At 70.6% G+C, this 115,343-nt stretch carries 92 protein-coding genes, 2 tRNA genes and 1 pseudogene (2 of these 95 cut by a window edge); 58 read left to right on the top strand and 37 right to left on the bottom strand.

Annotated elements, in window-relative coordinates; genetic code table 11:
• From AC4D2C_RS16470 to AC4D2C_RS16460, 3 genes are all read left to right on the top strand, one after another.
• Positions 1-451, top strand: partial view of a glycosyltransferase gene (locus tag AC4D2C_RS16470; protein ID WP_490915905.1) — the end only. It extends 1,502 nt beyond the left edge of the window; only the last 451 of its 1,953 coding nucleotides appear in the window; the start codon falls outside the window, past its left edge; its stop codon occupies positions 449-451.
• A gap of 143 nt (positions 452-594) precedes the next feature.
• Positions 595-927 carry an STAS domain-containing protein gene (locus AC4D2C_RS16465; RefSeq protein ID WP_490915904.1) on the top strand — a complete coding sequence of 111 codons (333 nt, stop codon included), beginning with the start codon at positions 595-597 and terminating at the stop codon, positions 925-927.
• On the top strand, positions 920-1,393 hold the full coding sequence (locus AC4D2C_RS16460) for an ATP-binding protein (RefSeq protein WP_490915903.1): 474 nt from the start codon (positions 920-922) through the stop codon (positions 1,391-1,393). Before AC4D2C_RS16465 ends, AC4D2C_RS16460 begins: the two co-directional genes overlap by 8 nt.
• A gap of 358 nt (positions 1,394-1,751) precedes the next feature.
• On the opposite strand, the pseudogene AC4D2C_RS16455 reads toward AC4D2C_RS16460, so the two are convergent.
• Positions 1,752-2,447, bottom strand: a pseudogene (locus tag AC4D2C_RS16455) (glycoside hydrolase family 26 protein); the annotation flags it as partial.
• 832 nt (positions 2,448-3,279) lie between these two features.
• On the opposite strand from AC4D2C_RS16455, the gene AC4D2C_RS16450 reads away from it, so the two are divergent.
• The 11 genes from AC4D2C_RS16450 to AC4D2C_RS16400 all read left to right on the top strand — a co-directional run bounded on the left by AC4D2C_RS16450 (position 3,280) and on the right by AC4D2C_RS16400 (position 14,826).
• A complete protein-coding gene (locus AC4D2C_RS16450; protein WP_490915902.1) occupies positions 3,280-4,011 on the top strand; it encodes a DedA family protein in 732 nt (243 codons plus the stop codon).
• A 24-nt stretch (positions 4,012-4,035) separates the two neighbouring features.
• Positions 4,036-5,193, top strand: coding sequence for an adenosine deaminase (locus AC4D2C_RS16445; protein ID WP_490905611.1), 1,158 nt, complete (start codon positions 4,036-4,038; stop codon positions 5,191-5,193).
• A gap of 8 nt (positions 5,194-5,201) precedes the next feature.
• Entirely contained in the window at positions 5,202-5,921 is a 720-nt protein-coding gene (locus AC4D2C_RS16440) for a MazG nucleotide pyrophosphohydrolase domain-containing protein (RefSeq protein ID WP_490915901.1), read from the top strand.
• A gap of 141 nt (positions 5,922-6,062) precedes the next feature.
• Positions 6,063-7,343 carry a phosphopyruvate hydratase gene (gene eno, locus AC4D2C_RS16435; RefSeq protein WP_490905613.1) on the top strand — a complete coding sequence of 427 codons (1,281 nt, stop codon included), beginning with the start codon at positions 6,063-6,065 and terminating at the stop codon, positions 7,341-7,343.
• 97 nt (positions 7,344-7,440) lie between these two features.
• Positions 7,441-8,223, top strand: coding sequence for an FtsB family cell division protein (locus tag AC4D2C_RS16430; protein WP_490915900.1), 783 nt, complete (start codon positions 7,441-7,443; stop codon positions 8,221-8,223).
• Positions 8,224-8,297: 74 nt separating this feature from the next.
• On the top strand, positions 8,298-9,092 hold the full coding sequence (locus tag AC4D2C_RS16425; protein WP_490915899.1) for a DUF501 domain-containing protein: 795 nt from the start codon (positions 8,298-8,300) through the stop codon (positions 9,090-9,092).
• Complete coding sequence (locus AC4D2C_RS16420; protein ID WP_490915938.1) at positions 9,089-10,036, top strand: Ppx/GppA phosphatase family protein; 948 nt, start codon at positions 9,089-9,091, stop codon at positions 10,034-10,036. Before AC4D2C_RS16425 ends, AC4D2C_RS16420 begins: the two co-directional genes overlap by 4 nt.
• Positions 10,037-10,040: 4 nt before the next feature.
• Positions 10,041-11,477 carry a S8 family serine peptidase gene (locus AC4D2C_RS16415; RefSeq protein ID WP_490915898.1) on the top strand — a complete coding sequence of 479 codons (1,437 nt, stop codon included), beginning with the start codon at positions 10,041-10,043 and terminating at the stop codon, positions 11,475-11,477.
• Between the two features lie 78 nt (positions 11,478-11,555).
• Entirely contained in the window at positions 11,556-12,995 is a 1,440-nt protein-coding gene (locus AC4D2C_RS16410) for an NAD(P)/FAD-dependent oxidoreductase (protein WP_490915897.1), read from the top strand.
• 147 nt (positions 12,996-13,142) lie between these two features.
• Positions 13,143-13,215 (top strand) — tRNA-Leu (locus tag AC4D2C_RS16405).
• A 210-nt stretch (positions 13,216-13,425) separates the two neighbouring features.
• Positions 13,426-14,826 (top strand): ABC transporter substrate-binding protein, encoded by a 1,401-nt coding sequence (locus AC4D2C_RS16400; RefSeq protein WP_490915896.1) that lies wholly within the window; start codon positions 13,426-13,428, stop codon positions 14,824-14,826.
• A gap of 102 nt (positions 14,827-14,928) precedes the next feature.
• Here the strand turns inward: AC4D2C_RS16400 and AC4D2C_RS16395 are convergent, their stop codons facing one another.
• The 5 genes from AC4D2C_RS16395 to AC4D2C_RS16375 all read right to left on the bottom strand — a co-directional run bounded on the left by AC4D2C_RS16395 (position 14,929) and on the right by AC4D2C_RS16375 (position 19,949).
• Positions 14,929-15,639 carry a hypothetical protein gene (locus tag AC4D2C_RS16395; RefSeq protein ID WP_490915895.1) on the bottom strand — a complete coding sequence of 237 codons (711 nt, stop codon included), beginning with the start codon at positions 15,637-15,639 and terminating at the stop codon, positions 14,929-14,931.
• A 128-nt stretch (positions 15,640-15,767) separates the two neighbouring features.
• Entirely contained in the window at positions 15,768-16,508 is a 741-nt protein-coding gene (locus AC4D2C_RS16390) for an ABC transporter ATP-binding protein (RefSeq protein ID WP_490905620.1), read from the bottom strand.
• Complete coding sequence (locus AC4D2C_RS16385; RefSeq protein WP_490915937.1) at positions 16,508-17,497, bottom strand: ABC transporter ATP-binding protein; 990 nt, start codon at positions 17,495-17,497, stop codon at positions 16,508-16,510. The genes AC4D2C_RS16390 and AC4D2C_RS16385 overlap by 1 nt, the downstream gene beginning before the upstream one ends.
• Before the next feature lie 110 nt (positions 17,498-17,607).
• Positions 17,608-18,588 carry a branched-chain amino acid ABC transporter permease gene (locus AC4D2C_RS16380; protein ID WP_490915894.1) on the bottom strand — a complete coding sequence of 327 codons (981 nt, stop codon included), beginning with the start codon at positions 18,586-18,588 and terminating at the stop codon, positions 17,608-17,610.
• Positions 18,589-18,596: 8 nt separating this feature from the next.
• Positions 18,597-19,949, bottom strand: a complete 1,353-nt coding sequence (locus AC4D2C_RS16375; RefSeq protein ID WP_490915893.1) for a branched-chain amino acid ABC transporter permease — start codon at positions 19,947-19,949, stop codon at positions 18,597-18,599.
• A 298-nt stretch (positions 19,950-20,247) separates the two neighbouring features.
• Between AC4D2C_RS16375 and AC4D2C_RS16370 the strand changes: the two genes are divergently transcribed.
• A complete protein-coding gene (locus AC4D2C_RS16370; RefSeq protein WP_490915892.1) occupies positions 20,248-21,096 on the top strand; it encodes a Bax inhibitor-1/YccA family protein in 849 nt (282 codons plus the stop codon).
• Positions 21,097-21,182: 86 nt separating this feature from the next.
• Here the strand turns inward: AC4D2C_RS16370 and galK are convergent, their stop codons facing one another.
• The 3 genes from galK to AC4D2C_RS16355 are packed head-to-tail and all read right to left on the bottom strand — an operon-like array spanning position 21,183 to position 24,261.
• Complete coding sequence (gene galK / locus AC4D2C_RS16365; RefSeq protein ID WP_490915891.1) at positions 21,183-22,340, bottom strand: galactokinase; 1,158 nt, start codon at positions 22,338-22,340, stop codon at positions 21,183-21,185.
• Entirely contained in the window at positions 22,337-23,464 is a 1,128-nt protein-coding gene (gene galT, locus AC4D2C_RS16360; protein WP_490915890.1) for a galactose-1-phosphate uridylyltransferase, read from the bottom strand. Before galT ends, galK begins: the two co-directional genes overlap by 4 nt.
• On the bottom strand, positions 23,461-24,261 hold the full coding sequence (locus tag AC4D2C_RS16355) for a DeoR/GlpR family DNA-binding transcription regulator (protein ID WP_490915889.1): 801 nt from the start codon (positions 24,259-24,261) through the stop codon (positions 23,461-23,463). Before AC4D2C_RS16355 ends, galT begins: the two co-directional genes overlap by 4 nt.
• A gap of 139 nt (positions 24,262-24,400) precedes the next feature.
• On the opposite strand from AC4D2C_RS16355, the gene AC4D2C_RS16350 reads away from it, so the two are divergent.
• From AC4D2C_RS16350 to AC4D2C_RS16335, 4 genes are all read left to right on the top strand, one after another.
• Positions 24,401-25,315, top strand: coding sequence for an aldose 1-epimerase family protein (locus AC4D2C_RS16350; RefSeq protein WP_490915888.1), 915 nt, complete (start codon positions 24,401-24,403; stop codon positions 25,313-25,315).
• A gap of 34 nt (positions 25,316-25,349) precedes the next feature.
• Positions 25,350-26,693, top strand: coding sequence for an AI-2E family transporter (locus AC4D2C_RS16345; protein ID WP_490915887.1), 1,344 nt, complete (start codon positions 25,350-25,352; stop codon positions 26,691-26,693).
• A gap of 68 nt (positions 26,694-26,761) precedes the next feature.
• Positions 26,762-28,015, top strand: a complete 1,254-nt coding sequence (gene ilvA, locus AC4D2C_RS16340) for a threonine ammonia-lyase (RefSeq protein WP_490915936.1) — start codon at positions 26,762-26,764, stop codon at positions 28,013-28,015.
• A gap of 7 nt (positions 28,016-28,022) precedes the next feature.
• On the top strand, positions 28,023-28,616 hold the full coding sequence (locus AC4D2C_RS16335) for a rhomboid family intramembrane serine protease (RefSeq protein WP_490915886.1): 594 nt from the start codon (positions 28,023-28,025) through the stop codon (positions 28,614-28,616).
• A 41-nt stretch (positions 28,617-28,657) separates the two neighbouring features.
• Here AC4D2C_RS16335 and greA read toward each other — a convergent pair whose 3' ends face one another.
• Both greA and AC4D2C_RS16325 read right to left on the bottom strand, forming a co-directional pair.
• Positions 28,658-29,149: a transcription elongation factor GreA gene (gene greA, locus AC4D2C_RS16330; RefSeq protein WP_490915885.1), complete on the bottom strand. Its 492-nt coding sequence runs from the start codon at positions 29,147-29,149 to the stop codon at positions 28,658-28,660.
• Between the two features lie 202 nt (positions 29,150-29,351).
• The gene (locus tag AC4D2C_RS16325; protein ID WP_490915884.1) at positions 29,352-29,783 is read right to left on the bottom strand and encodes a DUF4307 domain-containing protein; all 432 of its coding nucleotides are present in this window, start codon (positions 29,781-29,783) and stop codon (positions 29,352-29,354) included.
• Positions 29,784-29,852: 69 nt separating this feature from the next.
• On the opposite strand from AC4D2C_RS16325, the gene mca reads away from it, so the two are divergent.
• Both mca and AC4D2C_RS16315 read left to right on the top strand, forming a co-directional pair.
• Positions 29,853-30,776 (top strand): mycothiol conjugate amidase Mca, encoded by a 924-nt coding sequence (mca, locus tag AC4D2C_RS16320; RefSeq protein WP_490915883.1) that lies wholly within the window; start codon positions 29,853-29,855, stop codon positions 30,774-30,776.
• An 83-nt stretch (positions 30,777-30,859) separates the two neighbouring features.
• Positions 30,860-31,198: a hypothetical protein gene (locus AC4D2C_RS16315; protein WP_490915882.1), complete on the top strand. Its 339-nt coding sequence runs from the start codon at positions 30,860-30,862 to the stop codon at positions 31,196-31,198.
• Between the two features lie 40 nt (positions 31,199-31,238).
• Here AC4D2C_RS16315 and trhA read toward each other — a convergent pair whose 3' ends face one another.
• Complete coding sequence (gene trhA / locus AC4D2C_RS16310) at positions 31,239-31,880, bottom strand: PAQR family membrane homeostasis protein TrhA (protein WP_490915935.1); 642 nt, start codon at positions 31,878-31,880, stop codon at positions 31,239-31,241.
• Positions 31,881-32,201: 321 nt separating this feature from the next.
• Here trhA and AC4D2C_RS16305 point away from each other — a divergent pair, with 321 nt between their 5' ends.
• The gene (locus AC4D2C_RS16305; RefSeq protein ID WP_490905864.1) at positions 32,202-32,963 is read left to right on the top strand and encodes an isoprenyl transferase; all 762 of its coding nucleotides are present in this window, start codon (positions 32,202-32,204) and stop codon (positions 32,961-32,963) included.
• A gap of 240 nt (positions 32,964-33,203) precedes the next feature.
• Entirely contained in the window at positions 33,204-34,532 is a 1,329-nt protein-coding gene (gene phoH2, locus AC4D2C_RS16300) for an RNA 5'-3' helicase PhoH2 (RefSeq protein ID WP_490915881.1), read from the top strand.
• A 9-nt stretch (positions 34,533-34,541) separates the two neighbouring features.
• Here phoH2 and AC4D2C_RS16295 read toward each other — a convergent pair whose 3' ends face one another.
• Complete coding sequence (locus AC4D2C_RS16295) at positions 34,542-35,306, bottom strand: hypothetical protein (RefSeq protein ID WP_490915880.1); 765 nt, start codon at positions 35,304-35,306, stop codon at positions 34,542-34,544.
• Between the two features lie 59 nt (positions 35,307-35,365).
• On the opposite strand from AC4D2C_RS16295, the gene AC4D2C_RS16290 reads away from it, so the two are divergent.
• Both AC4D2C_RS16290 and AC4D2C_RS16285 read left to right on the top strand, forming a co-directional pair.
• Positions 35,366-35,872: a prepilin peptidase gene (locus AC4D2C_RS16290; RefSeq protein ID WP_490915879.1), complete on the top strand. Its 507-nt coding sequence runs from the start codon at positions 35,366-35,368 to the stop codon at positions 35,870-35,872.
• A gap of 5 nt (positions 35,873-35,877) precedes the next feature.
• Complete coding sequence (locus tag AC4D2C_RS16285) at positions 35,878-36,348, top strand: NUDIX hydrolase (RefSeq protein ID WP_490915878.1); 471 nt, start codon at positions 35,878-35,880, stop codon at positions 36,346-36,348.
• 79 nt (positions 36,349-36,427) lie between these two features.
• Here the strand turns inward: AC4D2C_RS16285 and AC4D2C_RS16280 are convergent, their stop codons facing one another.
• From AC4D2C_RS16280 to AC4D2C_RS16260, 5 genes are all read right to left on the bottom strand, one after another.
• Positions 36,428-38,128: an MDR family MFS transporter gene (locus AC4D2C_RS16280; RefSeq protein WP_490915877.1), complete on the bottom strand. Its 1,701-nt coding sequence runs from the start codon at positions 38,126-38,128 to the stop codon at positions 36,428-36,430.
• Positions 38,125-38,805, bottom strand: a complete 681-nt coding sequence (locus tag AC4D2C_RS16275; protein WP_490915876.1) for a TetR/AcrR family transcriptional regulator — start codon at positions 38,803-38,805, stop codon at positions 38,125-38,127. Before AC4D2C_RS16275 ends, AC4D2C_RS16280 begins: the two co-directional genes overlap by 4 nt.
• Before the next feature lie 99 nt (positions 38,806-38,904).
• Positions 38,905-40,335 (bottom strand): class II fumarate hydratase, encoded by a 1,431-nt coding sequence (locus tag AC4D2C_RS16270; RefSeq protein ID WP_490915875.1) that lies wholly within the window; start codon positions 40,333-40,335, stop codon positions 38,905-38,907.
• 16 nt (positions 40,336-40,351) lie between these two features.
• Positions 40,352-40,972 (bottom strand): carbonic anhydrase, encoded by a 621-nt coding sequence (locus tag AC4D2C_RS16265; RefSeq protein ID WP_490915874.1) that lies wholly within the window; start codon positions 40,970-40,972, stop codon positions 40,352-40,354.
• A gap of 77 nt (positions 40,973-41,049) precedes the next feature.
• A complete protein-coding gene (locus tag AC4D2C_RS16260; RefSeq protein WP_490915873.1) occupies positions 41,050-41,715 on the bottom strand; it encodes a DUF4245 domain-containing protein in 666 nt (221 codons plus the stop codon).
• Positions 41,716-41,868: 153 nt separating this feature from the next.
• Here AC4D2C_RS16260 and glpX point away from each other — a divergent pair, with 153 nt between their 5' ends.
• Both glpX and AC4D2C_RS16250 read left to right on the top strand, forming a co-directional pair.
• Positions 41,869-42,921 carry a class II fructose-bisphosphatase gene (gene glpX, locus AC4D2C_RS16255; RefSeq protein WP_490905653.1) on the top strand — a complete coding sequence of 351 codons (1,053 nt, stop codon included), beginning with the start codon at positions 41,869-41,871 and terminating at the stop codon, positions 42,919-42,921.
• A gap of 26 nt (positions 42,922-42,947) precedes the next feature.
• Entirely contained in the window at positions 42,948-43,982 is a 1,035-nt protein-coding gene (locus tag AC4D2C_RS16250) for a lipid II:glycine glycyltransferase FemX (RefSeq protein ID WP_490915872.1), read from the top strand.
• A gap of 9 nt (positions 43,983-43,991) precedes the next feature.
• Here AC4D2C_RS16250 and manA read toward each other — a convergent pair whose 3' ends face one another.
• The 4 genes from manA to AC4D2C_RS16230 are packed head-to-tail and all read right to left on the bottom strand — an operon-like array spanning position 43,992 to position 48,694.
• Positions 43,992-45,341, bottom strand: a complete 1,350-nt coding sequence (gene manA, locus AC4D2C_RS16245; protein ID WP_490915871.1) for a mannose-6-phosphate isomerase, class I — start codon at positions 45,339-45,341, stop codon at positions 43,992-43,994.
• 43 nt (positions 45,342-45,384) lie between these two features.
• Positions 45,385-46,977, bottom strand: a complete 1,593-nt coding sequence (locus AC4D2C_RS16240; protein ID WP_490915870.1) for an LCP family glycopolymer transferase — start codon at positions 46,975-46,977, stop codon at positions 45,385-45,387.
• Positions 46,974-47,477, bottom strand: coding sequence for a 5-(carboxyamino)imidazole ribonucleotide mutase (purE, locus tag AC4D2C_RS16235; RefSeq protein WP_490915934.1), 504 nt, complete (start codon positions 47,475-47,477; stop codon positions 46,974-46,976). Before purE ends, AC4D2C_RS16240 begins: the two co-directional genes overlap by 4 nt.
• A 23-nt stretch (positions 47,478-47,500) precedes the next feature.
• Complete coding sequence (locus AC4D2C_RS16230; protein ID WP_490915869.1) at positions 47,501-48,694, bottom strand: 5-(carboxyamino)imidazole ribonucleotide synthase; 1,194 nt, start codon at positions 48,692-48,694, stop codon at positions 47,501-47,503.
• A gap of 281 nt (positions 48,695-48,975) precedes the next feature.
• On the opposite strand from AC4D2C_RS16230, the gene AC4D2C_RS16225 reads away from it, so the two are divergent.
• On the top strand, positions 48,976-49,557 hold the full coding sequence (locus tag AC4D2C_RS16225; RefSeq protein ID WP_490915868.1) for a GtrA family protein: 582 nt from the start codon (positions 48,976-48,978) through the stop codon (positions 49,555-49,557).
• Here AC4D2C_RS16225 and AC4D2C_RS16220 read toward each other — a convergent pair.
• Positions 49,532-50,233 (bottom strand): TIGR03089 family protein, encoded by a 702-nt coding sequence (locus tag AC4D2C_RS16220; protein WP_490915867.1) that lies wholly within the window; start codon positions 50,231-50,233, stop codon positions 49,532-49,534. The two genes, AC4D2C_RS16225 and AC4D2C_RS16220, sit on opposite strands and share 26 nt — an antisense overlap.
• 261 nt (positions 50,234-50,494) lie before the next feature.
• On the opposite strand from AC4D2C_RS16220, the gene AC4D2C_RS16215 reads away from it, so the two are divergent.
• Genes AC4D2C_RS16215 through AC4D2C_RS16205 form a run of 3 tightly spaced genes read left to right on the top strand, consistent with a single transcriptional unit; the run spans position 50,495 to position 56,354 of the window.
• Positions 50,495-51,076 (top strand): WhiB family transcriptional regulator, encoded by a 582-nt coding sequence (locus AC4D2C_RS16215; RefSeq protein ID WP_490905660.1) that lies wholly within the window; start codon positions 50,495-50,497, stop codon positions 51,074-51,076.
• The gene (locus AC4D2C_RS16210; protein WP_490915866.1) at positions 50,980-54,501 is read left to right on the top strand and encodes a glycosyltransferase; all 3,522 of its coding nucleotides are present in this window, start codon (positions 50,980-50,982) and stop codon (positions 54,499-54,501) included. The genes AC4D2C_RS16215 and AC4D2C_RS16210 overlap by 97 nt, the downstream gene beginning before the upstream one ends.
• Positions 54,501-56,354 (top strand): DUF5719 family protein, encoded by a 1,854-nt coding sequence (locus tag AC4D2C_RS16205; protein WP_490915865.1) that lies wholly within the window; start codon positions 54,501-54,503, stop codon positions 56,352-56,354. Before AC4D2C_RS16210 ends, AC4D2C_RS16205 begins: the two co-directional genes overlap by 1 nt.
• A 34-nt stretch (positions 56,355-56,388) precedes the next feature.
• Here AC4D2C_RS16205 and AC4D2C_RS16200 read toward each other — a convergent pair whose 3' ends face one another.
• Complete coding sequence (locus tag AC4D2C_RS16200; protein WP_490905662.1) at positions 56,389-56,883, bottom strand: metallopeptidase family protein; 495 nt, start codon at positions 56,881-56,883, stop codon at positions 56,389-56,391.
• A 137-nt stretch (positions 56,884-57,020) separates the two neighbouring features.
• On the opposite strand from AC4D2C_RS16200, the gene AC4D2C_RS16195 reads away from it, so the two are divergent.
• The 4 genes from AC4D2C_RS16195 to AC4D2C_RS16180 all read left to right on the top strand — a co-directional run bounded on the left by AC4D2C_RS16195 (position 57,021) and on the right by AC4D2C_RS16180 (position 60,648).
• Positions 57,021-57,404 carry a DUF3499 domain-containing protein gene (locus AC4D2C_RS16195; protein WP_490905663.1) on the top strand — a complete coding sequence of 128 codons (384 nt, stop codon included), beginning with the start codon at positions 57,021-57,023 and terminating at the stop codon, positions 57,402-57,404.
• Positions 57,405-57,488: 84 nt separating this feature from the next.
• Positions 57,489-57,683: a hypothetical protein gene (locus tag AC4D2C_RS16190; RefSeq protein WP_490915864.1), complete on the top strand. Its 195-nt coding sequence runs from the start codon at positions 57,489-57,491 to the stop codon at positions 57,681-57,683.
• A 41-nt stretch (positions 57,684-57,724) separates the two neighbouring features.
• Positions 57,725-59,221 (top strand): adenosylhomocysteinase, encoded by a 1,497-nt coding sequence (ahcY, locus tag AC4D2C_RS16185; protein WP_490915863.1) that lies wholly within the window; start codon positions 57,725-57,727, stop codon positions 59,219-59,221.
• 143 nt (positions 59,222-59,364) lie between these two features.
• Positions 59,365-60,648 (top strand): L,D-transpeptidase, encoded by a 1,284-nt coding sequence (locus tag AC4D2C_RS16180; protein ID WP_490915862.1) that lies wholly within the window; start codon positions 59,365-59,367, stop codon positions 60,646-60,648.
• On the opposite strand, the gene AC4D2C_RS16175 is transcribed toward AC4D2C_RS16180, so the two are convergent.
• Entirely contained in the window at positions 60,645-61,487 is an 843-nt protein-coding gene (locus AC4D2C_RS16175) for an RDD family protein (RefSeq protein ID WP_490915861.1), read from the bottom strand. The genes AC4D2C_RS16180 and AC4D2C_RS16175 overlap by 4 nt on opposite strands.
• Positions 61,488-61,599: 112 nt before the next feature.
• Here AC4D2C_RS16175 and AC4D2C_RS16170 point away from each other — a divergent pair, with 112 nt between their 5' ends.
• Together AC4D2C_RS16170 and AC4D2C_RS16165 are read left to right on the top strand one after the other, a co-directional pair.
• Positions 61,600-62,592 carry a stage II sporulation protein M gene (locus tag AC4D2C_RS16170; protein ID WP_490915860.1) on the top strand — a complete coding sequence of 331 codons (993 nt, stop codon included), beginning with the start codon at positions 61,600-61,602 and terminating at the stop codon, positions 62,590-62,592.
• A 133-nt stretch (positions 62,593-62,725) separates the two neighbouring features.
• Positions 62,726-64,150 (top strand): TIGR01906 family membrane protein, encoded by a 1,425-nt coding sequence (locus AC4D2C_RS16165; RefSeq protein ID WP_490915933.1) that lies wholly within the window; start codon positions 62,726-62,728, stop codon positions 64,148-64,150.
• Between the two features lie 38 nt (positions 64,151-64,188).
• Here the strand turns inward: AC4D2C_RS16165 and AC4D2C_RS16160 are convergent, their stop codons facing one another.
• Together AC4D2C_RS16160 and AC4D2C_RS16155 are read right to left on the bottom strand one after the other, a co-directional pair.
• The gene (locus AC4D2C_RS16160; protein WP_490915932.1) at positions 64,189-66,048 is read right to left on the bottom strand and encodes an AMP-dependent synthetase/ligase; all 1,860 of its coding nucleotides are present in this window, start codon (positions 66,046-66,048) and stop codon (positions 64,189-64,191) included.
• Positions 66,049-66,085: 37 nt separating this feature from the next.
• Positions 66,086-67,711: a dolichyl-phosphate-mannose--protein mannosyltransferase gene (locus AC4D2C_RS16155; protein ID WP_490915859.1), complete on the bottom strand. Its 1,626-nt coding sequence runs from the start codon at positions 67,709-67,711 to the stop codon at positions 66,086-66,088.
• Positions 67,712-68,074: 363 nt separating this feature from the next.
• Here AC4D2C_RS16155 and rsmI point away from each other — a divergent pair, with 363 nt between their 5' ends.
• A complete protein-coding gene (gene rsmI, locus AC4D2C_RS16150; protein WP_490905873.1) occupies positions 68,075-68,896 on the top strand; it encodes a 16S rRNA (cytidine(1402)-2'-O)-methyltransferase in 822 nt (273 codons plus the stop codon).
• Positions 68,897-69,112: 216 nt separating this feature from the next.
• Positions 69,113-70,594 (top strand): NAD-dependent succinate-semialdehyde dehydrogenase, encoded by a 1,482-nt coding sequence (locus AC4D2C_RS16145; RefSeq protein ID WP_490915858.1) that lies wholly within the window; start codon positions 69,113-69,115, stop codon positions 70,592-70,594.
• A gap of 93 nt (positions 70,595-70,687) precedes the next feature.
• Here AC4D2C_RS16145 and AC4D2C_RS16140 read toward each other — a convergent pair whose 3' ends face one another.
• Genes AC4D2C_RS16140 through AC4D2C_RS16130 form a run of 3 tightly spaced genes read right to left on the bottom strand, consistent with a single transcriptional unit; the run spans position 70,688 to position 75,646 of the window.
• Positions 70,688-73,102: a transglutaminase TgpA family protein gene (locus AC4D2C_RS16140; RefSeq protein ID WP_490915857.1), complete on the bottom strand. Its 2,415-nt coding sequence runs from the start codon at positions 73,100-73,102 to the stop codon at positions 70,688-70,690.
• On the bottom strand, positions 73,099-74,601 hold the full coding sequence (locus tag AC4D2C_RS16135; RefSeq protein ID WP_490915856.1) for a DUF58 domain-containing protein: 1,503 nt from the start codon (positions 74,599-74,601) through the stop codon (positions 73,099-73,101). The genes AC4D2C_RS16140 and AC4D2C_RS16135 overlap by 4 nt, the downstream gene beginning before the upstream one ends.
• Before the next feature lie 19 nt (positions 74,602-74,620).
• Positions 74,621-75,646, bottom strand: a complete 1,026-nt coding sequence (locus AC4D2C_RS16130) for an AAA family ATPase (protein ID WP_490915855.1) — start codon at positions 75,644-75,646, stop codon at positions 74,621-74,623.
• A gap of 180 nt (positions 75,647-75,826) precedes the next feature.
• On the opposite strand from AC4D2C_RS16130, the gene AC4D2C_RS16125 reads away from it, so the two are divergent.
• The 8 genes from AC4D2C_RS16125 (at position 75,827) to AC4D2C_RS16090 (ending at position 87,297) form a co-directional block, all read left to right on the top strand.
• Positions 75,827-76,816: a TatD family hydrolase gene (locus AC4D2C_RS16125; RefSeq protein ID WP_490915854.1), complete on the top strand. Its 990-nt coding sequence runs from the start codon at positions 75,827-75,829 to the stop codon at positions 76,814-76,816.
• 434 nt (positions 76,817-77,250) lie between these two features.
• On the top strand, positions 77,251-78,147 hold the full coding sequence (gene rsmA, locus AC4D2C_RS16120; protein WP_490915853.1) for a 16S rRNA (adenine(1518)-N(6)/adenine(1519)-N(6))-dimethyltransferase RsmA: 897 nt from the start codon (positions 77,251-77,253) through the stop codon (positions 78,145-78,147).
• Positions 78,148-78,181: 34 nt separating this feature from the next.
• Positions 78,182-79,117, top strand: a complete 936-nt coding sequence (locus AC4D2C_RS16115) for a 4-(cytidine 5'-diphospho)-2-C-methyl-D-erythritol kinase (RefSeq protein WP_490915852.1) — start codon at positions 78,182-78,184, stop codon at positions 79,115-79,117.
• Between the two features lie 36 nt (positions 79,118-79,153).
• Positions 79,154-80,974: an ABC-F family ATP-binding cassette domain-containing protein gene (locus tag AC4D2C_RS16110; RefSeq protein ID WP_490915851.1), complete on the top strand. Its 1,821-nt coding sequence runs from the start codon at positions 79,154-79,156 to the stop codon at positions 80,972-80,974.
• A 551-nt stretch (positions 80,975-81,525) separates the two neighbouring features.
• Positions 81,526-82,893 carry a glycosyltransferase gene (locus AC4D2C_RS16105; protein WP_490915850.1) on the top strand — a complete coding sequence of 456 codons (1,368 nt, stop codon included), beginning with the start codon at positions 81,526-81,528 and terminating at the stop codon, positions 82,891-82,893.
• Positions 82,890-84,731, top strand: coding sequence for a right-handed parallel beta-helix repeat-containing protein (locus AC4D2C_RS16100; RefSeq protein WP_490915849.1), 1,842 nt, complete (start codon positions 82,890-82,892; stop codon positions 84,729-84,731). Before AC4D2C_RS16105 ends, AC4D2C_RS16100 begins: the two co-directional genes overlap by 4 nt.
• A complete protein-coding gene (locus tag AC4D2C_RS16095) occupies positions 84,728-85,801 on the top strand; it encodes a right-handed parallel beta-helix repeat-containing protein (protein WP_490915848.1) in 1,074 nt (357 codons plus the stop codon). The genes AC4D2C_RS16100 and AC4D2C_RS16095 overlap by 4 nt, the downstream gene beginning before the upstream one ends.
• An 86-nt stretch (positions 85,802-85,887) precedes the next feature.
• Positions 85,888-87,297, top strand: a complete 1,410-nt coding sequence (locus tag AC4D2C_RS16090) for a UDP-glucose dehydrogenase family protein (RefSeq protein ID WP_490915847.1) — start codon at positions 85,888-85,890, stop codon at positions 87,295-87,297.
• Positions 87,298-87,394: 97 nt separating this feature from the next.
• On the opposite strand, the gene AC4D2C_RS16085 is transcribed toward AC4D2C_RS16090, so the two are convergent.
• Complete coding sequence (locus tag AC4D2C_RS16085) at positions 87,395-88,738, bottom strand: right-handed parallel beta-helix repeat-containing protein (protein WP_490915846.1); 1,344 nt, start codon at positions 88,736-88,738, stop codon at positions 87,395-87,397.
• Between the two features lie 278 nt (positions 88,739-89,016).
• Between AC4D2C_RS16085 and AC4D2C_RS16080 the strand changes: the two genes are divergently transcribed.
• The 5 genes from AC4D2C_RS16080 (at position 89,017) to AC4D2C_RS16060 (ending at position 98,066) form a co-directional block, all read left to right on the top strand.
• Positions 89,017-91,104 (top strand): Hsp70 family protein, encoded by a 2,088-nt coding sequence (locus tag AC4D2C_RS16080; protein WP_490915845.1) that lies wholly within the window; start codon positions 89,017-89,019, stop codon positions 91,102-91,104.
• Between the two features lie 2 nt (positions 91,105-91,106).
• Positions 91,107-93,224 carry a LuxR C-terminal-related transcriptional regulator gene (locus AC4D2C_RS16075; RefSeq protein WP_490915844.1) on the top strand — a complete coding sequence of 706 codons (2,118 nt, stop codon included), beginning with the start codon at positions 91,107-91,109 and terminating at the stop codon, positions 93,222-93,224.
• A gap of 115 nt (positions 93,225-93,339) precedes the next feature.
• Positions 93,340-94,632 (top strand): IniB N-terminal domain-containing protein, encoded by a 1,293-nt coding sequence (locus tag AC4D2C_RS16070; RefSeq protein ID WP_490915843.1) that lies wholly within the window; start codon positions 93,340-93,342, stop codon positions 94,630-94,632.
• A gap of 90 nt (positions 94,633-94,722) precedes the next feature.
• Complete coding sequence (locus tag AC4D2C_RS16065; RefSeq protein ID WP_490915842.1) at positions 94,723-96,579, top strand: dynamin family protein; 1,857 nt, start codon at positions 94,723-94,725, stop codon at positions 96,577-96,579.
• Positions 96,576-98,066 (top strand): dynamin family protein, encoded by a 1,491-nt coding sequence (locus AC4D2C_RS16060; protein ID WP_490915841.1) that lies wholly within the window; start codon positions 96,576-96,578, stop codon positions 98,064-98,066. Before AC4D2C_RS16065 ends, AC4D2C_RS16060 begins: the two co-directional genes overlap by 4 nt.
• Before the next feature lie 10 nt (positions 98,067-98,076).
• Here the strand turns inward: AC4D2C_RS16060 and AC4D2C_RS16055 are convergent, their stop codons facing one another.
• Together AC4D2C_RS16055 and AC4D2C_RS16050 are read right to left on the bottom strand one after the other, a co-directional pair.
• Complete coding sequence (locus AC4D2C_RS16055; protein ID WP_490915840.1) at positions 98,077-98,607, bottom strand: hypothetical protein; 531 nt, start codon at positions 98,605-98,607, stop codon at positions 98,077-98,079.
• 192 nt (positions 98,608-98,799) lie between these two features.
• Positions 98,800-99,624 carry an endonuclease domain-containing protein gene (locus AC4D2C_RS16050; RefSeq protein ID WP_490915839.1) on the bottom strand — a complete coding sequence of 275 codons (825 nt, stop codon included), beginning with the start codon at positions 99,622-99,624 and terminating at the stop codon, positions 98,800-98,802.
• A 317-nt stretch (positions 99,625-99,941) separates the two neighbouring features.
• Between AC4D2C_RS16050 and AC4D2C_RS16045 the strand changes: the two genes are divergently transcribed.
• The 5 genes from AC4D2C_RS16045 (at position 99,942) to AC4D2C_RS16025 (ending at position 108,205) form a co-directional block, all read left to right on the top strand.
• A tRNA-Gln gene (locus AC4D2C_RS16045) sits at positions 99,942-100,013 on the top strand.
• Between the two features lie 67 nt (positions 100,014-100,080).
• Positions 100,081-101,619, top strand: a complete 1,539-nt coding sequence (gene glmU / locus AC4D2C_RS16040; protein ID WP_490915838.1) for a bifunctional UDP-N-acetylglucosamine diphosphorylase/glucosamine-1-phosphate N-acetyltransferase GlmU — start codon at positions 100,081-100,083, stop codon at positions 101,617-101,619.
• Complete coding sequence (locus AC4D2C_RS16035; protein ID WP_490915837.1) at positions 101,616-102,596, top strand: ribose-phosphate diphosphokinase; 981 nt, start codon at positions 101,616-101,618, stop codon at positions 102,594-102,596. The genes glmU and AC4D2C_RS16035 overlap by 4 nt, the downstream gene beginning before the upstream one ends.
• Before the next feature lie 276 nt (positions 102,597-102,872).
• Complete coding sequence (locus AC4D2C_RS16030) at positions 102,873-105,491, top strand: LuxR C-terminal-related transcriptional regulator (RefSeq protein ID WP_490915836.1); 2,619 nt, start codon at positions 102,873-102,875, stop codon at positions 105,489-105,491.
• Complete coding sequence (locus AC4D2C_RS16025; RefSeq protein ID WP_490915835.1) at positions 105,488-108,205, top strand: helix-turn-helix transcriptional regulator; 2,718 nt, start codon at positions 105,488-105,490, stop codon at positions 108,203-108,205. The genes AC4D2C_RS16030 and AC4D2C_RS16025 overlap by 4 nt, the downstream gene beginning before the upstream one ends.
• Positions 108,206-108,574: 369 nt before the next feature.
• Here the strand turns inward: AC4D2C_RS16025 and AC4D2C_RS16020 are convergent, their stop codons facing one another.
• The 4 genes from AC4D2C_RS16020 to AC4D2C_RS16005 all read right to left on the bottom strand — a co-directional run bounded on the left by AC4D2C_RS16020 (position 108,575) and on the right by AC4D2C_RS16005 (position 114,360).
• Entirely contained in the window at positions 108,575-109,198 is a 624-nt protein-coding gene (locus AC4D2C_RS16020; RefSeq protein ID WP_490915834.1) for an LPXTG cell wall anchor domain-containing protein, read from the bottom strand.
• 259 nt (positions 109,199-109,457) lie between these two features.
• Positions 109,458-111,359 carry a DUF4012 domain-containing protein gene (locus tag AC4D2C_RS16015; protein ID WP_490915833.1) on the bottom strand — a complete coding sequence of 634 codons (1,902 nt, stop codon included), beginning with the start codon at positions 111,357-111,359 and terminating at the stop codon, positions 109,458-109,460.
• A gap of 48 nt (positions 111,360-111,407) precedes the next feature.
• Positions 111,408-112,793, bottom strand: a complete 1,386-nt coding sequence (locus AC4D2C_RS16010; RefSeq protein ID WP_490915832.1) for a sugar transferase — start codon at positions 112,791-112,793, stop codon at positions 111,408-111,410.
• Positions 112,794-112,899: 106 nt separating this feature from the next.
• On the bottom strand, positions 112,900-114,360 hold the full coding sequence (locus tag AC4D2C_RS16005) for a tyrosine-protein kinase domain-containing protein (RefSeq protein ID WP_490915831.1): 1,461 nt from the start codon (positions 114,358-114,360) through the stop codon (positions 112,900-112,902).
• A 394-nt stretch (positions 114,361-114,754) separates the two neighbouring features.
• On the opposite strand from AC4D2C_RS16005, the gene AC4D2C_RS16000 reads away from it, so the two are divergent.
• Positions 114,755-115,343: the 5' portion of a glycosyltransferase gene (locus AC4D2C_RS16000; protein WP_490915830.1), read on the top strand. 461 nt of this gene lie beyond the right edge of the window; the window shows 589 of its 1,050 coding nt (coding positions 1-589); the start codon lies at positions 114,755-114,757; the stop codon falls past the right edge of the window.

The following is a 115,343-nucleotide window of genomic DNA, read 5'->3' as shown; positions in this document are numbered from 1 at the left end:
CAGCCTCAGCACGGACTTCTTCATCCGCTTCATCCCCTTCATGGTGGTCAACCAGATCCTCTTCGCAGTCGCCGGACGGGGGGCGAAGACATGGCGGGGGCAGCAGTACAGCCTGGCGCTGTTCCCCACCTGGATCAAGGCCTGCACCACGGCCGCTCGCAACGTGTGGTTCGGCAGGCCCCTGGGTTTCGCCGTGACGCCGAAGGTCAAGGAGGGCAACAGCCGTGACTGGCACCTGATCCGTCCGCAACTCGTCGCCATGGCCCTGCTCGCCGTAGCGGCAGTAGTCGGGGTGTTCCGGCTGGCGGTCGGACTCAACGAGCCACTGGGTACGCTCGTGAACGTCGCCTGGGTGGTCTACGACCTCGTCGTCCTGAGTGTCCTCTTCAAGGCGGTGCGTTACGACGGGTACGTCCCCGAGGAGGACGGGTCGCACGCGGTGAACCGCTGACCGGCGCGCCCTGACGACGGCGCGCCGGGTGATCGTCGGCGACGTGGGTTAGTTTTGGGTGAGTATTCACGAGTGACCCGCCCCTCCTGCTCTTCGCGCACGCCGTCGATCGGCAGGACCCGACGTTGGATAGGTGTATGCCGATGGATTTCAGTTATGAGCTCAGGGATTCCTACACGGAGGTCAAGGTCAGCGGTCGCCTGAACATGGTGTCCGCGCCGAGGCTGCGCGAATTCGTGGGTGACGTGATCCTCAAGGGCTCCAACCACATCGTCGTGAACCTCGAGGAGACCTCGTTCATGGACTCCTCCGGGCTCGGCGCGCTCATCGGCTGTCTGAAGGCCACCCGGCAGGCCGGCGGCGACCTCCGTATCGCAGCCGTGCATCCGCAGGTCAAGATGGTGCTGCAGCTGACCAGTATGGACAGGGTGCTCACGTCCTACGACACCGTGGAGGAGGCCTTCGGCGATGAATGATGCGCTGGCTGCGCGCAGTTTCCTCGAGCCCGCCGGGGAGGAGGCCATCGAGTCCGTCCACGACATGCTGGACGGTCTGTGGTCGGAGGTTCCCCTCACCCAGGACATCGACCGCATGACCTTCACGACGGCGGTGATCGAATCCGCGTCGAACGTCGTCCAGCACGCCGAGCCCGTCGGGGAGGAGCCGGTGAAGCTCGGCGTCGTCATCACGGTTCGGCCCACGGTGCTCGAGGCCCGCGTCAGTGCGCTGCACGCCAAGCCGCCCTACGGCGAGATGATCCCGCGCATGCCCGAGGACGACGCCGAGTCGGGCAGGGGACTGGCACTCATCCAGGCGCTGGTGACCACGGTGATCTTCGAACGACAGGACGGCACGAACACATGGGTCCTGTCGCGTGGCTACTCCCGGGAACGTCTCCTACCGGACAGCCGGGCGGACTCCGGGGTGCGGCCACCGCCGTAGCCGGGACCCCCGTGCACTCGCCGGGGGACTCCGACGGGCTCGCCGGTCCCTTCCTGCGTGTGGCCAGGGCTTCTGCCAGCGCGGCCGCCGATGAGCTGCTGCTGTCGATCCTCCAGTCCGTCTCCTTGTCCAGGTGGAACCAGACCACCGCGGTGACGTCGTCCTGCGCCGCCAGGTAGCCGACCAGCTCCGTGGTCCATTCGGCCTTGGAGCCACCGTGTTCGGCGGAGGACGTCTCAGCAATCAGGATCTCCTTGCCCGGTGCGAGGGCCCGGAGTTCGGACAGTCCCCGGCCGAAGACCTCGGACGGCACCTGCCAGGTGCCCCACGGCACGGAGCTGCCCCAGTTGTATCCGTCGAGGGCGACGGCATCGACGTAGGAGTCACCGGGGTAGAGGCCTCTCAGCGGCGTGGATCCACTGTACGGGACGTTCGGGTTCCACACCCAGGTGATGTTCGATGCGCCCGTCGATGCGAGCGTCTCGTGGACGTGCCGCCAGGCCGCGACGTAATCCCTGGAGGTGTTGCCATTGACCCCTGCGGACCACGGATACCAGTCGCCGTTCATCTCATGGCCGAATCGCAGCAGGACCGGGTGACCCCAGTCCGCGAGGGAGTGGCCCCACCAGCGCAGGTAGGGATCGAAATCTCCCGCTGTGATCCGGTCGAGCGCATAGGCGGGCTGTTCCGTGCCGCCTCCCCATGCCCAGGGTTCCCAGGTCAGCAGGGTGTCGGCTCCCCGGATACGTGCCGCATCGAGTTCGGCGATCGGCGGGGCCTGATGGAAGTCCTTGTAGGCGAGGACGATCGTGGGTGATTCCCCGGCCAGGGCTGTGACCTCGTCGAGTTCGGCGGTGGCCAGCGAACCCCCGGGTGTCCCGACTCCGAAGCGCAGGGCGGCGGTGCCGGGCGGCCGCGAGGGGTGACGGACCCTGAACGTAGCAGAGGCACTCACGTCCCCCGAGAGGGCTCGGACGACCACCACGGGTCCGGTCGTGTCGGGGATGGACAGCCTGATGTCGAAGCGACCCGACGCGCTCGTCCGGAAGACCATGGGATCGGCGCCGCCGGTGACGGTCGCGGTCCTCCTCTGCGGGAATCCGGTTCCGGTGACCGTGACCGACGTCCCGGCCGGATCGGCGGAGGGACGGATGCTGATCGACGCGCCGGAGGGCACCGCGGCCGGGACCGGGGCGGCAGCGAGCAGGGTCAGCAGCACCAGGAGGCATGCCATCAGTCGTCGGCTCTTCATCCCACCCCCGCCGCCCCGGCTCCAAGACGGGCACGATGGGTCCGTCCTCTTCATTGTGCGGCCGGCTCCCCTTCTGATCCACCGGTTGACACAGGATCGGCGGTGATGCTGCATGCGGGATGGAACGTCGCCGCCCACCTGCCGGTAGGGCACGCAGACGCCGGCGACATCCGGCAGGCCTGCGAACCGCGGGTCCTCCTGGGCGTCCGGCACGACCGACGTCGAAGACCTGCCCGTGATGACGGGACATCGAGGGCGGGGAGCGGAGGCGCCGGCCTACCCCCTGCGGTTCGCCGACGCGGTTCCGACGCCAGGCCCTACCGGCAGCCGCACCCGCCAATTGCGGAACCGCTCCGGCCCCGTCATGGTGGGGACGGGCGGGCACGCCCTGACGGGGTCCTCAGTGTCCGCCCTAGGGAAGGGCACGGCACGCCTCATCCCTGAGGGTGAGCCGGCCGCCGAAGCATGTCGCCCGGAAGGGCGACGACCCACGAGGGTTCCCACCGGTAGCGTCGGAGTCAGACGCGCGGCGACGCATGGTCCGGACGGACCGCCCCCGCACGTCGGGTCCCGCGCCCGCCCCCACCTCCGGTTCCGGCGGGCCGACGCGGGACGGACGAGCGGGAGGAACCCGATGGATGCGATCACCAGTGCACTCGGCGGCATCAGCGACTTCGTGCTGGCGGCCGCCGAGCAGCCGTGGGTGTACGTCCTCGTGCTGGTGTGCTGCATCGTGGACGGCTTCTTCCCGCCGTTCCCCAGCGAGTCCGTCGTCGTGGGCCTCGCGTCCCTCATCATCACGCAGGGCGTGCCCAACCCATGGCTGCTCATCCTGGTCGCCGCGCTCGGGGCGTTCCTCGGCGACAACATCGCCTACCTCCTGGGCCGGGGGATCGGCACCACGCGCTTCCGCTGGATGCGCCGCCCGCGGATGCAGCGATCGTTCACGTGGGCGGGCACGGAACTGGCCAAGCGCGCCGCCTCGCTGATCCTCGTGGCGCGCTTCATCCCCATCGGCCGCGTGGCCGTGAACCTCACCGCCGGCGCCACGGGCTTCTCGCACCGGCGCTTCGTGGCCCTCACCGCCCTCTCCGGCGTGGTCTGGGGCGGGTACTCCGTGGGGATCGGCGCGCTCGCCGGGACCTGGTTCCAGGAGAACCACCTGCTCGGCGTGGCGGTGGCCATCGCGATCGCCGTCGTCATCGGGTTCGTCGTCGACCGCGTGATCGCCCTCGTCCGGGGCTCCACCCCGCTCCGGGCACCCCTCGACGGAGCGCCCGACGAATCACCCGACGGAGCGCCCACCGCGTCGTCCGCGCAGGCCCTGCACCGGCCGGAGCCGGCCCGTGAGACCAGCCCGCCGTGAGGGTGATCGCGTAGGCTTGGCAGCGTGACCCAGACCCAGAACGACGCCGTCCCCGACGCTGCCATCGACATCCAGACCCTGCCGAAGATCTCCCTCCACGACCATCTCGACGGCGGCCTGCGGCCGGCCACCATCCTCGAGCTCGCCGCCGGGATCGGGCACGAACTGCCTGCCTCCGACGCCGCGTCGCTCGGCACCTGGTTCAGGGAATCGGCGGACTCCGGCTCACTCGAGCGGTACCTGGAGACCTTCGACCACACCATCGCCGTCATGCAGACCCGCGAGGGCCTCATCCGGGTGGCCCGCGAGTTCGTCGAGGACCTCTCGCTCGACGGCGTCGTCTACGGGGAGGTCCGCTGGGCCCCCGAGCAGCACACCCGGAAGGGCCTCACGCTCGACGAGGCCGTCGAGGCCGTGCAGGAGGGCCTCGAGGCGGGTGCCGCCGCGGCCGTCGCCGCGGGCCGGGTCATCCAGGTCGGCCAGCTCATCACCGCGATGCGCCACGCCGACCGCGGCCAGGAGATCGCCGAGCTCGCCGTCCGCCACCGCGACCGGGGCGCCGTCGGCTTCGACATCGCCGGCGCCGAGAACGGCTTCCTGCCCTCACGCTTCGCCGACGCATTCACGTTCCTCGCCTCCGAGCAGTTCCCGGCGACCATCCATGCCGGCGAGGCGGCAGGCCTCGAGAGCATCCAGGACGCGCTCGTCGCAGGGCGCGCGCTGCGCCTCGGCCACGGCGTCCGCATCGCCGAGGACATCGAGATCGAGGAGTCCGAGGGCGAGCACGCCGCCGACGGCGAGGAGGTCGGCATCGCCAACCTCGGCCGCATCGCCTCCTGGGTCCGCGACCGCGGCATCCCGCTCGAGCTGTGCCCGTCCTCCAACCTGCAGACCGGCGCCATCGCGGCTTTCGGCGACACCATCGACGCGCACCCCTTCGACCTGCTCTACCAGCTCGGCTTCAAGGTCACAGTGAACACCGACAACCGCCTCATGAGCGGGGTCACCCTGACGGGTGAGTTCGAGCTGCTCGTCGACACCTTCGGCTACGACCTCGGGGACCTGCTCGAGCTCACGCTCAACGCCGTCGACGCCGCGTTCCTGCCCCTCGAGGATCGCGAGGCGCTGGCCCAGTTCGTCGCCGAGAGCTTCGACACCGCCGCCCGGCAGGCCTCGGCCTGACCGACCCCGTGACGCACGCGGGTCCGGGCGCGGCGGTCGAGCGGCTCGTGGAGGTCGTGGACCTGCTCCGCCGCCACTGCCCGTGGACGGCCGCACTGGACCACGCGTCGCTGCTCGAGTACCTGGTGGAGGAGACGTACGAGCTCTACGAGGCCGTCGACGACGTCGCCCGCGCGCAGGGCCGGTCACCGGCGGTGCCGGCCGGGCTGCGGGACGAACTGCGCGGTGAACTCGGCGACGTCCTGTTCCAGGTGGTCCTCCACGCGCAGCTGCAGGCCGAGGAGGGCGCCTTCGGGTTCGCGGAGGTGGCGGGCGGGCTGACGGCCAAGCTCGTGCGCCGCAACCCGCACGTCTTCGCGCCCGACGGGTCCCTGCGCGACAGCTTCCCGGCGACCGTGGACGAGATCGTGGCGACCTGGCAGTCCGTCAAGCAGCAGGAGCGGCCCGCCCGCACCTCGCCCTTCGACGGCATCCCGCACCATCTCCCCGCCCTCGCCCTCGCGGCGAAGACCCTCCGGCGGGCGGGGGAGCCCGTCGGCACCGTCGACCGGGCGACCGTCGGGACGACCGGGGAAACCGCGACAGGGGAAACGCCGACGGAGGAGGAGCTCGGCCGGGAGCTGCTGGGCCTCACCCGGCGGGCGCTCGCGGCGGGCATCGACCCGGAGCGTGCCCTGCGGCGTGCCGTGCTCGACTACCAGCGGGACGGCGCCGCCGGCGGGCCGTGAGCGCCCGGCCGCTCCTCCGGCGGTGATCCAGCCCACGCCGGGACGCGCGTGAACTAGGCTGGGAGCACCACCTCCGTTGCTCTGACAAAGACGTCCCAACACGATGTGAACTTCTACACTCCAACGAAGAGGAGCTAATCCATGGCCATCATCGATGCCATCCACGCGAGGGAAATCCTCGATTCCCGTGGCAACCCGACCGTCGAGGTCGAGGTACTGCTCGACGACGACACCTTCGGCCGCGCGGCCGTCCCCTCCGGCGCCTCCACCGGCGCGTTCGAGGCCAACGAGCGCCGCGACGGCGACAAGGACCGCTACCTCGGCAAGGGCGTCCTGCAGGCCGTCGAAGCCGTCATCGAGCAGATCCAGCCGGCTCTCCTCGGTTTCGACGCCGCGGACCAGCGCGCCATCGACCAGGCGATGATCGACCTCGACGGCACCGAGAACAAGTCCAGCCTGGGCGCCAACGCGATGCTCGGCGTTTCCCTCGCGATCGCCCGCGCCGCCGCCGAGTCCTCGGCCCTGCCCCTCTACCGCTACCTCGGCGGCCCGAACGCGCATGTGCTGCCCGTTCCCCTCATGAACATCCTCAACGGCGGCTCGCACGCCGACTCCGACGTCGACATCCAGGAGTTCATGATCGTGCCGCTCGGCGCGCAGTCCTACTCCGAGGGCCTCCGCTGGGGCGTCGAGGTCTACCACGAGCTCAAGGCCGTGCTGAAGGAGAAGGGCCTCGCCACGGGCCTCGGCGACGAGGGCGGCTTCGCCCCGAACCTGCCGTCCAACCGCGACGCACTCGACCTCATCACCACCGCCGTCGAGCGGGCCGGCTACACCCCGGGTACCGACATCGCGTTCGCCCTCGACGTCGCCGCCTCCGAGTTCTACAAGGACGGCGCGTACCAGTTCGAGGGCAAGGCGCTCAGCACCGAGGAGATGAGCGCCTACTACGTGGAGCTCGTCCGCGACTACCCGCTGGTCTCCATCGAGGATCCCCTCGACGAGGACGACTGGGAGGGCTGGAAGCACCTGACCGATTCCATCGGCGACAAGGTGCAGCTGGTCGGCGACGACCTCTTCGTCACCAACCCCGTCCGCCTGGCCAAGGGCATCCAGAACCAGACCGCCAACTCGCTGCTGGTCAAGGTCAACCAGATCGGCACCCTCACCGAGACCCTCGACGCCATCTCGATGGCGCAGCGCGCGGGCTACACGACGATCACCTCGCACCGCTCCGGCGAGACCGAGGACACCACGATCGCCGACATCTGCGTGGCCACCAACGCCGGCCAGATCAAGACCGGCGCGCCCGCCCGCAGCGAGCGTGTGGCCAAGTACAACCAGCTGCTGCGCATCGAGGAGGAGCTCGACGACGCCGCACGCTACGCCGGACGCAGTGCCTTCCCGCGTTTCACCGCGTAGAAACTCGGCAGTTGATCAGGAGGGCGGCTACCCTCGTTAGACGGGTCCCGCGAGGGACCCGACGCGACCATACGCGAAAGCGTCGACGAGGAGCTCCATGACTGCCCGCCGCCCTAACGTGCCGCGAGCCGGCCGTCCGACGCCTGTGGCGGAGGAACGGCCGGCCCCCGGCACGGCCAAGGGCCCGACCATCGACCACGGTTCCCGTGGCGCCGGGCACCAGCCGGCGCGGCCTGCCGCTGCCTCCCAGCGGAAGCCGGCCACGCCCCGGGTCGTCGGTCCGTCCGCCACGAAGGATCCCCGGGCTGGGGCGGCCCCCGCCGCGGGCCGGTCACGCACTGCCGGAGCGGACGGGACACCGGCCCGGACCGCGGCGAAGACGTCCTCCCCGTCGGAGGCCCGTGCCGCCGAGCGCTCGCAGCTGGCGGGGAACATCCGCCGGGGACAGCTCGGTTCGAAGCGGGTCGAATCCCCGATCCAGCCCGCCGAGGAAGCCACCCCCATCCCGGCGAAGACCTTCTCCGGGAGGCTGCTGGCCCTCGCCGTCGTCCTCGTCGCCGTGATCGTGCTCCTCGCGCCGTCGGTCAGCCGGTACCTGCAGCAGCAGAGCGAACTCGACGCCCTGCGCGCGGACATCGCCCGCCAGCAGCAGCAGCAGGCGGACTACGAGTCCGAGCTCGCACGCTGGGACGATCCGGCCTTCGTCCGGCAGCAGGCGCGCGAGCGCATCTTCCTCGTCATGCCGGGGGAGACCCGCTACCTCGTGAAGGGCGGCGAGGGCATCGAGGAGGGCACGGGCGAGGGTTCGGCCGCCGAGCCCGCCGACCTGCCCTGGGTCGACTCCCTCTGGAGCTCGGTCGAGCGCGCGGCAACGGATTGAGAGCGGCGGCCGGTCCCCGAGACCGGTCGGCCGCCACCAGGACACCCGGACGCGGTGTCCCAGGAAGGAACAGCGTGACCCAGCAGGATCAGCAGGACCAGCAGGACCAGCACGAGCAGCAGCACGGCGGGCACGACGACGAGCACCGGCAGCACGACCGGTCGGCGGATCGGCGGACCCCGAGCGCGCGGGACCTCGATGTTCTCAGCCGCCAGCTCGGCCGTCCCGTGCGGGACGTCGTCGAGATCGGTGCCCGGTGCGTCTGCGGCAACCCGCTCGTCGCCACCACCGCCCCGCGACTGTCCAACGGGATCCCATTCCCCACCACGTACTACCTCACCCACCCTGTCATCACGGCGGCGGTCTCGCGGTTGGAGGCCGAGGGCGTCATGACGGAGATGAGCGAACGGCTCGCGGACGACGCCGACCTCGCCGACCGGTACCGCGGCGCGCACGAGGCCTACCTGGCCGCCCGTGCGGCCGTCGGCGAACGCGCGGGTACGGGACCCGTCCCCGAGATCGACGGCGTGTCCGCCGGCGGGATGCCGACCCGCGTCAAATGCCTCCACGTGCTCGTGGGGCACGCCCTGGCAGCGGGACCCGGCGTCAATCCGCTCGGCGACGAGGCCATCGCCCGCATCGCCCAGTGGTGGACCCCCGGGCAGTGCTCCTGCGAGGGTGCGTGGGACACGACGGGCCAGGCGCCCCACGCCGATCTCAGCAGGCACACGAGGACGCAGGGCCTCAGCGCCGAGGAACTCGACGCCAAGCGCGAGGCGCGTCGCAGGGTTGCCGAACCACCGACGACGGACGACACCGCCGGCCCGGCGAGCCCGACCCCATCCGCCGGACCCACCGAGGAGACCTGATGCGTACAGCCGCCATCGACTGCGGGACCAACTCCATCCGCCTGCTCATCGCCGACAGCGAGGACGGCGTCCTGACCGACGTGGTCCGTCTCATGCGCGTCGTGCGCCTCGGTGAAGGCGTTGATGCCACCGGGCGCCTGTCCGAGGCCGCGCTCGCCCGCACCTTCGCAGCGGCGGAGGAGTACGCGGCCCTCCTGGAGGAGCACGGCGCCCCGCCCGTGCGGTTCGTCGCCACCTCCGCGTCCCGCGACGCCGAGAACCGCCAGGATTTCGTCGACGGCATCCGGGAGCGCCTCGGCGTGGAACCCGAGGTCATCACCGGCGACGAGGAGGCCCGGCTCTCCTTCGGCGGGGCCATCAGCGTGCTCGCCGCCGCCGCGGACGAGACGGTCCTGGTGATCGACGTCGGCGGCGGCAGCACCGAGTTCGTCGCGGGCACGGAGGCCGGGCTGGTCGCCTCGCTCAGCACGAACATGGGGTGCGTCCGGTACACCGAGCGCTTCCTGGCCGACGATCCGCCCACCGACACGCAGATCACCGCGATGACGGCGGAGGTCGGGCGCCTCATCGACGAGGCGGCCGCCGAGGTGCCCCTCGACCGCGTCACGAGGATCGTCGGCGTCGCGGGCAGCGTCACGACGGTCACCGCCCACGCCCTCGAGCTGCCGACCTACCAGCCCGAGCGCATCCACGGCGCCGAGCTCCCCATCCCCGCGATCTCGGCGGCGGCGTCGGACCTCCTGCACATGCCCCGCGCGGCACGGGCCGCGCTGCCCTATATGCACCCGGGCCGCGTCGACGTCATCGGAGCGGGCGCGCTCATCTGGGCGACCGTCATCGAGCGCGTCGCCGCGGCGACCGGCGGGCGGGTCACGACCGCAGTCTCCAGCGAGCACGACATCCTGGACGGGATCGCCCTGAGCGTCGCGGACCGGGTCGGGTGAGCTGATGCGCACCCGGCAGCACGCCGCCCTCCGGCCGATCAGGGCGGGCGCGTCCGTCGCCCTCGCCACCGCCGTCCTGCTGCCCGGAGCGGTGCCCGCCGCCGCGGACGAGGTCCGCGACAAGGAGTACTGGCTCGAGGACTACGGCATCACGGAGGCGTGGAAGAGCACGCAGGGCGAGGGCGTCACGGTGGCCGTGATCGACAGCGGGATCGACGCCACCCACCCCGACCTCGTCGGCGCCGTGGTGGGCGGCACCGACGCCTCCGGCGCGGGCGACCCCGGAGGTCTGCGCGGCATCGGGGAGGTCGCGGGCCACGGCACCCTCGTGGGTACCCTCCTCGCCGGGCGCGGGCACACCGCCCCCGCACCCGCGCAGCCCGCACCCGCCCCCTCCGGCGGCACCGGAGGCACGGGCGGGGCGGAGCCCCCCGCAGGCCCCCCTGCCGACACCGACACCGGCCCGCTCGGGCAGTACGGCGAGGGCCCCGACGGCATCGTCGGCGTCGCGCCGAAGGCCGACCTGCTCGCCGTCTCCCTCTTCATCGAGGGCCAGAACAGCGGCCCCAATCCCGCGGGCATCCCGGTGGACCAGCAGGTGCCCGACGCAGTCCGCTGGGCGGTGGACAACGGCGCGGACGTCATCAACATGTCGCTCGGCAGCACCAGCACCGCCTGGCCCGAGAGCTGGGACAACGCCTTCCTCTACGCGGAGCAGAACGACGTCGTCGTCGTCGCGGCGGCCGGCAACCGCGCCGGCGGCCTCACGCAGGTCGGCGCTCCCGCGACCATCCCCGGCGTCCTCGCCGTCGCAGGCCTGGACCGGTCCGGGGCCGCCAGCGACGAGGCCTCGAGCGAGGGCATCAGCATCGCCATCGCCGCGCCGTCCGAGGACCTCGTCGGCGGACTGCCCGGCGGGTTCTACGCCGACTGGTCCGGGACGTCGGGCGCCGCGCCCCTCGTCTCGGGCGTCGCCGCACTCATCCGCGCCCGATACCCCGAGCTCTCCGCGGGCCAGGTGGTCAACCGCATCGTCGGCACGGCCAAGGACGCCGGGGCCCCGGGCTTCGACACCCTCTACGGCTACGGGATCCTCGACGTCGCCTCCGCCGTCGACCGGGACGTGGCCGTACCCCAGGAGAACCGGCTCGGCAGCATGGCCGAGTGGATCCAGCTCTACCGGCGCGGCGGGCAGACACCCGCTCCTCCGCCGGTTCCCGCGGAGGAGCCACCGGCGGAGGTCCTCCCGGCACCCGCCGCCCCGCAGGCCGAGGACCCCCTCACCCCGGTGCACGACGTACCTGCGCTGGTGGTGCTCGGCTTCGGCGGGCTCCTGCTCGCGGTGCTGCTCGGCGGGGCCGTGCACGTGACCCGCGTGCACCGGCGCGCTGCGGCGAACGGACCCTCGGGACCGGACCGTCCAGGGCCACCGGCGGCCTGAACGAGCGGACCCCGTGGGAGGTTCCGGAGCGCTCCCGGAGCTAGTGAAGATTTTCACAAACTCCGGTAGCATCGGGGCATGGCATCGAACCCACACTTCTCCGACCGCCCGCGCATCCTCGTCGTCGGCGGCGGTTACGTCGGCCTCTACGTCGCGCACCGGCTGCAGAAACAGGTCAAGGACCACGGCGGCATCGTCACGCTGGTCGACCCCCTGCCCTACATGACCTACCAGCCCTTCCTCCCCGAGGTGGCTGCCGGCAGCATCGAGCCTCGCCACGCGATCGTGTCCCACCGCAAGCACCTGCGGAAGACGGAACTGATCTCCGGCAAGGTCACCTCGATCAATCACGCCGGCCGCACGGCCACCATCGAGCCCACGGGCGGCGGTGAGTCCTTCGAGCTCGGCTACACCGACGTCGTCGTCGCCGCAGGCTCCATCACACGGACCTTCCCGATCGACGGCCTGAAGGACCAGGGCATCGGCCTCAAGACCATCGAGGAGGCCGTCGCCCTGCGCGACAGGATGCTCGAGCGCATCGAGACCGGCTCCGTCATGCCCGCCGGCCCGGAGCGCGACCGCGCCCTGACCTTCGTCGTCGTCGGCGGCGGCTTCGCCGGCATCGAGGCCATCACGGAGATGGAGGACGCGGCCCGCGACGCCGTCAAGGCCAACGCCCGCCTCAGCCGCTCGGACCTCCGCTTCGTCCTCGTCGAGGCCATGGGACGCATCATGCCCGAGGTCACGGCCGAGCAGGCCGAGTGGGTCGTGGAGCACCTCCGCTCCCGTGAGATCGAGGTCCTGCTGAACACGTCGCTCTCCAGCGCCAAGGACGGCACCCTCAAGCTGATCAACATGCCGGACAAGAGCGCGGCCGACGAGTTCGAGACGGACACGCTCCTGTGGACCGCAGGCGTCCAGGCCAACCCGGTCGTCCGCTCCACCGATTTCCCGGTCGACGAGCGCGGCCGCGTCCGCGCCACCCCCGAACTCCGCATCACGGGCGACGACGGACCCATCGCCCATGCATGGACCGCCGGCGACGTCGCGGCCGTGCCCGACCTGACCGGCGGCGGAGTGGGAGGCTTCTGCGTCCCCAACGCCCAGCACGCCGTCCGCCAGGCCAAGCTCCTGGCCGCCAACCTCCTCGCCGAGAACTACGGCGTGGGGGAGGTCAAGGAGTACCGCCACACCAACCTCGGCGCCGTTGCCGGCTTCGGCCAGTTCAAGGGTGTCGCGAACATCATGGGCTTCGGCATGAAGGGCTTCCCGGCCTGGCTGGCCCACCGCGGATACCACGGCTTCGCGATGCCGATGTACGAGCGCAAGGCCCGCGTGATCATCAACTGGAGCATGAGCTTCCTGTTCGGTCGCGACCTCGCCCCGCTGTCCGACCTGCAGACCCCGCAGCGCCAGTTCCGCGAAGCGGCCACCCCGCCGCCGAAGAAGGACACGGCCCTGCAGAGCCAGCCGCCCACGCCGGCCGGCCAGGCCGCATCCGCGAAGGCCTCCGCCTGACGCTCGGCACCACAGCATGACGGACGACGGCGATCCCTGCCCGGGGTCGCCGTCGTTCCTCGTTCCACCGCCGATCTTCCGCCGCCGATCCTCCCTGGCCGGCGCCGGGTGTCCCTGCCACGCGGGGTAGGCTGATCCGGCGACAGCGCCCCAGTAGCCCAATGGCAGAGGCACCAGACTTAAAATCTGTTCAGTCAGGGTTCGAGTCCCTGCTGGGGCACACTTCCCCGAGCATCGGGGCAGATAGGCAGTGGACTGTGCAGTGCCCGCTGTCAAGGGTCGGATGCGACGCCTGTGACGAGCGTTACAAGGATGTAACCGGATTCCCTTATCTCAGACACATTTTTGGATTAGCTTTTCCTACAAGCCAGGAACACCTGGCACCCAGCATCAAAGGCGGCAAGAGCCTTTCGGTCGAGGAGAATAATTCATGACTGCAACACGCAACCCGATGCGTTTCGGCATCGGGGAGAGTGCCCCGCGAGCGGCAAAGGTCGCCGCCCTGGGCCTTGGCATCGCGCTCTTCGCCTCCGGCTGCGGCGGTTCCTCGGGCACTGAAGGCGAGACCACCGAGACCGAGAGCGGAACCGCGACGGAGACCGCTGCCACCTCGGCGGTGGCATGCCCCGAGAGCGAGGGTGGAGCAGACGAGGAACAGGGCGAGAAGGGCGACCCCGCCGCCGTGCCCGCCAGCAAGACCACGAGCCCCCAGCCCCTGAAGCTCGGTTCCATCCTGCCGACCACCGGCACCCTCGCGTTCCTCGGCCCGCCCGAGATCGCGGGTGTCAACGTCGCCGTCAACGAGGTCAATGAGGCCGGCGGCGTGCTGGGCCAGGAGATCTCGATCACGCACCGCGATTCCGGTGACACCACCACCGACATCGCCACGCAGTCCGTGACCGACCTCCTCTCGCAGGACGTCAGCGCCATCATCGGTGCCGCGTCCTCGGGTGTCTCGAAGACCGTCATCAACCAGATCACGGGCGCCGGCGTCGTCCAGTTCTCGCCCGCCAACACGGCAGCCGAATTCACGACGTGGGACGACAAGGGACTGTACTTCCGCACCGCTCCCTCGGACGTGATCCAGGGACGCATCCTCGGCAACTACATCATGGAGTGCGGCGCGCAGTCCGTCGGCATGATCACCCTGAACGACGCGTACGGCACCGGCCTGCAGAGCACCATCCAGGAGGTCGTCGAGGGGGCCGGTGGCCAGGTCGTCGGCAACGAGATGTTCAACACGGGTGACTCGCAGTTCTCCAGCCAGGTGGACGCCATCGCCGCCGCGAAGCCGGATGCGATCGTCCTGATCAGCTTCGACGAGGCCAAGAGCATCATCCCGCTGCTCGTGGCGAAGGGCATCGACGCCGGCTCGATCTTCATGGTCGACGGCAACGTCGCCGACTACAGCGCGGACTTCGACCCGGGCACCCTCGCGGGCGCCCACGGCACCATCCCCGGCCCGTTCGTCGGAACAGGATTCAAGGAAGCGCTTGCCGCGGTCGATCCGAACCTGGAGAACTTCGCCTACTCGGGCGAGAGCTACGACGCCGTGAACCTCATCGCGCTCGCCTCCGAGGCGGCCGGAAGCGTCGAGGGAACCGCCATCGGCAAGGAGCTCGCAGGAGTGTCGAAGGACGGCACCAAGTGCTTCGACTTCGCAGGCTGCGTCACGCTCCTGCGCAACGGTGAGGACATCGACTACGACGGTATCTCCGGTCCTGTCTCCTTCGACGAGAACGGCGATCCCACGGAGGCTATCATCGGCATCTACGAGTTCGACGAGAACAACGTGCACCAGCCGAGCCGCTCCGAGGTCGGAAAGCTCTAGGGCTTCCCTCCGGCCTCCGGGCCGGCAGTAGCGGCACAGCAGAAGGCCCCGTCCGCCCTCCCCCCGGAGGTGCGGCCGGGGCCTTCCTGCTGCCGCCGGTGGTCAGGAGTCGCCCGGCGCGCGCCGGGAGATGGCGTAGGAGGGCTCCCGCACCTTCCGCGCCCACTCGTACGTCCCGGCGCCCGCGAGCGGGTGGAGGACCGCGTCGAACCGCAGGTCCTTCTCCTCGGCGTCGGGGTTCAGCTGCAGCGTGAGCGTGCCGAAGTGCTGCCACGCACCGCGTGGCGTGGCGAAGTAGAGGCCGAGCTGCCAGGGGGAGGAGCCGAGCGACCGTGCGAAGCCGCGGAGCGACGACGGGAGACCTGCAGGGCTGAGCGTCCGGGCGCCGAGGATCACGGGCCCGGCCTCGCCCCGGTAGGGCATCATGGTGCCCAGAGGGGCCTTCGAGACGCTGAGCCTGGGGACCAGCATGAAGCGGCCGGGGAAGGACCAGCCCGTCGAGGACAGCAGGATGTCGGAGAACGTGGACGGCGTGGGACCTGAGTCCTGGTGGTGGAACCGCACGGCGAGCCCGACGACGTCGGGCAGTCCGTCCGGAGTCCCCACGGACCGGGAGATCCGTGCCGTGGCGGCGCCCTCACCCGGCCGGTCGATCCAGGAGATCCCGCTGGACAGGCCGTGGCGGTGCACGACGACGGTCCCGTCGAGCCTCAGGCCACGCGAGTGGATGGGGCGGTGCCGGCGGACGTGCTTGATGCCGCGGAACAGCACCTCGAAGCCCTTCCCGATCGCGCTGCTGACCAGTGCTGCCATGAGTCGTCCTTCCTCGGAGCACACGTCCGGCACCCCTCCTGCCAACGTAGCGGCCCCGACACGGCGATGGGCGGGACCGCTGCCGGTCCCGCCCATCCCTTGCACTTCACGGTCCTGTGCGCTGGGCCTCAGGCGGTGTCCGCCAGCGTCCCGAGGTAGAGCTGGATCACCTTCGGGTCCTTCATCAGCTCACGGCCCGTTCCCGTGTAGGCGTCCTTGCCCTGGTCCAGCACATACGCGCGGTCGCAGATCTGCAGGCAGCGGCGGGCGTTCTGCTCCACCATGATCACGGACACGCCGGCGCGGTTGATCTCGTGGACGCGCAGGAACGTCTCGTCCTGCTTCACGGGGGAGAGGCCCGCCGACGGCTCGTCGAGGAGCAGCACCGCGGGGTCCATCATGAGCGCCCGGCCCATGGCGACCATCTGCCGCTCGCCGCCCGACAGGGAGCCGGCGCGCTGCGCCTTCCGCTTGCCCAGTTCGGGGAAGAGGCTCGCCACGAAGTCGAAGCGTTCCTTGAAGTCCTTGGGCCGCTGGTACATGCCCATCTGGAGGTTCTCCTCGATGGTCAGGGTGCCGAAGACGTTGTTGTTCTGCGGCACGAACCCGACGCCCCGGCTGACCAGCTTGTTGGCCTTCAGCCCCGTGATGTCCTGCCCGCGCACCACGACGGTGCCCGAGTGGACCTTCACCAGGCCGAACATCGCCTTCAGGAGCGTGGACTTGCCCGCCCCGTTGGGGCCGATGATGCCGATCAGCTCGCCGCGGCGCGCCTCGATGCTGCAGCCGTTCAGGATGTTCACGCCCGGCAGGTAGCCGGCGACGAGGTCCGTGACCTTGACGACGGAGTCGCCCTCGAACTCATCCATTACTTCGTCTCCTCGTCCTTGTGCGCGGTGCCGGCGGCGTAGGCCCCGCCGCCCCCGATCTCGGTGACGCCGTGCCCGAGGATGCCCTCGTTCTCCGTGCCGACCACCGATTCCTCGTCGTGGGCCAGTTCCTCCTCGAGGCGCTCGATGCCCGTGGAGTCGCCGAGGTCGACGTCGTGGTGAGCGCCCAGGTAGGCGTCGATGACGGCCTGGTCCTTCATCACGATCTCCGGCGGTCCTTCCGCCACGACCTTGCCCTCGGCCATGACCACCACCCAGTCGGCGATGTGTCGGACCATGTGCATGTCGTGCTCGACGAACAACACGGTCATGCCCTCGGCCTTCAGGTTCTTGATGTGGTCGAGAAGCGATTGCGTGAGCGCCGGGTTGACGCCCGCCATCGGCTCGTCGAGCATCACCAGGCGCGGCCGCACCATGAGGGCGCGTGCCATCTCGAGGAGCTTGCGCTGGCCGCCGGAGAGGGATGCAGCGTAGTCGTCACGCTTCGTGTCGAGCTTGAACTTCGCCAGCAGCACCTCCGCCTGCTGCGTGATCTCGCGTTCGCGGCCGCCCCAGATGCCCTTGAACAGCGCCCGCGCGAGGCTCTCGCCCGGCTGGTCCGTCGCCCCGAGGCGCATGTTCTCCATGACGGTGAGCTTGCCCATCACCTTGGTCAGCTGGAACGTCCGCACCATGCCCATGCGGGCCACCTTGTGCGAGGCGACCTTGGCCAGGGGCTTGCCGTCGAACTCCCAGTCGCCGCTGTTCGGGGTGTCGAAGCCCGTCAGCAGGTTGAACAGGGTCGTCTTGCCGGCACCGTTGGGACCGATCAGCGCGGTGATCTTGTGCCGCGGGATCTCGAGGTGCTCCACGTCGACGGCGTTGATGCCGCCGAAGGTGCGCGTCACGTTCTGGGCGATCACGATCGGATCCCGTTTGCGGCACCCCGGCCCCGTCCCGCCGGCGGTGATCGGCGCGGTGTCGGTCATGTGGTCGTGACCGGACGCGCTTCCGCCGGCGGCGTGCGAGCCGCCGGTCGTGGCGTCGTCGCCGGGTACCGCCGCGGCGTCGTCGGGATTGCTGGTGCTGTGGCTGCCGGTCATGCGAACGCCAACTCCTTCTTGTTACCCAGGACGCCCTGCGGCCTGAAGACCATGAGCAGCATCAGTGCCACACCCACGAGGATGTAGCGGAGCTGACCCGCCTGTGAGTTGGACAGGAATGTGATGGCGCCGACCTCGATCAGCCCGTACAGGATTCCCTGCGTCAACGAGAGCACTACCCAGAAGATCATCGCCCCGATCACCGGTCCGAGGACAGTGGCCATTCCTCCGAGGAGGAGGCAGGTGTAGAGGAAGAAGGTCAGCTCGGTCGCGTAGTTCGCGGGCTGCACGGCCCCGCGGGGGAGTGTGAAGATGATGCCCGCGAGCGAGCCGAGGACTCCACCGATCACGAGGGCCTGCATCTTGTAGGCGTAGACGTTCTTGCCGAGTGAGCGCACGGCGTTCTCGTCCTCCCGGATGCCCTTCAGTACGCGGCCCCAGGGGCTGCGCATGAGGAGCCAGACCACGAGGCAGGCGATGACGACGACGGTCCAGCCGACGATGCGGATCCAGAGGTCGCGCTCGTTCATGCCGAGTGGGCCGATGTTGTAGGTGCCGGGCGGGAACGGGTTGAGGGCGTAGAAGCCGCCCTCGAACGCCGCGAGTCCGTTGGCGGACCCCGTGATGTCCGTGAGCCCGTTCGTGGTCACGATGTAGCGGATGATCTCCGCCGCGGCGATCGTCACGATGGCGAGGTAGTCGGCCCGGAGCCGGAGCGTCGGGACGCCGAGCACGATCGCGAAGATGACCGAGGCCAGGAGCGCGACGAGAACCGCCACCGGCAGGGGGGCATTGAAGCTGAGCGTGGAGATGGCGAACCCGTAGGCGCCGACCGCCATGAAGCCGGCCTGGCCGAAGTTCAGCAGGCCGGAGTAGCCGAAGTGGACGGCGAGGCCGAGCGCGGCGAGCGCGTAGGCCGCGGTCGTCGGGCTGATCAGTTCACCGAAGGCGTTGACGAGGATGTTTCCGAAGTCCATGGGGGCCCCTAACCTATGCGCTCACGGCGGCCGAGGATACCCTGCGGCCGGAACAGGAGCACGAGAATCATGATCAGCAGCGCACCCACGTATTTGAGGTCTGCCTCGAGCCAGATCGTGGAGATCTCCACGAACAGCCCGACGATGATGGAACCGACGAGCGCGCCGAACACGGTGCCGAGCCCGCCGAGGGTGACGCCGGCGAAGATGAGCAGCAGGATCTGCTGGCCCATGTTGTAGGAGACGCCGGGCCGGTAGTAGGCCCAGAGGATGCCGCCGAGGGCTGCGAGCATGCCGCCGAGCACCCAGACGATCCGGATGACGCGGTCGACGTCGATGCCGGAGGCCGCAGCGAGGGCAGGATTGTCCGCAACGGCGCGGGTGGCCTTGCCGATACGCGTGCGCAGGAGCAGGAAGGCGACCAGGAGGATGACCACGAGGCTCACGATGAGCGAGGTCAGGTTGTTGCGCGAGATCGAGATGGAGCCGAAATCGATGATCTCGCTCTGCGAACCCGGCAGCTGCTGCGTAGCGCCGCCGAAGAAGAACTGGATGATGTAGCGAAGCGCGAGGGCGAAGCCGATGCTGACGATCATCATCGGGACGAGGCCCGTGCCGCGCCGCCGGAGGGGCTTCCACAGCCCCGCGTCCTGGACGTAGCCGAGGAGCCCGCCTCCGAGAACCGCGAGGACGACCGCGACGGCGATCGGGAGCCCCGCGGCGGAGAAGGCGAACGCGAGGACGGCGCCCAGGGTGACCATCTCGCCGTGGGCGAAGTTGGTGAGGCCGGTGGTGCCGAAGATCAGTGATAGCCCGACGGCGCTGAGCGCGAGCAGGAGCCCGAAACTGAAGCCTGCGACGGCCCGCTCGGCCAGGGTCTCCAGGAACGAGGTCTGCTGCGCGACGATGCCCTCGCCGAACAGGAATAGCGTCGTGGCGCTGGTGGTGTTGGCGAAGGTGACCTGGCGGGGGTTCTCCTGCCCCTCGGCGAGCGTGATGCCCTCGGGGAGGGTGTCCTCGTCGACCTCCACCTCGTAGGTGCCCTGCTCGGGCACCCCGATGCTCCAGGCGCCGTTCGGTCCGGACGTCGTCTCACCCTCGAAGCCGTTGCCCGTCGCCGTGACCGTGACGTCGGCGATCGGACCGTCGGCGCCACGGAGGACACCGCCGATGCGGTTGTCGAACTCGGCGGCCTGCAGGGTCCCGGCGGTCTGGGCCTGGAGCACTATGCGGTACTGGGGCGGGTCGGGCAGCTCGGGGGACGCCTGCGCCGCGGGGGCGCCGAGCAGCACGAGAGCCAGGAAACCGAGCACCATCAGGAGCGACCTCCTGATCCGTGCAGGCGTCGATAAGGTGATCAAGATGGGAACCTCCACGGTGGGGGCAGGCCCGGCGGCAGCCGCCGGGATCAAGAGTTGTGACGAGTGTCACTGGCGTGGGGATCATGTTACTAGCGGCATGTTTCCGCTTTTCACAAAAGCATGCCGTCGAGGTAGCGATTCGGTAACGAATGTTTCCCTAAGGGCCCTTCCCAGTTGAATTTCCGGCTCCGGGACCCCCTGCGGCGCGCTGTCCGTCCGGGAACAAATGGGCGCCGAAAACGTTGTAATTGGTAGGCTTTGACGAACATGCAGCCCCCTACTGGAGGACTAACTCACAATGGCACTTGGCGGTAATCCGGTCTTCAACGGGAAGAACTTCCGTTCCGCGACCCGAGGCAAGGAAAGCGCAGGCCTCGGCACCATGACGTACGGCGGCACGGCCATGGCGAACCAGCAGCAGCTGGAGCACATGTACAACCAGCCGTCGGCCGGTCCGGCGCAGACCGGGCGCATGACGTTCGACGACGTCATCGTCAAGACGCTGCTCTGCCTGGGCTTCGTGCTCATCGGTGCCGCCGTTCCGGCATTCCTCGTCCCCGGCCTCGCCCTTCCCCTGATGGTGGTCGGCGCACTCGGCGGTTTCGTCCTGGGACTGGTCAACGCGTTCAAGCGCGAGCCCTCGCCCGCGCTGATCCTGGCCTACGCCGGGCTCGAGGGCCTGTTCCTCGGTGGACTGACGATGTTCTTCGAGGCCATGTGGCCGGGCATCGCGGTGCAGGCGCTGCTCGGAACGCTCATCGTCTTCGGTGTCACGCTGGCCCTGTTCAAGAGCGGCAAGGTGCGGGCCACCCCGAAGGCCATGAAGTTCTTCATGATCGCCCTCATCAGCTACGCGGCGTTCTCCCTGGTGAACCTCGGAATGATGCTCTTCGGTGCGACGGACAGCATGTTCGGGATGCGTGACTACGAGATCTTCGGCATTCCCGTCGGCGTCCTGATCGGCATCGTCGCGATCGGCCTCGCAGCCTTCTCGCTCATCATCGACTTCACCTCGATCAGCGAGGGCGTCCGCCAGGGCGCGCCCCAGCGCTACTCCTGGACGGCGGCCTTCGGCCTGACCGTCACCCTCGTGTGGCTGTACGTCGAGATCCTGCGTCTCCTCGCGATCCTGCGCGGCGACGACTAGCACTCCCCGGGCGCTTCGGCGTCCCGCTCCATGAGGAGAGGCCCGCACCCGTCAGGGTGCGGGCCTCTCCTGTCGTCGGGCCCTTATCAGGCCACGCGCGCCGCTCCGGCGCCCGGCAGGACGCTGAAGATGACCGGGGCGCGGAAGTCCGCCGCCGCGAAGGCCCGCTCCACGGCGGTGCGGATGGCCGGGACGTCGTCGACCCGCGCGAGGGCGATCGCCGCACCGCCGAAACCGCCTCCGGTCATGCGGGCCCCGAGGGCGCCGGCCTCGAGGGACGCGTCCACCGCGGTGTCGAGTTCGGCGCAGGAGATCTCGAAGTCGTCGCGCATCGAGGCGTGGCTGGCGACGAGCAGCGGGCCGAGGTCCGTCGGCCCGGCACTGGTCAGCACCTTCACGGCGTCCTCGACGCGCGCGTTCTCCGTGACGATGTGGCGGACCCGCCGGAAGGTCTCCTCGTCGAGCACGCCCGCAGCCTCCGCGAGGTCCTTCACGGAGAGGTCCCTGAGGGCCGGGACGCCCATCAGTTCGGCACCGAGTTCGCACGAGCGGCGCCGAGCGGCGTAGCCGCCGGTCGAGTGCGAGTGGCTGACCCGCGTGTCGATGACCATGAGTTCGAGTCCGGCACCCTCGAGGTCGAGGGGGACGAGCCGGGAGTCGCCGGAGCGGCAGTCGAGGAAGACGGCGTGGCCCACCTCGCCCAGCAGGGATGCGGACTGGTCCATGATGCCCGTGGGGGCACCGACCATCCGGTTCTCGGCGAGCTGGCCGATCGCCGCCAGCTCGCGCCGGGAGACGCCGGCCTGCGAGAGGTCGTTGGCCGCGACGGCCACGGAGCACTCCAGGGCCGCGGAGGACGACAGCCCCGCACCGACGGGGACGGAGGAGTCGACGAGGAGGTCCATGCCCGGGCAGCGGTAGCCCGACTGCTCCATGGCCCACAGGACGCCGAGCGGGTACGCAGCCCACCCCTCCACACCGCCCTCCTCGAGAGCATCGAGGTCGACCGTCACCGGGGCGTCGTCGGGCGCGAAGGTGGACGCGACCCGGACGGTGCGGTCCGGGCGGACGGCGGCCGCGACCGTCGTCGAGTGCTTGATGGCGAAGGGCAGCACGAAGCCGTCGTTGTAGTCGGTGTGCTCGCCGATCACGTTGACGCGCCCCGGAGCCGACCAGAGGCCGTCCGGTTCCGTGCCGAAGCGCTCGGTGAAGGCCGCCGCGAGATCGAGGGGTGCGGAGTTCATGCCTGGTCCTTCCGTGCTGGAGCGGGAGTGGCGCTGCGGAGTGCCTCAGCGACCTTCTCCGGGGTGGTGTCGTTGATGAAGGCGCCCATCGCGGCCTCCGAGCCGGCCAGGAACTTCAGCTTGTCGGCGGCACGGCGGGGAGAGGTCAGCTGGAGGTGCAGGTACCCGGCGGGCCGGAGGACGTCGTCGATCGGGGCCTGCTGCCAGGCCGCGATGTACGGGGTGGGCGTGGGGTACAGGGCGTCGAGCCTGCCGAGGAGGTCGAGGTAGACCGTGGTCAGCTCGTCGCGCTCCTCGCCGGTGAGGCCCGTGAAGTCGGCGACCTGGCGGTGGGGGACCAGGTGCACCTCCAGGGGCCAGCGGGCGGCGAAGGGCACGAACGCGCTGAAGTGCTTCCCCTCGATCACCATGCGGTCCCCGGACGCGCGCTCGGAGGCGAGCGCGTGCCCCATGAGGGTCTGCGTGCCGCCGGAGGACTCGAAGAACTCGGCGGCCCGGGCCGCGAGCGTCGCGGCGCGCGGCGGGATGAACGGGTAGGCGTAGATCTGCCCGTGCGGGTGCAGCAGGGTCACGCCGATGTCCGCTCCGCGGTTCTCGAAGCAGAACACCTGCTTGATGCCGGGCATCGCGGACAGGGCCTGCGTGCGCTGCGCCCACGCGTCGATGACGGTCCGGGCGCGCTCGGGGCTCAGCGAGCCGAAGGACCCCTCGTGCGCCGAGTCGAACGCGACCACCTCGCACCGCCCGTACGCCGTCGCCGTCGTACCCCATTCCGGGGCGGCCGGGAGGTCGCCGAGGTCGGGGCCGAAGGACGAGAAGCGGTTCTCGAAGACGACGACCTCGTAGTCGGCCGGGATCTCCGAGAGGTTCGCGGCGGTCGTAGGGCACAGGGGGCACTGGTCGGCGGGCGGCAGGTGCGTCCGCGACTGGCGGTGCGCGGCCACCGCGATCCACTCGCCGGTCAGGGCGTCGTAGCGGGCCGTGCCGGCCGGGCCGCGCGGGGGAAGGCCGCGGGTGTCACGGGTCGCGGCGGCATCCCGGTGCAGCGCGGCGCTCTCCTCGCGGGCGTCGAAGTAGATCAGCTCGCGTCCGTCGGACAGGCGCGTGGGGGTGATGTGGGTCATGGTCGCTCTTCCAGGAGGGGGTCGGGAACGGGGTCGCAGAGGATCTGGGTGCGGGCGGCGTACTCGTCGCCGGGCCGGAGGTCGGTCACCAGGGTGCCGGCGGTGTCGAGGGGTGCCACGCGGGCGAGGCTCACGACGCCGATCTTGCTCGCGTCGGCGAGCACGACGAGCTGCCCGCAGGTCCGGGCGAACGCCTGGTTCGTCTCGGCCTCGGCCAGATTGGGGGTGGTGATGCCGGCGTCCGCGTCCACGCCGTGCGCTCCCATGAAGCACAGGTCGGCGCGGAGCGAGGCGATGGTGCCGGTGGCCAGCGGGCCGACGAGGGCCTTCGACGGCGTCAGCTGGCCGCCCGAGAGGAGGACCTGCGGTGCGGCGTCACCGGGGGACACGGCGTGCAGCCGGTGCAGCTCGTCCGCGAGGGGGAGCGAGTTGGTGATGATGGTCAGTCCCTGGATGCGCGCGAGGAGGGGGGCCAGGGCGTAGGTGGTGGTGCCGCCCGTGATGGACACCGTCATGCCGGGTGCGAGGAGGGAGACGGCGGCGGCAGCGATCCTCCGCTTCGCCTCGCCCCCGCGGGTCCTGTTGGCGTCGAAGCCGGCCTCCACCGAGCTGAGGCTGCCGGGGCGGACGGCACCGCCGTGCACCCTCACGAGCGCGCCCCTGGCCTCGAGCGTGTCGATGTCGCGGCGGACGGTCATCTCGGAGACGCCGAGCGCCAGGGCGAGGCCGCTCACGCGTACCGCGGGCTGGTGGGTGAGGCGGTCGATGATCGCTGCATGGCGTTCGGCTGCGAGCATGGTCCTCCTGTCGGCGGCAGCGGGGCAGAACACGGAATCGCACTGGACCGCACCAAAACGAACAAAACCTATCATAGGCGTCCGTGCCACCGCGGGTGCGGAGAACCGGTGCGTGACAGGGCGGCGGTAGCATCGCACCATGACTTCGGGAACCCGACCGGCCAGCGGTACCAACTACACGCTGACGGCGGGCCGGGCGACCGCCGTCGTCGCGAGTCTCGCCGCCGCGCTCAGGTCCTACCGGTACGACGGCGTGGCGCTGACCGAGACCTGGGGGGACGACGCCATCCCGGCGGGTGGCGGCGGCATCCTGCTGGCACCCTGGCCCAACCGCGTGGCCGACGGCCGCTGGACGCTGCACGGCGAGGAGCAGCGCCTCGACATCACGGAGCCGTCGAAGGGCAACGCGATCCACGGGCTGCTGCGCAACACCGGCTACCAGGCGGTGGAGGTCGGCGACGCCCGGCTGGTCCTCGACGCCGAGATCTTCCCGCAGCACGGCTATCCCTTCCACCTGATCCACCGGGCCACGTACGAGCTCACGGAGGAGCAGCTGACGGTGACACAGGAGCTCTCGAACCTCTCGGCGGCGCCCGCGCCCTTCGCCCTCGGCGCGCACCCCTACCTGAAGATCTCGGACGTCCCCACCGAGCAGCTCGTCCTCACCCTGCGCGCGGAGGAGATGTTCGAGGCCGACGACCAGTCCATCCCGACCGGGCGGGCACCCGTGTCGGGGCAGCACGACCTGCGGCAGGGGCAGCGGATCGGGGACATCGCGTTCGATACCGCCTTCACGGGCCTCGCGCTCGTGGACGGACGCCACGAGCACGTGCTGTCCGCCCCGGACGGGCGGCGCGTGACGCTGTGGGCCGACGCCTCCTTCGCCTACGCCCACGTGTTCATCAGCACGATCTACCCCGGCGTCAGCAAGGCGGTGGCGGTCGAGCCGATGACCGCGCCCGCGAATGCGTTCAATTCCGGGGAGGGCCTGGCGTGGCTCGAGCCGGGTGCGTCCTTCTCCGCGAAATGGGGGATACTGCCGGGTCTCGGATAGCGGGCGCCCGGGCCTTCTATGGAAGGATTGGGCCATGCAGCGTCTCCCCGGAGCGAAACCCCAGCGCGCCCTCCAGCGTGCGGTGAGCCGTGGAGCCGCGGCACTGCCCGACCCGCTGCCCCGGCAGCCCGCCGACCCGCGGGACCCCGTGCGCACGGACCAGCGCCACGACCGGAGCGCCGACCGCTCGGACGTCCCCGTCGCCCTCCGGATCGCCGCGTCCTGGTCCTGGCGGCTCGCGCTCGTCATCCTCGTCAGCGGTGTGCTCGTCTACCTGCTCAGCCGCATCTCGCTCCTCGTCATCCCGCTCATGATCGCGGGCTTGGTGGCCGCGCTGCTCATGCCGCTGAAGGACGCCCTCCGACGACGCAGGGTCCCCAACGGGGCGGCCGTCGCCATCACGCTCGTCGGCTTCTTCGGCCTCATCACGGGCGCGCTGCTCCTCGTCGGCCGCCAGCTCGCCCTCGGGATCACGAGCCTCGGCGGCGAGGCGCAGGACGGCGTCCAGCAGGTGCTGGCCTGGCTGTCGCAGGGCCCCCTCCAGCTCACGACGTCGCAGATCGACCAGTACCTGACCGACATCGGCAACGCCGTCCAGAACAACAGCGCCTCGATCCTCAGCGGGGCACTCTCCTTCGGAACGACGGCGGGCCACGTGGCCGCGGGCACGCTCCTGACGGTATTCGCCCTGATCTTCTTCCTGCTCGACGGCGGCCGCATCTGGCGCTTCCTCGTGGGCCTCACGCCCCGCCGGGCGCGGGCGGCGGTCGACGGCGCGGGGCGGCGCGGCTGGATGTCCATGGCCAGCTACGTGCGGGTGCAGATGGTCGTCGCGGCCGTCGACGCGGTGGGCATCGGGGTGGGGGCCGCCGTCATCGGTGTGCCGCTGGCCCTGCCGCTCGGCGTGCTCGTGTTCCTCGGGTCCTTCATCCCCATCGTCGGAGCCCTCGCCACGGGCTGCGTCGCCGTGCTGCTGGCCCTCGTGGCCAACGGGTGGGTCAACGCCCTGGTGATGCTCGCGATCGTGCTGCTGGTGCAGCAGGTGGAGGGGCACATCCTCCAGCCGCTCATCATGGGCCCTGCCGTCGCGCTGCACCCGCTCGCCGTCGTCCTCGCGGTCGCGGGCGGCACGCTGCTCGCCGGGATCCCGGGCGCCCTGTTCTCCGTCCCGCTCCTGGCGGTCCTCAACACCTCGGTGCGCTACATCGCGCAGCGGGCCTGGGAGTACGATCCGGTCGTGGCACGGGAGGGCTGGCCCGGAGGGGGAGTCATTAGCGGGCCGGCGGAGGAGCGAGGAGCTCCGGCACCGCCGGCCAGCACCCCGGGACCTCCCGCCGCAGCAGCGGCGCCAGCCCTCCAGAGAGAGACCTCACAGTGACCGAGCAGACCGTGACGAACACCCGCACCACCGCCAGTGACAGCACCGGCCCGACGGCGGTGCTCGACATCCCCGCAGGCGCCGATCTCCCGGTGACCCTCGCCGACGTCGAGGCCGCCCACCGGACCCTCGAGGGCGTCATCGCCCGCACGCCGATCGAACAGTCCCGCGCCCTCGGCCGCCTCACCGGTTCGACCGTGTCCTTCAAGTGCGAGAACCTCCAGCGGGCCGGGTCCTTCAAGGTGCGCGGCGCGTACAACCGTATGGCGAAACTCAGCGCGGCCGAGCGGGCCCGCGGCGTGGTCGCGGCGTCGGCCGGCAACCACGCGCAGGGCGTCGCCGTCGCCGCCGCCCGCCTCGGGATCGCCGCCCGCATCTACATGCCCCTCGGCGTGGCCCTGCCGAAACTGGCGGCGACCCGCGGCCACGGCGCCGAGGTGGTGCTGCACGGCCACAACGTGGACGAGGCGCTCACCGAGGCCCGGAAGTACGCCGACGAGACCGGCGCCGTGTTCGTCCACCCGTTCGACAACGTGGACGTGGTCGCGGGCCAGGGCACGCTCGGTCTCGAGATCCTCGAGCAGGTGCCCGACGTCGACACGATCCTCATGGGCGTCGGCGGCGGCGGACTCCTCGCCGGCGTGGCCGTCGCGGTCAAGGCGCGGGCGAAGGAGCTCGGCCGCACCATCCGGATCATCGGGGTCCAGGCCGAGAACGCCGCCGCGTACCCGCCGTCCCTCGCCGCGGACGCCCTCGTCCCCCTGACGAAGGTCTCGACCATCGCCGACGGTATCGCCGTCGGACGCCCCGGCCAGCTGCCCTTCTCGATCATCCGCGAACTCGTCGACGACGTCGTGACCGTCAGCGAGGACTCCCTCGCCCGCGCACTCATCTTCCTGCTGGAACGGTCGAAGATGGTGGTCGAACCTGCCGGTGCCGTGGGCGTGGCGGCCCTGCTGGACGGCAAGCTCACGGAGGGCGGGGCGCAGCCCGGCAACACCGTCGTCGTCCTCTCGGGCGGCAATATCGATCCCATGCTCATGCTGAAGGTCATCCAGCGCGGCCTGGCCGCGGCGGGCCGCTACCTCGTGGTGCGCATGCTGCTCGACGACCGGCCCGGCTCGCTGGCCACCATCTCGCGCATCATCGCCGAGTCGGATGCGAACGTGACCGGCGTCGACCACACGCGCGTGGGCGGGTCGATCAGCATGGGCGACGTCGCCATCACCATCAACATGGAGACCAAGGGCGAGGAGCACTGCGAGCAGGTCCTCAGCAACCTGCGCGCCGAGGGCTTCCAGCCCGTCGTCATCAAGGGCTGAGGACGCCGTGCATCCCCTCGCGCACCGGGCCCAGGCGGGCCTCATCACCGTCGGCGGCCTCGTGGCCGTGATGTGGGCGGTGTTCGTGCTGAACCTGCTCCTCGGGAACCTCCTGGTCCGGACCCTCGGCATCGCACCCCGCCGGCTCGACGGGCTCGACGGCGTGGTGTTCGCGCCGCTGCTGCACGGCGGCGTGGAGCACCTGGCCGGCAACACCCTGCCCCTGCTGGTGCTCGGGTTCCTGGCCTTCCTCGAGGGTGCGCGGCGCTTCGCCGTCGCTGTGGGCATCAGCTGGCTGGCCTCCGGCCTCGGTACCTGGCTGTTCGGCGGCGGACTGACCATCGGCGCCTCCGGGGTCGTGTTCGGCCTGTTCGCCTACCTGATCACCCGCGGGTTCTACAACCGCGACTGGAAGCAGATCCTCCTCGCCGGGGTGCTGTTCCTCGTCTACGGGTCCATCCTGTGGGGCATCCTGCCGCGGCTGGGCTCCGACATCTCCTGGCAGGCCCACCTCTTCGGGGTGCTCGGCGGCATCCTCGCGGCCTACCTGCTCAAACGGAAGCGGCCCGCCCCCGGGGGGACGGACCGCTTCGGCGTCTAGTGGTGCGCGGCCGGACCGCTCGGCCCGGCTGAGGGGCGTCGTCAGCCGACGTACGGCGTTGCCGAGAGGATCTCGACGGTGATCTGCTTGCCGTTGGGGGCGGCGTACGTGACCGTGTCACCGGCCTTCTTGCCCTGGATCGCAGCGCCGAGGGGCGACTTCTCGCTGTAGACGTCCACGTCCGTGTCGCCGGCGACCTCGCGGCTGCCGAGCAGGAAGTTCTCCACGTCACCGGCGATCCGCGCGGACACCATCTTGCCCGGTTCGACGACGCCGTCGTCGGCCGCGGCCTCGCCGACGTGCGCGTTCTCGAGCAGGTGGGTGAGCTGCCGGATGCGTGCCTCGGCCTTGCCCTGCTCCTCCTTGGCGGCGTGGTAGCCGCCGTTCTCCTTCAGGTCACCCTCCGAGCGGGCCTGCTCGATACGGGCGACGATCTCCGTGCGACCGGGACCGGAGAGGTGCTCGAGCTCGCTCTTGAGTCGATCGTAGGACTCCTGCGTGAGCCAGGCGACGGAGGCGCTGTTAGTGGACACGGGATTACTCCTTCGGTACGGCCGCCTCCGCGGACGGAGGGGCTTGTGATCGGACGGACGGTCGTGGAGCCACCGTCCGCGGCAAGCAAACACCCCGCCTCGTGGGACCGGGGGACCGGTACGCCGGTGAGGCGGGGCGCTAGGTTTCCATCCAGTCTAGAGGGGTGCGGGCCAGAACCCAAGAGATGCTGGAGGGAACCGCTCAGTCCTCGACGATCCAGCAGGCGTTGACACCACCGGAGACGCCGGGCGAATCGGTCCGGATGTCCGTGCGGTGCGCCGTCGTCCCACCGCCGTTCACACCGTCCTCGGCGCTGGTGGGCCCGATGGTGACCACCCTCCAGCCGACCACCGCATAGTTCTCGCTGAGTACCTGCACGGCGCACTGCGCCGTGGCCGAGCGGTCCTTCGTCACCTCGAAATCGACGCTCGCCCGCCCGTCCGACGCCAGGGCGAACCCCACGTCCTTCGACGAGACGTCGGGGCTGCCGGAGGTCAGGGCCACCAGGCCCACCATCGCGACGGCGACGACGAGCGCCGCGAGGAGCAGGCTCCGCACACGGCTCATGCGCCTGGCCGGCTTGGGGGTGCCGTAGCGATTGGCTACTCTTGAGGGCGTAGGGGCGGAGCTCACCGTCCCATTTTACCGTCCGCCGGCCGTCCCCCTCGCGGACGTCCGTCCCCGCAGAGCCAGGAGCTCGTGTTGCCAAGCCAGGATCTTCCCCGCGCGTCCGGTGCGGGCCTCCGCCTCCTCGCGGTCCACGCCCACCCCGACGACGAGTCGAGCAAGGGAGCGGCCACCATGGCCGCCTACGTCGCTGCGGGTGCCGAGGTCATGGTGGCCACCTGCACGGGAGGCGAGCGCGGCGACATCCTCAACGCGGCCATGGACGGGGACGCGCATGCCGGCCGCGACCTGCCGGGCCTGCGGCGCGTCGAGATGGCGCGCGCCGTCGCCGAGCTCGGCGTGCAGCAGCGGTGGCTGGGCTTCACCGACTCCGGCCTGCCCGAGGGTGATCCGCTCCCGGACCTGCCCTTCGGCTGCTTCGCGCTCCAGCCCCTCGAACGTGCGGCCGCACCCCTCGTGAAGCTCGTGCGCGAGTTCCGCCCGCACGTGATCCTCAGTTACGACGAGAACGGCGGCTACCCCCACCCCGACCACATCATGGCGCACCGTGTGGCTGTGGAGGCGTTCGAGGCGGCGGCCGACCCGGAGCGCTACCCGGGCACGGGCGAGGCCTGGAGCGTGTCCAAGCTCTACTACGACCGCGCCTTCAACCCGGAACGCTTCCGCGCACTGCACACGGCCCTCGAGGAGGCCGGCCTCCAGTCGCCCTACGCGGAGCGCATCGCGCAGTGGCTCGAGGCGGACGCGGAGGGCCACCAGCCGCCCGCCCCGACGCACCCCACCACCACGCAGATCCGCTGCGGCGACTTCTTCGGGCACCGCGAGCGCGCGCTGCTCGCGCACCGCACGCAGGTGGACCCGGAGGGGTTCTTCTTCGCCGTCTCGGTGGACCTGCAGCAGGAGGTGTGGCCCTGGGAGGACTACTCCCTCATCACCTCGCGCGTGGAGTCCGCCGTGCCCGAGGACGACTTCTTCGCCGGTATCACGCCGGGCGGCTAGGTCCGCGCCGCATTTCTATCCCGCGTAGAATTATGGGTGGCGGGCAACCCCGACCTGCCGCGAGCTTCGAAAGTGGTGCCTGCGTGTTCCTTCCCCTCAGCCTGGCTGCGACCGTGACGCCGTCGGGGGACCCGACGCTCAAGCCGGGCCTCGACCCGGCGTCGGTCACGCCCGGGACGCTCGGCTTCCTGGCGACCCTCTTCGTCGTCGTGCTCGTCATCTTCCTGATCCGCGACATGGTCAAGCGCATCCGCCGCGTCCGGTACACCGCCGAGGTGGAGCAGGCGCGGGCCCAGCGTGCCGCCGGTGGCGTGCCGACGGCAGGAGTGGACGACGGGCCGGGCCTGTCCCGCGGCAGGGACGGCACGGCCGACGGCGGTCGCCCCCAGCCGGGCGGGAAGCACGGCCCGGACAACCGCTGATCGCAGGGTCCGTCCCGGACCCGGTCGGTACCCGGCCGGGTCAGACCCCGATCGGGTGCAGGACGGCGAGCATGATCGCGACGAAGTGCGCCGCGAAGGCCGCCACCGTGAACGCATGGAAGAGCTCGTGGAAGCCGAACACGCGCGGTGAGAAGTTGGGCCGCTTGATCCCGTAGAACACGGCGCCGGCGATGTACAGCACGCCGCCCACGCAGATCAGCAGCGCGGCGGGCACATTGGCCGCGAAGAAGTCGGGCATGTAGAACACGGAGCCGAGGCCGAGCGCCACGTAGATGGGCACATACAGCCACCGCGGCGCTTGCACCCACAGATTCCGGAAGAGCACGCCGGCGACGGCGCCTCCCCAGATGATCCACAGGAGCGTCTCCGCCTTGCCCCGGTCCAGCAGGGCCCAGGCGAGCGGCGTGTAGGACCCGGCGATGACCAGCATGATGTTGGTGTGGTCCAGGCGCTTCAGGACCACCTTCACGCCCGGACTCCAGTTGCCCCGGTGGTACACCGCGCTCACGCCGAACAGCAGCACGCCCGTGAGGGCGTAGATGGCGGAGGCGACCCGGAGCCCCGGCGTCGGGGCCACTGCCACGAGGACGACACCCGCGGCGACGGCGAGGGGCGTCGCGACCGCGTGGATCCATCCCCGCCACAGCGGCTTGGCCGCCATCGCATCCGCGAGCGGTCCCGCCACCGAGGACACCGCGTCCTCGAACGAGCTGTCGTGGCCGGCCGCGGGATCCGAAGGGCCCGGGACAGGGGTCGGATAGCGCGGGGTCATGCCGGAATTCTAGCCCAGGCTCCTGCCCGCCCTTCCGACGGCCGCCTGTCGAGGAGATGGTCGCCGCAGGCGGTCCCGCCCTGCATGCAGGCCTTTGCCGGGCAACTGCCGGTACGGTAGGAGGAGGTATCCGGGGTCAGGCGCCCCGTGTCGAGCATGCCTCCGGCCCCGGCCGGAGCGGGAACCAGGGGAGGGCGGCCGGGCGTGAGCTTGAAGTTCCCCGAAGTCGGCTACAGCTTCTACGAGCGCAGGCTGCAGCGGAACCTCGCGCCCGAACGCATCCCGCACCACATCGGCGTCATGGTGGACGGCAACCGGCGGTGGGCGAAGCTCGCGGGCGCGCCCACGAGCCACGGGCACCAGGCGGGCGCGGACAAGATCCACGAGTTCCTCGGCTGGTGCGAGGAGCTCGGTGTCGACGTGGTGACCCTCTACATGCTGTCCACGGACAACATGGGCCGGCCCCAGGAGGAGATCGACCAGCTCCTCGACATCATCGCCAACACCCTCGACCGCCTCGGGGAGAGCAACCGTGTGCGGGTCCAGCCCGTCGGCGCCCTCGACCTCCTGCCCGACGACCTGGCCGGGAAGCTCGTGGACCTCGCCGCGTCGACGGAGCGGATCGACGGACTCCACGTGAACGTGGCCGTCGGGTACGGGGGGCGGCGCGAGATCGTCGACGCCGTCAAGGAACTGATGCGGGATGCCGCAGCCCGCGGCATGTCCCTCGAGACCCTCGCCGAGGAACTGACGGACCAGCACATCTCCTCCTTCCTCTACACGCGCGGGCAGCAGGACCCGGACCTGGTCATCCGCACCTCGGGGGAGCAGAGGCTCTCCGGGTTCCTCATGTGGCAGAGCGCCTACAGCGAGTTCTACTTCTGCGAGGCCCTGTGGCCTGATTTCCGGCGCGTGGACTTCCTCCGCGCCCTCCGCGACTACGGCCGCAGGCAGCGCCGCTTCGGGTCCTGAGCAGCCGTCCCGAGTGTTCACCGGCGCTTCATGAACGACACGATGGGGGGCGCTGCGCTGCGGGGGTCGACGGCGTAGGGTCTACCCATCGACGGACATCGGATCCGCCGACGGAAGGCCGCTGATGACGTCGATGGTGCCAGGCATCTCGTACGAGTCGGGGAGGCCGCCCGGCCTCCTGGCCGGAACGCCCACCCCACCCCTACGAATTCGGGGTGCCCACCCCGGAGCGGAGTCCATGTGGCTACAACCAACACCCCGGAGCAGGACGCGGTCGATCCGCGGCGCAGCTACGTCATCGACACCTCGGTGCTCCTGTCCGATCCCCGCGCCATCCTGCGGTTCGCGGAACACGAGGTCATCCTCCCCATCGTCGTCATCACCGAGCTCGAGGGTAAGCGCCACGACCCGGAGCTGGGGTACTTCGCGCGGAAGGCCCTGAGGCTGCTGGACGACCTGCGGGTGGACAACGGCGGGCTCGACACCGACGTCCCGCTCGGGGACGAGGGCGGGACGCTGCGCGTGGAACTGAACCACGTCTCGCCCGAGGTACTGCCGGTCGGGTTCCGCAGCGGCGACAACGACTCCCGGGTCCTCGCCGTCGCCAAGAACCTCGCCGTCGCCGGGCGCGACGTGATCGTGGTGTCCAAGGACCTGCCGATGCGCGTGAAGGCGTCCGCGATGGGCCTGCAGGCCGACGAGTACCGCAACGAGTTCGTGAAGGACTCCGGCTGGACGGGCGTCGCCGAGCTCGACGCCACGGTCGAGGAGGTCAACGCCCTCTACGACCACGAGGCCGTCCTGACACCCGGCGGCGCGGAGCAGCCGGTGAACACGGGCGTCATCCTGCTCTCGCCGCGCGGCTCGGCGCTCGGGCGCGTCGGGGCGGACAAGCACATCCGGCTGGTCCGGGGCGACCGCGACGTCTTCGGCCTGCACGGGCGGTCCGCGGAACAGCGCCTGGCGATCGACCTCCTGCTGGACCCCGAGGTGGGGATCGTCTCCCTGGGCGGGCGCGCAGGGACGGGCAAGTCGGCCCTCGCGCTCTGCGCGGGCCTCGAGGCGGTCCTGGAGCGACACGAGCACCGCAAGGTCGTCGTGTTCCGGCCCCTGTACGCGGTGGGCGGGCAGGAGCTCGGCTACCTGCCCGGGAGCGAGAACGACAAGATGAATCCGTGGGCGCAGGCCGTCTTCGACACGCTCGGCGCGATCGTCTCGCCCGAGGTCGTCGAGGAGGTGCTGGACCGCGGCATGCTCGAAGTGCTGCCGCTGACGCACATCCGCGGCCGCAGCCTGCACGACTCGTTCGTGATCGTCGACGAGGCGCAGTCGCTCGAGAAGAACGTGCTCCTCACGGTGATGAGCCGCATCGGGCAGAACTCGAAGATCGTCCTCACGCACGACGTCGCGCAGCGCGACAACCTCCGGGTGGGCCGGCACGACGGCATCGCGGCCGTCGTCGAGACGCTCAAGGGCCATCCGTTGTTCGGCCACGTCACGCTGACGCGTTCGGAGCGCTCGCCGATCGCGGCGCTCGTCACCGAGCTGCTGGAGGGGTCGGACGGCTAGGCGTGCCGGCTACCCCACGATCCAGGGGACGTGCCGGCTCACGTCGCTGAGCTCCGGGGGAGCGGCACGGAAGTAGTCGTCGGTCAGGTACTCGTCCACGCCGAGGATCGCGAGGTCGTGGCCGGCGCCCCGGACGGCGCCGTCGAGGGCCGTCGTGGACACGCAGACCGCCGTGCCGACGTCGACGAGTACGCGCGTCCGGCCCTCGCCGATCAGGGGACGGCCGGGCGCGGCGGGCTCGTAGGAGGCGTTCGGGGTGACCGTGGCGGCGAGGACCGGGCGGCCCGCGAACGACTCCTCCGCGATGTCCTCCAGCTCCACGCGGTTCGCGCCCGGGGCCATGGACACCGGCGCGTTGCCTGCCAGCTCGACCGGGTCCAGCATGGACGACCAGCGCGGATCACCGAACACGGCCTCGCCGTAGGCGGCCTCGGGCCGGCGGCGCACGAGCCCGGCGCCGTCGTACACGGGCGTGACGAGGCGGGGCGCCACGAGCCACGACTTCCGCGTGGCGCTGACGTACAGCGCGTCGCGGGATCGTTCGTTGCCCGTGGTGGAGTGCAGCAGCGTGCCGTCCGCGGCCTCGACGCGCAGCGCGGCCGGGCGGCGGAGCCAGGCGCTCAGGGGCGGTGAGGTGTCGAGGCCCTGGTCGGACGGTGCCCGCCAGGCGATCGTGAAGCGCAGGGTCTCCCAGCGCCAGGGGGAGGAGCGGCAGAGGGAGCGGAAGGTTTCCTCCGGCATGGACGCGGAACTGGTGCTGCGCTGGCCCGACATTTCCACAGTGTAACCGGCGCCCCGTCGGCCGGTCAGGGCCACGGGCGTAGCGTGGGGGCGTGACCGCCGTGCTCGCCGACTACCTGGCGCAGGAGCCCCTCGCCTTCGCCCTGCTCGCGGCCGCCCTGCTGGGCTTCGTGACGGTGGGCGGGTGGCTCGGCGTGGTCGACTGGCGCACGCACCGGCTGCCCGACCGTATCGTCCTGCCCGCCTATCCGGGGGCCGTGCTCCTGCTCGGGCTCGCGGCCGGGGTCGCGGGCGAGTGGCACCGGATCCTCGGGATGCTCGCCGGCGGGGCCGTGCTCTGGCTGGGGTTCGGGGCGCTGCACCTGCTGTCCCGGCGGGGGCTCGGCTTCGGGGACGTCAAGCTCGCGGGACTCCTGGGGCTCTACCTGGGCTTCGCGGGAGGTGCCGCGCTGTGGTGGGGTCCCTTCCTCGCCGTCGTGCTCGGCGGTCTTTGGAGCCTCGCGCTCGTCCTGACCGGCCGGGCCACGCCCGCCTCCTCGGTGGCGTTCGGGCCGTTCCTCATCGGCGGGGCGGCCCTGGCGCTCGCTGCACTAGCCTGAGGAGCGTGCCTACACCCGAGTTCGTCGTCGCGCTGCGCGAGAAGATCGGCCACGACCCGCTGTGGCTGCCCGGCGTCGGGGGCGTGGTCCTCGACGACGACGGGCGCGTGCTCCTCGGGCAGCGCGCGGACAACGGCCGCTGGGCCATCATCACGGGCATCGTCGATCCGGGCGAGCAGCCGGCCGTCGCGCTGCGCCGGGAGGTGGAGGAGGAGACCGGCGTCGTCGTCGAGGTGGAGTACCTGCTCGCCACCGGCGTCGACGGTCCCATGACCTTCCCCAACGGCGACGTGTGCACCTTCCTGACCCTCGACTTCCGGTGCCGGTGGGTGAGCGGCACCGCGCGCGTCAACGACGACGAGTCCCTCGACGTCCGCTGGTTCCCGCCGGACGCGCTGCCGCCCCTCAAGCCACGGCACCTCGCGCTGATCCGGCAGGCGGGGACGTCCGACGGCGTGACCCGCTTCGAACGCTGACGCCGCTGACGCCGCCGGCCCGGCAGCCCTCCGTCCGAGGGGCTGCCGGGCCGGTGATGGGCTCGGGGAGCGCGCGAGGTCAGGGCCCGGGTCGCTCCGAGGACCCGTCGCGCGGCCCCGCGGACCGCGTGTCGGACGGCGCGGCGGCGACGGCCACTCCGGACTGCCGTGCAGCGGACGCTGCTGCGGTCTGCTCCCGCTCCAGGCGGTCCGCCTCCTCCCCGCCGATCGCCTCGCCACGCGCCACCATGCCCGAGGTGTCGGACAGCGGGATCTCCCGCAGCAGGAGCGCGAGGACCAGGGCGATCACGAGGAACGGCACGAGGTAGAGGAACACGGGAGCCAGTGACTCGGCGTAGTCACTCACGACGGCCTCCCGCAGCTGGTCGGGCAGTGCGTTCAGTGCCGCGGGGTCGAGGGTCGAGGTCGCCTGGCCTGCTGCCTCGGGGCTCGCACCGGATGCCGCGAACGTCTCCCGCAGCCGCTCGGAGAGGCGGCTGGTGAAGATCGCCCCGAACACGGCGACGCCGAGCGACGCACCGACCTCGCGGAAGTAGTTGTTGGTGCTCGTCGCGACACCGACCATGGTCGGTGCGACCGAGTTCTGCACCACGAGGACGATGACCTGCATGATGAGGCCGAGCCCCGCGCCGAAGAAGAACAGCATGGTGCAGATGACCCAGATGGGGGTGTCGGCGGTGAGCGTGGACATCCAGAGCAGCGTGGCCAGCGTCAGCGAGACACCGATGATCGGGTACTTCCGGTACCGGCCCGTGCGGGAGATCGCGATGCCCGAGAAGATCGACGTGCCCATGAGCCCCACGATCATGGGGACGAGCAGCAGGCCGGAGACGGCTGCCGAGGTGCCGGAGGCCATCTGGAGGAAGGTCGGCATGAAGGCGAGCGCGGCGAACATGCCGAGGCCGAGCGTCAGGCCGATGCCGGTGCTGGTGACGAAGGTGCGGTTGCGGAAGAGCTCGAGCGGGATGATGGGGTCCTCCGCCCGGCGCTCCACCATGATGAAGGCGACCGCCGCGAGGACCATGCCGGCGCCGAAGCTCCAGGTGAGCGGCGAGGTCCAGCCCTCGGCGGCGTCACCGCCGAAGTCCGTGAAGAAGATGAGGCAGGTCGTGGCGATCGACAGCAGGACGACGCCGGGGATGTCGATGCGTTTGGTCGCCTTCTTGGACGGCAGGCGCAGGGTGAACCAGGCGATGGCGAACGCCGCGATGCCGACCGGGATGTTGATGTAGAACGCCCAGTTCCAGGTCAGGTGGTCCACGAAGTAGCCGCCGAGCAGCGGGCCCGCGACGGCGCTGAGGCCGAAGATGCCGCCGAGGGGGCCCATGTACTTGCCGCGCTCGTTGGCGGGCACGATGTCCGCGATGATCGCCTGGGACAGGATCATCAGGCCGCCGCCGCCGAAGCCCTGGATGGCACGGAACACCACGAAGGCCCAGAAGTCGGTGGCGAAGGCGCAGCCGATGGACGCGACGGTGAACAGTGCGATGGCGAAGAGGAAGAGGTTGCGGCGCCCGAGCACGTCACCGAACTTGCCGTAGATCGGCATCACGATGGTAGTGGCGAGCAGGTACGCCGTGGTGATCCACGTCTGGTGCTCGACGCCGCCGAGCTGGCCCACGATGGTGGGCATGGCGGTCGAGACGATGGTCTGGTCGAGGCTGGAGAGCAGCATCCCGGCGATGAGTGCCGAGAAGATGATCCAGATGCGCTTCTGCGTCAGGAGGAGCGGGCCCTCCGGCGCCGTCGTTGTACTCATGCCGGTTCCTGGTTCTGGGATGCGGGGAGGTCGCGGGGGGCCTCCGGGGACGATGGGAAGAGAAGGCGGAGCGCGTCGATGTTGCGGCGGATGACCTCGGGGTAGCTCAGTTCGTTCTCCTCGGCGAAGAACTCGTCGAGGGACCGGCGGGCGAGACCGCCCAGCACGAACGTGGCCACACGGGGCAGAGGATGGTCCGCGGGCAGGCCCTCCCTCGCGATGATGAGGTCGACCAGCAGCTGGGACTTCGCCTCTGCGCGGGCGAAGAGGCGGTGCATGAGCTGCGGCTCCCGGTGCAGGACGGCGGACATCAGCTCGTACTCCTCGCGGGAGATGGCCAGCCGGTCGCCGAACTCCGCGAAGAGGTCGGTGAGCGCGTCGATCAGCGGGATGGGTGGATCGGTGCGTCCCGACAGGACGAAGGCGTCGAGGACCGGCTGCGTCAGCTCCTCGTCGGTGGAGCCGAGGACGGCGTCCTCCTTGGAGGGGAAGTAGTTGAAGAAGGTGCGGCGCGAGATGCCGATCTCGTCGCAGAGCTGCTCGACGGTGAATCCGCCGATGCCGTGCCCGAGCGTCAGCCGGCGGGCCGCCGCCACGAGGGACGAGCGTGTCTGGCGGCGCTTGCGCTCCCGCAGCCCCAGGTCGTCGTTTTTTGCACTGTTCTGCACGGAGTACATATTTGCACTATGAGCTCGTGAGTGCAAGTTCTCCCGGGGACGGAAGAAGGGCGTACCCGGTACGGGTACGCCCTTCCGGAACGGCGGGAGGTGCGGGTGTCAGGCCTGCGGAGGACGCGTCATCGAGAGCACGTCGAGGGCGGAGTCCAGCTGCTCCTCGGTCAGTTCGCCACGCTCCACGAAGCCGAGCGCGATCACGGCTTCACGCACCGTGAGCCCCTCGGCGACGGCCTTCTTCGCGATCTTTGCCGCGTTCTCGTAGCCGATGTGCTTGTTGAGCGGCGTGACGATCGACGGGGAGGCCTCGGCGAGGAAGCGTGCGCGCTCGACGTTGGCGGTGATGCCGTCGATCATGCGGTCGGCGGAGACGCGCGTCGAGTTGCTGAGCAGGCGGATGGATTCGAGCACGTTGCGGGCGATCACGGGGATGCCGACGTTCAGCTCGAACGCGCCGTTGGTGCCGGACCACGCCACGGTGGCGTCGTTGCCGACCACCTGGGCGCACACCATGATGACGGCCTCGGCGATGACGGGGTTGACCTTGCCCGGCATGATCGAGGACCCGGGCTGCAGGTCGGGGAGGGCGATCTCGCCGAGGCCCGTGTTGGGGCCGGAGCCGAGCCAGCGCAGGTCGTTGTGGATCTTGGTGAGCGAGACGGCGATGGTGCGGAGCATCCCGGAGACCTCCACGAGGGAGTCGCGGTTCGCCTGGGCCTCGAAGTGGTCCCGCGCCTCCGTGAGGGGCAGTCCCGTGTCCTCGGCGAGGAGCTCGATGACGCGGGCGGAGAAGCCGGCCGGGGTGTTGATGCCGGTCCCGACGGCGGTGCCGCCGAGAGGCACCTCCGCCACGCGCGGGAGGGAGGCCTCGATGCGCTCGATCCCGTAGCGGACCTGGGCCGCGTAGCCGCCGAACTCCTGGCCGAGGGTCACCGGTGTGGCATCCATGAGGTGGGTCCGGCCGGACTTCACCACCGTGCTGAACTCCTCGGCCTTGCGCTCCAGCGCCTCGGCGAGGTGCGCCAGCGACGGGATGAGGTCCTTCACGAGGGCGGAGGTCGCCGCGACGTGGACGGAGGTCGGGAAGACATCGTTGGAGGACTGCGACGCGTTGACGTGGTCGTTGGGATGCACCGTGGTGGTGCTGCCGGCCGCCTCGAGCGCCCTGCTCGCGAGGGTGGCGATGACCTCGTTGGCGTTCATGTTCGAGGACGTGCCGGAACCGGTCTGGTAGATGTCGACGGGGAAGTCGCCGTCGTACCGCCCCGACGCGACGTCCTCGGCCGCCGCCTCGATCGCCCGGGCGCGCTCCGCGTCGAGCACGCCGAGCTCTGCGTTGGCGGTGGCCGCGGCCTTCTTGATGCGGGCGAGCGCCTCGATGTGCGCGCGCTCGAGGGTGGTGCCGGAGATCGGGAAGTTCTCGACGGCGCGCTGCGTCTGCGCACGGTACAGGGCGTCGACGGGAACCCGCACCTCGCCCATGGTGTCGTGTTCGATGCGGTACTCAGGGCCGGCTGCAGGCGTGGAAGTCATGCGGCAATTCTCGCCTTCAGTCCTTCGGCCTGCCAAATCCCGACACGAGCACGGCCCTGCCCTCGTCCAGGCGGTAGGAGACGCCGATGACGGCGGTGTCCCCGCCGGCGACGGCATCCGCGATGACGCGGGAACTGTCCACCAGCCGGTGCGCCGTCTGCCGCGTGTGCTCGACGACGGTCGCGTTCACATCGGTCACGCCGGCCCGGCGCGCCGTGAGGACCGACGGTGTGATGCGCTCCACGAGGTCGCGGATGAACCCGACCGGCATCTCCCCGGTCTCGACGGCGTTCATGGTCGCCGTGACCGCGCCGCAGCTGTCGTGGCCGAGCACCACGATCAGCGGCACGCCCAGGACGCTGACGCTGTACTCGAGCGAGCCGAGGACGGCGTCGTCGATCACCTGGCCGGCTGTCCGCACCACGAAGACGTCCCCGAGGCCGAGATCGAAGATGATCTCCGCCGCCAGGCGCGAGTCCGAGCAGCCGAAGATGACGGCGAACGGGTTCTGGTCGTTCACGAGGGCGGTGCGGCGGGAGGCGTCCTGGTTGGGGTGGGAGACGTCGGAGGCGACGAACCTCGCGTTGCCCTCCTGGAGGCGGAGCCACGCGTCGGCCGGGGTCAGTTGCTGGGTCACGCCGCCCACTGTACTGGTCCGGCGCCGGTCCGCACGTGTCGGGGCGGATCCGGACCGGTCGGCACCTGCCGTGGAGCTCAGGCGCCGTCCGCGCCGGCAGATGCGAGGCGCTCTGCCTCCTCGACCGCGTTCTGCCGTACATCCTCGACGACGGCGGTCCCCGCGGTGTCGAACTCGGAGAGCGTCGCCTCCCCGTCGAGGATCACCGTGGCGCCGTCGACGTCGGCAGTGAGCACGGTGTCGCCGTCCGACGCATCGAGCAGCTCCCACTCGAGGCCGCCGATGGTACGGGTGCCGGAGACCTGCGCATCACCGATGCGCTGGGCCACCCAGGTGGGGTTGGCGTCGTCGGTCTGGGTGAGCTGGATGAAACCGGCGTCCGAGGTCAGGAACCCGACCTCCCAGAAGTCCACGCCGTCGCTGCGGCCCGTCACCCAGCGCGCGTAGTTCGAGGACCAGCCCTCGGGCAGGGTCGGTGAGGCGGGGAGGTAGCCGGCGTCGCCGGCCGCCTGGCGCGCGATGGTCGAGACGTCGATGTCGCGCCGGTAGGTCTCGGCCGTGTACGTGGGGTTCAGGAAGTAGACGGGGAGCACGACGGCGATCGTCGCGCCCGTGGCGATCAGCATGCCGCGCGCTGTCGCGCTGGTGCGCTTGGCCTGGTTGGGGGTGAGGGTGATGGGTGGCGCGTCGTCGTCCAGCTCCGCCTCGGGGCCGGGGGTCCGCTCGTCGCTCTGATCGCTCACCCCTCCATTTTCGCTGATGCTGCCCGTGCCGCCTAACCGGAGCAGCCCGTACGGGCCGATGCGTCGGCAGCATCACAGGAACAGCAGCGCGCGGCGCGCCTATGATGGCAGCACGGCACCATCGGGCCCGCGGGGACCCGACCACCTTCGACGATGAGGATCGACGTGTCCCAGAACGCCAGCAACGCCCAGTACTCCACCCTCTCACCGGCGCTCGCCGTCGGGGACGACGAGCCGGACCGGAACCTCGCCCTCGAACTCGTCCGCGTCACGGAGGCCGCGGCGATCGCCGGCGGCCACTGGGTGGGCTTCGGCGACAAGAACCTGGCCGACGGCGCCGCCGTGGACGCCATGCGCTCGCTCCTGCAGACCGTCCACTTCAACGGCGTGGTGGTGATCGGCGAGGGCGAGAAGGACGAGGCGCCCATGCTCTTCAACGGGGAACGCGTTGGCGACGGCAGCGGCCCCGAGTGCGACGTCGCCGTCGACCCCATCGACGGAACCCGCCTGACGGCCCTGGGCATCAACAACGCGCTCGCGGTGCTCGCCGTCGCCGAGCGCGGCTCGATGTTCGACCCGTCCGCCGTCTTCTACATGGAGAAGCTCGTGACCGGCCCCGAGGCGGCCGACATGGTGGACCTGCGTCTGCCCGTGAAGCAGAACCTGCACCTCATCGCGAAGGCCAGCGGCAAGAAGGTCAGCCAGCTCAACGTCATGATCCTCGACCGCGACCGGCACAAGCCCCTCGTCGAGGAGATCCGCGCCGCCGGGGCGCGCACCAAGTTCATCATGGACGGTGACGTCGCCGGAGCCATCGCCGCGGCCCGCGAGGGCACCGACGTCGACGCCCTCATGGGGATCGGCGGGACCCCCGAGGGCATCGTGGCGGCCTGCGCCATCAAGTCCCTCGGCGGTGTCATCCAGGGCCGCCTGTGGCCGACCAGCGACGAGGAGAAGCAGAAGGCCCTCGACGCCGGTCACGACCTCGACCGCGTGCTCTCGACCGACGACCTCGTCACGAGCGACAACTGCTACTTCGCCGCCACCGGCATCACCGACGGCGACCTGCTGCGCGGCGTGCGGTACAGCAAGGACAAGGTCCTCACCCAGTCCATGGTCATGCGCTCCAAGTCGGGCACCATCCGCGTGGTCGACGGCGAGCACCAGGCCCACAAGTGGGAGACCTACGCCCGCGTCAAGGACTAGGGCGTCCACCCCTATAGGCTGGTCGGATGAGTCTTTCCGTGTCGCCCTGTTCCGACCGCGCCCGGTGGGACACCACCGTCGATGAGCTGGGCGGGCATCCCCAGCAGCTGTGGGGGTGGGGGCAGACGAAGGCGGCGCACGGCTGGAGCGCCGATCGCGTGCTCGTCGCCGAGGACGGCGTCGTTGTGGGCGCAGCCCAGCTCGTGGTGCGGTCCCTCCCGCTGCCGCTGCGGAGCCTCGCATACATCCCGCGCGGACCCCAGGCCGCGGAGGGCCGGGAGGTCGAGGTCCTCGCGGCGGTCGCCGGGTACGTGCGCGAGGCCCACGGCTCGGTGGCGCTCTCGATCGAACCGGACTGGGACGCCGCCGACGACGTCGTGACGGCGCTGCCGGCCGCGGGCTGGAGGCGGAGCACCAACACCATCCTCATCGGGCGGACCCTCATCCTGGATCTGGGCCGCACGGAGGATGAGCTGCTCGCCGACATGACGAAGAAGCACCGCCAGTACATCCGGAAGTCCGGCCGGGAGGACCTCACGATCCGCCGCGTGCTGCGGAGCGAGATCCCCGCCTGCCTCGACGTCTACCGGCTGACCGCCGAGCGCGCCGGGTTCGGCATCCACGAGGACTCCTACTACCTCGACATCTTCGACAACCTCGGCGACGCCTCGCCCGTATACGCGGCGTTCCAGGGCGACGACGTGGTCGCGTTCCTGTGGATCTCCGCGACGCACACGACCTCCTTCGAGCTCTACGGCGGGATGACCGAGGAGGGCGAGCGGCTCCGCGCCAACTACGCGCTGAAGTGGTTCGCCATCCGGGAGATGAAGGCGCGCGGCGTGACCCGCTACGACTTCAACGGCCTCCTCAACGACGGCGTGTCCCGCTTCAAGATGGGCTGGGCACAGCACGAGGACCAGCTCGCCGGCACCTGGGACCTGCCGCTCTCCCCGTTCTACCCGGTGTTCAGCCGGGCCCTGCCCCTCGCCAAGCGCGGCATGCAGCTCGCGCGCCGGCAGGCCGGCCGCGCGGTCGGCGCGGTGCGGCGGGTGCGCGGCTAGCGGCCGCTCCTACAGCGACGGCATCGCGCCGCCGACCGTGACGGCGAACGCCAGCACGGGGCCGTCCGTCGCCCCGTGCCCGTCGGCTGCCGGGCGGACGACGAGCGGCGCCTCCGACGCCCCCACGAAGGCGCTGCCGCCGCGCGGCACCACGAGCGTGGAGTTCGGGGTGTCGAGCAGGATCGGTCCGCTGACGGCCAGGACCACCACGGGCCCGTTCTGCACCACGGGGACGTGCGCGGGGGTGAGACTCTCGCCCGCAGGGAGGGGCCCGCGCGGATCGTCGTCCCCGCCGGCGCTCTCGCCCGGCTCGCCCGCGGCACCCGCCGCGGGGTCCGAGAGCTCGATCCGCTGGAGCTGGAACTCGTCGAACGGCGGCCGGTAGAGCTCCTGGTCGAGGAGCGTGGTGTCGGGCGTCAGCGCCGGGGGACCGAGCGGTTCGAAGACCACGGTGGCGAGCAGCTCCCCGGTGTCCACGTGCTTGGGCGTGAGGCCTCCCCGCAGGACGTTGTCCGAGGATGCCATGACCTCGATGCCGAGCCCGCTCAGGTACGCGTGGATGTTCCCGGCCGGCAGGTACAGGGCCTCCCCGGGGCGCAGCGACACACGGTTGAGCAGCAGGGCCACGAGGACGCCGGGATCGCCCGGGTACTGGCCCGAGAGCTCGGCGATGGTGGCGAGGTCGCCGGCGACGGAGTCTCCGGATCCCGTCCCGTCCCGGCGCGCTGCGGCCTCGACCTCGTCGACGACCCCGCGCGGGGCCTCGAGCAGCAGCGTGAAGGACGATCGCAGGGCCGTGTCGTCCCCCGAGGCGAGGTGCGCTGCGACGTCCTCGAGCAGGGCGTGGGCCGGGGAGCCGGGCGGGACGGCGGCGGCGAGCACCGTGAACACCCCGGCGGCCTCGGGCAGGGGCCGGAACCCGCAGAGGGCCTCGAACGGCGTCAGGGCGTAGATCATCTCGGGCTTGTGGTTCCGGTCCCGGTAGTTGCGGTGCGCCGCGTCGCGGGGCACGCCTGCAGCCTCCTCGGCGTCGAACCCCGCGGCCGCCTGCTCCAGGCTCGGGTGCACCTGCAGGGACAGGGCGGAACCGGCGGCGAGCACCTTCAGCAGGAACGGCAGGCGGTTCCCGAACCGCCCGGCCACCGACTCGCCGAGCAGCCCCGCGGGGTCCCGCTCGATGAGCTCGTGCAGGCTGTCCCGGGCGCCGTCGGGGTGGACCACGTGCGACGGCGAGTCGGGGTGGGCCCCGATCCACAGTTCGGCCTCCGGGCCGCCGGAGGGCTCTCGGCCGAGCAGGTCGGCGATGGCGCGTTCCGATCCCCACGCGTAGGGGCGGAGGGTGTTGTCGAGGAGGTACATCGTGGTCGGTCCTTCGGCTGGTCGGGGTGGTGCGGGCAGCGGGTCAGGCGGGGGAGCACTGCCCGTTGTCGGCCAGCAGGTCACCGAGGGTCGCGTCGTCGCCGATGGTGGCGAGCTCCTGCAGGTACTCCTCGGTGATGCCGTCGTCCGGGACCTGCGCCGGGACCTGCGCCGGGACCTGCGCCGGGATAACGACGCCCGCGCGTTCGAGCTGTAGCGGGGCGTCGGCCGCGGGGTCGGCCGTACCTTCCGCGAACATGCCCTGCACGCGCTCGTGGATGAGGTCGAAGTCCGGGTAGGTCACGAAGTTGTCCGCGGGGGTGCCGAAGTCCGGGGGGCCGATGATCAGGCGGCGGGTGTCCTGTCCCTGGGCCTTGAGGCCGAGGTCCACGAAGCTGGCCAGCTGGTCCTGGGGGATGTCCGTCTCGACGATCTGCGTGCCCGCGGCCGCGATCGACTGGAAGCGGGTGAGCACGGTCGCGGGGTCGAGCTGCGCGATCATGGCCTGCTGGACGCACTGCTGGCGGGAGATGCGGTCGTAGTCCGTCACGAACTCCCGCGACCTCGCGTACCAGAGGGCGTGGTACCCGTCGAGCGTCTGCACGCCCGGCTTGATCCAGCCGTCGGGCGGGTAATGGCGGATGGGGTCGGTGCCGGGGATCTCGGCGGCGGTGATCGGCACCCAGCCGCCGGCGTCGATCCTGATGCCGCCCATGGCGTCCACGAGCTGCTCGAAACCGTTCATGTCGACGAGGAGGTAGGACTGCACCTCGATCCCGAGCACGCCGCTCGCGGCGTCCATCATGGCCTCGGCTCCTGGGTCCGCGGCCCCCGGGTACAGGTCGGGGTAGCTCTGCGTGACGTCGGTGTAGAGGCTGTTGATGATGCAGGGGTCGCCGCAGTTGTAGCCGTCGGGGTAGACCTCCCAGAGCGGGGAGTCCTCGGAGAACCGGGCGTTCTGGAAGTTGCGGGGGATGCTGAACGTCACGGTCGCGCCGGTCTCGGCGTCCACGCTGATCACGGAGATGCTGTCCGGGCGCCGGCCCGTGCGGTCCTCGCCCGCATCGCCGCCCATGAGCAGGAAGTTGTACCGGCCGTCCACGGGGTCGAAGGCCGGGCCCGACTGGAAGATCGAGCCCACCGTCGACCGGCCGACGCCGAGCACGTAGGCGCCGTAGGCGAGCGATCCGCTGGTGAGGACCATGAGGAGCGCCAGGGCGCCGGCCACGAGGGGCCGGACGCGGCGCTCGAGCAGGGGCATCCGGATGAGCCGCAGCGTGTTGACGAACAGCAGCGCCCAGCCGATGGCGACGCCGAGGAGCACGACGATCAAGGCGAGGGACCACCAGCGGTGGGTGACGAGGCCCACCGCGAGGGTGCGGTCGGTGAGGGCGAGCACGAGCCCGAGCACGATCAGTGCCCAGCACGTGAACGTGGTCTTGAGGGCTCGTCGGCCGAGCCGCCGGTCGCCGGCGACGATCTGCGCGGAGCCCGGCAGCACGAGGGTCAGGGCCAGCAGCACGAACGCCCGCTTCGTGCGGACCTCGGGCGGCGCCGCCTCCGGGTAGCGGACGGGGTTGGTGAGTCCGGCGGAGCCGGTGGAGTCCGTGCCGATCACGCGGGTGCCGGTGATCACTCGTCGTCCGCCGTGGAGGCTGCGATGCGGGACCGCAGGGCGGCGCCCTTCTCCTCCGCGGTCGCCCGGAGGGCGCCGGCGAATTCGACGAGCTGCGCGCGGAGCATCGAGGCCTGGTCGTCGGACCCGGCGGCCAGGATGCGGACGGCGAGCAGCCCGGCGTTGCGGGCGCCCCCGATCGACACCGTGGCGACGGGCACGCCGGCGGGCATCTGGACGATCGACAGCAGGGAGTCCATGCCGTCGAGGTAGCGCAGGGGCACGGGGACGCCGATCACGGGTAGCGGCGTCACGGAGGCGAGCATCCCCGGGAGGTGCGCCGCACCGCCGGCACCGGCGATGAGAACACGCAGGCCACGGTCGGCTGCCGTCCGCCCGTACTCGATCATGGTGTCGGGCATGCGGTGGGCGGAGACGACGTCGGCCTCGTAGGGGATCGAGAACTCGGCCAGCGCGGCCGCTGCAGCCTCCATCACGGGCCAGTCCGAGTCCGACCCCATCACGAGGCCTACCTGGGCGTTCGTCACTGCATTCCCTTCGGTGGAGTGTTCTCGGAGGAGGGCGGCTCCATGCCGTCACGCAGGATCGCGGCAACCCTCGAGGCCCTCGCGCGGACGGCGTCGAGCGGCTCCCCGGGAGCCGCCAGCGCGTTCACATGGCCGATCTTGCGGCCGGGACGTACGCCCTTGCCGTAGAAGTGCACCTTAGCGGACGGACCTGAGGACAGGGCCGACGGGTAAGCCGAGTAGATGTCCGTGTTGGACCCGCCGAGCACGTTCTTCATGACCGCGTGCCGGGCCAGGGCGTGCGTGGCACCGAGCGGCAGGTCGAGCACCGCCCGGAGGTGCTGCTCGAACTGGCCCGTGGCGGCACCGTCCATGGTCCAGTGCCCGGAGTTGTGCGGGCGCATGGCGAGCTCGTTGATCAGGTACCCGGCTCCGGCACCGGGTGTCTCGAACAGCTCCACCGCCATAACACCCGTGACTCCCAGGCGTTCGGCGAGACGCAGCGCGGCTGCCGTGACGGCGTCGGCGACCGCGCGGGGGAGATCCGGGGCGGGCGCGAGGACCTCGTCGCACACGCTGTCCACCTGGATGGATTCGACGACCGGCCACGTGACGGCGTCGCCGGACGGGCGCCGCGCCACGAGTACGGAGAGTTCACGGCTGAAGGGCACGAACTGCTCGACGAGGAGCTCGCCGCCGGTGAACCACGACGCGGCGGCCGTGAGGCCCCCGCGGTCGCGCACCACGAGCACGCCCTTGCCGTCGTACCCGCCGCGCGGCGTCTTCAGGACCACGGGCCACCCGACGGCATCCGCGAAGGCCTCGACGTCGGCGATCGTCCGCACGGCCCGCCAGGCGGGGTTCGGCAGACCGAGGTCCTCGACCGCCTGCCGCATCACGAGTTTGTCCTGGGCGTGGCGAAGGGCCTGCGGCGCGGGGTGGAGGGCGACGCCGTCGCGGGCGAGTTCCTCCAGCAGTTCGCCGGGCACGTGCTCGTGGTCGAAGGTCACCACGTCGACGCCCGCGGCGAAGGCGCGCAGCGTGCCGAGGTCACGGTAGTCGCCGACCTCGGCGTGGGCCACGGCAGCCACCGCGGAGACGTCCGGGCCCTCGGCCAGGACGCGGAGTTCGAGGCCGAGTTCGACGGCGGGACCGGCCATCATCCGGGCCAGCTGGCCGCCGCCGATCACGCCTATCACGGGAAAAGTCACCGTTACAGCGTACCCACGGCGCCGTCCCGGCCCGCCATCCGCCGGGCGTGGCCCCGCCCTTCCGGTCACATTTCCGGGAAGCTCCCAGGGTGCCGGCGGGGGATCGGCGACGCGGCAGCGGGGCCGACACCGTAAAATAGGGTCGAAACACGCCATGCAAAGGTCAGCCGGGGTGGGTTGCTCTGCCGGCTCCTCCCGCGGTTCGTCCTGCAGTCGCCGGGAGACATGCGCCCTGCGGCGGCGTTCGGACCCGACCGCGGAGGTAAGCAGTGGCAGGACTCATGGACAGGCTCAGGGGCCTCGCATCCCTCTTCTGGCGGGAGGTGGCGAAGTTCGGCGCCGTCGGAGGCGTGGCCTTCGTGATCGACAACGGGCTGTACTGGTACCTGATCCACGGGCCCATGAGCGGCAGCGAGGTCAAGGCGCGCTTCGTCTCGGCGGGCGTCGCCACGGTCTTCGCGTGGGTGGCGAACCGCTACTGGACGTTCCGCCACCGCCGCCAGCCCAATGCGGCCCGCGAGCTCGCCATGTTCGTCTTCATCAACGTGATCGGCATGGGCATCGCCGCAGGCTGCGTGTGGGTCGCGAAGTACGCCTTCGACGTCACCGAGCCGGGCGCCCTGTTCGTCGTCGGCATCTTCGGCACGGTGCTCGCCACCCTCGTGCGCTTCGTGGCCTACCGCTTCTGGGTGTTCAACGTCGAGCTCGACGCCGAGCCCGAGTTCAGTCACGACCAGGAGCTCCTCCACCCGCGGACCGACGCGCTGCGCCAGCAGGCCGCGACGGCGCCGGCGGAGGCGAAGGAGACGCCGGCACCGGGTGCACCGGGTGAGCCGGTCAGGCAGTCCCCAGCCGGCCCGTGACGCGCTCGCCGGTCAGCAGGCGATCGGTGACCGGTAGGCCGTCCTCGACGAGCACGAGCACGCCGCCCTGCGCCCAGACGGCCAGCGCCGCGGCGAGGGTCCGCTCGAGGCCGGCTCCCGGCTCCAGCAGCAGGGTGGGCCCATCCGTGTCGGTGTCACCCGGGGCCGCCGGCAGTGTGACGGTGTCCAGCAGGTCCTGCGCCGTCAGGGTCCGGACGCCCGCCTGCAGCAGAGGGGCGTCGTCGTCGACGGACTGCCCCTGGTAGACGTCGCCGTGCGACCGCACTTCCGCGGCGAAGTCCACGGCCCCCCGGGGTAGCGGCCCGTCCCAGCCCAGGGCGAGTGAGCCGAGCGCCACGCAGACCAGCAGGCCCGACGGCGCGGCCTCCGGATCGGGGCGCGAGGACAGGACGATGTCCGCGTAGGGCGGGGAGGCCGTCTCCTCCGGCAGGACCACGAGTGCGCCGACCTGCCAGCAGGCGAACGCGAGGGCGAGGGACTTCCAGTGCGGGGGCAGGTCGAGGGCGATCCGGCTGGTGTCGGTCGCGTCGAGCTCGTCGACGAGGAGGTTGCTGCTCTTCGCCACCCAGTTGTCGAACACGCGTCCGGACAGCTCGATCCGGCCGTCCTGTCCGTGCCAGACCAGGCGGGGGGAGGAGGGGTTGACGGACCTCATGGAGGACAGGATGCGTAAGGGTGGCTGTGGCATGATGGGCTTCCGGCTCGGTCGGAGACTACTTGGACGCGCCGACGAAGACAGGTAGTGGAGTCGGCGTGGCGCTCGTGATTCTGCGGTAGCGAATCTATATCATCCGCCCGACCGCTTGACGAAAATCGACTTACACCCGTGTAATTAGACATCGGATTGGTTCCAGCAGCGGGGCGCGAGGGTCGACCCATGCTGATGTTGGAACGGAAACACCGGAAGGGCTTACTCATGGGGCAGGCAGAACGCACTCACGCACGACCAGATATCGCGGCGCAGGCATCAGCGCGCTACGGATCGAGGGGCGTTCCTGCCGACTGGTTCCTGGACCCGGCCGATCCCCTGGCGGGCGAGCGCTACCGGGAAACCCGGTCCCCTCTCGAAGATCAGGCCACTGTCTTCCTCGCCGCCCAGGAGGCGCTCGCAGCACTCCCCGACGTGGACGGCCCCAGCAGCCTCCTCGTCCTCCCGACCGTGGCTCCCGGCTCCTACGGCATCCTGCCCGGCGTGCACGAGGACGCCCGCCCGGCTCCCGCCGGCCGGCCCGGCTGGCCCGGCCAGCCCATGGCCCCCGGGAACGTCGACGACGACGGCGAACTCTCCTGGCAGGCCGACGCCCTGTGCGCGCAGACCGATCCCGAGGCCTTCTTCCCGGAGAAGGGCGGCTCGACCCGCGACGCCAAGAAGGTCTGCGGCTCGTGCATGGTGCGATCCGAGTGCCTCGAGTACGCACTCGAGAACGACGAGCGCTTCGGTATCTGGGGCGGACTCTCGGAGCGCGAGCGGCGCAGGTTGCGGAAGCGAGCGGTCTGATTCCGCTGCCCCTCCGCGTCACCGCCGTTGTCGTAGCCCACAACGGCGCCGCGTACCTTCCGACCACCCTGGAAGCACTGGAACGCCAGACCCGCCGGGCTGACTTCTGCGTCGGCGTCGACACCGGGTCCACCGACTCCTCGGCCTCCATCCTCCAGCTCGAGCTGCCCACGGGCAGCCCGGTGGTGGGGGCTCCCGCCCGGGCCGGCTTCGGCACCGCGGTGCGGACCGCCGTCGCGGAGATCCCCGGCCGGGGCGGCACCGGGGACACGACGGACTGGCTCTGGCTCCTCCACGACGACTCCGCGCCCGAGCCCGGGGCGCTCGCCGAACTCCTCCTCGCCGTCGAGCGTGCACCCTCGGTGACCATCGCCGGGGCCAAGCAGGTGGGCTGGGACGACCGGCGCGCCCTGGTGGACGTGGGCCTGTCCATCAGCAGGTGGGCCGAGCGGCTCACGCTCATCGACGTCGGCGAGCACGACCAGGGGCAGTACGAGGCCCGCAGCGACATGTTCGCCGTGAACTCCGCCGGCATGCTCGTGCGCCGCGACGTCTGGGACGCCCTCGGAGGGTTCGACCCCGCCCTGCACGGTGTGGGCGACGACGTGGACCTGTGCTGGCGCAACCGCCTCGCCGGGAACCGCGTGGTGGTGGTGCCCGCCGCCGTGATGCGTCATGCCACCGCCAGGCCCCACCCCGTCTCCACGCCGCATGCCGCGCGCGCCGCCGAGGTGTACCTCCGGCTCAAGCACGCCGCGCCCCTGAACGTCCCGTTCCTCGCGGTCGGCGCCGTCCTCGGAGGGCTGGGTCGGCTCCTCCTCGGCCTGCTGGCGAAGGACCCGGCGCACGGCACGGGCCAGCTGCTCGGCAGCCTCGCCGGGGTCAGCCGCCCCCTGCAGCTCTGGCGCTCGCGCCGCTCCGCCGCGCGGACCCGGCAGCTGCCGCGCTCGATCGTCCGCTCCCTGGTCACGTCACGGCGCGAGGTCTGGTCCCACCGCAGGTCCGTGGTGGACGCGTTCACCTCGCGCGGCGCGCAGGCCGGCTCCCACGGGCTGCAGGACGCGGAGGAGTACATCCCGTCCGGGGACAGCAACGACGACTTCACGGCCCTCGCCACTCCCGCGCGCCTGTGGGTCGGCGCCGGGGCGGTGCTCGCCGCCGTCGTCCTCCTCGCCGCCGCCCTCACGGGCCTGCGCCGGCTCGTCGGGGCCGGTGCCCTGGCAGGCGGCGCGCTGCTGCCGGCCTCGGAGACCCCGGAGGCGATCTGGGCGAACGCGACCACCTGGTGGACGGGCCTCGGCACCGGGTTCGCCGCCCACGGCTCCCCGTTCTCCTACGTCCTCTGGCTCCTGTCCCTCCTCGGGTTCGGCTCGGCGAACACGATGATCGTGATCACGGTGGTCTGCGCGCTGCCGCTGGCGGGACTGTCCGCGTGGATCGCGGCCGGCGCGCTGACGCGCTCGCGCGGCCTCCGGCTCTGGGCCGCGTTCTTCTGGGGCGCCGCACCCGCCCTCCAGGTGGCCCTCGGCAGCGGTCGCCTGGGAGCGCTGATCGCCCACCTCCTGCTGCCCCTGGCACTGCTCGGGGTGGTCCGCGCGGTCGGTGCCGCCCTGCCCTCGCGGACACTGCCCGACGGCGTGCTCACGCCGGGCGTCAATGGCAGCCGCAGCTGGACCGCGGGCGCCTCCGCAGGACTCGTCCTCGCGATCGTCACCGCCAGCGCGCCGTCCCTCCTCGTGGTGGTCGTCGCAGCGCTCGGAGTCGCGCTGATCGTCGGCGGACGCAGGGCCCGTACGCTCTGGTGGACGCTCCTGCCCGTCGTCGCGCTCCACCTGCCGTACGCCCTGTCCGCGGTGCGCGCACCCCGCGGGATCCTCGGCGATCCCGGGGTGCCCACGCCCTTCGACCCTGCGGCTCCCTGGCAGCACCTCCTCGGGTTCCCCGTGTCCTTCGACCCCCTCCTCCCACCCGCCGCGGCCGGCTTCCTGGGCGCCGGGCCGTGGTCGCTCGTCGCCGCCGTCCTCATCGGCGGCCCCGTCGTCGTGCTCGCCGCCACAGCCCTCTTCTCCCGCTGCAGCCGCGGGCGTGTCGTGCGCCGGTCCTGGCTGCTCGCCGTCCTGGCGCTCGCGGTGGTGGCCATGGCGCCCGTCCTCCCCGTGGCGCTCGGCACCGGGTCGTTCATCCCGGTCTTCCCGGGCCCGCTGGTGTCCGTGGTCGCCCTCTGCCTCCTGGCTGCCGCGCTGTCGCGCCTGCCAGGGCGCGACGACACGGCGCCCGCCCCGCGCCCCGGGGCCGGCCGCCGCTCCCTCTGCCTCGCCGGCGGACTCGTCCTCGCCGTCGGCCCGCTCCTGAGCCTCGGCCTGTGGCTCACCCCCGAGCTCACGGGCCCGCCCGCAGCGGTCGCCGAACCCGTGGTCATCCCCGGAACTCCCGTCGAGGAGGCCTCCGATGCCGGGCAGGGCACCACCGACTTCGGCACGGCCGTGGGACTCGACCCCGTGGCCCGACGCCCGCTGCCGGCGACAGCCGCGGACCGCGGCAACGGCCCGGACCGGACGCGCACGCTCGTCATCTCGGTCGACGACGACGACACCGTGGGGGCCTCCCTCATGCGCGGATCCGGGACCACCCTCGACGCGCTGAACCCGGTCTACGCCGCGCGCACCCTCCAGGGCGGGCAGGACGTCACGCCCGCGGACGACAGCGCCTCCGCCCGGACCCTGCGCACCACCGTCGCTGTGATCGTCGGCGCGAGCGGCGCCGATCCGCGCAGCGACCTCCGTGATCTCGGCGTCGGGTTCGTGGTCCTGCAGCAGTCCGGTACCGCCGGCGATTTCCTCGGCAGCCGGATCGACTCCGTTCCGGGCCTCACCGCCGTGGGCGACACCGACGCCGGACGCCTGTGGCGCGTGGCCGCGACCACCCTCGACGACGGGACGGAGGACGCGGGCGACCGCACGGCACGCGTGCGGGTGGTCGACGCCGACGGCCGGACCGAGGCGATCGTCCCGTCCTCCGCGGTCCTCGCCGAGGGCACCGTCCCTCCCGGCGCGGAGGGCAGGAAGCTCGTCCTGGCCGAGGAGGCCGACCCCGGGTGGCAGGCGAACCTCGGCGGAGAACGGCTCGACGCCGCATCCGACGGCTGGCAGCAGGCGTTCGACCTGCCGGCAGTCGGCGGCGACGTCACGGTGTCCTTCGTCAGCCCGTTCCAGCCGTGGGCCGAGGGAGTCCAGGCGGTGCTCCTCGCGCTCACGGTCCTCCTGGCCATCCCGCTGCCGTCGCGTCCGCGCGTCGTGCGGCCCAAGGACGGCCGCCGCCCCCAGACGCCCCCACCCGGGCCGTCGCAGGACGCCACGACCCGCGCGGACGACGGCGCCCGCGACGACGACCTGCAGCCCGTGACCAGTGGAAGTAGCCCGATGTGATGTGGGGACGCAAGCGGAAGCCGCTGCAGCACGAGGCGGGGACTCCTCCGGAGACCGCCGTCGGCCCGGAGGCCATGATGGAGCCGGCGCCTGCCGCGCGGGAGATCGACGAGCCCGTCGTCGAACCGACGCCGGACGCCGGCGCTTCAGCTCCCGACGCCGCCAGTGACACCGGTGACACCGGTGACGCCGACGCGGCCGTCGCCGCTCGCGCCGTCGCCCGTGACAGGGCCGCGCCCGGCGGCGCCCGCCGTGCGCGCCTGGGTGGTGCCGTCGGTGCCGCGACGGGCGTCGTGCTCCTCGCGGCGACTGCCGCCATCTCCTCCGGGACCGTGACGGACCCCCTGGTCCGGTCCGTGGCGACCGACCTCCCGGTACCGGCCGCCGCCGTGCCCGCCGGCGACTACACGGCCGTCTGCCCCGCCCCGCCCCGCCTGCTCGAGGCCGCCCCGGAGGGTGCCGATCCTCAGTTCGGCCCCGCGTCCGCGACGGCCAGGACCACAGTCGCCGCGCTCGTGCTGAGCGACCTCAGTGCCACGCTGACCGGCAGCGGGCTGCTGCCCGTGGGCACCGGCGCGCCGCTGTCGATGATCAAGGAATTCGCGCCCGAGGCGTCCCTCACCGCAGAAGGCCCCGCCAGTAGCGGTGCGGACGGTCTGACCAGCCGGGTCGCCGGGGTCACCCGGACCATCGCGGTGGACGCCCCGTCGCTCTTCCGTGCACAGCCGCAGGGCGGACTCACCCCGGTGGCCGCGGCGACCTCCACGTACACCGCCACCGACGGCGATCTCCGGGGGCTCGCCGCCACCGGCTGCCAGGCGCCGTCGAACGACTTCTGGCTCCTCGGCGCCTCCACCACGGTGGGGGCCTCCGCCGTCCTCACCCTGACCAACCCGACCGGGACGCCCGCCACCGTGACCCTGGAGCTGTTCGGCCAGGACGGGCCCCTCGAGGCCGTCGGGACCCGGGGCCAGCTCGTCGCGCCGGGCGAGACCCGGCGGATCGTCCTCGCGGGCCTCGCCGGCAACCAGGACCAGGTGGCGGTGCGCGTCCGCAGCGACGGCGGACGCGTCACGGGCGTGATCCAGCAGAGCCTGCTGCGCGGCCTCACCCCGGGCGGCGTGGAACTGCTCTCCCCGACGGCGGCCGCCGGCGTCACGCAGGTGGTGCCCGGCGTCGTCGTGCAGGACGCGGCGACGGCACGGCGCATCCGCGAGCATGAGGGCTACGGCACCGCGGCCCCCGCGCTGCAGGTGCTCGTCCCCGGGTCCAGCGACGCCGTGCTGGACATCAAGGTCTACGGGCCCGACGGCGTCGTGGACCTGCCCGGCGGAGGAGTGGCGACCGCCGCAGCAGGCTCGGTGATGAGCGTCCCCCTCACCGACCTGCCAGAAGGCACCTACACGATCGCCGTGACCTCGGACGTCGCCGTGGTGGCGTCGGCGCGCGTCACCCGCGGCATCGACGGCGGCGGGAAGCCCGTGGACTTCGGAGGGGCACCGTCCGCCGTCCGTCTGGGTACCGATCATGCGATGGCCCTGGCCGAGGGCGTGGACGCGGCCCTCGTGCTGGGTGCACCGAGCGGCAGGGGAGAGGTCACCCTGACCCCCGTCGCCGCGGACGGCGCGCTCGGTGACCCGGTGGTGATCGGCATCGCGGGCGGCACCTCGGTCACCGTACCGGCGTCCGCCCTCGGCAGGGCTCCCGCCGGCGTCCTCATCGATGCGACGGGGGACCCCGTTTACGGGGCGCAGGTCATGACCCTCCCCGGCGCGGTCGCCGGTATCGCGGTGGCCAGCGTCCCGCCCGGCGCCGCGGGCCCGCAGGCCATCCCGGTGGAACTCCGGTACTGATTCCGGTACGGGCGGCGCCCGCCTCGGATCCCGCTCAGGCCTGGGAGCGTCCGTAGGCCGGGTCGACGGCCTCCGGTGCGAGACCCATCAGTTCGGCGGTCTGCTCCACCACGACGTCGTGCACCAGTTCGTTGACCGGGAGCACGGACCGTGCGGCCATGAGCACCGGGTGGCGGTAGATGGTGATGACGCCGGGCCTGCCCGGCGCGGCGGGGGAGCAGGACCCGAGGAGGCCGCGGAGCGTCTCGGGCGTCATGTCCTCGAGGCCGTCGGGGATCTCCTGCACCACGATCTGGAGGTCCTGGATGCGCTCGCCCCAGAGGCGCTCGAGCCGCTGCGCGGACTCCATCACCCAGTCGTCGAACTGCTCGGACCGGGACCGGGATGCCGGCAGGTGCTGCGGGAGGAGCTCGCCGCGCATGCCCCGACCGCGGCGGTTGCGCCGTCGTTCGTAGAAGGACCGTGCCGGACGTCCTCCCGTGGACGAGGGATCGGTCAGCTCGACCGAAAAACTGGAAGCATCCTGCATGTAAAGACTCTAAGCCTTGATCCTCTCCGCCGCACGCGCGAAAGGGGACACGACAGGAGGAAGCCGGGGGATGCAAAGGGGTGGCCGGTGCGCGTCCTGCGGGTGGCCGGGGCCGAAGCCCGGTAGGCTTGCCGATCGTGGGATCACTCCGTCAATGCTCCAGATCCGCCTGCCAGCGGCCGGCCGTGGCCACCCTCACCTATGTCTACGCGGATTCGACGGCGGTCCTCGGCCCTCTCGCGATGTACGCGGAGCCCCACACCTACGACCTGTGCGCGGTGCACGCGGAGCGCCTGACCGTGCCGCGCGGCTGGGAAGTGCTCCGCCTGACGCTCCCCGATGTCGTTCCCGAGCACAACTCGGACGACCTGCTCGCACTCGCCGACGCCGTGCGGGAAGCGGCCGCGGAGCCGGCCGTGGAGCAGCCCACGGGCAAGCGCGGCAGCAAGGCCCCCATGGAACCGCCGGCCGGCGTCACGGGCCCCCGGCGCGGACACCTGCGCATCCTCCGCGAACCCTGATGCACCCGCGCGGGTGCGGCCCGGCAGCACGCCCGCGGTAGACTTGGGGTGCACAATTCCGTCCCTCCCGAGCGAAAGCGTCCCATGGCCAACCTCCCAGCACGGCTGCTCGACGTCCTCCGCTGCCCCGTCACCGGGTCGAAGCTCGTGCAGGAGGGCGCCGTCCTCCGCGCCACGGCGGCCGGGCCCGACGGCGAGACGCCCACCTACGGACTCGACGAAGGCATCCCGGTGCTCCTCCGCGCCGAACTACTCGACGGCGCGGCCCCCACCCGATAGGGCCGCTCCCCGCCCCCCGACCTACAGGCAGGTACAGCACCATGTTCGACTACAAAGTCGCCGACCTCTCCCTCGCCGAGGCGGGGCGCCACCAGATCCGCCTCGCGGAGCACGAGATGCCCGGGCTGATGGCCCTGCGCCGCGAGTACGCCGAGGCCCAGCCCCTCGCGGGAGCGCGGATCGCCGGATCCCTCCACATGACCGTGCAGACGGCCGTCCTCATCGAGACGCTCACCGCCCTCGGCGCCGAGGTCCGCTGGGCGTCGTGCAACATCTTCTCCACGCAGGACGAGGCCGCCGCCGCCGTCGTCGTCGGCAACGGCACCGTCGACGAGCCCGCCGGCGTCCCCGTGTTCGCGTGGAAGAACGAGACGCTCGAGGACTACTGGTGGACCGCCACGCAGATCCTCACCTGGCCCGGCCAGGCCGAGGGCCTCGGTCCGAACATGATCCTGGACGACGGCGGGGACGCCACCATGCTCGTGCACAAGGGTGCCGAGTTCGAGGCGCTCGGCGCGGTGCCGGCGAACCCGCAGGAGGGCGACGCCGACTACTCGCACGAGTACACGGTGTTCCTCGACACGCTGCGGGCCACCATCGGGTCCGAGCCGCAGAAGTGGACCGCCATCGCCGCCGGCATCCGGGGCGTCACCGAGGAGACGACCACGGGCGTGCACCGCCTGTACCAGCTCGCCGCCCAGGGCAAGCTCCTGTTCCCGGCGATCAACGTCAACGACTCCGTCACGAAGTCGAAGTTCGACAACAAGTACGGCATCCGCCACTCCCTGCCGGACGGCCTGAACCGTGCCACCGACGTCCTGATCGGCGGCAAGGTGGCCGTCGTGTGCGGCTACGGCGACGTCGGCAAGGGCGCGGCCGAGGCCCTCCGCGGTCAGGGCGCCCGCGTGATCGTCACCGAGATCGACCCGATCTGCGCGCTGCAGGCCGCCATGGACGGGTACCAGGTCGCCAGGCTCGAGACGGTCCTCGGTCAGGGTGACATCTTCATCACCACCACCGGCAACAAGGACGTCATCATGGCCCGCCACATGGCCGGCATGAAGCACCAGGCGATCGTCGGGAACATCGGCCACTTCGACAACGAGATCGACATCGCCGGTCTGGCCCGCATCCCCGGCGTCGAGAAGATCGAGATCAAGCCGCAGGTCCACGAGTGGGTCATCCCCGCCGATGAGGCCGGGGGAGTCGCGGAGCACTCGATCATCATGCTCTCCGAGGGCCGCCTGCTGAACCTCGGCAACGCCACCGGCCACCCGTCCTTCGTCATGAGCAACTCGTTCGCGAACCAGACCATCGCCCAGATCGAGCTCTACACGAAGTTCGAGCAGGAGGACGCGGAGGGCAACCGCGAGTACGAGGACGAGGTCTACGTGCTGCCGAAGATGCTCGACGAGAAGGTGGCGCGCCTGCACCTCGACGCCCTCGGCGTGGAGCTCACGGAACTCACCAAGGGCCAGGCGGAGTACCTCGACCTCGACGTCGCCGGGCCGTACAAGCCCGAGCAGTACCGCTACTAGGGGATCCGTCCCGGTCCTCGCCGGCCGCCGCCGGTCTCCCGCAGGCAGCGGCCGGATCGTTGCCGAAACAGCCCGCTGCCTGCGCGGCGTCGTCGGACCCGTCGCGTAGCATCGCACGGGAAAGCTACATGGAGGGCAGACGCATGCGCATGAAGCAGGAGTCGGGCAAGGACGCGGCGCGCCGCAGGGGCTGGAAGATCGCGGCCGTCGGCGCGGCTGCGGTCGTCGTGGTCGGAGCCGGCGTGGGGATCGCCACGGCATCGCCCTGGAACGATGCAGCGTCCCCGTCATCCGCGCCGTCGTCGTCGCCCGCGGCCAGCCAGGATCCGAAGGCAGACCCGGCGCCGGCGGCGCCCGCTGCCCCTGCCGGCGAGTACACAGTGGGCCTGACACCCACCGACCAGGCCTACGCCGTCAACCCGGCCACCGCCGCCGCGATCACGGTCGAGGGTGCCACGCTCGACGCCGTCGAACTGGCCCCGCGTTCCGGCGGCACACCCGTACCGGGCACGCTCTCGGAGGACGGCACCAGCTGGACCGCCACGGAGCGGCTCGCGTTCGACACCGAGTACACGTTCTCCTACACCGTCCTCGATTCCGCCGGCCGGCCGCAGCGGGAGACCGCCGGCTTCACGACCGTCGAACCCGCCAACGAGGCCGACGCCTCGATGTTCCCGCGCGACGGGAGCACCGTGGGCACGGGGCAGCCCCTCGAGTTCACTTTCAGCGAGCCCGTCACCAACCGGGACGCGGTGGAGAAGGCCATCACGGTGACGAGCACCAGCGGCCAGGCGGGTGCCTTCTACTGGCTGTCGGACACGAAGGTCCGGTACCGTCCGGAGACGTTCTGGGCCCCGAACAGCACCATCACCGTGGCCTCGAACCTCTTCGGCGTCGATTTCGGCAACGGCATGATCGGCAACGCCGACACGGCGATGACCGTGAAGACGCACAACACGCGCCTCGCCGTCGTCGACAACACCACCAAGATGATGAACGTGTACCTGGACGGCAAGCTCGACAGGACGTTCCCCATCACCCTCGGCACGGAGGAATGGCCGTCCACCGAGGGGTACATGGTGGTGATGGAGCACTACGAGACCACCAAGTTCACGGCGGAGTCCATCGGGCTGAAGCCCGGCGACCCGGCCTACTACCCGCCCACGGTCGTGAACCACGCGAGCCGGCTGAGCAACGGCGGGGCGTTCGTCCACGAGGCGCTGCCTGCGGCGCAGGTGGCACTGGGCAACATCAACGTCTCCCACGGCTGCATCGGGATGTCACCCGAGGGCGCGGAGTACTTCTACAACACCTTCGGCCCGGGCGACGTGGTGCAGATCCTCAACACCGGCTACGGCCCCATGTACGTGTGGGACGGCTTCGGCGACTGGAACGTGCCCTGGACCGAGTGGGTCGGCCAGCCCTAGGGCTGCCTGGGAGGTTCGAGGTCCGAGGGCTCCGCACGCTCGCCGAAGGGCAGTGTGTGGAGCCTTTTCGCTGTCGCCTCGGTGCGCTCGCGCTGCCGCATCATCGCCGTGTAGTCACGGTCGCGGCGTGCGGCGATAACGGCGTGGAGGAACTCCTCGGGGTGCGTCGAGCCGGGCGGCGGCGGAGAGACGTGATTGCTCGCCTCGGCGGCCAGGTCCAGGGACAGGGCGTGCCGCGCCTGCGGGGTCAGCCTCGGCGCCTGGGCGAGGAACTGCGACATGCGTCGGGCGAGGGCGTCGGGCAGGCGGCCGATGTCCGCCGTCGCGGCCCACGGCTGCAGCGCCGGCGGCATGACGGCGAGTGCGCGCGGCCTGGCGACCACGCGCTCCCGCATCGCGTAGGTGCCCGCGAGCAGGTCGCCGAGACGCTTGGACCGCTCGTTGAACAGGGACACGAGGAACGCCAGCGACCCGCCGAGCATGTAGATCTCGAAGACCGCGAGCATCCCGCGGATGAAGGCGTGGCGGAAGCGGATGGCGCCGCCGTCGTCGCGCACGATCCGCAGCCCCATGACGAGACGGCCGAGCGACTTGCCGCGCGTGAGGGTCTCCACGGTCACCGGCACGACGACGAGGAGGAGGACCACCATGACGAGCAGGAGCGCCGTGGTGAGCGCCGGGTCGAGGGCCCCGCCGAAGACCCTGCCGACCAGCAGTACGAGCAGCACCGCGGCGATGACCTGCGCGATGATGTCGATCAGGACGCTCAGTCCGCGGGCGGCGAAACCGGCCGGTTTGAGTTCGAGGACGACGGCCTCGCCGGTGACGACTGGACTCATGTGTTCCCTCTGGATCGGCTGGATGCGACGGGGCCAGCCTATCGTCGGCACGGCCGCGGGCGTGGGCGGCGGCACAGCCCATGGTTCCGCGCCGGAACTATAGGGTGGGCCCATGGACGTGGACGCATTCATCGCCGTGCACCGCAGCGACTGGCAACGACTGGACGAGCTCGTCGGCCGGCGAAGGCTCCGCGGCGAGGAGGCGGACGAACTGCTGGTGCTCTATCAGCGCGTGTCCACCCACCTGTCCATCATCCGCTCCGTCGACCCGGAGAGTGCCCTCTCCGGGTCGCTGTCCACGCGCCTGTCCCGCGCGCGGACCCGCTTCACGGGTGCGCGGTCCCACTTTATGGAGGACGTGGCGCAGTTCTTCGTGGCGTCGCTGCCCGCCGCCTTCTACCGCATCCGGTGGCTCACGGTCGTGGTCGGTACGGCCTTCCTCGTGGTCGCCGCGCTGTACGCGGTCTGGGTGGCCGCGACGCCGGGTGTCATCGGGGCGCTCGGCCCGGACGAGGCGCTGCGCCAGTACGTGGAGGAGGACTTCACCGACTACTACTCCGAGAACCCCGCTGCGTCCTTCGCCGGGCTGGTGTGGACCAACAACGCCTGGATCGCGCTGCAGGCCGTCGCCTTCGGGGTCACCGGCATCTGGCCCGCCTTCATCCTGTACCAGAACGCGCAGGGCGTCGGCATGGCCGCGGGCACCATGGCGGCCTACGACCGGCTCGACGTGTTCTTCCTCTACATCCTCCCGCACGGCTTCATGGAGCTGACCGCGATCTTCGTCGCCACGGCCGCCGGGCTGCGCATCTTCTGGGCGTGGGCGGCTCCGGGGCGCAGGCTGCGGTCCGTGGCCCTCGCGGAGGAGGGGCGGTCGCTGATCACGGTGGCGCTCGGCCTGGTGCTGGTGCTGCTCGTCTCCGGGCTCGTGGAGGGCTTCGTGACGCCGAGCGGACTGCCGCCGTGGCTCCGCCTGACCATCGGCATCCTGGTGCTGGCGGCCTACTGGACCTACACCCTCGTCCTCGGACGGCGGGCGTTCGCGGCCGGGCACCGCGGGGACCTCGGCGCCGTCGACCGCGGCGAGGCCGTCATCACCGCCTGACCGCCGACGACGGCGTCCGGCTCCCTGCTGCTGCGCGGGGAGTCTCCCGTCGGGTCGCACGAATGCCCGGTAGTGTCGATGGACGTCGGACGTAGCGCCGGCGGGCACCGATCGAGGAGACGCAGTGGCACAGATGGACAGCACCCGTTCGACCCCTCCCGGCGCACGGGACCCGGAACACGACCCGTCGGCCGCCGTGCGGACCGACAGTGCGGCCCCGGACGATCAGAGCACGACGGGCATCGCCCAGCGCCATGACCTGCCACGGCGGAAGGCCGGCACGATGCCCGACCTGTCGGGCATCGCGGACGACGGCGCCGTGGATTCCCGCCGCTCCTCCGCCGGGTCGCATCCCGCCGGGTCGCCTGCCGATCCGGTCGAGGACGACGCCACCGCTGATGCCGAATCCGCTGATGCCGGGTCCGTCCATGCCTCCCGCGGTGATGCGTCCCGTGAGGCCGCGTCCGGCGAGGCCGCGTCCCGTGAGGCCGCGTCCCGTGAGGCCGCGTCCGGTGAGGATGACGCCGCTGCCACGACCTCTTCTCCTGACGCACCGTCGGCCGAGCCTGCCGGTGCTTCCCGGGCGACGACGACCGACGCCGCCGATACGGCGCACGCGGCGGTCCCCGACCGTGCCGCGGAGAGCCCGGACGCCGATGAGGCCGCGGGCGACCCGGCGCCCGCCGCCGTGGCTGCGGTCGGCAGCGGGAGCCACGCGTCGTCCGGCTCCGGCGGGCGGGAACCCTCCACCGACACGGCGTCGCTCTCGATCCGGCCCCCCGACAAGGACGCCGCGCGGCGTGCTGCCGTGCGCGACCAGGCCGTGGCCGCCAAGCCCGTCCTCGCGCGCTTCCTCCAGGTCGTCGTCGCGCTGTTCTTCCCCGTCATCGTGGTCGCGGCGGCCGTCCGAGCGGTGGCGACGTCGTCGTTCCTCTGGCTGGAGTACCACCGGCCCGGTTTCCCCGCCGACCGGTTCGGCTTCTCCCTGGACGACCGCATGACCTACGGGTCCTACGCACTCGACTACGTCGTGAACCTCGCGCCCCCGCGATACCTGGGAGGACTGGTGACGCCGGAGGGCGAGCCGCTGTTCCTCGAGTCGGAGGTCGGGCACATGGCGGACGTGAAGGGCGTGCTGGGCCTGTCCTTCTTCATCGCCCTGGTGCTCTTCGTGCTGTCGGTGCTCGCCTGCGCCTACCTCGCACGGCGCTACAAGGGCGGCATCCGGCGGGCGCTGTTCGCCGGAGCGGTCCTGACCCTCGTGGGCATCGCCGCCCTGACGGTGCTCGCGGTACTGGCCTGGCAGACCTTCTTCACGCAGGTCCATGCCCTGTTCTTCGCGGACGGGACCTGGACGTTCCGGGTGGACGACACCCTGATCCGGCTGTTCCCCGAGCAGTTCTGGACGGACTCGGCCATCACCATCGCCGTGCTGGTCCTCGGCGCGACGCTCCTCACACTGATCCTCACGTGGCCCACGAAGGCCCGCCGGGAGCGTTCGATGCTGGCCCAGGATGCAGCCCAGGCCCGCTACCGTGAGGCGCTGGACGCTTCCTGACCCCTCCCGTCCGGGGCGTCGCGGCGGGCGCGGCGGGTCTAGCGCTTCACCGCTCCGTACAGCTCCGCCAGCGCGGCCGCGTGGTCGGCGACGACGGCGGCGCGCTTCAGCTTCAGCGTCGGGGTCAGGTGCCCGGACTCCACGGTGAACTCGACGTCCAGCACCGTGAAGCGCCGGATCTGCTCGGCCTGCGAGACGGTCGCGTTCGCGGCGTCGACGGCGGTCTGCAGTTCGGCCAGGACCTCGGGGTCGCGGGCGGCGTCGTCGGCCGTCAGGCCCTGTTTCCCGCGCGCCGCAGCCCACGGCTCCAGCGCCTCGCGGTCCAGGCTGATGAGCGCGCCGATGAACGGCCTGCCCTCGCCGACCACGACGGCCTGCGCCACGAGCGGGTTCTCCCGGAGCTTCTCCTCGAGCGGACCCGGCGCCACGTTCTTGCCGCCGGACGTCACGAGCAGGTCCTTCTTGCGGCCCGTGATGGTCAGGAAGCCGTCCTCGTCGAGGGACCCGAGGTCGCCCGTGCGGAAGTACCCGTCGTCGGTGAACGCCGCAGCGGTCGCCTCGTCGTTGTGGTGGTACCCCGCGAAGATGGCCGACCCCTTCACCTGCACCTCGCCGTCGTCGTCGAGCCGGACGCTCATGCCGGGCATCGGGATGCCCACGGACCCGACGCGCGTGAGCGGCACGGTGTTCACGGTGCAGGGGGCCGTGCTCTCGGTCAGGCCGTAGCCTTCCTGCACCAGGATGCCCGCGCCACGGAAGAAGTGGGTGAGGTGCTCGCTGAGCGGGCTGGCGCCGGACACGGTGTAGGTCGCCTCGCCGCCGAAGACGCCGCGCAGCCGGGGGTAGACGAGGCGGTCGAACAGGGCGTGCGACGCGCGCAGCACGGGGGAGGGGTCGCGACCGCCGCGCCCGCGGGCGTCCACGGCCCGGGAGTAGGCGACGGCGGTCCGTTCGGCCGCCGCGAACAGGCGTCCCTTGCCGGCCTCGGCGGCCCTCTGCCCGGCCGACGCGTGGATCTTCTCGAAGATGCGGGGGACGGCGAGGAGGAACGTGGGCCGGAACGTCGTCAGGTCCTCGAGCAACTGCGCCGCAGACCCGGAATGCGCGAGCTTGATGCCGCCGGTGAAGCAGACCACCTGCACGGCCCGCGCCAGCACGTGCGCGAGGGGGAGGAACATGAGCGTGCGCGCGTTCTCCTGCTTCAGGAACTCGGGCAGGAACTCCAGGGTGTTCACGGCGAACAGCGCGAAGTTGCCGTGGGTGATGACGCAGCCCTTCGGCCGGCCCGTGGTGCCCGAGGTGTAGACGATCGACGCCGGGTCGGCGAGGCCGCGCGAGCTCCGGGCCGCCTCGAGTGCCGCGTCGGTCACCCCGGCCCCGCCATCGACGAGGGCGGGGAGCGTCGTCCCCGCACCAGGGGACCCGGAGGTGCCGCCGGCTCCACCGGTCAGGTACACCACCGTGGTCGTGTCCGCGCGGCCCGACCGACCGGCGGCGTCGAGCACGATCCCGGCCTTCCCCTCGTCCTCCACGAAGACGACGGCGGGCTCGGCGTCCTCGAGGATCCACGCCACCTGGTGGGCGGAGGAGGTCTCGTAGATGGGCACCGTCACCGCGCCGGCGAACCAGATCGCGACGTCGGCGAGTGTCCACTCGTACCGCGTCTTCGACATGACGGCGATGCTGTCGCCGGGCCGCACGCCGAGCGCCATCAGGCCCCTGGCCACGCCGCGCACCTGCTGCAGGAACTCCGCCGCCGAGACGTCCCGCCACTGCCCCTGGGACCGCAGCGCGTACAGGGCACGCCCGGGGTCGGCGTCGTGGGTCCGCAGGAGGAGGTCCGTGGTGTTGTCGGTCGCCGGGAGGTCGACCAGGAGTTCCGTGATGGCTTCGCGCACCATTGCTCGCTTTCGTTCCAGTGGGTGGGGCCTCGCCCTAGATCCAGCTCCGCAGCCACATGCGCATGCGCCACTGGTCGTACGGGATGACCTCGGCCGTCCAGATAGGCAGGAAATAGGCGGACAGCGCGACGGCGGCCGCCAGGTACACCCCCACCAGCACGATACCCCGCCGACGGCGGGCCCCGTCCGCGTCCGGTCCGCCGAGCACGAGGCCCAGGCAGTACACGAGGGCCAGCACGAGGAACGGTTCGAAGGACACGGCGTAGAAATAGAAGGTGGTGCGCTCCGGGTACAGGAACCACGGCAGGTAGCCCGCGGCGACGCCGGTCAGGATGGCCGCGGCACGCCAGTCGCGGCGGCCCACCCAGTAGAACAGCAGCACGAGCAGGGACAGCGCCGCACCCCACCAGATGAGCGGGTTCCCGAGCCCCGTCACGGCCTGCGAGCAGGCGTCCGCGCCGCAGCCCGAGGGCTTCTCGTAGAAGAACGACGTCGGCCGTCCCATGACCAGCCACGTCCAGGCACTCGCCTCGTACGGGTGGTCGGTGCCGAGCCCCTGGTGGAAGGAGAACGCACTCCGGTGGTACTCGGCCAGCGAGCGCAGCCCGTCCGGGAGCCAGCCCCACTGCTCCGACGGGTTGCGCTCCGCCCAGGTGCGGTCGTAGGCGTCCGTGGAGAGGAACCAGCCCGTCCAGGTGGCCAGGTAGGTCAGCAGGGCCACGGGGACGATACAGGCGAACGCGAGCGGACCGTCCTTCAGCACGCCGGCAAGGAACCAGTGGTGCACCCCCGCGATGCGGCGTGCGCTGAGGTCCCAGGCGAGCGTGAGGAGGCCGAACGCGGCGATGAACGGGAGGGCCGACCACTTGGTCCCGAGGGCGAGGCCGAGGCAGATCCCGGCCACGAGGCGCCAGGCGCGGAACCCGAGGAAGGGCCCGTAGGCCAGGCGGGAAGGCGGAGGGACGCCGTCGTCGCCCGCCTTCGCGGAGAGCCGTAGCGCCAGCCGGCGCCTGCCGTCGTCGCGGTCGAGGAGCAGGGCCGCGAAGGCCGCGAGCAGCCAGAAGCTGAGGAAGATGTCGAGCAGCGACGTCCGCGATTCGACGAGGTGGTGTCCGTCGATGGCGAGCAGCAGACCCGCGGCGGCGCCGAGCAGGGCGGACCCGAACATGCGCTGGGCCACGAGCGCGAGCAGGAGGACCGAGAGCGTGCCGATCGCCGCCGCCGAGAAGCGCCAGCCGAAGGCATTGTCGGAGCCGAGCAGCAGCATGCCGACGGCGATCATCCACTTGCCGACCGGCGGATGCACCACGTAGTCGGGGGAGTCGAGGAGCACGCCGGGGTTGCCCGCGTTGAAGGAGTCGTTGGCGTTCTCGGGCCACTCGCGCTCGTAGCCCGACTGCAGCATCGAGTAGGCGTCCTTGACGTAGTACGTCTCGTCGAACACGAGCGACCCGGGCTCGTCGAGCCGCACGAAGCGCAGGATCCCCCCGAGCACCGCCATGGCGAGCGGCAGGATCCAGCGGAGCGCTCCGCCGGGAGCAGCGGCGCCGAGGAGCCGGGTGGTGAGGTGGGCGCGTGTGTAGGCGCGCAGCGGAGCGACGATCCAGGAACCGCCCGGCTGGGGACTGTCCGGTCGGGGCTGGACGGCGGTGTGGCTCACCCTGTCATGCTACCGGCGGTTCCAGCGCCCGCCCGGCAGGCCGGGACGAGTGGCCGGCCCAGGGGTCCACGGGCTCCGGACCGCGGCGGCCGGGGCGGCTAGGCTGGTCCGGTGAACCAGCCACGCAACGCCGCGACCCCTGACACGAGCAGTGACACCTCCCGGGAGGACAGGGACTGGAACGACGACGGACCCGGCGATCCCGCGGCTGCGGACGCCGATACCGGGCTCGGCGAGCCGGACGCCGATACCGCGCTCGGCGAGCCGGACGCCGAAACCGGCGACGACGACCCGGAGCAGGACGCCCGCGTCCCCGGGACGGCCTATCGCGGCACCGCGGGTGACGGCAGCGGCCGGGGGCGGATCGTCCTGGCGGCGACGCCGATCGGCAACATGGGCGATGCGACCGAGCGGCTGATCGGCCTGCTCCGGACCGCGGACGTCATCGCGGCCGAGGACACGCGCCGCCTGCACCGGCTCGTGCAGGCGCTCGGCGTGACCGTCGCGGGCCGCGTGATCAGCTACCACGAGCACAACGAGACCGAACGGACGCCCGAACTCCTGGACCTGGTGCGGGAGGGTGCAACCCTGCTCATGGTGACCGACGCCGGCATGCCGTCGGTGTCGGACCCGGGCTACCGCCTGGTGGAGGCGGCGGTCGCCGAGGGGATCGACCTGACGGCGGTGCCGGGCGCCTCGGCCGTCCTCGCGGCGCTCGCGCTGTCCGGTCTCCCCACCGACCGGTTCTGCTTCGAGGGGTTCCTGCCGCGGAAGTCGGGCCTCAGGACGGCGCGCCTGATCGACCTCGCGGCGGAGCGACGCACCATGGTGTTCTTCGAGGCCCCCCACCGCCTCGAAGCGATGCTGCGCTCGCTGCAGCAGACCTTCGGCTCCGAGCGGCCCGCCGCCGTGGCACGGGAGCTCACGAAGGTGTACGAGCAGGTCATCCGCGGCACGCTGCTCGAACTCCTCCAGTGGGCCCAGGAGGGTGAGGTCCGGGGCGAGATCGCCGTCGTCGTCGGCGGTGCGCCGGAGTCCGCGCCGTCCCGCCCGGAGGACCACGTGGTCGACGTCAATGCCCTGATCGCCGGCGGGATGCGGCTCAAGGACGCCGTGGCGGCCGTGGCCGCGGAGAGCCGGGTCAGCAAGCGGGAGCTGTACGCCGCGGTGATCGCCGCGCGCTGAACCACCGGCGACGAGCCGCGACCGGCCTGTGCAGTCGCCCAATGCGCGAGCACTTCCGGAGTGCAGCCTTCACTGGACACCCCTTCTCCGCCGGGTCTAGCGTGAGCGGGATGCCCCCGCGCGGGGCGACCGGCAAGCCGGTACCGAACCCCAGTACCGAACCCCAGTACCGAACCCCAGTACCGAACCCGCAGTATCTTCGCGAAGGAGCTCAAGATGGCCGTCACCGCCGACCAGGAGAAGGCAGTACTCGACAAGGTGCCCACCGGGCTCTTCATCGGCGGGCAATGGCGGGCGTCGTCCTCCGGTGCCACGTTCGACGTCGAGGACCCCGCGACCGGCCGCACCCTGCGGACGCTCGCCGACGCCACTCCGGAGGACGGCATGGCCGCACTGGACGCCGCGGTCGCCGCGCAGGCCGACTGGGCGCGAACGGCCCCGCGGGAGCGGGGCGAGATCCTGCGGCGGGCCTTCGACCTGGTCACCGCCCGCGCCGACGAGTTCGCACTCCTCATGACGCTCGAGATGGGCAAGCCGCTCGCGGAGGCGCGCGGCGAGGTCACGTACGGTGCCGAGTTCCTGCGGTGGTTCTCGGAGGAGTCGGTGCGCGCGTCGGGCCGCTACTCCACGTCCCCCGACGGGAAGTCCCGCCTGCTCGTCAGCAAGAAGCCCGTGGGCCCATGCCTGCTCATCACGCCGTGGAACTTCCCGCTGGCCATGGCCACCCGCAAAATCGCCCCCGCGATCGCCGCGGGCTGCACCATGGTGCTCAAGCCCGCGAATCTCACGCCCCTGACGTCCTCGCTGTTCGCGACCGTCCTGCAGGAGGCGGGCCTGCCGGCCGGCGTCCTCAACATCGTCAACACGACGACGGCGGGCGACGTCACCGGGCCGCTCATCGAGGACCCACGCCTGCGCAAGCTCTCCTTCACGGGCTCCACGCCCGTGGGCCGCAGCCTCCTGGCCGCGGCATCCAAGAACGTGCTGAGGACCAGCATGGAACTCGGCGGCAACGCCCCGTTCATCGTCTTCGAGGACGCCGACCTCGACGCCGCCGTGGAGGGCGCGATGCTCGCGAAGCTGCGCAACATGGGGGAGGCCTGCACGGCCGCCAACCGGTTCATCGTGCACGCCTCCGTGGCCGACCGCTTCGCCGCGGCGCTCGCGGAGCGCATGAAGGGCATGACGCCGGCCCGCGGCACCGAGGACGAATCCAAGCTCGGCCCCCTGATCGACCGGAAGAGCCGCGACAAGGTGCACGAACTCGTGACGTCCGCCGTCGGCGACGGCGCGCAGACCGTCACCGGAGGGGCCCCCGTGACGGGGGACGGCTACTTCTACCAGGCCACCGTCCTGACGGGCGTCCCGCGGACCGCGCGCATCATGCAGGAGGAGATCTTCGGCCCGGTGGCCCCGATCATCACGTTCGACACCGAGGACGAGGCCGTGGACCTGGCCAACGACACCGAGTACGGCCTCGTGGCGTACGTCTTCACCCGCGACCTCAATCGCGGGCTCCGCATCGGCGAGCGCCTCGACACCGGCATGATGGGCCTCAATGCGGGCGTGGTGTCCAACGCGGCCGCACCCTTCGGCGGGGTCAAGCAGTCCGGCCTCGGCCGTGAGGGCGGCGCGGAAGGCATCGAGGAGTACCTGTACACGCAGTACGTCGGCATCGCCGATCCGTACGCCTCCTAGGCACCGAAGCCGAAGGCCGGCACCCGATCGGGTGCCTGCTTTCGGTGTCCCTGCTTTCGGTGTCCCTGCGCGTGCCCGACGGTTCGAGGCCGGTCAGCGTCGGATGCCGCTCCGGAACCTGTTGAGCAGCGACTGCGGGAACAGGCGCGCCCTGACCCGCCGACCCCACGAACTGCCGCGCCGGAGCGCACGCGTCACGGTGTCGACGTCGTCCCAGCGGGGCACGGCCACGGGCCGTGCGAGCGTCGCCACGGCAGGAGCTCCCGCGCCGCCCGCGGTGGCTGCGGGGTCGTGGTCGGCGTACTCCTCGTACTCGTAGGCCGACTGCAGCCTGCCGAGCGAGGCGACGGGTTCGCCTGCCAGCCCGGCGTCCTTGGCGAGGCGACCGACGAAGGTGCGGGGGGTATCGGTGGGTTCGAGCCGGTAGCCGTAGTCGCCGGCGATCTCCGTCGTCTCGGCCCAGGCGGCGGTCGCCGCCCCTGCCGCACCCGGCAAGACCTCGCCGACCGTCACGGCGCGGCGCCGGGACCGGGTCCTCGATGTCCGGAGCAGCAGCGGCAGGAGCGCCAGCAGCCCGATGCTCCCCAGGGCGAGCGCTCCGGCGGCCGGCGTGGCCTCCTCCTGCGGCCCAGTACCGGACTCGTCGGCTGAGCCCGAGGGCTCGGCCGACGACGACGTCTGGTCGTCCGGGTCGGTGCGGGCGCCGGGGTTCAGGTCGTCGGTGTCGTCCGCACGCGGCCCCACCGGGGTGGAGGACTGCTGGGCGTAGGTGGGGACCACGCCGCGTGAGGGCGTCGGTTCGAACTGCACCCACCCCACACCCTCGAAGTACAGCTCGGGCCAGGCGTGCGCGTTGCGGGAGTCGACGACGAACTCGCGCAGTTCCGTGCCGCCGGGGCCCTCCGTGGTGTCGCCCGTGGGGCTGCCGGGCGTGTAGCCGATGGCCACGCGGCTGGGAATGCCCGCAGCCCGGGCCATGACGGCCATCGTGCCGGCGTAGTGGACGCAGTACCCGGACTTCGCGTCGAGGAACCGCGCCATGACCTCCATGCCGCTGCCGTCGTACCCGCCGTCCACCGGTGCCTCCACCGAGTAGGTGAAGTCGGGGCCGCGAAGATAGTTCTGGATGGCGATGGCCTTGTCGTAGGGGTTCACGAACTCGTCCGCGACCTCGCTGGTCCGGGTACGGACCACCTCGGGTGTGTCCTGCGGGAGCTGCGTGAAGACCTCCGGGACGACGTCGTCGTCCGACGGTCCGATGGCCCCGAGCCCTTCCCGTGTGAGCTCGGCGGCCCTGCTCTGCACGAGGTAGTCCTGGCGCGCGGTGGATCCGCCGTCGGTCGCGAGGACGGACAGGTTCGCCGGGTCCCACGACCAGTTGCCCGTGAGGTTGGTGATGCCCACCGGGGCGTAGGGCGAGAGCAGCCAGGGGCTCGCGTAGCTCTGCGTCGTGACGCGCGTGAACACGGTGGAACCGGCGGGCGCCGGTGCGGGGGCGCCGTCCTCGCCGCCGATCTCGGCGACGCCGTCCTCGCGGCCGTCGAGCCTCTGGTCGGGTTCCCAGCGGCGGCCGTCGAAGTTCTCCAGTGTGACGGCCCGCAGGTACAGGGGGACGTCGGAGTTGGTGGAGTACGCGATCCGGCCGAAGCCCGTGGGATTGCGGAGGTCGTTGCCGAGCGTCACGGCCGGGTTCAGGCCGGTCGCGTTGCCCCACACGTTGAGGCGGGCGCCCTGCGGGAAGGCGCCGGAGTTGAAGCCGGGCACCAGCATCGGCAGGATCACGGTCACGGCGAGGGCCGCCGAGCCGATGATGGCGCTGCGCCCGGCGAAGCCCGACGAGGCCCTGGCCCCACCGGACGCCAGGCGGTTCTCGCGCCACTGCGCCACGGCGAGGAGCAGCAGGAACGCCAGCGCCGTGGCGATGAAGGCAGCCATCCCCACCCCATTGGGCTTCACGACGGCCGGGGTGATCAGGATCGTGAAGAGCCCGAGTCCGCTCGCCGCGGGCATGCGCATGGCCGTGGAGAGGATGTCCACGATGATGGCCACGAGCCCCAGCGCCGCGCACACGATCAGGACGATGCCGGCACCCGGCAGCACGGGGGCCACCTGCGAGACGACCGTCTCCTCGGCCTGCGCGAGGAGACGCCGGAGCTCGAGCGAGGTGCCGGGCCCGGGCACGATGCCGAGAATGCTCTGCCGCGGGAAGAACTGCGCGGTCAGGGCCCCGATCAGGGCGAGCAGACCCACGAGGGCCGTGAGGACGCCGTTCAGGCGCAGCGTCCGGGTCAGCGTCATGGCCAGGAGCACCGGGACGAGTGTGCCGAGGACGGGCAGCAGCCACGTCCAGGGTTCGAGGACGCCGTTGAGGCCGGTGGCGGCAGCGAGGACGGCGAGCAGCGACGCGCCGGTGACGGACCAGTGCCAGGGGTCGGCGGAGGGCGCGCGCCGGGCCGCCGGGGACCCGGTGGCCGGGGCGGGTGCGGGGCGGGAGAGTGTCGTGGTCATGCCGATCCTGGAGTGTGTCGTGGGGTGCGGACGGGCCCGGGGGAGGAGGTCGGAAGGGCGCCGGCGGGTGTGGTGCCGGCGCTCCCGAGGCCGGCCCAGACCGTGGGCAGGTGGGCGGCGGGCGAGGCTGCCGTGGCCTGCCACCCCGCGTCGCGGAGGATGTCGAGCTGCCGCCGGGCATCGGCGGGCCGCTCCGTCACGATCAGGGCGTAGGCCGCGGAGCCGTAGTCCGCGGCGGACCCGAGGGCCCGCGCCTCCTCGCCGGTGATGGTACCGAGGACGGCGATCAGCGGGCCGCGGTGGCGGGTGGCCGCGAGCTTGTCCAGCAGATCGTCCCCGAACGCGGCGTGCGGCGTGTGCTGGGGGCCGTCCGTGGCCGCGCGGCGGAGCCGGCGTGCGGCGCCGCGCACCGCGTCGCCCGTCCGCGCCGACACGCCGGGCGCCTCCTCGGGGTGGGCGCGGCGCCCGCCCTCGGGTCCGAGTTCGAGCGCCGCGAGGCCCTCGGCGATGCCGTTGACGGCGCCCTGGCCGTGGTGTTCCTCGTCGGTCGGGAACGGCGCCGACGGGGAGCGCAGCAGCGCCGGCGCGCCCTGGTGGTCGAGGAACCGCAGGGCGTAGTTGCGCTCCAGCAGGTGGGCGCTCACGGACATCACCGCCGTGACCGCCCACTCGAACGTGGGCGAGGTGGAGAGCCCGTTGCCGGCGGCGTCGCCCGCGAAGGCGGCCGTGAACCCGCCGCTGAAGCTCGCGTGCCGCTGGTCCATCAGCAGGGTGGCCTGCGGCGTGGTCACGGACTCCTCCTGCCGCACCATGAGTTCGCTGTGCCGGGCGGTCGCCGCCCAGTGGACGCGTCGCATGGAGTCGCCGTGCCGGTACTCGCGCGTCATGACGTCGTCGTCGCTCGGGTTCGCCTGGCGGTGCGTCGCGGCCAGGCCGTCGTTGCCGCGCGAGCCCGACAGGGTGGAGGCGAGCAGCTCGAGCGGGGCGGGGGTGACCACGAGCCCGTCCGCGCCGCCGAGGACGTGCCGGGACTTCGCGAGACCGAACGGGTCGGTGAACTCGGCGGTGACGGGGCCGATGAAGTAGACGCCCCGCGAGGTGGAGCGGAGCCGGTACTCGTAGAGGGACGTGCCGTCCGGCGTCGGGTTGCGCGAGGGGTAGGTGAACTGCGGTGCCTGCCCGAAGCGCGCGGGCAGCTGCTCCTCCATCGCGATGCTCGCGCCTCCCGCCGCGGAGGCCGTGAGGGATAGCGTGACGGTCGTCGTCGAGCCGATCTCCATGGACTGCGGCTGGAACCGGCGACCCACCGTGAAGCGGGGCTTGACGAGCCTCAGGACGACGATCGAGGCGACGGGCAGGGCCGCGAGCAGGATCCCCACGTACAGCAGGTCACGGCGGCCGAGCACCTGCGCGGACAGGAGCGCGACGACCGCGGTGAGGACGAAGCCCCATCCGCGTACCGTCAGGACGCGCGAGGGGAGCCTGTCGAGAAGGGCCATCAGGTGCCCGCCCGGGCCGTCATCGCCGCTGGATCCCGCGCGCCACCGGAACCCGCGACAGGATGTCCTGCACGATGCTCGACGCCGTCTCACCCGCACTCGTCGCCTTGCGGTCCAGCAGGAGCCGGTGCGCGAGCACCGCGTCGGCGACGGCGGCGACGTCGTCGGGCAGCACGAAGTCGCGGCCCTCGAGCGCCGAGCCCGCCTTCGCCGCACGGAGCAGCTGCAGCAGGGACCGGGGGCTCGCGCCGAGCCGCAGCCGCGGGTGCTGGCGCGTGGCGTGCCCGACGGCGACGGTGTACTCCTTGACGGCGGGCGAGACGTAGACGCCGCGCACCTCGCGCATCATGGCGGCGATGTCCGACACGCTCGCCACGGGCCGGATCCCCTCGAGCGGGGACACGGACTGGTGCGTCTCGAGCATGTCCACCTCGGCACGGGAATCCGGGTAGCCCAGGGAGATCCGGGCCATGAAGCGGTCGCGCTGCGCCTCGGGCAGGGGGTAGGTGCCCTCCATCTCGATGGGGTTCTGCGTGGCGACCACCATGAAGGGGTCGCCGAGCGCGTGCGTGGTGCCGTCCACGGTGACCTGGTGCTCCTCCATGCACTCGAGGAGGGAGGACTGCGTCTTGGCCGAGGCCCTGTTGATCTCGTCGCCGATGACGATGTTCGCGAAGACCGGTCCGGGCCGGAACTCGAAGCGCCGGGTTTCCTGGCTGAAGATGGAGACCCCGGTGACGTCGGACGGCAGCAGGTCCGGGGTGAACTGGATGCGGTTCACAGTGCAGTCGATGGTCCGTGCGAGGGTCTTCGCGAGCAGCGTCTTGCCGACGCCCGGTACGTCCTCGAGGAGCAGGTGGCCCTGGGCCAGCAGGACGGTGAGGGCGAGGCGCGCGGCCTCGGGCTTGCCGTCGATCACCGTGTTGATCGAGCCGAGGATGCGCGAACTGATGTCGTGGAAACGGGCACCGGGGACGTCCGGCTCCGCTGGTGCCGCCCTTCGCGGTTCCGCTGCGGCCTCGGCGATGTTGTGCTGGACGTCCATGGGTACCTTCCATGCGTGCGGCTGCGGGAGCAGGCGTCGGCCGGGCGGCCGTGCAGGCGACACGCAGGAAACGGCCACGGCCTCTCCGGCACGGGGCAGGACAGCCTGGCTGATTCAACAGATTACTAGGTCAACTTGATCACCGGCAGATAAGTTCCGTGCCGTCGATAGGCTTGCACCATGTGTAACAGTGCAGCATCGGTCCGCCATCCCTACGCCGTGGGGGAGACCCCGCCGGCCTACCGGGAGCCGGAAGCCGGCACCGGAAAAGGGGACATCGAAGGGGACGGTGCTGCGGACGGTGGTGCGGACGGTGGCGCGGAGGCGGCCCGACGGCGGCGCAAGGGCGGGTACCCGCCCCTGCCGGAGCCGCTGGCCGTTCCCGTGATCGACAACCACACGCACTTCGACTTCCGGGAGGGCCCGGCGGTGTCCATCGGGGACGCCCTGGACGCGGCCGAGGCGGCGGGGGTGCGGGGCGCGGTCCAGGTGGGCACCGACCTCGCGTCGTCGCGCTTCACGGCCGAGGTCGTGGAGCAGGACCACCGGCTGCTCGGCGCCGTGGCGCTGCACCCCAACGATGCTCCGCTGCTCGCCGGGGCCGGGACGCTCGACGACGCCCTCGAGGAGATCGAACGCCTCGCCGCGGGTCCCCGTATCCGGGCGCTCGGGGAAACGGGGCTCGACTACTTCCGCACAGGGGAGGGCGGCCGGGGGAGCCAGCTCGCCTCCTTCCGCCGCCACATCGACATCGCGAAGCGGCTCGGCAAGGCGCTGCAGATCCACGACCGGGACGCGCACGACGACGTGGTGGCCACCCTCCTGGCCGACGGTGCCCCCGACCGCGTGGTGCTGCACTGCTTCTCGGGCGACGCCGGCCTGGCCCGTATCTGCAACGAGCACGGGTGGTACATGTCCTTCGCCGGGACCGTGACGTTCCGCAACGCCGAGAACCTGCGCGAGGCCCTGCTCGTCGCCGATCCCGCCCTCGTGCTCACCGAGACGGACGCCCCCTTCCTCACACCGCACCCCTTCCGCGGCAGGCCCAACGCCGCCTACCTGGTCCCCTATACGGTGCGCGCCATGGCGGGGATCCTGGACACCGACCTCGACGCCCTGTGCGCCCGGCTGACGGCGAACACGGAGGCCGTCTACGGCGCGTGGAACTGATCCGGCGGTCGCAGGACCAGGCTCCGTACGGGGCCGGAACCGGCCCCCGCGGGCCTGCGAGGAGCGTGTCCCCGATCACACGTAGCTCCGGACCGGAGTGCGAGTACCGGTCGACCGGATTCGGGTAGGGAGCACCCGTGCCCGTGCCTTTCTTCCTCCGTACTGTTCTTCAAGGAGAGGCACTGCCGACGAGTCATCGCGCCGAAGCCGGTAGCCCTCCCCGTACCGTCCTTCTCGTGAGACCGGAAGACGGCGGTGCGACCGGCAGCTTTCCTTCCCAGCAGGGAGCTGCCCTGATCGGGTCGGCGGCGCCGGGGGCCCTCCTGAGACCAGGGCTCCCACCAGGCGTCGCCGACTCCCGATCCGCCCCTCGACGCACGTGCAGCACGCGGAGTGCCGCCTGCCCGTCGCGGCGCGACGGATACCATGGCAGGGTGACTACGCCCCCCGCCGCCGGCACGCCCGCACCCCTCCTCGGCGCCGCCGACATCCGGCGCCTCGCGGCCGACGTCGACATCCGGCCCACCAAGACCCTCGGGCAGAACTTCGTGATCGACGGCAACACCATCCGCAGGATCGTCGCCGCGGCGAACCTCGGCGCTGACGAGACCGTCCTCGAGGTGGGCCCCGGCCTCGGGTCCCTCACGCTCGGCCTGCTCGACGCCGCCGAGCGCGTGGTCGCCGTCGAGATCGACCCGGTGCTCGCCGGGAGGCTGCCGGCCACCGTCGCGCAGTGGCGGCCCGAGCGCACCGCGGCCCTCGACGTCGTCCTCGAGGACGCGCTGCGCGTGACGGACCTGCCGCACGAGCCCACCGCCCTCGTTGCCAACCTGCCCTACAACGTCGCCGTGCCCGTGGTCCTCAACCTCCTCGAGCGTTTCCCCTCCCTGCGGCACGGGCTCGTCATGGTGCAGGACGAGGTGGCGGACCGCCTCGCCGCCCCTCCCGGCTCGAAGACCTACGGCGTCCCGTCCGTGAAGGCCGCCTGGTACTCGAGCATGACCAAGGCCGGTGTGGTGGGCATGAACGTCTTCTGGCCGGCCCCGAAGATCGCCTCCGGCCTCGTCCGCTTCACGCGCCGGGAACCTCCGGCCACGACCGCCACGCGTGAGCAGGTGTTCGCCGTCATCGATGCCGCGTTCGCGCAGCGCCGGAAGACCCTGCGCGCGGCGCTCGCGGGGTGGGCGGGCAGCCCCGTCCTCGCGGAGCAGGCCCTCCGGGACGCGGGCGTCGATCCCACGGCGCGGGGCGAGGTGCTCGACATCGCGGCCTTCGCCCGCATCGCCGAGGCCCGGCGGGACGCCCCGGCGCCGGCGCGGCCGGTGGGCTAGGTTGGTGGGTATGGTCCCGGGCAGAACAGTCGACATGCGCGCCGGCACACGCTCCGTCCGCGTCCGGGCACCCGGGAAGATCAACGTCTCCCTCAAGGTGGGCCCGCCGCGCGAGGACGGGTACCACGGGATCGCCAGCGTGTTCCTCGCCGTGTCCCTCTACGAGGAGGTCACTGCCACGCTCGCGCCCGGGGACGCCATCACCGTGACCGTCAACGGCCAGGGCACCCTGAACCTCCCGCACGACTCCATCCCGCTGGACCGCACCAACCTTGCAGTCCGGGCCGCCGAGCTCCTCGCGGAGGTCAGCCCGGGCCGCACCGGCGTGCACCTGGACATCACCAAGCGCGTGCCCATCTCCGGCGGCATGGGCGGCGGATCGGCCGACGCCGCAGCGGCCCTGCTGGCCTGCGACGCCCTGTGGGGCAGCGGCTTCTCCCGCGACGAACTGGCGAAGATCGCCGTGGACCTCGGCGCGGACGTGCCCTTCGCGCTCGTCGGGGGCACCGCCGTCGGACTCGGGGTGGGCGACCAGCTGACCCCCGCCATCTCGAAGACACCCCTGCACTGGGTCCTCGTCACCTCCGACTACGGTCTCTCCACCCCCGAGGCCTACCGCCGACTCGACGAGATCCGCCTGCGCGACGGCGTGGAACCGGACCCGCAGCCGCAGATCGACCCGGCCATCCTCGGCGCCATGCGCGCCGGTGATGCCCAGGGCCTCGCCCCGCTGCTGCACAACGACCTGCAGCAGGCCTCGCTGGAACTCGCCCCCGCACTGGGCGATATCCTTGAGGCGGGCAAGGCGGCGGGCGCGCTGGCCGGGATCATCTCCGGGTCCGGTCCCACGATCGCCTTCCTCACCTCGAGCTCGGGCCACGCGGCCGAACTCGAGTCCCTCCTCGGCACGGAGGGGCTGCAGGCGTCGTCCGTCCGCGGCCCGGCACACGGGGCCCGCATCGCCGCCTGACCGGACACTCCAGCTCCAACCGAAAGCAGCATCTCCTTGGCACACCTCCTCGGCGCGGAAAACCTCAGCGTCGCCTACGTCACCCGCACCATCCTCGACAACGTCTCCCTCGGCCTCGAGGACGGTGACCGCATCGGCGTGGTGGGCCGCAACGGCGACGGCAAGTCCACGCTCATGCGCCTTCTCGCGCAGCGGAGCACGCCCGACTCCGGCCGCGTGACGAAGCGGCGAGACGTCACCGTGGGCTACCTCGACCAGTCGGACGTGCTCGACGGCGACCTCGAGGTGGGGAGCGCCATCGTGGGCGACCAGGCCGACCACGAGTGGGCGTCCAACCCGAAGATCCGCGATGTCATGGGCGGGCTCGTCTCCGAGGTGGACTGGCACGCGAAGGTGTCCTCCCTCTCCGGCGGGCAGAAGCGGCGTGTGGCCCTGGCCAAGCTCCTCATCGGCGACGACGACGTCATCATGCTCGACGAGCCCACCAACCACCTCGATGTCGAGGGCGTCGCGTGGCTCGCCCGCCACCTGCAGCAGCGCTGGCGTGCGACCGAGGGCGGGATGCTGGTGGTCACCCACGACCGCTGGTTCCTCGACGAGGTCTGCAACCACACGTGGGAGGTGCACGACGCCATCGTGGAGGACTTCGACGGCGGGTACGCCGCCTACGTCCTCGCCCGCGCCGAGCGCGACCGCATGAACGCCGTCGTCGAGTCCAAGCGCGTGCAGCTCGTCAAGAAGGAGCTGGCCTGGCTGCGGCGCGGCGCCCCCGCCCGCACGGCCAAGCCGAAGTTCCGTATCGAGGCCGCGAACGAGCTGATCGCCGACGTCCCCGAGCCGCGGGACTCCCTCGCGCTCAGCAAGATGGCCATGTCGCGTCTCGGCAAGGACGTCCTCGACCTCGAGGACGTCAGCCTGAGGATCGACGACGGCGAGGGCTCGGACCGGCAGCTGTTCGACGGGATCACGCTCCGGCTCGCGCCGGGCCAGCGCCTCGGCCTCGTGGGGGTCAACGGCTCCGGCAAGACCACGCTGCTGCGCCTGCTCAACGGCGAGCTCCAGCCGGATGCCGGCAAGGTCAAGAAGGGCAAGACCGTCCAGACCGCCGTGCTGTCCCAGGAGGTCCGTGAGCTCGACGACGTCCGCGACAGCCGGGTCATCGAGGTCATCGAGTCCGAGAAGCGGGTCTTCGCGGTCGGCGGCAAGGAGGTCTCGGCCAGCCAGCTTGTGGAGCAGCTGGGCTTCACCAACGAGAAGCAGTGGACGCGCGTCAGCGAGCTCTCCGGAGGTGAGCGCCGACGGCTCCAGCTGCTCCGCCTGCTGGTCGGCGAGCCGAACGTCCTGATGCTCGACGAGCCCACCAACGACCTCGACACCGACACCCTCTCCGCCATCGAGGACGTGCTCGACGGCTGGCCGGGCACGCTCGTGGTCGTCTCGCACGACCGCTACCTGCTCGAGCGGGTGACCGACAGCCAGATGGCGCTTCTCGGCGACGGCAGGCTCCGGGACCTGCCCGGCGGCGTGGACCAGTACCTCGAGCTGCGCAACGCCGCGGGGCCCATGACGGCCACCGGCAGCGCGGCGTCCCCGGCGATCAGCGGCGGTTCCACGGGCGGCTCCTCCGAGGCCGAGCTGCGGCAGGCGCGCAAGGACCTCGCCCGCATCGAACGGCAGATCAGCAAGGTGGATGCCCAGAAGGGCAAGGTCCAGCAGCAGATGAACGATGCCGGCGCCAGGGCCGACGCGGACTTCGAGCACATCGCGGGCCTCAATGTGCGCCTGCAGGAGCTGCAGACGGAGATCGAGGACCTCGAGACGCAGTGGATGGAAGCCGCCGAGGTGCTCGGGGAGTAAATTCTGCTTTTCCTCGCGTGTCCGGCGCGTGTCAAGCATGTTTAAGCTCACAGGCGCCACGCCGAGGATGCTCGACAACGCGCTCCGGAGAGCTGTCGGACCCACCCTCCGGGCCCTGGCCCCCAAGAGGGTCCGGACAGTGCCGCGAGCGCTCCCGGACGCCCGTCCCACCGCGCCGGCCGTCGTCCGGCGATGAGGACGAAACCGCAGGTCAGCGGCGGATCGACCGCCTCGGGATACAGCTCCGCGGGTAGCCGACAGGTGCTTCTTCCGCGCCTCCCGCAGGCATCCCACGCCCGGCTGCGACCGGCCGTCCCCCCGTCGCCGGACCGCTTCCCGTCCGCCGGAGCCCTTAAGTAGGAACAAGTAATAGCGGTGATTTTTCGAGTAGGACACGAGCTCGCGCGTCCCCCTAGTCTCAACAAGGAAAGGGTCCTGATCATCGCATCGGACCACTCGCCAGGACCGGACGCAGCACAGCTGCGACGGTGACCGGCCCCCACGCCCGCTGACGTGCATCCCTACAGCCATTTCATCTTCCAAGGACATCGATGCATTCAATCGCGCTCGCCGCCAGCCCAGCCTCCGCCGTCGACCTCGGCGTGCGGGTCCTGGGCGACCGGTGGTCCGCCTGGACCGCCTCCCTCGACTGGACCGACGTCAGTGCGTTCTGGGCGGAGATCTCGCCCTACTTCCCGATCGCGGTCGCCGGTGCCATCGTGTGGGGCCTCTGGCTCTACCGCTTCATCCTCTCCCACCGGGCCAAGCCGATCGTGACGGACTACCGCGCCACGACCTCGGTGGTGGTGCCGTCCTTCCACGAGGACCCGGACATCCTCATGAGCGCGCTCGAGTCGTGGCGCTCCCAGGGCCCCGACGAGATCATCATCGTCCTCGACGTCGAGGACCTCGACGCCTACGCCCGGATCGAGGCGCTCGGGGATCCGACGATCAAGCCGATCCTGTTCCACCACGTGGGCAAGCGGTCCGCGCTCGGCGCCGGCATCCGCCTCGCGCAGTACGACATCCTCGTGCTCACGGACTCCGACACCTGGTGGCAGCCGGACCTGCTGAAGAACGTCCAGATGCCGTTCATCGACCCGCTCGTCGGCGCGGTCGGTACCCACCAGAACGTCTACCAGCGCGACACCAGCGTGTGGCGTCGCATCGCCGACTGGCTCGTGAACCTCCGCTACCTCGACTACGTCCCCGCCATGGGTGCCGCCGGGGCCGTGCCGTGCGTGTCCGGACGGACGGCCGTCTACCGCCGCTCCGCCGTCCTGCCCGTCCTCGAGCACCTCGAGAACGAGTACTTCCTCGGCAAGCGCTGCATCTCCGGCGACGACGGCCGGCTGACCTGGCTGGTCCTCGCCTCGGGCTACAAGACCGTGCACCAGTCGACGGCGCGGGCCCTGTCGATGTTCCCCGCCAGCTTCCGCGCCTTCGTCAAGCAGCGCGTGCGCTGGAGCCGCAACTCCTACCGCTGCTACCTCACGGCCATCGGCACGGGCTGGCTGTGGCGGGTCCCCTTCATCACCAAGGTCACCGTCCTGCAGATCCTGCTGACGCCGGTCACCATGGGCCTGACCATGTTCTACCTGCTCTTCAACCGCCTGGACTTCACCGCCCTCGGCGTGGCCGCAGCCCTGTGCTGGCTGCTCCTCGGCCGCGGCATCCGCGGCGCCTCCCACCTCCGCCGCCACCCCAAGGACATCCTGATCCTGCCCGTCCTCGCCTTCGCCGTCATCCTCGTGGCCCTGCCCATCAAGCTCTACGCCTTCGCCACCATGAACAAGCAGGGCTGGCTGACACGGCACGCGGACCAGATCGGTGGCGACGGCCAGGACGCCGGCAGCCTCGATTCCAGGACCGCCGCCGACACGCTCTCGGGCCAGGACACCCGGGAGGCCGTCGCATGACCAGCCGCAAACCGATTCTTCTCGGCGTCCTCGCCGTCGTCTTCATCGCGCTCGTCGGAGCGGGCTTCCTCGCGGCCGGCAACGCGTGGAAGAAGTCCGAGGCCGACGCCGTGGGCCGCAACGAGATCGCCGCCAACGGCAACGTCCAGGGCGAGCTCTACACCGGTGACCCGCGCAGCGAGGCCCGCATCGTGCAGAGCGAGGAGGAGCGGCTCGTCTACGTGCGGACCATCGCCTCCGCGGCCCGCTGGCGCGTGGACGGCCTCGAAGGGCCCTACCGCCTCCAGACGGGCGCCACGAACACACTCGTGCTGCCGGCCCGCACGGAGCCGTACACCACCGCCGACCTCCTGCAGCTCGCACCGGACACCTTCCGGAAGGTGGCGTCCTCGACGTTCCTGCTCAGCGAGAACGTCGTGGTGCTGCCCGGCGCCACCCTGTCCCTGAACGGGGCGGAGGGCGTCACGGTCCGCATGCAGAGCGACGAGAACGCCTTCGTCTCGATCGTGGCCCTCGGCGGCTCGCTCGCCATGGCCGGCACGCCGGAGAACGCCGTCTCGCTCACCAGCTGGGACGGCACGGGCGTCGACACCGACACCTCGGACGGGCGCGCCTACGTGCGGATGATCGGCGGCCATGCCGCGTTCTCGCACACCGCCGTCACGTCCCTGGGCTTCTGGAGCGGCAACACCGGAGGCCTCGCCCTCACGGGTACGGACACCGCGGGCACGTTCCGGGACGCCGCCGCCACGCCGGAACCCGTGGCCCCGGCGGGCGCCCGCCTGCTGCCCGACGCCGACCTGCAGTCCATCGCGGACCAGTCGGAGATCGACTACAGCGTGGTCACCGCGGGCATCGACAACCTCACGGTGCGGGACAACGCCTTCGGCCTGTTCGTCACCAACGCCCGCGACGTCGCCATCCGCGACACCACCATCAGGGGCAGCCTCGTGGACGGCCTGGTGCTGCACCGCTCCGTCACCGACGCCACCATCACCGGCACCACCTCGTCGGACAACGCGGTGGACGGCATCACCGTCGGCCGCTCCAGCATGCGCGTGCAGCTGCAGGACGTCACGGCGCGGGGCAACGGACGCAACGGGATCTCCCTCGACGGCCAGCCCCTCGCGGACGGCCCGAACGCCGTCGGTACCGCCGTGGTCACCTACGGGGCCAACCGCGTGGTCAGGAGCACTGTCAGCGACAACGGCCGCTACGGCGTGGAGGTCAGCGGCGGTGAGAACCTCCGCCTGACGGGCAACACCATCCGCGGCAACGAGGTCGGCGTCGTCGTGAACTACGGAGCCAAGGGAGTCACCATCGTCGACAACGAGATCCGCGACCAGCACCAGCAGGGCATCGCCGTACGCGACACCGGTGCGCAGGCGGACATCCGCAGGAACGCCATCTCCGGCGGCGACACGGGCGTGTACGTCCGGGACGCGACCGCGGCGATCACCGGCAACACCATGTCCTCCCTCTCCGGGCACGGCGTCTCCCTCCGCGGGAACGTCCCGGACACCCGGGTCACCGGCAACGACGTGGGCGGCTACGGCACCACCGCCATCTGGGACGAGACGTCCACCGGCGCGCTGGTCGAGGAGAACGAGCTGCTGGACTGGCACCCCGCCCCGACCGTGCAGAGCGTCGTGAACTCCGTGTTCCAGCCGCTCACCTTCGTGTGGCTCATGCTGGGCGCGCTGCTCGTCGCCACGGCCTTCACGCGCAAGCGTCACCTGCGCGTGCGGACCATCCGCAACCCCTACGAGGAGCGCGTCCCGCTGACGGCCCTCAGCCGCGGGATCGTCCGCATCGATGACGTCCGGGGTGCCCGATGACGCGCCGGGGCGGCCTGATCGCCCTGGTCCTCGCCGTCGTCGCGCTCGCCGTGGCCGCCGTCGTCGTGGTGGTGGGTCTCAACGGGACCGACGGCAAGGGGTCCGCGGAGGAGGAGCGCAGCCCCCAGCCCGGTACCACGCAGGAGGCCGCGCCGCCGCCCGCACCGATCGAGACACCCGCCGAATGCCCCGAGGCGACGGCGACGGTGAGCAACCCGACCGACCTCATGACCGCGCTCGACGCCGCCAAGCCGGGCGACGTCATCGGCCTCGCACCCGGCGTGTACACCGGGAACTTCACCGCGTCGGCCGAAGGGACGGCAGAGCAGCCCATCACGCTCTGCGGGACCGCGGAGAGCATCCTCGACGGCGGCACCACCGACGACGGCTACGTGTTCCACCTGGAGGACTCCTCGTACTGGGTGCTGCAGGGGTTCACCGTCCGCAACGGCCAGAAGGGCGTCATGGTGGACCAGACCACGAACACCGTGATCCAGGGCCTCACCGTCACCACCACCGGTGACGAGGCCATCCACCTGCGGAAGTTCAGCACCGACAACCGGGTGCTGGCGAACACCATCAGCGACACCGGCCTGCGGAAGCCCAAGTTCGGCGAGGGCATCTACATCGGCACGGCCGAGAGCAACTGGTGCGACATCAGCAACTGCGAGCCGGACCGCAGCGACCGCAACGAGATCGCCGGGAACACCATCTCCGGCACCACCTCGGAGAACGTCGACATCAAGGAGGGCACCTCCGACGGCATCCTGCGGGCCAACAGCTTCGACGGATCCGGGATCGTGGAGGCCGACTCCTGGGTGGACGTGAAGGGCCGCGGCTGGGTCATCGCCGAGAACACCGGCGCCGACTCGCCCCAGGACGGCTTCCAGACCCACGAGATCGTGGACGGCTGGGGTACCGACAACGTCTTCCGTGACAACGTCGCGCAGGTCAACGGGCCCGGCCTCGGCTACTCCCTGAAACCGGTCCGCGACAACGTCGTCGAATGCAGCAACACGGCCTCCGACGCCGGCGAAGGCCTGTCCAACGAGCCCTGCGCCTCCGGCTGACCCGTCCCAGACCTCCGACCCCACTACTACCCGCCAGCACCACCCCTTATGACAATCCGTGCTACCCCCTACCCAAAAGAGGACTCATGAGCATCCCACCTCGGAACGACCAGCCAGCACCCCGGGTGACCGTCATCGGCACCGGTTACCTCGGGGCCACCCACGCCGTCTGCATGGCGATCATGGGCTTCGACGTCCTCGGCGTCGACGTGGACCAGCGCAAGATCGACATGCTGTCAGCCGGCAGGGTGCCGTTCTTCGAGCCGGGCCTGCCCGAGAAGCTCGGCGAGGCCCTCGCCTCCGGCCGCCTCCGCTTCAGCACCGACTTCGATGAGGCCGCCGCCTTCGGCGACGTGCACTTCGTCTGTGTCGGCACGCCGCAGGCATCCGACTCCGCGGCCGCGGACATGCGCTACGTCGACGCCGCCTTCACCGCGCTGGCCACCCGGATCGACCGGAAGGCCCTGCTCGTCGGCAAGTCGACCGTCCCCATCGGTACCGCGGCGCGCCTCACCACGATGGTGCAGTCGGTGTCACCCCTCGGCGCCGAGCTCGAGCTCGCCTGGAACCCGGAGTTCCTCCGCGAGGGATTCGCCGTCCAGGACACCCTGTTCCCCGACCGCCTCGTGTTCGGCGTCGGCTCCGCGTGGGCCGAGCAGCAGCTGCGCCGGGTCTTCGCTCCGATCCTCGACCTCGACACCCCTGTGATCGTCGCCGACCTCGCCACCTCCGAGCTCGTGAAGGTGGCAGCGAACTCCTTCCTCGCCACGAAGATCTCGTTCATCAACGCGATGGCGGAGGTCTGCGAGGCGACGGGCGCGGACGTCAACCACCTCGCCCAGGCGCTCAGCCTGGACGACCGCATCGGCGGCCGGTTCCTCAAGCCGGGGCTCGGCTTCGGCGGCGGGTGCCTGCCCAAGGACATCCGCGCGTTCAAGTACCGTGCCGAGGAGCTCGGTGTCGGCCAGGCCGTGAGCTTCCTCGGCGAGGTCGACTCCATCAACAACCGCCGCCGCGTGCGCACCGTGGACCTCATCCGCGAGCTCGCCGGCGGGAACCTGGAGGGCCAGCGCGTCGCCGCCCTCGGCGCCGCTTTCAAGCCGAACTCCGACGACGTCCGGGACGCCCCGGCGCTCGACGTCGCCCGGCTGCTCTACCTCGAGGGCGCCATCGTCACGGTCTACGACCCCGAGGCCAACGCCAACGCGCACCGCGCCTACCCGGACCTCAACTACGTGGGGTCCATGGCAGAGGCCGTGGAAGGGGCCGACGTCGTCGCCCTGCTCACGGAGTGGTCCGAGTTCCGCGACGCGGACCCCGAGGAGCTCGGCTCCCTGGTGGCCCACAGGCGGATCCTCGACGGCCGCCACGCGCTGAACGCCAATGACTACACGGCGAAGGGCTGGCAGTACCGGGCCCTCGGCCGGCCTGCACAGGCAGCCACCGTGGAGCTCGCCAGTGACGTGCGCGACGAGACGCCGACGCTCGCGCTCTAGCCTGTCGGGCTGACACAGCAGACACAGCAGACGCGGCAGACACAGCAGGGGCCGGGTGGGGAGAATCCCACCCGGCCCCTGCCGTGTCCGGTCGGAACTAGCGGCAGGCGATGTTGCTCAGTCCGCGGACGGCGCCGCTGGGCTTGCAGGACACGGAGGTCCCGAGGCTCGCGGACTGGACCCAGACCTCGTGTCCCGGTACGCCGCCGCGCACGGTGTTGCCCGTGAGCACGTTGCCCCTGCCCCAGCCGGCGAGGACCGAATGCACCTGGATGGCGTCGAGCCTGGTGCCGGAGCCGGAGTTGCCCTCGATCCGGTAGCCGTTGCCCTTCACGTCGATCCAGGAGTCGGCGGAGTTGGCGCCGGAGAAGCCCGCGTTGGTGAACACGTTGCCGGCGACCACGCCGCCCGTGGTCCCCTCCTTGATGTCCACGCCCTCGGCGGTGGTGTTGCTGATGCGGTTCCCGCGGATGGTGACGCGGTCCGATCGGTCCGGCACGCCGCCGGTCCAGTTGCTCCTGGCGCTGCCCACGTAGACGCCCTCGCCGTACCCGGGCTGCTTCAGTCCGGTGTCGTGGATGGAGGAGCCGAGGAGCGCGCCGTCCGTGCTGCCGGTCCGGAAGTGGACCGCCTCGGCGCCGGTGCTGCCGACGTCGACGCCGCTGATGACGGTGTTCTTCGAACCGTCGAGGACGATCCCCTTCGCGGACGTCGTGACCGAGAGGCCCTCGACGCGCCAGTAGGAGCCGGTCACGTGCAGGCCGTAGCCCTTGGACGTGGAGCCGGAGGAGAGGACGGCGTTGCGCGAGCCGCGCAGGGTGATCGGGGCCGCGGCGGATCCCTGCGCCGAGGCCACGAAGGCCCCGACGTACCGGCCGTCGGCCAGCTGGATGACCGACCCCGGGCGCGCCGTCCTGAGGGCCGACCTGAGCCCGGCGGCCGTGGAGACCTGGACGACGCCGGCGGGTGCGGGTGCGGCTGCGGGGACAGGCGCAACGGCAGGCGCCGGAGCGGGTGCGGGTGCGGCTGCGGGGGCAGGCGCAACGGCAGGCGCCGGAGCGGGGGAGGGTGGCGAAGCGGGTGCGGGCTTCGCTACGGAGAAGACCACGGTGCTCTCCTCCCGTCCGGCGGGCGTCTCCCATCGGACATCGAGCTTATGCGACCCCGCTCCCGCGGTCACGGGCCACGAGTAGGGGGCAGTGGTGTCCTGCCCCAGGTAGGTGCCGTCCAGCTTGAACTTCACCTTGGCGCCGGCCGGCGCATCGACGCTGACGGTGAGGACGCCGTCGGACTGCACGGTGCCGGCGAGGGGGGAGCCGTCGCCGAGGACGGTCGGGGTGGCGGCCGACGCCGGGAGGGCGAGGGAGGACGTCGCAACTGCGGTGACAGCGGCGACCATCGCGAGCCTGCCGCCGGCGCGCAGGGAGAAGTACGGGTTCATCTGCTTCTTTCCTTATGAGACCTACCGCGTGCGCGGTTCGGAGGCTCCGAGGCTACGAAGGGTTCGGCCGGGACACCACGGCGTACCCCCTGCTTTGCGAGAAAAAGGGCAAGCTCTGCGGGAACACTGGAGCTTCCTTGCGCGAACCAGCACCGCCGGACCGAGTAGTACGCCGCTGAAGACGGGTACCAGAGCGCGTAGATCACTCTCGTAATCCGGCCGGGCGCCCTGTTAGCTGAGGCCCACATGGTCAAGGACGAGCGGCACGTGGGGAAGCTATGAGTTACGGTCTCAGCATCGATGTAGGCACCAGCTTCACCGCAGCAGCGGTGCTGCGGACCGACGGGCAGGGGCCCGAGGAGCCGAGGATCCTGCCGCTGGGCGGCCGTGGCACCAGCATCCCGACGGTCGTCTTCGTCGGCTCCGACGGCACGCGCCTGGTCGGCGAGGTCGCCGAGCGGCGCGGGCTCGCGGAGCCGGGCAACGTCGCCAGGGAGTTCAAGCGACGCATGGGCGATTCCGTGCCCCTCGTCCTCGGCGGCACCGCGATCCTCCCGGAGGAACTCTTCGCCGTGATCGTCGGCTGGGTGGTGGGTGTCGCCACGGAGAGGGAAGGTGGATCCCCGGCCTCGATCACCCTCACGCACCCCGCCGGGTGGGGAGAGCACCGCACATCGCTGTTGAGGGGCGCGCTCGCCGCAGCCGGTCACGACGACGTCGTCCTCATGTCGGAGCCGGAGGCCGCCGCGCTGTCGTACGCCGCGCGGGAGCGCGTGAGCCAGGGCAGCACCCTCGCCGTCTACGATCTCGGCGGCGGGACGTTCGACGCGACGGTGGTCCGGAAAGCCGACGCCGACACGTTCACCATCCTCGGGACGCCCCAGGGCATTGAACGCCTCGGCGGCGCCGACTTCGACCAGGACGTCTTCGACCGCGTGCTCGACGACTCCAACGTGTCCTTCGGGGAGCTGGAGAACTCGTCCCCCGAGGTGCTGGCCGCACTGAACCGGCTGCGCCGCGAGTGCGCCGAAGCCAAGGAGGCGCTGTCCTCCGACTCGGAGGTGACGGTGTCCGTCATGGTGCCCGGGTCCCACTCCCAGGTGCGCCTGGTGCGGTCCGAGTTCGAACTCATGGTGGAACCCGCCCTGCAGGAGACCGTCGAGACCATGCGCTCGGCGCTCGAGAGTGCCGGCGTCAGGGCCGAGGATCTCACCGCGATCCTGCTGATCGGCGGGTCCTCGCGCATCCCGCTGGTGGCGCAGCTGCTGTCCGCGGAATTCAACCGCCCCCTGGCCATTGACGTGGACCCGAAGGCGTCCGTCGCCCTGGGGGCCGCCTTCGCGACGGCCGCCCTCGAGGACACGGAGGACGCAGCGCAGGTGGCCCCCGCGGCGGGCTCCGGCGGGGGCGCCGAGGCAGGGGCATCCGAGCGGCGCCGCTCCGGGGTCAACGCAGCGGGGTTCGCAGTACCGGCCCGGGCGGCGTCACCCTCACCCCGCCACGGCCCGGTAGCCAGGGCCCCGAAGAAGCAGCTGGGCCTCCGGGCAGGTGCGGTCGCCGCGGCGGTGGCACTGCTGGGGGTCGCGACGGCGACGGCGACGAATGCCCCGAACTTCTCCGCCGCCATCTCGAAGTGGGTGGGTGACTCGCACGCCGAGGCGGCCGAGGAGACGAACCCGGCACGGCAGACACCGACGCCGCAGGCTTCGGGTCCGGCCGCCGGAGCCGGCGTCGGACCGCTTGCCGGTGCGGCGGGCACCTCGCTGCAGGACAAGCTCTTCGGCGTGGGTTCGGAAGCGACGGCCGACGGGGTGCCGGGCGCCGCAGGAACGCCGTCGCGCGCGCCCGACGGCGCGAAGCGGAGCACCGACGAGGCGTCCGAGGACGCCGGCGCGGGTCGGCCGACGCCGGGAGTCTCAGCGGACCCGCGGTCGGGGGAAGGCCCTGCGCCCGCCCCGGCCCCGTCGACGCCGTCCGGACCCGGCACGGGGCCGGAGAAGCCCGCGCAGCCCGATCCCTTCCCGTCGGCGGACCCCACCGCCCCGCCCGCGACGCCGACCACGCCTCCGTCGACGGATCCGACCGTTCCGCCGCCGACGACGGATCCGACGACGCCGACCACGCCTCCGTCGACGCCAACCACGCCTCCGACGACGGATCCAACCACGCCTCCAGCGACGCCGGCTCCGACCACGTCTCCGCCGACGGATCCGACCGCTCCGCCTGCAACCCCGCCTGTCCCGCCCGCGGATCCGCCTGCGCCGGTCGAGCCCACCGACACCGCGACGCCCGGGCCTCCGGCTCCCGTCGATCCGCCGACTCCCGGCGAGGGTGCCACCGCCCAGTCCACGGTTCCGGGGTCCTGACCGTGGCCGGGAACTTCCTGGATACCGGCGCGCGCGCGGCCCACGTGAGCCACCCGCTGGAGCTGGATGCGGCGACCTATGAAGTGGTCCTCGCCCTGTGCATCGGGTTCTCCATCCCGGGCCTCGTCCCGCCCCTGCTGCACAGCGAGGGAGCGCCTCCCGAGCAGCTCTTGAGTCGAGCCCGGGCCGCGGGTTTCGTGCAGTCCGACGGGCGCCCCTCGGCGGAGTTGCGCGCCACCATGCTGGCGGAGGCGGAGGTGTACCAGGTGCGGCGGCTGCAGCGCGCGCTCGTGGACCTGTACTGCGAGGAGGCCCTGCCCCTCGGCCGGCTCGCCCGCCAGCTCGCGGCCGACGGCTTCGCCGACGAACGCCTCGCGGTCGTCCTCGAGGACGAAGGCACGGCGCTTCTCGGTACCGATCCGGGCGGTGCCCTGGAACTGCTCGGGCTCGCCGTGGCCGCCGGTGCGGATGTGCCGCGTACGGCTCCGCGGCGGGCGGAGGCTGCACTCACCACCGGCGACCTCGATGCTGCCTCCCGCATCCTGGAGTCCTACTTCGCGCACCATTCCGCTGAAGCGCGGAAGGCGCTCCCCGATCTACCCCGCGCCCTGCGGGTGTCCTGCGCGCTGTGGGCGCACCGCGGCATGATGTCGCGTGCCGCCGATGTGCAGCGCTGGGCCGCGACGCTCCGCCCGCCGGAGATCGAACCCCTCGGGGCGCTGGCACTGCTGGCCGCCGGTGATGCCGCCGGCGCGCGTCGCCTGCTCGACGTCGGAGGGCGCGCACCGAGCCCGTCGCTGCAGGAGGCCGCGGACATGCTGCTCATGGAGGGCGCCCTGCTGTCCTTCGGCGAGGATCCCACCGCTGCCCTCCCCGTCCTCATCCGCGCGTCCGACACCCTCGATGCAGCCGGCAGCATCTCACCGGCGCCGGAGCTGCCGGCGAGCTTCGCCGCGATCGTCGGGCTCCTGGCCGGGAGCCCGCAGACGGCGCTGTCCCTCGTCCAGGCGGCGCTCGCGAGCGGGCAAGGAGGGCAGGGGATGCGTCCGCGCCTGTGCCTCCTGGGCGGATGGGCGGCCATGCTCCTCGACCAGCCCGCCGCGGCGCGCAGCTTCATCACCGAGGCCGGGCGTGCCGGCTTCCGGCCCGGCCCCCGGGACGAGCTGCTGCTGCAATCCCTCGAGGTGGGGCTCGCCCGGCGGGCCGGTGAGGCCTCCGCCCTCGTCCGGACCTGGCAGAAGGCCCGCGAGGCACTGCTGCACGTGTCGGTGGACCTGCTGACCGTCCTGCCGCTCACCGAGCTGGTCATCGCGGCGGCACGCCTCCGGGACGCCGAAGCCCTCAAGCCGCACCTCGACGAGGCCTGGCGTCTCCTCTCGAACCTGGGGGACCCAGCACTGTGGTCCGTACCGCTGCACTGGTCGGCCGCGCAGGCCGCCCTGCTGCTCGACCGCCCGGACGACCTCGCCCCGCACGCGACGGCGCTGGTGGGCCGGGCGACGACGTACCCGCTCGCGGCCACGTTCGCGACGGCGGGCAAGGCCTGGGTCTCGGTCCTCGCGGAACACTTCGACACCGACGCCGTCGAGGAGGCGGCGCGCGGCCTGGCCAGGGCAGGATTCTCCTGGGAGGGCGCACGGCTCGCAGGCCATGCGTCGGCCCGGGCCGCGGACCGCCGGGACATGACCCGGCTGCTCTCCTGTGCACGAGACCTCAGGCCCGCCCGTGATCGGGCGGTGCGTCCGGAGGTGCGGTCCCAGCGGGAGACACCCGTCCCACCGGTTCCCGCCACCCAGCGGCCGGGCCCGGCCACCGCACGGGCTGTCACGGCGAGCACCCAGCACAGGTCCGGAGGACCGGCGCTCAGTGGACGCGAACGCGAGATCGCACAGCTGGTGCTCCTGGGCCGGACGTACCGGGAGATCAGCGAGGAGATCTTCATCTCGCCCCGGACCGTCGAGCACCACGTGGCCCGTATCAGGCGGCGTTTCGGCGCGTCCTCCCGCTCGGAACTGCTGGCCCGGCTCCGCCTGTTCCTCGAACCCGCCCCCGGTGGCAACACCACCGCAGGGGATGGTCCTCCCACCGAAACCCCTAACGGGCGCGGGCGAAACCCCTAACGGTTGCCGGAGGCTAGGGGTACAACTACCGATGCCCGGTCGCCCCCTCCCCTCATACGTTTGAGCCAAGCCAGCAGAGCCGCCGGCAAACCCATAACCGACGAAGGAACGACTCATGACTACTCTCGCTTCAGATCTCCTCGACTTCCTCATGAACCTCTTCAACGACCAGGAAGCGGCCAGCGCGTTCATCAGCGACCCCGAGGCCGCGCTGGCCGAGGCCGGCCTCAGTGACGTCTGCTCCGACGACGTCGACGCCGTCATGCCCGTGGTCCTCGACTACGCCCCGGTCAGCTTCGGCGGCCGGAACGAGAGCTCGTTCGACCGCAACTACGACACGGGCGGAAACTCCTCGGGCGATGTCTCCCCGGGCGGCGGCGGATACACCACTCCGACCGGACCGTCCACGCCCGGCGACAGTGGTCATGACCACGACCATGACCACGACCATGACCACGACCACGACCATGACCATGACCACGATCACGACGGCGGTGGCAGCACCGGTGGTGACGACAACGATCACGGCAACGCGGTGCAGCAGCTCCTCCACGTGGTGAACAACTACTCGTACACCTCATCCGTGGACGACCGCGACACCATCACGGACCAGTCCGTGAACCAGAACATCTGGGCCAATGGTGACGTCAGCCAGATGTTCGACAACGATGCCTTCGTCGCCTCGGGCGACCGTGCAGTGGCCGCAGACGGCGACGTCAAGGTCGACAACTCCGTGGACAACTCCGACGACCACTCCCAGGACAACTCCACCAACGTCCAGGCCGGCGGTTCGGTGAGCGTGGACATCGGCACCGTCGAGGATTCCTACAACGACAACTCGGACAACTCCGACAACTCGGACAACTCCATCGAGGACTCCTACAACGACAACTCCGACAACTCGGTGGACACCGACATCGACGTGGAGATCGAGGACTCGCTCAACACCGAGGACTCGCTCAACACGGACAACTCGGACAACAGCGACAACTCGATCGATGCCGATATCGAGGTGGAGGATTCCTTCAACACCGACAACTCCATCGACGCCGACATCGAGGTGGAGGATTCCTTCAACACCGACAACTCGGACACCACGATCGACGCCTCGGACAACTCGGTCAACACCGAGGTGGACCTCGAGGTCGAGGACTCCTTCAACACCGACAACACCGCGGTCATCGACGCCTCGGACAACTCGATCAACACGGACGTGGAGATCGAGGACTCGTTCACCTCGGACAGCTCGACGACCACCGACGTTGTGGTCCAGGACGCGTTCAACGAGACCGCAGTCGTCACCGACAACTCGGAGAACGAGTACACGTCCATCGACGACTCGGCATTCTTCGTCGACAATGAGGTCGAGGTCGACACCGAGGTCACGGTCGAGGACTCGGCACTCTAGCTCCACGGCACGCCGGGCGAGCCCAACGGGGACACTGTCCCCGTTGGGCTTGTCCGTGGTCTCACACAACAACTCATCGGGGAGGTCCACGTGGACGATCTCGTTCCACTCGTCAAAGCCGGTCTGGGCCTCGTCGCCGAGGGTGATCGGTCCGATCTACGCCAGCGACTGGAGCAGACCCTGGTCCGGTTGGCCAACCCGGACGTCCGGGTCATCGTGGTGGGCGAGTTCAAGCAGGGCAAGAGCAAGCTGATCAACGCGCTCGTCAACGCCCCCGTGTGCCCGGTCGACGACGACATCGCCACTTCCGTGCCCACCGTGGTCCGCTTCGGGGATCCGGCGTCCGCGGCGGTGCTGGTCCCGCTGACCGGCGGGAGCCCGGAGCAGGACGGCCCGGCGTTCGAGCGGCGGCCCGTGGCGCTGCAGGAGATCGCCTCCTTCGTCTCGGAAAAGGGGAACCCCTCGAACCGGCAGGGCCTCGCGTCGGCCGAGGTGCTTCTTCCCCGGCGGGTGCTGGCCGACGGCCTGTCGGTCATCGATTCGCCCGGAGTCGGCGGACTCGACTCCGCCCACGCACTGACCACCCTGACCGCCCTGCCCACGGCGGACGCCATGATCCTCGTGTCCGACGCCTCCCAGGAGTACACCGAGCCGGAGCTGCGGTTCCTCAAGCAGGCGCAGCGGATCGTGCCGAACGTGGGATGCGTGCTGTCCAAGACCGACCTCTATCCCCAGTGGAGGACCGTCGCCGAGCTCGACCGCGCGCATCTCGGCGCGGCAGGCGTCGGGGCCATGCCGCTGATCCCCGTGTCCTCGGACCTCCGCCTCGTCGCCGCGCAGAGCAACGACGCGGAGCTCAACCAGGAATCGGGGTTCCCGGACCTCATCGCGTACCTCCGCAAGGACGTCGTCGGGAAGGCGCAGGCCCTGCGCCGGCGCTCCGTCGCCCAGGACCTGCTGTCCGTCACCGATCACCTGCGCCTGTCCGTCACGACCGAACTCTCGGCACTCCAGGACCCCGAGGGGGTCCCGGTGCTGCTGGCGGAGCTGGAGGAGGCCAAGGAGAAGGCGGACCAGCAGCGCAAGCAGTCCTCACGCTGGCAGACGACCCTCAACGACGGCGCCTCGGATCTCATCGCCGACATGGAGCACGATCTCCGCGACCGCCTCCGGTCCATCCAGCGCGAGGCGGAAGCCGCCATCGACGCCGGGGATCCCGGGCCCGTGTGGGACCAGTTCGCGGAGTGGATCGAGCAGCGCGTCGCCTCGGCGGTGTCCGACACCTTCGTGTGGACCAACGAGCGCTCGCAGTGGCTTGCCGAGCAGGTGGCCGAGCTCTTCGCACTCGACGAGGTTCCGCTGCCCCTGCTGGAGGTGGCCGGCACGGATGGCGTCCTCGCGCCCGTCGAGGAGATACCGTTCCTGGACCCCGGGCGCGTCAGCGCGGCGGGCAAGGTGCTGATCGGCATGCGCGGCTCCTACGGCGGCGTGCTGATGTTCGGCCTGCTGACCGGCATCATCGGCATGTCCCTCATCAATCCCCTCTCGGTGGGTGCCGGCCTGCTCCTGGGGCGCAAGGCCTACCGCGAGGACAAGGAGGCGCGGCTCAAGCGCCGGCAGACCGATGCGAAGAACCTCGTCCGGCGGCAGATGGACGACGTCGTCTTCCAGGTGGGGAAGCAGCTCAAGGACCGGCTGCGCCTCGTCCAGCGCGAGATCCGCGATCACTTCGGGGATATCGCCGAGGAGCACCACCGGTCGCTCGCGGACTCGGTGGCCGCGGCCCAGCGCACCGCGGCGACCTACCGGCAGGAACGGGCCGGTCGGGTGACCGAGCTGAAGGCCCTGCTCTCCCGCATCGACCAGCTCTCCGCGAAGGCGAAACGCCTCGTCCCCGTGGCCGACGGGGCTGCGCCGGACCCAGCGGAATCCCTGGCACGCCCATGACGGATGGCGGCGCCGTCGAGGGTCTCCTGCAGGAGGCCCTCGAGGTCTATGCTGACGAGCCGACCGTGCGCACCGAACTCGAGACCTACGCGCGGAGGCTGCAGGAACCGCTGCGCGTGGCCGTCGCGGGCATGGTCAAGGCGGGCAAGTCCACGCTCCTCAACGCCATCATCGGGGAGGAGATCGCCCCCACCGGGACGGGGGAGTGCACCCGCATCATCACCTGGTACCGGCATGCCCCGACGCCCCGGATCACCGCCTACCCCGTGGAGGGAGAACCGCGGCTGCTCCCGCTCACCAGGGAGGACGGCCGGCTCGTGTTCGATCTCGGCGGCCAGCCGACTGCGGAGGTGGAGCGGATCGTGGTCGAGTGGCCGGCGGAGAACCTGCGCGCCATGACGCTGATCGACACTCCGGGCATCGCCTCGCTCTCGGCGGACGTGTCGAAGCGCAGCACGAACTTCCTCACGCCGCAGGACACGCCGTCCGAGGCGGATGCGGTGATCTACCTGATGCGCCACCTCCATGCCTCGGACGTCACGTTCCTCGAGGCGTTCCGCGACACGAGTGCGGCGAGCGCGGGCACGGTCAACGCGCTGGCGGTGCTGTCGCGGGCGGACGAGGTAGGGGCGGGGCGCATCGACTCCCTCATCTCCGCCTCGCGCGTCGCCGACCGCTATCGCACCGATCCGTCCCTGCGTGCCCTGGTGCTGGACGTCCTCCCCATGGCGGGTCTGCTCGCCCAGAGTTCCCGGACCCTGCGGCAGGCGGAGTACGAGGCCTTCGTCACGCTGGCCGGCCTGGAGCGGACCCAGCGTGAACGCGCGCTGCTCTCCGCCGACCGCTTCGTCGCCGGCTGCACCGCCCTCGGCATAGCTGCGGACGAAGGACGCCGGTTGCTCGACCGCTTCGGACTCTTCGGTGTCCGGCTCGGCTCCGCCCTCGTGCGCGGCGGCGCCGACAATGCCACGGCGCTGGCCCACGAACTCTCGCGGCGCAGCGGACTCGACGCGCTGCTGGGGCTCGTGACCAGGCAGTTCGATGCGCGGTCCTCGCCCCTCCGGGCCAGGACGGCGCTCGCGGGGCTGGAAACGCTCGTGCGCACCCATCCGCGGGCGGGGAGCTCGGTGCTGATGACGGGCATCGAGAGGGTCAAGGCCAATGCCCACGAGATCCGCGAACTGCAGCTGCTGTCGGCACTGCGCTCCAACGAGGTCCCCCTGCCGCCGTCGGTGGCCGCCGACGCGGAGCGCCTGATCGGGGGATCGGGGGTCGCCCCGGCGGAGCGCCTGGCTCTCGCGCCGGACGCCGATCCCGAGCACATCCGTACGGCGTCCCTCGCGGAGCTCGGCCGGTGGCGGGTGCTGACGGAGAATCCGCTCGTGGACCGCGGCGCACTGGAGGCCTGCCAGGTAGTGATGCGCTCGTGCGAGGCGCTGGTGGCGCGTGCGGGCACCCCCGGACCTCTGGCGAAGACGGGCGGCTGACGCCTGCCCGTCACCTCCGCGGAGCGGCTCCTTTGAGCCAGCGGGAGACCTGGGGCAGCAGCGCCACCACGAGCGCGACGGCGGCGAGGACCAGGTGGGCGATGGCCAGATGCGGTACGGGCTGGAAGCCCGCGTCCTCGGTCCCGAGGAACGCCTGGACGAGCAGCACCGCGCCGACGTCGAGCACCAGGACCGCGAGCAGGGCCCACCGGGCCCAGCCGCCTCTGCGCAGCAGCATGCGGGCGAGGAGCCCCGTGACCAGCAGGACCACCGCGAGCGCGCCGAGACTTCCCCAGAAGGCGATCCTGGCGACCATCTCCGCGTCCTCGGCGGCCACGCCGGAGTCGAGGCTCAGGGCGGTGTCCTGCAGGTCCGCAAGGAAGGACTCCCGGTCCATGAAGGCGATGACCAGCGCGGCGATACCGGCAGCCACCGAGGCGAGCCAGAGACCGCCCGCCATGCGCAGCAGCGGAGGCGGTTGCCGCTCGACGGTGACGGGAGGCGGGACGGCGTTGGACATCTCTGGCCGGGGAGGACGCATGGTCGTAATCTAGCCGCGCTGCAGGCGGGCCACAACGGGTCCGGGGCGCCGCAGCGCCGTTCCGGCCACCTTCTTCAGGCCGTCCTCCCGGCCGCCGTCGTTCCTCCCTTTTGGCCGACGACGGTGTGTCGAGCCCGGACACGCCGCCGCGCGGGCCGGTTCGCGTCGAGAGGTGGGAATGACGGGCGGCGTTCAGCGGATCGGGCGGCGTCCCAGGGCCTGGAGGACCACCGCGAGGAGCTGCTCCGGATGCACCATCACGTCCTCGAACGTGAACCGGAGCACGGTATAGCCGGCGATCACGGCCGCGTTGTCCCGTTGCCTGTCGCGGCGGAAGGCCCGACGGTCCGAGTGGTAGGCCGCACCGTCGATCTCGACGACCAGAACGCCCTCGACGAGGAAGTCGACGCGCCCGACCCCAGGGATGTGCACCTGAGGCCGGACGTCGAGGCCGGCTCCCCGCAGCAGGAGGCGGGCCACCACTTCGATCGCCGAATCGGCCGTGCATTCGACCTGCGCGAGCGCGGTGCGGGCCTTCCCGTTGCGTCGGCCCTGCAGACGGGCGTCGAAGGATGCCCGGACGGCGTCGCCGCGGCGAAGGGCGCACTCGACGACCGCGACCGACTCCTCCTCCGGCCGGCACTGGAGCACATGGACCAGCACGTCGAGGAGACCGACCAGAGGCAGGTGAGCATGGACGGCGACCGACCGTCTCCGGTGGTTCACGCAGGAGGAGGAGGTGGCGTCCGGCCGGCTGAGGTGGATCTGCGCCGGGTCGCGGACGCGCCACAGCCCATAGTGTGCCGCGGCGGAGACGCAGGTCAGCCGCGCATGCTCGTCGACCGCCACGACGAAGTCGGCCGGTGCATCCGGGAGCGCCACGACTCCCCGGCGGATGCGCAGCGCGCGGCCCTCGTCGACACTGCGGTCGATCTGCCACTGGCTGACGCCCCGCGCACGGAGCACATGGGTGGGCGCCACGCCTCCGACAAACGACAGCACAGTCTCCAGACTCATCCCTGCAGTGAAGGCCGTCCTGCCGAGGGGGCGGGGTGGCCCGCGAGGTATGTGCACATCGTCAGTGCCCCGGCGGCGTCGGGGAGGGCGACGCCGCCGCCGTCGTTCCCCCTTTTCGGCCACGGAGTGCATGTCGGATGGGGGACACACCGGGTGGTGAGCCGGTCGGGCGCAGAAAGCAGGAACGACGGCGGGTGGCGACCGGCGGAGGGGTCGGGGCGCCCGTGCGGCCGGGGCCGGGTCGCCCGCCCTCTCGGGACATGGCAAACTGGTACACCGTGCGCACATGCTCCGGCACCGGTCGGGCGTGGACGCGGTCCGCCCTGGTGTAACGGCAGCACCCCAGCCTTTGGAGCTGTGGAGTATAGGTTCGAATCCTATGGGCGGAACGGGGAGAGTCCTCGGCCGGTGGGGCCAGGACGCCGCCGGTCAGCTACAGCATAGGAGCGCTTCTTCATGAGCAACCATGACGGTTCCATCATCGCTGCACGCACGGACGGGACGCAGAAAGCGCCGGCCGCAGTGATCGTCCTCGCTGCAGGCGCCGGCACCCGCATGAAGTCCCGGACCCCGAAGATCCTGCACCCCATCGGCGGCCTGTCCATGATCGGCCACGCCCTCGGTGCCGCCCGCGGCGTGCAGCCCCGCGAGCTCGCCGTCGTCGTCCGGCACGAGCGCGACCGCGTGGCCGAGCACGTCACGCAGCTGGACGCCACCGCGGTCCTGGTCGACCAGGACGACGTCCCCGGTACCGGCCGCGCCGTGCAGGTGGCCCTCGACGCCCTCGACGCGCGCGCCTCCGAACAGCTCACCGGCACCGTCGTGGTCACCTACGGCGACGTCCCCCTGCTCACGCCCGAGACCCTCCGCGAACTCGTCGCCGTCCACCAGGGCGACGGCAACGCCGTCACCGTCCTCACCGCGCTCCTCGAGGACCCCACCGGTTACGGGCGCATCCAGCGGCACGACGACGACACCGTGGTCGCGATCGTCGAGCACAAGGACGCCTCACCCGAGCAGCGCGCCATCCGCGAGGTCAACTCCGGCATCTACGCGTTCGACGCCGCCGTCCTCCGGGACGCGCTGACCCGGGTGGACACCGCCAACGCCCAGGGCGAGATGTACCTGACGGACGTCCTCGCGATCGCCCGCACCGCCGGTGGGCGCGTGGCCGCCGTCGTCCTCGCCGACCGCTGGCAGGTGGAGGGCGCGAACGACCGCGTGCAGCTCGCCGCGCTGGGCGCCGAACTCAACCGCCGCATCGTGGAGCGGTGGATGCTCGCGGGCGTGAGCGTCGTGGACCCGGGCACCACCTGGATCGACACCACCGTGGTCCTCGACGAGGACGTCACCCTGCTGCCCGGCACCAGCCTCCACGGCCGGACCGTCGTGGCACGCGACGCCGTCGTCGGCCCGGACACGAGCCTCACCGACGTCGTCATCGGCGAGGGCGCGCACGTGGTGCGCACGCACGGCAGCGGTGCCCGCATCGGCGCCGGCGCCGGCGTGGGACCGTTCACCTACCTGCGCCCGGGCACCGTCCTCGGCGAGGAGGGCAAGATCGGCGCGTTCTACGAGACGAAGAACGTGACGATCGGCCGCGGCTCCAAGCTCTCCCACCTCGGCTACGCCGGCGACGCCGAGATCGGCGAGTACACGAACATCGGCTGCGGCAACATCACCGCCAACTACGACGGCGTCGACAAGCACCGCACGGTCATCGGCTCGCACGTCCGCACCAGCTCCAACACCGTGTTCGTGGCCCCGGTGTCGGTGGGCGACGGCGCGTACACCGGGGCGGGCGCCGTGGTGCGCAAGGACGTCCCCGCCGGCTCGCTCGCCCTGAGCTTCGCGCCCCAGCGGAACATCGCCGACTGGGTGGCGGGCAAGCGCCCGGGCACGGCGGCCGCCACCGCAGCAGCCGGCGCCGACACCACCCAGACCCCCACAGGCACGACCTCGAGCACAACCACAGAAGAGAGCACCAACGCATGAGTGAGATCACGGCACGCGGCGAGAAGAAGCTCGTCCTCGCCTCGGGACGCGCGCACCCCGAACTGGCCGAGGAGATCGCGTCATGGCTCGGCACGGAGCTCCTTCCGGTGTCCGCCTACGACTTCGCCAACGGCGAGATCTACGTCCGCTCGGGGGAGAGCGTGCGTGGAACCGATGTCTTCGTCATCCAGGCGCACCCGGCGCCGCTGAACAACTGGCTCATGGAGCAGCTGATCATGGTCGACTCGCTCAAGCGCGCCTCGGCCAAGCGCATCACCGTCGTCTCGCCGTTCTACCCCTACGCACGCCAGGACAAGAAGGGCCGCGGCCGCGAGCCCATCTCCGCACGCCTCGTCGCCGACCTCTACAAGACCGCAGGCGCCAACCGGCTCATGTCCGTGGATCTCCACACCTCGCAGATCCAGGGCTTCTTCGACGGACCCGTGGACCACCTCATGGCCATCCCGCTCCTGGCCGACTACATCCGGTCACGGGTCGACGCCGACAACGTCACCGTGGTCTCCCCGGACACCGGCCGCGTCCGCGTGGCCGAGCAGTGGGCCGAGCGCCTCGGCGGCGCACCGCTCGCCTTCGTCCACAAGAGCCGGGACCTCACGGTGCCGAACCAGGCCGTGTCCAAGCAGGTCGTCGGACAGATCGAGGGACGCACCTGTGTGCTGATCGACGACATGATCGACACCGGCGGAACCATCTCCGGCGCCGTGCAGGTGCTGAAGAACGCCGGCGCGAAGGACGTCATCATCGCCGCCACCCACGCCGTGTTCTCCGACCCCGCGGCCCGCCGCCTGGCGGAGTCGGGCGCGCGCGAGGTGGTCGTCACCAATACGCTGCCCATCCCGCCCGAGAAGCGGTTCCCGCAACTCACCGTGCTCTCCATCGCGCCCCTGATCGCCCGCGCCATCCGCGAGGTGTTCGACGACGGTTCGGTCACCAGCCTGTTCGACGGCAATGCCTGACAGGAGTTCCACGCATACTGGCACGCAATTGAACACTCGTATACCACGTATTAATTGCGGGGTTTGCAAGTAGTCTTACCGTTACTACGTGGGTGCAAAGCGAGTAGGTGGCGTCGAACTCCAGTAAGTGTTACTCGTGTAGACGGTTGGAAGCCTTTCTAGGCTCGGGGGAACCACACATTCTTCGAATCCAGGAAGTGCTCCCATGGATGCTCGAACCGCTGGCGCAACCGTCCAACCCTCGCTAATCTCCGTTCACCGCAAGGTGGTGGCGATATGAGCAGGCTGGCCGAAGCACCCTTCTTCGTAGGGCGAGCCGATACCGTCGCGGCGGTCGAGGAGGCGCTGCTCTCGGCCGGCTCGGTCGGAGCCGTGCTGGTAGGGGATGCAGGCGTCGGCAAGACCGCCGTCATGCAGCAGGCCCTGGCAGCGCGGGCCGCAGACCTGCTGGTCGTCCGCATCCGGGGCTCCAAGGGCTCCTACCACCAGGCGTTCCGGCCGGTGAATTTCCTGCTCTCAGAACTCGAAACGGACGTCATCGACCATCCCGTGACGGTCCTGCGGGCGGTTTCCGAGCTCCTCAACTTCCAGGCGCGGGGCCGGCGCGTGGTCCTCGCGGTCGACAACATCGAGTACCTGGACCCGTCCTCCGCCGCCCTCATCACGCAGCTGGTCCTCAACGGGACCGCGAGCGTGCTGCTGACCACACAGGACTTCACCGCCGCGGACCCCATGTTCGCCTCGCTGTGGCGGGACGGCTCCCTCAGGAGGTTCGACCTCTCGCCCTTCACGGCAGCCGAGGCCCGGGTCTTCATCGAAGCCGAGCTCGAGGGGCGGGTCAGCGTCGAGTGCGTGCACCTGCTCCTGAGGATGAGCGGAGGCAACGCCCGCTTCCTGCAGGCCTCCGTCCGCGCACTGCGCGGTCGCCGCATCGTCGAGCAGGACGGCACCTGGGTGCTCCTGCCCGGCGGCACCCCCGTGCCGACCGAGGTCACCGAGGCAGCCACCGCCGTCCTGGACGCGCTGCCCGCGGGGCAGCGGGACGTCGCACTCCTCCTTGCACTCGCGGGCCGGCTGCCCATCCCCGACGTGCACCGGCTCGCCGGTAGTACCGACGTCGACGCCCTGCAGTCCGCGGGCCTCGTCGTCGTCCGCCACGGCAAGCAGGAGTATGTGGAACTCACGAACCCGGTGCTGGGCGCCGGCGCCGTCGAGTCCCTCTCCGCACAGCGTGCGCAGGAACTGTACGCACGGGTCGCGGACGAGGCCGGACTGACCGACGCACTCGACCCGGAGCAGCACGCGCGCTGGCTCCTGCGCTGCCACCGCCCGGTCTCCGCCGCCCTCGGGCTGGCTGCCGCGCAGTCCGCGAGGACCGAGGGCCGGTACTGCGACGCCGTCGAGTTCACCGAGATCCACGACGCCCACCGGTCGTCCGCCGCTGTGGCGGCCGAGCGGATCCGGGCGCTCACCGACGCCGGCCGTTTCGAGGACGCCGCGAATGCCCTCTCCCTCGCCGCTCCGCTCGTGGAGCAGGCTGAGCCCGCCGACGCGGTGCGGATGCTCCTCGCCGACGCGGCCCTGCGCAACTTCCTGGGTCTGCGCGGTGCGGGTGACCCCCTTGCGGAGGCGGAAGCCCGCGTAGACGCCGCCACCGGGGATACGGACGCGCTGCGCGCCGAGATCATCATGACCCGGGCGGAGCTCGCCTCCCTCGACGGCGAGTACCCGCGCTCCCGCGAACTCATGCAGTTCCTCGGGGCGGCGGCCTACCCGCTCAGCCCCGAGCAGAAGATCCGCAGCGACGTCCTCCTGTGCGAGGCGTGGGCCATGATGGAGAGCCAGTTCGAGGCCCTCCAGCTCGCCGACGATCTTGCCGACCGCCTGCAGCACGGCGGCGTGAGCCACCGCACGCGGGAGATCGCCTACCTCCGCCTCATCGCTGTCTACAGCGCGTCGGGCAGCTGGGGCTCCGGTGCCCGGCGGCTCGGCCTGGACATCGAGGACGGCGAGGTGGCGCACCGCGGCTCCTCCGTGCAGCTCGCCCTGGGACTCGTCCGCGCCCGCTGCGGCCAGCCCGAGGACGCCCTCGGGCTGCTGAAGCCGGCGTTCGACCAGCTGCGGGGCGGAGATCCGCACCGCCTCCTGCCGGTCGCAGCGGCGTCGATCGCCTACTGCCACACCATGAACCGGAACATCCAGGACGCCATCCCGTTCCTCGTCCACGCGGAGCCATCCGCCGGCGTGCCGTGGATGGTGCGGCGGCTCACCGCCCAGCTGCAGCTCTCCAGCCTCGGCCTGCGGGAATCGAAGTCGGAGGCCGCGCTGCAGCTGCAGGCACTGGGGCAGCGGGACAGGGAACGGGGAGCGTCGCTCTTCGGGCTCTCCGCCTTCACCACCGCGGTGCGGCTCGGCAACACCGAGGCACTGGCCGAGCTGTCCGAGGTCGCCGCCCGCGTGCAGGGACCGTTCGCCCGCCTCAGCGAGATGTTCGCGAAGGGAGTGAGTCACCGAGACGCCGAGGTGCTCCTGCAGGCCATGGAACTCGCAGCCGCGGCCGGCGACCAGAACTTCGGCCGCGACGCCGCCCGGTCCGCGCTGAGTGCGGCGCAGGCCATGGGCAACAAGTCCACGGTGCGCGAGGTGCAGCAGCGGGCGCGGCAGGTCCTCGTGAACGAGACCTCCGGCGGCCCTCTGTCGCAGCTCGAGTCGCTCACCCCGAGGGAGAGCGAGATCGCGCAGCTCGCGGCGGGTGGCTACGCCAACCGGGAGATCGCCGATGTGATGTGCGTGTCCGTGCGGACCATCGAGGGCCACCTGTACCAGATCTACTCCAAGCTGCACGTCTCTTCCCGCCTCCAGCTCGCCGAGCTGCTGCCCACCCGACTGCAGTGACACTCCGGGAAGACGGTTCGGTCCCCCTCGTCGGGATCGAGCGCATCCTGGGTGCGATCGTCCACACACTGTCCCACCCCGATCTCCACGGGGCACTCGTCATCGGTGAGACCGGGATGGGCAAGAGCGCCATCGCGCGCCGGCTCGTGCCGATCATCGACGGCCAGCACAAGCGGTGCTTCGTGATCCGGGCGACGTCGAACCTCGCCGATGTGCCCTACGGCTCGCTCGGCGCCTATCTCTCGGACGCCTCGCCGCAGGCGCTGCGTTCGTCCCTGTCCGCACTCCGTGCGCTCGTCGCATACCTGAGGGAGGCGTCGCAGGGCCGGGACGCCGTGGTCATCATCGACGACGCCCAGTACCTCGACGACGACAGCAGCCACATCCTCACCCAGCTCGTGGTCTCGCGGACCATCAAGGTGGTGCTCTTCTCCAACGGCATCCCGCCGCGCTCCGGCGAGCTGTTCTCCCTCTACACGGACGGGTTCATCAGCCGCGTGGACCTCGCCGGGCTGTCCGACGCCGACGCCGGCAGGTTCTGCGAGAGCACCCTCGGCGGTCCCGTGACCCGGGGGGCCGAGGTCTACTTCGCCCGCCAGAGCGCAGGGAACCCGCTGATGCTGCGCGCCCTGCTCGACCACGCCTCGGCCACGGGGGAGCTGGTGCTCCGCGACGGCGTGTGGTGTCTCACCGGACGCTTCCACCCTCCCGGCCCGCCGCTCACGGACCTCGCGAAGACCCTCCTCCAGGGGCTCAGCGAGCAGGAACGGACGGCGTACGAGGCCGTGTCCCTCAGCGGCGGCCTGACCGCGGCGCGCTTGGCGCGGCTCGTGGAGGACGCCGTGGCGCAGCAGCTGCTGCGGCGCGGGCTTCTGCGCAGCCCCGGCTCGCCCAACGGGTTGCTCCGGGTGGCCCACCCCATGATGACGCGTGTGATGCGGGCGCTCGTCCCCGCCGGGCGGAGCGCCGAGCTGCGCCGGCAGGTGTTCGACGACGACGTCACGCTGCCCGCCCTGCAGGACGGGCGGATCGAGTACCTGAACTGGGCCCTCGACGCCAACGTGCCGGTCCCGGCCACGATCCTCCTCGAGGCTGCGCGGACGGCGGCCCACGTGTCGCGGCCGGAGTCGGCCCTCCGCTTCGCGGGAGCCGCGAAGGCCGGGGGAGGAGACGCCGCATCGGCCGTGGAGGAGGCCCGCGTGCGGGTGACCCTGGGGGAGTACGCGGTCGCCGTGGCGATGCTCGATCAGGTGCTCGCCGGTCCGGCTCGGCCCGGCACGCTGGCCGACGCCGCCACGCTCAAGGCCCTGGCCTGTGTGCGGCGCGGCGACGACCCGGACACCCTCCACCGCATCGCGGAAGCGTGCGCGGCGCGGCTCGAGGCCGCCGGGGCGGGGAGTATCGGCGCACCACTGTCGGCAGACACCGCGGATGACGGGGCGTCGGCGCCCGAGGACCTGACGCTGCTCCACCTGCTCGGCTGGGTCCTGGAAGGGCAGTTCGAGACGGCCCGCACGCAACTTGAGGCCCTCGAAGCATCCCTTTCCTCACAGCAGACCGACCCGCCGGCCCACGTCCCGGTGCTGGTGCTGACGCTGCGCGGCATGATCGACGGCGCCCTCGGCCTCTCCGACGCCGCGCACGCGGAGCTGCGGGCGGCCCTCGAGAGCGTGGACCGGTCCCAGGGGCGGCTGGAGCACCTCCGGGCGCCCATCGTGGTCCAGTACGTCACCGCTCTCATGGGGTCCGGTGACTTCTCGACGGCCACGGAGGCGATCGACGAGTACCGCCGGCAGCCGCTGGTGGACCTGAGCTACGTCAGCGGCGCCCTCCCCGTACTGCAGGCCGTCCTGGAGGTCCGCCGCGGCAAGTACCGCTCGGCGCTGCGGATCCTCATCCCCGCCCTGGTGTCGCTGCGGCAGGCGGACAGCGAGATGCTGCTGCCCTACGCGCTCGGCGTGGCGGCCTGGTGCGCCCATTCGCTGGGGGAGAAGGAGACCGCGGGCGCCTTCGAGCAGGAGTTCAACCAGGTCCCCGGCACCGGCAGCCGCCCCATGCTGCTCGTGGCCCGGGCCTACCTCGCCGCCGCGAACTCCGGCAACTCCGAGGACGGCCACGATCTCGATGCGCTACGGGAGCTGGCCGAGACGGCAGGGTCGGCGCCCTTTCCGGCCTGCGAGAAGGACACCCTCGAACTGCTGCTGGCCCTCGGGGACACCGCACGGGCCTGGCGCCTCGCGGAGCTCGCGGACAGCTTCGAAGGATCGGAGGCGCAGGTCCTCTCGCAGTACGCCCACGCGCTCACCGCCTCGGACCCCGACGCCCTCCTGCTGGCCGCCGACAAGGCGGAGAGCATCCAGAAGGTCCCGCTCGCCGCCGATGCCTCGGCCCGGGCCATGCGCCTGTACGCGGACAAGGGGGATGTGAGGGCACGTCGGCTCGCCCTGCGGGCCATGCGCCGGCGTCAGTCACTGCTCGAAGGCGTGCTGCCGCACGAGGAGGGTGATACGCGCACGTCCCATGAGCTGACCTCGAGGGAACGGGAGATCGCGAAGCTCGCCGCCGAGGGTGCGACGAACCGCGCCATCGCGAGAATCCTCGTCCTGTCTACTCGCACGGTGGAGGGGCATCTCTACCGGATCTACGGGAAACTGGGCATCACGACCCGCGAAGAACTCACCGCCGAGTTCTCGGGCGACCAGGATCAGCGATGACGGCGGGTCCGACCATGTAGTTCTACGTTCCGAGTAGGTAGTTGAACTGACAATTCCGGGTAGCCGTGGGGGAAAAACGAGCCCCTCGTACTCGTGAGAGGTATGCAAGCGGTACGTAATGTTGCATGTGTTGGAGCAAGGGTGGTCCAGCAGCAGGGCTCATGCCCTCACCCGAGTGAAGGCGGGTCCCGGACTGGGGCCAGCGGCATAGGAGTCTTCTTGAGACCGAGACTTCGTCCCCAGCTGTCGCTGGCCCCTTCCCCGGATTCAGGGCAACCTGACCAGAGCGGAACGAACGCAGAAGAAGGGCCGGAGCAAATGCTCCGGCCCTTCTTCTGCGTACCAGGTGTTGACAGGTGCTACTGGTTGTTACGCCTCGACGGAGCGACGGCGAGCAACAACGATGCTGCCGGCACCCAGGCCGAGCGCGCCGATGCCGGCGGCGCCCCAGAGAAGCATGGCGGAGTCCATACCGGTGTTGGCGAGGCCACTCTTGCCGGTGGCCGAGGTGGTGCCACCCGTCGTACCGCCGGTGGTGCCACCGACAGCGTTCGCGGAATCGACGACGACCGTCTGCGACACGGTCTTGCCCGCGGCGTTGGCTGCGGTCAGCGTGTAGACGCCTTCTTCGGCAAGGGTCACCGTGTAGGAAAAGTTGCCGTTGGCGTCCGCCGTGGTGGTGTCCTCGAGGACGATCTGGTTGAGGACGATGAGACCGCCACGTGCCGAGGCAGCTCCGCCGGCACCGAACCCTGCAGCGGACGGCGTTGCGTCCGTGCGGTCGACGGTGATGGTGATGAGCTCACCGGGGGCGAAGGGGCTTCCCGTGCTGCTGAAGACCACTGCTTCGCCCGGCGCGATGGTGCCGTCGCTGACGGTGGCGGTCTCGTCGGTGACGTAGGCAGGAGTGGAGACGGGAGCGGCCGTTGCCGCACCTGCTCCGATGAGGGTGATGGTACCGGCGATTGCCAGGACGGAGGCGGTCTTGCGCATGGTGGCTCCCCAAGAAGAAAAAGAAATGAGACGAGATAAAGCAGGTGATCTGATCGGGCCTTCGTTCCCCAAACGCCCTCGATCGACTCCTCGTACCGTATAGCAACTGGCCGCAATACTCTAACTGGCCCAGGAACTACTTGGGTTAGAGGAATCTCTACTCACAAAGTAGCAGCGAAATATAGGTATGAGAAGTGGCCGGCGTCCCATGACGCAGATGTAACCCAGTGTTAACCTGACGCTTTGCTCGGCCGTCGCGTCACCCGCAGGACTGTAGACCTTCTGCTGGCAGCACGATGTCGGCGAGGTCCTGAACGGTCGGGGTGACGTCGAGCACCGGCTCGGTGTCCTGCACGACCTTGGAGAAGTCCATCTCCAGGGTCGCCGTCTCGCCCGGGCCGAGTTCGGTTGTGAGGATGCCGACAGGCCGGTTGCCGTGCGCGAAGGACCCGATGGGCGCATCGGCGCCGTCGATACGAGCCTGCTGCAGGCGTGACTGGGCGGGGCCGTAGCTGACAGTGTTGGTCTTCACCCGCCCCGGGTCGACACCGAACGCGCCGGCCCCTGTCACGTACTCGGGCAGGCTGGTAGCGGCGTCCGCCGGCGCGGTATTGGTCAGGGTCACCCTCACCGTGTAAAGGGAGTACCCGTCGCCCGTGCAGCTCTTCACGAGCTGCACGGTCCGCCGCACGTAGTAGTCCATCTTCGCGCCCGTGCCGTCGTTGAAGTAGACACCGAACGCTGCTCCGCCGACCGCGGGACCGAGAGCGGCACCGGACAGATCGGTCTGCGCAAGGAGGTCCTGCTCGTCGGGCGAAGCGGACCACAGGTACAGGCGTCCCTGCCCCGCACTGGTGACCAGGGAGTCGACGAGTTGCGTGCCGTCACCTTCAACATCGGTCAACGCTCCGAACACCTTCGCCGCCACGGCTGCGAAGTACGCATCCTGCAAAGCCGGCTCCTCAATCTCTGCGTAAACATCAGAGAGGAGCGTAGGCACTACGTTCGTGGAGTCGAGCGCAGTGGGCAACTGCGTCTCGGTGAGCAGGGCATCGACTGCGGGATCGCCGAATTCTCCAAGCTCCACAGGGCCGGTGGCCCCCAGGATGTTGGCGAGTACCACTGGGTCCAGAGCAATCACACCGTCGATGTTCGACCCCGGGTGGCGTTGCTCCCACATCTGCTGCGCAGTCGATGCGGCCGTGGGGAAATCGGGCGTGAGGTTGACGCTCTGCATGAATGTGCCCATGCGGTACGAGTAAATCTGTTCCTGCTCGGAATCGATTGGGAGAGACGGGCTGAATCGCCCCAGTTCGGAGGCACTGCCTTGATCGGTCAAAGAGATCCGGCCGTCGTCCACTGCGAGCACCGCCAGCGCGCCGGGGATGCCTCCGGTCGCCCGCACCTCGGCGCTGTTCTGCACCAGGACCAGGTAGTTACGGGACCCGTCGGCGCCCAGCATGGCGGGCAGTAGTTCACCGGCACGGGAAGCGTCGTTCATAGGTCCCCGCACTTCGTCGAGCCGCTTGACAGCGTCCTGCAAAGGGCCGGCGATCTGTGGTAGCAGCTCCGAGCGGTCGATTGCTTCGAGGCGGCCGTAGGACAGATCGACCGTGGAAGCTGCGGCGGCCAGGGTGGGGGCGATATCCGCCAGGGGAGCGGTGTCGATGCGCCCCTCGACGGGCGTGAGCGAATCCCAATCCAGAGCGGCGATCTTGTCGACCATGGGCGCGACTGCCCGGTTCACGACGTCGTCGGCCGAGACGGTCACTTCGGAGACAGCGCTGAAGTTCTGGCCGACGAATGGAAGGATGCCAGCGGCTTTCCATAAGGGGTCGGTGCCGGCTGCACGAGCTGCATTGGTGTGCTCTGTCAATTCAGCCGTTACGGCGCTGGCTCGATCGGTATCACGACTGACGACGGCCGCCTGTAGATCGGGCAGCAGGGACATGCTGCTCTCGAGATTACTGCGTACTTGCTGCGCACGATGTGCCAGCCAGCCACCGGCTGCCACAAGCAGTACCAGCACAATGACGGCGGTCGCCAGCAGCGCGCGGGAACGCTTACGGCGATCGCCCTCCTGCGCGCTCGAATTCCTTGAAGATCGCACCGACGCCCCGGAATTCGCAGACACAGCGTTGATGGAGTATCCGTCAGTCATGCAAGAGTCCTTCATACAGTGGCGTGAGACCAGGGGAGGGGTGGCAGGTCAGAAGGCGCCGTGGCGTCCGATGACGGCTTTGAACGTGCGCAACAGGATGGTCAGGTCACCGAGGAACGACCAGTTCTCTACGTAGTACAGGTCGAGGCGAACGGTCTCGTCCCAGGAAAGAAGTGATCGCCCACTGACCTGCCACAGTCCGGTCATACCGGGCCGCACCAGCAGTCGTCGGTGCGCGCGAATGTCGTAACGCTCCACTTCGGCTGCCAGAGGGGGACGCGGACCCACGAGGGACATCGAGCCACCGAGGACGTTGAACAGCTGTGGCAGTTCGTCCAGGCTGAACTTCCGCAAGACACGACCGACGCGGGTAACACGGGGGTCGTTCTTCAGCTTGAACAGAACCTCGTTGCCCTCGTGGTTCTCTCGGAGCTGCTCAAGCTTCGCCTCCGCGTCCACCCCCATGGAGCGGAACTTGTACATCTCGAAACGCTCACCTGCAGTGCCCACTCGTTCCTGGCGAAACAGGATGGGACCGGACGAGTCGAATCGCACCAGTAGAGCGATTATGGCGAGCAGGGGAGAGGCCGCCAAGACGATCAGGGAGGCACCGATGATGTCGGTCGTCCGCTTGACGAAGCGCTGACCTTTCTCCAAATTTGGCGTGGAAACGTGGATCAGGGGAAGACCGGCCACCGGACGTGTGTGAATGCGCGGCCCCGCGACGTCCGTGAGGGCAGGCGCCATGATGAGGCGAATGTTGAGGTCAGCGAGCGCCCAGCCCAAGGCCCGGATGGTTTCGGGTGCCAGTTGCATGCTGCTCGAGAGCGCTACAGCATCAGGAGCGAATGCTCTGATGTCGGAGATGATCTCATCTGCCTCGATAGCTCGTCCGACTACTTGCAGATCGAGGGTCCCAGCAGTGTTTGCACCGAGTTCAACCCCCGGCAGGTAGGCCCCAACGGGAAGGTAGCCGGCCATCGGTTGCGCCCGGAGCGAGTCAGCTAGGTGCTGCACACCATTGGAGCTACCAATAACGAGCACGCGAAGTGAACTGTTGCCCCGCTCGCGTTCGATATGAAGGAAGCGACGGACAATGACACGAGCCAGCAGAAGCATGATGAGGCCCGCTGGCAAAGCGACACCCACATATCCGCGCGCGGTGTCGAACTGCAGCGCGTAGCTGACGATGGCGACGAGCCCAAAAAGAATCAGCGAGGCACTGACGACCCGCTTGTACTCCTCCGTGCCATGTCCGAGTACGGTCGCCTCCCTGCTGCCGCGGAGGGACAGCATTATCCACCAGCCGGCTGCAAGCACGAGGGACAGGATCACATAGGGCTGTTCACGCGCGCTTAGCCGCTCAGCTTCGGGAACCCCGAAACGGACGATAAGAGCTCCAACCGTTGCCCACAGCACGACGGCGGCATCCACTACGGCTAGACGCCTACCGTACCGCTGGGTCCACCCAGTATTCTGTTTGATCTCCGGCACCAGTTCCCCATACCCCGGAGCACGCCGCCCTTAAGCGACATGCTGATTATTTGGTTTGAGACGGAACCCCGAAGATGCGCTCATCGAAGTCAGAGGGAGCATCCTTACTGGATCGTCGGGTGACCGGTTGAGCATCGTCCATAGTGGACGGAGTTACCGAATCGTACGAATAGTAGCTGTAGGCGTAGGCGTCAGGTCCCTTGCTGGGCAGGAGGTTGATGACGACGCCGAGCAAGTCAGCCTTCACCATCTCCAGGTTTCCAAGTGACTTCTGCAGGTCAGGCAGCTTCACCTTGGACGAGCCGATGACCAACACGACGCCACCCACCTGCTGCGCAAGTACAGCCGCATCCGTAACGGGGAGCAGCGGCGGAGCATCAATGATCACCGCGTCGAACTTCTGCTCGAGCCGGGTAATAAGCTGTTTCATGGCGTCGGATCCCAGCAGTTCACTGGGGTTTGGTGGAATTTGCCCAGCTGTCAGGATGTACAGCTCGTCCGCGCCCCAAGGCTGAAGTAGATCTTCAACATCGGCTCGGCCAATCAGAGCGGTGGTGAGCCCAGCATTGCGCTCGAGCCCCAGATATTCGTCCACGCGGGGCCGTCGAAGGTCAGCATCAACGAGCACAACGGATTGGCCGCTCTGAGCGATAGCGATTGCAAGGTTTGTAGCAGTGGTGCTTTTGCCTTCCCCAGGCAATGAAGACGTGACCAGGACCGCTTTGGACTTGTGGCTCACGTGAGCAAACTGCAGGTTCGTGCGGATCTGTCGGAATGACTCGGCGCGAGGACTTTGAGCCGGCGCCTGTGTCAGCAGTGGCTTCTTCTGCGCATCGGCATCGAAGGAGATTCCGCCGAGGAGGGGGGCGTCGCTGATTCGGCGGAGATCGGATTCCCCACGAACACGGGTATCCAAGGTGGTTCGTAAGAAAGCAAGAGACACTCCGATCGCAACCCCAAGTAGCAGACCAAGCACAACATTCATGCGTGTATTTGGAGCGGACGGGTCCACAGGAGCCACAGCGGGCTGGACTACTGTCAGTTTCACAGGAGACGATCCGGCGCCATCCCCCGTTTCTATTTCGCTCACGACCTTAACCAGGCTCTCACCCACTGCTTGCGCGATGGCTGCGGCCTGCACAGGCGAACTGTCTTCAGCAGTGATAGAGATGATCACCGTATTTAAATCAGCAGTTGCCGCAACGACCATAGCTAGCTCTGCAGGCGAAACTTCAAGCCCCAGACTGTCGATGGCGGGCTGCAGAACGGCCGGCGTGCCCACCGTCTCGACGTATGACTGAACCCGTGCCTGGGAGAAAGTATTGCCCTGTTGTAGTTCCTGTATGGACCCAGAACTATTAATAGCAACAAACAGCCTAGTCTCAGCTTGGTACGTAGCTTTCAATATAAGCGAGATGGAAACGGCGACGATCAAGCCAAGTATTGCGAAAGCCGCAATCAATATCCAGTTCCTGCGGAGAATCCGCAGGTAATCCGTCAACTCCAAGTTGAGACCCTTCGAATTAGAGTTCGGGCTCCCAGAAGGAAGATCCGCTCTATAGTAACCATGCGCAGCGGCCTTCGACGACGATGACTGTAGTGCTCGGCGCGTTGGTCAGCTTGTGGGCAAGGGGTCGAGCGGCGCGGCGCAACGGCAGGATGAGACGCTCATGGGTCAAGCTACAGTTGGGAGGGTCTCACACTCTTCCCTTGGACGTCGTCTCGGCGCATGCAGTCATGCTCTGTGTCCAGGCCGCACTCGCGGCAGCGCGCGAGTGTTCACGCGGGTGGCACACCGAAACAAGCAAACGACGGAAGCGAAGCGGGGGGGCACATTGACCGGAGTGCTAGTGCATGAGTGGATTGAAAAGCGAGGGGGCGCCGAGCGTGTTCTAGATGCAATGGTTGAATCCTTCGAGGACATCGACATTTACTGTCTCTGGAACGACGATCCGACGCGCTACGACCCGAGAGTCGTACGCGAAACCGTACTGGCTCGCACTCCGCTTCGACACAAAAAAATACTTGCCCTTCCTGCCGCGCTCGTCACATGGCGACACCTATCGGCTACGCAGGAGTACGCCTGGGCGCTTGTCAGTAGCCACTCATTTGCTCACCATGTTCGATTCCCGAATAATCCTGATCTTAAAAAATTGGTTTATGTTCATACCCCGGCGCGCTATATCTGGGCGCCAGAAGCCGACGCTCGCGGACGGAGCGCGGCTGCACGAACAGTTGGACCAGCATTGCGTACCCTAGACCGTCACCGAGCGAAGGAGATTTACAGTGCTGCAGCAAATAGCGACTTTGTTGCGCAAAGAATTAGAAGAAGTTGGGGTATTGAAGCATCGACTATATACCCTCCAGTTAATGTGAACCGTATCCAGGCAAACTCCGATTGGAGCGGCGCTCTCGACGGGACCGACGCTGACATTCTGGGCAGATTGCCCTCCGACTTCGTTTTGGGTGCGTCTCGGTTTGTGGAATATA

It is taken from the genome of Arthrobacter sp. TJ-240 (assembly GCF_058269195.1).
This window is presented reverse-complemented; position numbering and strand designations above follow the sequence as displayed.

Bases quoted from the DNA above. Each gene is read 5' to 3' on its own strand.
- AC4D2C_RS16465 (WP_490915904.1), top strand. From the start codon at position 595: ATGGATTTCAGTTATGAGCTCAGGGATTCCTACACGGAGGTCAAGGTC.
- AC4D2C_RS16460 (WP_490915903.1), top strand. From the start codon at position 920: ATGAATGATGCGCTGGCTGCGCGCAGTTTCCTCGAGCCCGCCGGGGAG.
- AC4D2C_RS16450 (WP_490915902.1), top strand. From the start codon at position 3,280: ATGGATGCGATCACCAGTGCACTCGGCGGCATCAGCGACTTCGTGCTG.
- eno (WP_490905613.1), top strand. From the start codon at position 6,063: ATGGCCATCATCGATGCCATCCACGCGAGGGAAATCCTCGATTCCCGT.
- AC4D2C_RS16430 (WP_490915900.1), top strand. From the start codon at position 7,441: ATGACTGCCCGCCGCCCTAACGTGCCGCGAGCCGGCCGTCCGACGCCT.
- AC4D2C_RS16415 (WP_490915898.1), top strand. From the start codon at position 10,041: ATGCGCACCCGGCAGCACGCCGCCCTCCGGCCGATCAGGGCGGGCGCG.
- AC4D2C_RS16410 (WP_490915897.1), top strand. From the start codon at position 11,556: ATGGCATCGAACCCACACTTCTCCGACCGCCCGCGCATCCTCGTCGTC.
- AC4D2C_RS16400 (WP_490915896.1), top strand. From the start codon at position 13,426: ATGACTGCAACACGCAACCCGATGCGTTTCGGCATCGGGGAGAGTGCC.
- AC4D2C_RS16395 (WP_490915895.1), bottom strand. From the start codon at position 15,639: ATGGCAGCACTGGTCAGCAGCGCGATCGGGAAGGGCTTCGAGGTGCTG.
- AC4D2C_RS16390 (WP_490905620.1), bottom strand. From the start codon at position 16,508: ATGGATGAGTTCGAGGGCGACTCCGTCGTCAAGGTCACGGACCTCGTC.
- AC4D2C_RS16385 (WP_490915937.1), bottom strand. From the start codon at position 17,497: ATGACCGACACCGCGCCGATCACCGCCGGCGGGACGGGGCCGGGGTGC.
- AC4D2C_RS16380 (WP_490915894.1), bottom strand. From the start codon at position 18,588: ATGGACTTCGGAAACATCCTCGTCAACGCCTTCGGTGAACTGATCAGC.
- AC4D2C_RS16370 (WP_490915892.1), top strand. From the start codon at position 20,248: ATGGCACTTGGCGGTAATCCGGTCTTCAACGGGAAGAACTTCCGTTCC.
- galK (WP_490915891.1), bottom strand. From the start codon at position 22,340: ATGAACTCCGCACCCCTCGATCTCGCGGCGGCCTTCACCGAGCGCTTC.
- galT (WP_490915890.1), bottom strand. From the start codon at position 23,464: ATGACCCACATCACCCCCACGCGCCTGTCCGACGGACGCGAGCTGATC.
- AC4D2C_RS16355 (WP_490915889.1), bottom strand. From the start codon at position 24,261: ATGCTCGCAGCCGAACGCCATGCAGCGATCATCGACCGCCTCACCCAC.
- AC4D2C_RS16350 (WP_490915888.1), top strand. From the start codon at position 24,401: ATGACTTCGGGAACCCGACCGGCCAGCGGTACCAACTACACGCTGACG.
- AC4D2C_RS16345 (WP_490915887.1), top strand. From the start codon at position 25,350: ATGCAGCGTCTCCCCGGAGCGAAACCCCAGCGCGCCCTCCAGCGTGCG.
- trhA (WP_490915935.1), bottom strand. From the start codon at position 31,880: ATGGCGGCCAAGCCGCTGTGGCGGGGATGGATCCACGCGGTCGCGACG.
- AC4D2C_RS16295 (WP_490915880.1), bottom strand. From the start codon at position 35,306: ATGTCGGGCCAGCGCAGCACCAGTTCCGCGTCCATGCCGGAGGAAACC.
- AC4D2C_RS16280 (WP_490915877.1), bottom strand. From the start codon at position 38,128: ATGAGTACAACGACGGCGCCGGAGGGCCCGCTCCTCCTGACGCAGAAG.
- AC4D2C_RS16275 (WP_490915876.1), bottom strand. From the start codon at position 38,805: ATGTACTCCGTGCAGAACAGTGCAAAAAACGACGACCTGGGGCTGCGG.
- AC4D2C_RS16270 (WP_490915875.1), bottom strand. From the start codon at position 40,335: ATGACTTCCACGCCTGCAGCCGGCCCTGAGTACCGCATCGAACACGAC.
- glpX (WP_490905653.1), top strand. From the start codon at position 41,869: ATGAGGATCGACGTGTCCCAGAACGCCAGCAACGCCCAGTACTCCACC.
- AC4D2C_RS16250 (WP_490915872.1), top strand. From the start codon at position 42,948: ATGAGTCTTTCCGTGTCGCCCTGTTCCGACCGCGCCCGGTGGGACACC.
- manA (WP_490915871.1), bottom strand. From the start codon at position 45,341: ATGTACCTCCTCGACAACACCCTCCGCCCCTACGCGTGGGGATCGGAA.
- purE (WP_490915934.1), bottom strand. From the start codon at position 47,477: ATGGGGTCGGACTCGGACTGGCCCGTGATGGAGGCTGCAGCGGCCGCG.
- AC4D2C_RS16225 (WP_490915868.1), top strand. From the start codon at position 48,976: ATGGACAGGCTCAGGGGCCTCGCATCCCTCTTCTGGCGGGAGGTGGCG.
- AC4D2C_RS16220 (WP_490915867.1), bottom strand. From the start codon at position 50,233: ATGAGGTCCGTCAACCCCTCCTCCCCCCGCCTGGTCTGGCACGGACAG.
- AC4D2C_RS16215 (WP_490905660.1), top strand. From the start codon at position 50,495: ATGGGGCAGGCAGAACGCACTCACGCACGACCAGATATCGCGGCGCAG.
- AC4D2C_RS16205 (WP_490915865.1), top strand. From the start codon at position 54,501: ATGTGGGGACGCAAGCGGAAGCCGCTGCAGCACGAGGCGGGGACTCCT.
- AC4D2C_RS16200 (WP_490905662.1), bottom strand. From the start codon at position 56,883: ATGCAGGATGCTTCCAGTTTTTCGGTCGAGCTGACCGATCCCTCGTCC.
- AC4D2C_RS16190 (WP_490915864.1), top strand. From the start codon at position 57,489: ATGGCCAACCTCCCAGCACGGCTGCTCGACGTCCTCCGCTGCCCCGTC.
- ahcY (WP_490915863.1), top strand. From the start codon at position 57,725: ATGTTCGACTACAAAGTCGCCGACCTCTCCCTCGCCGAGGCGGGGCGC.
- AC4D2C_RS16180 (WP_490915862.1), top strand. From the start codon at position 59,365: ATGCGCATGAAGCAGGAGTCGGGCAAGGACGCGGCGCGCCGCAGGGGC.
- AC4D2C_RS16175 (WP_490915861.1), bottom strand. From the start codon at position 61,487: ATGAGTCCAGTCGTCACCGGCGAGGCCGTCGTCCTCGAACTCAAACCG.
- AC4D2C_RS16170 (WP_490915860.1), top strand. From the start codon at position 61,600: ATGGACGTGGACGCATTCATCGCCGTGCACCGCAGCGACTGGCAACGA.
- AC4D2C_RS16165 (WP_490915933.1), top strand. From the start codon at position 62,726: ATGGACAGCACCCGTTCGACCCCTCCCGGCGCACGGGACCCGGAACAC.
- AC4D2C_RS16145 (WP_490915858.1), top strand. From the start codon at position 69,113: ATGGCCGTCACCGCCGACCAGGAGAAGGCAGTACTCGACAAGGTGCCC.
- AC4D2C_RS16140 (WP_490915857.1), bottom strand. From the start codon at position 73,102: ATGACCACGACACTCTCCCGCCCCGCACCCGCCCCGGCCACCGGGTCC.
- AC4D2C_RS16135 (WP_490915856.1), bottom strand. From the start codon at position 74,601: ATGGCCCTTCTCGACAGGCTCCCCTCGCGCGTCCTGACGGTACGCGGA.
- AC4D2C_RS16130 (WP_490915855.1), bottom strand. From the start codon at position 75,646: ATGGACGTCCAGCACAACATCGCCGAGGCCGCAGCGGAACCGCGAAGG.
- AC4D2C_RS16125 (WP_490915854.1), top strand. From the start codon at position 75,827: ATGTGTAACAGTGCAGCATCGGTCCGCCATCCCTACGCCGTGGGGGAG.
- AC4D2C_RS16115 (WP_490915852.1), top strand. From the start codon at position 78,182: ATGCGCGCCGGCACACGCTCCGTCCGCGTCCGGGCACCCGGGAAGATC.
- AC4D2C_RS16105 (WP_490915850.1), top strand. From the start codon at position 81,526: ATGCATTCAATCGCGCTCGCCGCCAGCCCAGCCTCCGCCGTCGACCTC.
- AC4D2C_RS16100 (WP_490915849.1), top strand. From the start codon at position 82,890: ATGACCAGCCGCAAACCGATTCTTCTCGGCGTCCTCGCCGTCGTCTTC.
- AC4D2C_RS16095 (WP_490915848.1), top strand. From the start codon at position 84,728: ATGACGCGCCGGGGCGGCCTGATCGCCCTGGTCCTCGCCGTCGTCGCG.
- AC4D2C_RS16090 (WP_490915847.1), top strand. From the start codon at position 85,888: ATGAGCATCCCACCTCGGAACGACCAGCCAGCACCCCGGGTGACCGTC.
- AC4D2C_RS16085 (WP_490915846.1), bottom strand. From the start codon at position 88,738: ATGAACCCGTACTTCTCCCTGCGCGCCGGCGGCAGGCTCGCGATGGTC.
- AC4D2C_RS16080 (WP_490915845.1), top strand. From the start codon at position 89,017: ATGAGTTACGGTCTCAGCATCGATGTAGGCACCAGCTTCACCGCAGCA.
- AC4D2C_RS16070 (WP_490915843.1), top strand. From the start codon at position 93,340: ATGACTACTCTCGCTTCAGATCTCCTCGACTTCCTCATGAACCTCTTC.
- AC4D2C_RS16060 (WP_490915841.1), top strand. From the start codon at position 96,576: ATGACGGATGGCGGCGCCGTCGAGGGTCTCCTGCAGGAGGCCCTCGAG.
- AC4D2C_RS16055 (WP_490915840.1), bottom strand. From the start codon at position 98,607: ATGCGTCCTCCCCGGCCAGAGATGTCCAACGCCGTCCCGCCTCCCGTC.
- AC4D2C_RS16050 (WP_490915839.1), bottom strand. From the start codon at position 99,624: ATGAGTCTGGAGACTGTGCTGTCGTTTGTCGGAGGCGTGGCGCCCACC.
- glmU (WP_490915838.1), top strand. From the start codon at position 100,081: ATGAGCAACCATGACGGTTCCATCATCGCTGCACGCACGGACGGGACG.
- AC4D2C_RS16035 (WP_490915837.1), top strand. From the start codon at position 101,616: ATGAGTGAGATCACGGCACGCGGCGAGAAGAAGCTCGTCCTCGCCTCG.
- AC4D2C_RS16030 (WP_490915836.1), top strand. From the start codon at position 102,873: ATGAGCAGGCTGGCCGAAGCACCCTTCTTCGTAGGGCGAGCCGATACC.
- AC4D2C_RS16020 (WP_490915834.1), bottom strand. From the start codon at position 109,198: ATGCGCAAGACCGCCTCCGTCCTGGCAATCGCCGGTACCATCACCCTC.
- AC4D2C_RS16015 (WP_490915833.1), bottom strand. From the start codon at position 111,359: ATGACTGACGGATACTCCATCAACGCTGTGTCTGCGAATTCCGGGGCG.